101 protein-coding genes (1 of these 101 running past the window's edge) are annotated in these 115,343 nt (G+C 43.4%); 48 read left to right on the top strand and 53 right to left on the bottom strand.

Features of this window, described 5'->3' with window-relative positions:
• Positions 1-169 precede the first annotated feature (169 nt).
• The 12 genes from DIU38_RS32745 to DIU38_RS32690 all read right to left on the bottom strand — a co-directional run bounded on the left by DIU38_RS32745 (position 170) and on the right by DIU38_RS32690 (position 16,070).
• Complete coding sequence (locus DIU38_RS32745; protein WP_112652753.1) at positions 170-1,147, bottom strand: glycoside hydrolase family 43 protein; 978 nt, start codon at positions 1,145-1,147, stop codon at positions 170-172.
• Between the two features lie 235 nt (positions 1,148-1,382).
• Positions 1,383-2,387: an arabinan endo-1,5-alpha-L-arabinosidase gene (locus tag DIU38_RS32740; protein ID WP_112652752.1), complete on the bottom strand. Its 1,005-nt coding sequence runs from the start codon at positions 2,385-2,387 to the stop codon at positions 1,383-1,385.
• Between the two features lie 3 nt (positions 2,388-2,390).
• Positions 2,391-4,358, bottom strand: a complete 1,968-nt coding sequence (locus tag DIU38_RS32735) for an alpha-L-arabinofuranosidase C-terminal domain-containing protein (protein ID WP_112652751.1) — start codon at positions 4,356-4,358, stop codon at positions 2,391-2,393.
• Between the two features lie 7 nt (positions 4,359-4,365).
• Complete coding sequence (locus DIU38_RS32730) at positions 4,366-5,538, bottom strand: aldose epimerase family protein (protein WP_243770599.1); 1,173 nt, start codon at positions 5,536-5,538, stop codon at positions 4,366-4,368.
• Positions 5,539-5,749: 211 nt separating this feature from the next.
• Positions 5,750-6,409, bottom strand: coding sequence for a fructose-6-phosphate aldolase (gene fsa, locus DIU38_RS32725; protein ID WP_090528887.1), 660 nt, complete (start codon positions 6,407-6,409; stop codon positions 5,750-5,752).
• Positions 6,410-6,426: 17 nt separating this feature from the next.
• Entirely contained in the window at positions 6,427-8,127 is a 1,701-nt protein-coding gene (locus tag DIU38_RS32720) for a sodium:solute symporter family transporter (RefSeq protein ID WP_112652750.1), read from the bottom strand.
• A gap of 552 nt (positions 8,128-8,679) precedes the next feature.
• On the bottom strand, positions 8,680-10,170 hold the full coding sequence (araA, locus tag DIU38_RS32715) for an L-arabinose isomerase (RefSeq protein WP_112652749.1): 1,491 nt from the start codon (positions 10,168-10,170) through the stop codon (positions 8,680-8,682).
• Positions 10,171-10,230: 60 nt separating this feature from the next.
• On the bottom strand, positions 10,231-11,592 hold the full coding sequence (locus tag DIU38_RS32710; RefSeq protein ID WP_112652748.1) for a glycoside hydrolase family 27 protein: 1,362 nt from the start codon (positions 11,590-11,592) through the stop codon (positions 10,231-10,233).
• 4 nt (positions 11,593-11,596) lie between these two features.
• Complete coding sequence (locus DIU38_RS32705; protein ID WP_112652747.1) at positions 11,597-12,295, bottom strand: L-ribulose-5-phosphate 4-epimerase; 699 nt, start codon at positions 12,293-12,295, stop codon at positions 11,597-11,599.
• 5 nt (positions 12,296-12,300) lie between these two features.
• Positions 12,301-14,007 (bottom strand): ribulokinase, encoded by a 1,707-nt coding sequence (locus DIU38_RS32700; protein WP_112652746.1) that lies wholly within the window; start codon positions 14,005-14,007, stop codon positions 12,301-12,303.
• Between the two features lie 425 nt (positions 14,008-14,432).
• Entirely contained in the window at positions 14,433-15,224 is a 792-nt protein-coding gene (locus tag DIU38_RS32695; RefSeq protein WP_208057640.1) for an alpha/beta hydrolase, read from the bottom strand.
• Positions 15,225-15,395: 171 nt separating this feature from the next.
• On the bottom strand, positions 15,396-16,070 hold the full coding sequence (locus DIU38_RS32690; RefSeq protein ID WP_091165716.1) for an NAD-dependent epimerase/dehydratase family protein: 675 nt from the start codon (positions 16,068-16,070) through the stop codon (positions 15,396-15,398).
• A gap of 142 nt (positions 16,071-16,212) precedes the next feature.
• Between DIU38_RS32690 and DIU38_RS32685 the strand changes: the two genes are divergently transcribed.
• Positions 16,213-18,723, top strand: a complete 2,511-nt coding sequence (locus tag DIU38_RS32685) for an AsmA family protein (RefSeq protein ID WP_112652745.1) — start codon at positions 16,213-16,215, stop codon at positions 18,721-18,723.
• Between the two features lie 332 nt (positions 18,724-19,055).
• Positions 19,056-19,916 (top strand): sigma-70 family RNA polymerase sigma factor, encoded by an 861-nt coding sequence (locus tag DIU38_RS32680; RefSeq protein ID WP_090528912.1) that lies wholly within the window; start codon positions 19,056-19,058, stop codon positions 19,914-19,916.
• 228 nt (positions 19,917-20,144) lie between these two features.
• On the opposite strand, the gene DIU38_RS32675 is transcribed toward DIU38_RS32680, so the two are convergent.
• Both DIU38_RS32675 and carA read right to left on the bottom strand, forming a co-directional pair.
• Positions 20,145-20,642 carry a helix-hairpin-helix domain-containing protein gene (locus DIU38_RS32675; protein WP_112652744.1) on the bottom strand — a complete coding sequence of 166 codons (498 nt, stop codon included), beginning with the start codon at positions 20,640-20,642 and terminating at the stop codon, positions 20,145-20,147.
• 123 nt (positions 20,643-20,765) lie between these two features.
• Complete coding sequence (gene carA, locus DIU38_RS32670; RefSeq protein ID WP_112652743.1) at positions 20,766-21,866, bottom strand: glutamine-hydrolyzing carbamoyl-phosphate synthase small subunit; 1,101 nt, start codon at positions 21,864-21,866, stop codon at positions 20,766-20,768.
• Positions 21,867-22,202: 336 nt separating this feature from the next.
• Between carA and panB the strand changes: the two genes are divergently transcribed.
• Together panB and DIU38_RS32660 are read left to right on the top strand one after the other, a co-directional pair.
• The gene (gene panB, locus DIU38_RS32665; RefSeq protein WP_090528921.1) at positions 22,203-23,018 is read left to right on the top strand and encodes a 3-methyl-2-oxobutanoate hydroxymethyltransferase; all 816 of its coding nucleotides are present in this window, start codon (positions 22,203-22,205) and stop codon (positions 23,016-23,018) included.
• Positions 23,019-23,100: 82 nt separating this feature from the next.
• On the top strand, positions 23,101-23,826 hold the full coding sequence (locus tag DIU38_RS32660; RefSeq protein WP_112652742.1) for an RluA family pseudouridine synthase: 726 nt from the start codon (positions 23,101-23,103) through the stop codon (positions 23,824-23,826).
• 24 nt (positions 23,827-23,850) lie between these two features.
• Here the strand turns inward: DIU38_RS32660 and yiaK are convergent, their stop codons facing one another.
• Positions 23,851-24,834, bottom strand: coding sequence for a 3-dehydro-L-gulonate 2-dehydrogenase (gene yiaK, locus DIU38_RS32655; protein ID WP_112652741.1), 984 nt, complete (start codon positions 24,832-24,834; stop codon positions 23,851-23,853).
• 89 nt (positions 24,835-24,923) lie between these two features.
• On the opposite strand from yiaK, the gene DIU38_RS32650 reads away from it, so the two are divergent.
• The 9 genes from DIU38_RS32650 (at position 24,924) to rodA (ending at position 34,319) form a co-directional block, all read left to right on the top strand.
• Positions 24,924-25,430, top strand: coding sequence for a DUF5004 domain-containing protein (locus DIU38_RS32650; protein ID WP_112652740.1), 507 nt, complete (start codon positions 24,924-24,926; stop codon positions 25,428-25,430).
• Between the two features lie 107 nt (positions 25,431-25,537).
• Positions 25,538-26,116, top strand: a complete 579-nt coding sequence (gene purN / locus DIU38_RS32645; RefSeq protein ID WP_112652739.1) for a phosphoribosylglycinamide formyltransferase — start codon at positions 25,538-25,540, stop codon at positions 26,114-26,116.
• Between the two features lie 98 nt (positions 26,117-26,214).
• The gene (locus DIU38_RS32640) at positions 26,215-26,580 is read left to right on the top strand and encodes a four helix bundle protein (RefSeq protein WP_112652738.1); all 366 of its coding nucleotides are present in this window, start codon (positions 26,215-26,217) and stop codon (positions 26,578-26,580) included.
• A 150-nt stretch (positions 26,581-26,730) separates the two neighbouring features.
• A complete protein-coding gene (gene purH, locus DIU38_RS32635) occupies positions 26,731-28,257 on the top strand; it encodes a bifunctional phosphoribosylaminoimidazolecarboxamide formyltransferase/IMP cyclohydrolase (RefSeq protein WP_112652737.1) in 1,527 nt (508 codons plus the stop codon).
• 273 nt (positions 28,258-28,530) lie between these two features.
• A complete protein-coding gene (locus DIU38_RS32630; protein WP_090528947.1) occupies positions 28,531-29,553 on the top strand; it encodes a rod shape-determining protein in 1,023 nt (340 codons plus the stop codon).
• Positions 29,554-29,679: 126 nt separating this feature from the next.
• Entirely contained in the window at positions 29,680-30,513 is an 834-nt protein-coding gene (gene mreC, locus DIU38_RS32625) for a rod shape-determining protein MreC (RefSeq protein WP_112652736.1), read from the top strand.
• On the top strand, positions 30,506-31,024 hold the full coding sequence (locus DIU38_RS32620) for a rod shape-determining protein MreD (protein WP_090528953.1): 519 nt from the start codon (positions 30,506-30,508) through the stop codon (positions 31,022-31,024). Before mreC ends, DIU38_RS32620 begins: the two co-directional genes overlap by 8 nt.
• The gene (gene mrdA, locus DIU38_RS32615; RefSeq protein WP_112652735.1) at positions 31,021-33,057 is read left to right on the top strand and encodes a penicillin-binding protein 2; all 2,037 of its coding nucleotides are present in this window, start codon (positions 31,021-31,023) and stop codon (positions 33,055-33,057) included. Before DIU38_RS32620 ends, mrdA begins: the two co-directional genes overlap by 4 nt.
• Positions 33,054-34,319, top strand: coding sequence for a rod shape-determining protein RodA (gene rodA, locus DIU38_RS32610; protein WP_112652734.1), 1,266 nt, complete (start codon positions 33,054-33,056; stop codon positions 34,317-34,319). Before mrdA ends, rodA begins: the two co-directional genes overlap by 4 nt.
• An 87-nt stretch (positions 34,320-34,406) precedes the next feature.
• On the opposite strand, the gene DIU38_RS32605 is transcribed toward rodA, so the two are convergent.
• Entirely contained in the window at positions 34,407-35,480 is a 1,074-nt protein-coding gene (locus tag DIU38_RS32605) for a hypothetical protein (protein WP_112652733.1), read from the bottom strand.
• A gap of 73 nt (positions 35,481-35,553) precedes the next feature.
• Here DIU38_RS32605 and DIU38_RS32600 point away from each other — a divergent pair, with 73 nt between their 5' ends.
• Together DIU38_RS32600 and DIU38_RS32595 are read left to right on the top strand one after the other, a co-directional pair.
• Entirely contained in the window at positions 35,554-36,135 is a 582-nt protein-coding gene (locus DIU38_RS32600) for a thymidine kinase (protein WP_090528965.1), read from the top strand.
• Between the two features lie 132 nt (positions 36,136-36,267).
• Complete coding sequence (locus tag DIU38_RS32595) at positions 36,268-36,636, top strand: response regulator (protein WP_112652732.1); 369 nt, start codon at positions 36,268-36,270, stop codon at positions 36,634-36,636.
• A gap of 157 nt (positions 36,637-36,793) precedes the next feature.
• Here the strand turns inward: DIU38_RS32595 and DIU38_RS32590 are convergent, their stop codons facing one another.
• Entirely contained in the window at positions 36,794-38,977 is a 2,184-nt protein-coding gene (locus tag DIU38_RS32590) for a TonB-dependent receptor family protein (protein WP_112652731.1), read from the bottom strand.
• A 138-nt stretch (positions 38,978-39,115) separates the two neighbouring features.
• Positions 39,116-39,670 carry a hypothetical protein gene (locus DIU38_RS32585; protein WP_112652730.1) on the bottom strand — a complete coding sequence of 185 codons (555 nt, stop codon included), beginning with the start codon at positions 39,668-39,670 and terminating at the stop codon, positions 39,116-39,118.
• A 319-nt stretch (positions 39,671-39,989) separates the two neighbouring features.
• Here DIU38_RS32585 and DIU38_RS32580 point away from each other — a divergent pair, with 319 nt between their 5' ends.
• The 3 genes from DIU38_RS32580 (at position 39,990) to DIU38_RS32570 (ending at position 42,124) form a co-directional block, all read left to right on the top strand.
• Positions 39,990-40,316 (top strand): DUF6686 family protein, encoded by a 327-nt coding sequence (locus DIU38_RS32580; protein ID WP_090528970.1) that lies wholly within the window; start codon positions 39,990-39,992, stop codon positions 40,314-40,316.
• Positions 40,317-40,485: 169 nt separating this feature from the next.
• Positions 40,486-41,334 (top strand): helix-turn-helix domain-containing protein, encoded by an 849-nt coding sequence (locus tag DIU38_RS32575; RefSeq protein ID WP_112652729.1) that lies wholly within the window; start codon positions 40,486-40,488, stop codon positions 41,332-41,334.
• A gap of 76 nt (positions 41,335-41,410) precedes the next feature.
• A complete protein-coding gene (locus tag DIU38_RS32570; RefSeq protein WP_112652728.1) occupies positions 41,411-42,124 on the top strand; it encodes an SIP domain-containing protein in 714 nt (237 codons plus the stop codon).
• A 305-nt stretch (positions 42,125-42,429) separates the two neighbouring features.
• Here DIU38_RS32570 and DIU38_RS32565 read toward each other — a convergent pair whose 3' ends face one another.
• Complete coding sequence (locus tag DIU38_RS32565; RefSeq protein WP_112652727.1) at positions 42,430-42,906, bottom strand: T6SS immunity protein Tdi1 domain-containing protein; 477 nt, start codon at positions 42,904-42,906, stop codon at positions 42,430-42,432.
• A gap of 404 nt (positions 42,907-43,310) precedes the next feature.
• On the opposite strand from DIU38_RS32565, the gene DIU38_RS32560 reads away from it, so the two are divergent.
• The 8 genes from DIU38_RS32560 (at position 43,311) to DIU38_RS32525 (ending at position 51,516) form a co-directional block, all read left to right on the top strand.
• Complete coding sequence (locus DIU38_RS32560) at positions 43,311-43,520, top strand: hypervirulence associated TUDOR domain-containing protein (protein ID WP_112652726.1); 210 nt, start codon at positions 43,311-43,313, stop codon at positions 43,518-43,520.
• A 569-nt stretch (positions 43,521-44,089) separates the two neighbouring features.
• Complete coding sequence (locus DIU38_RS32555; protein WP_091165640.1) at positions 44,090-44,854, top strand: ABC transporter ATP-binding protein; 765 nt, start codon at positions 44,090-44,092, stop codon at positions 44,852-44,854.
• A 106-nt stretch (positions 44,855-44,960) separates the two neighbouring features.
• A complete protein-coding gene (locus tag DIU38_RS32550) occupies positions 44,961-46,085 on the top strand; it encodes an ABC transporter permease (RefSeq protein WP_090528984.1) in 1,125 nt (374 codons plus the stop codon).
• Positions 46,086-46,319: 234 nt separating this feature from the next.
• Positions 46,320-47,057, top strand: coding sequence for a DUF2490 domain-containing protein (locus DIU38_RS32545; RefSeq protein ID WP_112657912.1), 738 nt, complete (start codon positions 46,320-46,322; stop codon positions 47,055-47,057).
• Positions 47,058-47,458: 401 nt separating this feature from the next.
• The gene (eno, locus tag DIU38_RS32540; protein ID WP_090528991.1) at positions 47,459-48,754 is read left to right on the top strand and encodes a phosphopyruvate hydratase; all 1,296 of its coding nucleotides are present in this window, start codon (positions 47,459-47,461) and stop codon (positions 48,752-48,754) included.
• 275 nt (positions 48,755-49,029) lie between these two features.
• Positions 49,030-49,566 carry a signal peptidase II gene (lspA, locus tag DIU38_RS32535; RefSeq protein ID WP_090528994.1) on the top strand — a complete coding sequence of 179 codons (537 nt, stop codon included), beginning with the start codon at positions 49,030-49,032 and terminating at the stop codon, positions 49,564-49,566.
• A gap of 152 nt (positions 49,567-49,718) precedes the next feature.
• The gene (locus tag DIU38_RS32530; protein ID WP_112657910.1) at positions 49,719-51,083 is read left to right on the top strand and encodes a DEAD/DEAH box helicase; all 1,365 of its coding nucleotides are present in this window, start codon (positions 49,719-49,721) and stop codon (positions 51,081-51,083) included.
• 163 nt (positions 51,084-51,246) lie between these two features.
• Entirely contained in the window at positions 51,247-51,516 is a 270-nt protein-coding gene (locus DIU38_RS32525) for a septum formation initiator family protein (protein ID WP_317132416.1), read from the top strand.
• A 121-nt stretch (positions 51,517-51,637) separates the two neighbouring features.
• Here DIU38_RS32525 and DIU38_RS32520 read toward each other — a convergent pair whose 3' ends face one another.
• The 10 genes from DIU38_RS32520 to DIU38_RS32475 form a co-directional block, all read right to left on the bottom strand.
• Positions 51,638-52,060: an endonuclease domain-containing protein gene (locus DIU38_RS32520; protein WP_112657908.1), complete on the bottom strand. Its 423-nt coding sequence runs from the start codon at positions 52,058-52,060 to the stop codon at positions 51,638-51,640.
• A gap of 240 nt (positions 52,061-52,300) precedes the next feature.
• Positions 52,301-54,382 (bottom strand): vWA domain-containing protein, encoded by a 2,082-nt coding sequence (locus DIU38_RS32515; RefSeq protein ID WP_146750338.1) that lies wholly within the window; start codon positions 54,380-54,382, stop codon positions 52,301-52,303.
• Between the two features lie 182 nt (positions 54,383-54,564).
• Positions 54,565-55,308 (bottom strand): 3-oxoacyl-[acyl-carrier-protein] reductase, encoded by a 744-nt coding sequence (gene fabG, locus DIU38_RS32510; protein ID WP_090529006.1) that lies wholly within the window; start codon positions 55,306-55,308, stop codon positions 54,565-54,567.
• A 162-nt stretch (positions 55,309-55,470) separates the two neighbouring features.
• Positions 55,471-55,998, bottom strand: coding sequence for a hypothetical protein (locus DIU38_RS32505; RefSeq protein WP_112657904.1), 528 nt, complete (start codon positions 55,996-55,998; stop codon positions 55,471-55,473).
• A gap of 258 nt (positions 55,999-56,256) precedes the next feature.
• Positions 56,257-56,763, bottom strand: coding sequence for a TonB-dependent receptor (locus tag DIU38_RS34585; protein ID WP_167516335.1), 507 nt, complete (start codon positions 56,761-56,763; stop codon positions 56,257-56,259).
• Positions 56,721-56,924 (bottom strand): TonB-dependent receptor domain-containing protein, encoded by a 204-nt coding sequence (locus DIU38_RS35030; RefSeq protein ID WP_167516334.1) that lies wholly within the window; start codon positions 56,922-56,924, stop codon positions 56,721-56,723. Before DIU38_RS35030 ends, DIU38_RS34585 begins: the two co-directional genes overlap by 43 nt.
• On the bottom strand, positions 56,855-58,612 hold the full coding sequence (locus tag DIU38_RS32490) for a TonB-dependent receptor (RefSeq protein WP_149354213.1): 1,758 nt from the start codon (positions 58,610-58,612) through the stop codon (positions 56,855-56,857). Before DIU38_RS32490 ends, DIU38_RS35030 begins: the two co-directional genes overlap by 70 nt.
• A 361-nt stretch (positions 58,613-58,973) precedes the next feature.
• Positions 58,974-60,290: an adenosylhomocysteinase gene (ahcY, locus tag DIU38_RS32485; RefSeq protein ID WP_091165610.1), complete on the bottom strand. Its 1,317-nt coding sequence runs from the start codon at positions 60,288-60,290 to the stop codon at positions 58,974-58,976.
• A 119-nt stretch (positions 60,291-60,409) separates the two neighbouring features.
• Positions 60,410-60,793, bottom strand: coding sequence for a bactofilin family protein (locus DIU38_RS32480; protein WP_091165603.1), 384 nt, complete (start codon positions 60,791-60,793; stop codon positions 60,410-60,412).
• Between the two features lie 123 nt (positions 60,794-60,916).
• A complete protein-coding gene (locus DIU38_RS32475; protein ID WP_112657900.1) occupies positions 60,917-61,783 on the bottom strand; it encodes a M23 family metallopeptidase in 867 nt (288 codons plus the stop codon).
• A 202-nt stretch (positions 61,784-61,985) separates the two neighbouring features.
• Between DIU38_RS32475 and DIU38_RS32470 the strand changes: the two genes are divergently transcribed.
• Positions 61,986-62,396, top strand: coding sequence for a BrxA/BrxB family bacilliredoxin (locus DIU38_RS32470; RefSeq protein ID WP_112657918.1), 411 nt, complete (start codon positions 61,986-61,988; stop codon positions 62,394-62,396).
• A gap of 142 nt (positions 62,397-62,538) precedes the next feature.
• Here DIU38_RS32470 and DIU38_RS32465 read toward each other — a convergent pair whose 3' ends face one another.
• Positions 62,539-62,991 carry a hypothetical protein gene (locus DIU38_RS32465; RefSeq protein WP_149354212.1) on the bottom strand — a complete coding sequence of 151 codons (453 nt, stop codon included), beginning with the start codon at positions 62,989-62,991 and terminating at the stop codon, positions 62,539-62,541.
• 182 nt (positions 62,992-63,173) lie between these two features.
• Here DIU38_RS32465 and purD point away from each other — a divergent pair, with 182 nt between their 5' ends.
• Positions 63,174-64,448 (top strand): phosphoribosylamine--glycine ligase, encoded by a 1,275-nt coding sequence (gene purD, locus DIU38_RS32460; RefSeq protein WP_112657896.1) that lies wholly within the window; start codon positions 63,174-63,176, stop codon positions 64,446-64,448.
• Between the two features lie 240 nt (positions 64,449-64,688).
• Here purD and ispG read toward each other — a convergent pair whose 3' ends face one another.
• Positions 64,689-66,722 carry a (E)-4-hydroxy-3-methylbut-2-enyl-diphosphate synthase gene (gene ispG / locus DIU38_RS32455; protein WP_112657894.1) on the bottom strand — a complete coding sequence of 678 codons (2,034 nt, stop codon included), beginning with the start codon at positions 66,720-66,722 and terminating at the stop codon, positions 64,689-64,691.
• Between the two features lie 145 nt (positions 66,723-66,867).
• Between ispG and DIU38_RS32450 the strand changes: the two genes are divergently transcribed.
• Positions 66,868-67,692 (top strand): hypothetical protein, encoded by an 825-nt coding sequence (locus DIU38_RS32450; RefSeq protein ID WP_112657892.1) that lies wholly within the window; start codon positions 66,868-66,870, stop codon positions 67,690-67,692.
• Between the two features lie 9 nt (positions 67,693-67,701).
• Here the strand turns inward: DIU38_RS32450 and DIU38_RS32445 are convergent, their stop codons facing one another.
• From DIU38_RS32445 to DIU38_RS32435, 3 genes are all read right to left on the bottom strand, one after another.
• Positions 67,702-68,313, bottom strand: coding sequence for an RDD family protein (locus DIU38_RS32445; RefSeq protein ID WP_112657890.1), 612 nt, complete (start codon positions 68,311-68,313; stop codon positions 67,702-67,704).
• 135 nt (positions 68,314-68,448) lie between these two features.
• Complete coding sequence (locus DIU38_RS32440; protein ID WP_112657888.1) at positions 68,449-69,447, bottom strand: MBL fold metallo-hydrolase; 999 nt, start codon at positions 69,445-69,447, stop codon at positions 68,449-68,451.
• A gap of 78 nt (positions 69,448-69,525) precedes the next feature.
• A complete protein-coding gene (locus DIU38_RS32435) occupies positions 69,526-70,356 on the bottom strand; it encodes an alpha/beta hydrolase family protein (protein WP_112657886.1) in 831 nt (276 codons plus the stop codon).
• Positions 70,357-70,529: 173 nt separating this feature from the next.
• Here DIU38_RS32435 and DIU38_RS32430 point away from each other — a divergent pair, with 173 nt between their 5' ends.
• Both DIU38_RS32430 and DIU38_RS32425 read left to right on the top strand, forming a co-directional pair.
• Positions 70,530-71,345 carry a helix-turn-helix transcriptional regulator gene (locus DIU38_RS32430; protein ID WP_112657884.1) on the top strand — a complete coding sequence of 272 codons (816 nt, stop codon included), beginning with the start codon at positions 70,530-70,532 and terminating at the stop codon, positions 71,343-71,345.
• A gap of 79 nt (positions 71,346-71,424) precedes the next feature.
• Positions 71,425-71,895 carry a YybH family protein gene (locus DIU38_RS32425; RefSeq protein ID WP_112657882.1) on the top strand — a complete coding sequence of 157 codons (471 nt, stop codon included), beginning with the start codon at positions 71,425-71,427 and terminating at the stop codon, positions 71,893-71,895.
• Positions 71,896-71,981: 86 nt separating this feature from the next.
• On the opposite strand, the gene DIU38_RS32420 is transcribed toward DIU38_RS32425, so the two are convergent.
• The 3 genes from DIU38_RS32420 to DIU38_RS32410 are packed head-to-tail and all read right to left on the bottom strand — an operon-like array spanning position 71,982 to position 74,431.
• Positions 71,982-72,434 carry an RDD family protein gene (locus DIU38_RS32420; RefSeq protein ID WP_112657880.1) on the bottom strand — a complete coding sequence of 151 codons (453 nt, stop codon included), beginning with the start codon at positions 72,432-72,434 and terminating at the stop codon, positions 71,982-71,984.
• A 39-nt stretch (positions 72,435-72,473) separates the two neighbouring features.
• Positions 72,474-74,000, bottom strand: a complete 1,527-nt coding sequence (locus DIU38_RS32415; protein WP_091165564.1) for a carbon-nitrogen hydrolase family protein — start codon at positions 73,998-74,000, stop codon at positions 72,474-72,476.
• Between the two features lie 44 nt (positions 74,001-74,044).
• Entirely contained in the window at positions 74,045-74,431 is a 387-nt protein-coding gene (locus tag DIU38_RS32410; RefSeq protein ID WP_112657878.1) for a DoxX family protein, read from the bottom strand.
• Between the two features lie 168 nt (positions 74,432-74,599).
• Here DIU38_RS32410 and hemA point away from each other — a divergent pair, with 168 nt between their 5' ends.
• A complete protein-coding gene (hemA, locus tag DIU38_RS32405; RefSeq protein WP_112657916.1) occupies positions 74,600-75,826 on the top strand; it encodes a glutamyl-tRNA reductase in 1,227 nt (408 codons plus the stop codon).
• Between the two features lie 571 nt (positions 75,827-76,397).
• Here the strand turns inward: hemA and DIU38_RS32400 are convergent.
• Positions 76,398-76,676 carry a hypothetical protein gene (locus DIU38_RS32400; protein ID WP_112657876.1) on the bottom strand — a complete coding sequence of 93 codons (279 nt, stop codon included), beginning with the start codon at positions 76,674-76,676 and terminating at the stop codon, positions 76,398-76,400.
• Between the two features lie 440 nt (positions 76,677-77,116).
• Positions 77,117-79,486: an ABC transporter permease gene (locus DIU38_RS32395; RefSeq protein ID WP_112657874.1), complete on the bottom strand. Its 2,370-nt coding sequence runs from the start codon at positions 79,484-79,486 to the stop codon at positions 77,117-77,119.
• A 255-nt stretch (positions 79,487-79,741) separates the two neighbouring features.
• Here DIU38_RS32395 and DIU38_RS32390 point away from each other — a divergent pair, with 255 nt between their 5' ends.
• Positions 79,742-80,581 carry a hypothetical protein gene (locus DIU38_RS32390; protein ID WP_112683093.1) on the top strand — a complete coding sequence of 280 codons (840 nt, stop codon included), beginning with the start codon at positions 79,742-79,744 and terminating at the stop codon, positions 80,579-80,581.
• A 160-nt stretch (positions 80,582-80,741) separates the two neighbouring features.
• Here the strand turns inward: DIU38_RS32390 and DIU38_RS32385 are convergent, their stop codons facing one another.
• Positions 80,742-84,398 (bottom strand): ABC transporter permease, encoded by a 3,657-nt coding sequence (locus DIU38_RS32385; RefSeq protein WP_112657868.1) that lies wholly within the window; start codon positions 84,396-84,398, stop codon positions 80,742-80,744.
• Between the two features lie 744 nt (positions 84,399-85,142).
• Between DIU38_RS32385 and hemC the strand changes: the two genes are divergently transcribed.
• From hemC to DIU38_RS32345, 8 genes are all read left to right on the top strand, one after another.
• Complete coding sequence (gene hemC, locus DIU38_RS32380) at positions 85,143-86,717, top strand: hydroxymethylbilane synthase (RefSeq protein WP_112657866.1); 1,575 nt, start codon at positions 85,143-85,145, stop codon at positions 86,715-86,717.
• Between the two features lie 108 nt (positions 86,718-86,825).
• On the top strand, positions 86,826-87,797 hold the full coding sequence (gene hemB, locus DIU38_RS32375) for a porphobilinogen synthase (protein ID WP_112657864.1): 972 nt from the start codon (positions 86,826-86,828) through the stop codon (positions 87,795-87,797).
• Between the two features lie 256 nt (positions 87,798-88,053).
• A complete protein-coding gene (gene hemL / locus DIU38_RS32370) occupies positions 88,054-89,421 on the top strand; it encodes a glutamate-1-semialdehyde 2,1-aminomutase (RefSeq protein WP_112657862.1) in 1,368 nt (455 codons plus the stop codon).
• An 88-nt stretch (positions 89,422-89,509) separates the two neighbouring features.
• The gene (locus tag DIU38_RS32365; protein ID WP_090529091.1) at positions 89,510-90,385 is read left to right on the top strand and encodes a sensor histidine kinase; all 876 of its coding nucleotides are present in this window, start codon (positions 89,510-89,512) and stop codon (positions 90,383-90,385) included.
• A 15-nt stretch (positions 90,386-90,400) separates the two neighbouring features.
• Positions 90,401-91,108 carry a response regulator transcription factor gene (locus tag DIU38_RS32360; protein WP_091166941.1) on the top strand — a complete coding sequence of 236 codons (708 nt, stop codon included), beginning with the start codon at positions 90,401-90,403 and terminating at the stop codon, positions 91,106-91,108.
• The gene (locus tag DIU38_RS32355) at positions 91,108-91,638 is read left to right on the top strand and encodes a hypothetical protein (RefSeq protein WP_112657860.1); all 531 of its coding nucleotides are present in this window, start codon (positions 91,108-91,110) and stop codon (positions 91,636-91,638) included. Before DIU38_RS32360 ends, DIU38_RS32355 begins: the two co-directional genes overlap by 1 nt.
• A gap of 200 nt (positions 91,639-91,838) precedes the next feature.
• Positions 91,839-92,864 (top strand): uroporphyrinogen decarboxylase, encoded by a 1,026-nt coding sequence (gene hemE, locus DIU38_RS32350; RefSeq protein WP_091165534.1) that lies wholly within the window; start codon positions 91,839-91,841, stop codon positions 92,862-92,864.
• 112 nt (positions 92,865-92,976) lie between these two features.
• Positions 92,977-93,510, top strand: a complete 534-nt coding sequence (locus DIU38_RS32345) for a CopD family protein (protein WP_112657858.1) — start codon at positions 92,977-92,979, stop codon at positions 93,508-93,510.
• Positions 93,511-93,513: 3 nt separating this feature from the next.
• Here DIU38_RS32345 and vapC read toward each other — a convergent pair whose 3' ends face one another.
• Together vapC and DIU38_RS32335 are read right to left on the bottom strand one after the other, a co-directional pair.
• Entirely contained in the window at positions 93,514-93,918 is a 405-nt protein-coding gene (vapC, locus tag DIU38_RS32340) for a type II toxin-antitoxin system VapC family toxin (protein WP_091165528.1), read from the bottom strand.
• Positions 93,918-94,097, bottom strand: coding sequence for a type II toxin-antitoxin system VapB family antitoxin (locus tag DIU38_RS32335; protein ID WP_091166939.1), 180 nt, complete (start codon positions 94,095-94,097; stop codon positions 93,918-93,920). Before DIU38_RS32335 ends, vapC begins: the two co-directional genes overlap by 1 nt.
• Before the next feature lie 155 nt (positions 94,098-94,252).
• Here DIU38_RS32335 and DIU38_RS32330 point away from each other — a divergent pair, with 155 nt between their 5' ends.
• From DIU38_RS32330 to DIU38_RS32315, 4 genes are all read left to right on the top strand, one after another.
• Positions 94,253-94,822, top strand: coding sequence for an RNA polymerase sigma factor (locus DIU38_RS32330; RefSeq protein ID WP_112657914.1), 570 nt, complete (start codon positions 94,253-94,255; stop codon positions 94,820-94,822).
• Positions 94,812-95,597, top strand: coding sequence for a hypothetical protein (locus DIU38_RS32325; protein ID WP_167516333.1), 786 nt, complete (start codon positions 94,812-94,814; stop codon positions 95,595-95,597). The genes DIU38_RS32330 and DIU38_RS32325 overlap by 11 nt, the downstream gene beginning before the upstream one ends.
• Positions 95,598-95,630: 33 nt before the next feature.
• The gene (locus DIU38_RS32320; RefSeq protein WP_112657855.1) at positions 95,631-96,461 is read left to right on the top strand and encodes an outer membrane beta-barrel protein; all 831 of its coding nucleotides are present in this window, start codon (positions 95,631-95,633) and stop codon (positions 96,459-96,461) included.
• Between the two features lie 124 nt (positions 96,462-96,585).
• Positions 96,586-97,584 carry an ABC transporter ATP-binding protein gene (locus DIU38_RS32315; protein WP_112657853.1) on the top strand — a complete coding sequence of 333 codons (999 nt, stop codon included), beginning with the start codon at positions 96,586-96,588 and terminating at the stop codon, positions 97,582-97,584.
• Between the two features lie 417 nt (positions 97,585-98,001).
• Here DIU38_RS32315 and DIU38_RS32310 read toward each other — a convergent pair whose 3' ends face one another.
• Complete coding sequence (locus DIU38_RS32310) at positions 98,002-98,190, bottom strand: hypothetical protein (protein WP_149354211.1); 189 nt, start codon at positions 98,188-98,190, stop codon at positions 98,002-98,004.
• Positions 98,191-98,548: 358 nt separating this feature from the next.
• Between DIU38_RS32310 and DIU38_RS32305 the strand changes: the two genes are divergently transcribed.
• Both DIU38_RS32305 and DIU38_RS32300 read left to right on the top strand, forming a co-directional pair.
• Positions 98,549-99,664, top strand: coding sequence for a sensor histidine kinase (locus tag DIU38_RS32305; RefSeq protein ID WP_112657849.1), 1,116 nt, complete (start codon positions 98,549-98,551; stop codon positions 99,662-99,664).
• Positions 99,661-100,395: a LytR/AlgR family response regulator transcription factor gene (locus DIU38_RS32300; RefSeq protein WP_112657847.1), complete on the top strand. Its 735-nt coding sequence runs from the start codon at positions 99,661-99,663 to the stop codon at positions 100,393-100,395. Before DIU38_RS32305 ends, DIU38_RS32300 begins: the two co-directional genes overlap by 4 nt.
• 204 nt (positions 100,396-100,599) lie before the next feature.
• Here DIU38_RS32300 and DIU38_RS32295 read toward each other — a convergent pair whose 3' ends face one another.
• From DIU38_RS32295 to DIU38_RS32285, 3 genes are all read right to left on the bottom strand, one after another.
• Entirely contained in the window at positions 100,600-102,009 is a 1,410-nt protein-coding gene (locus tag DIU38_RS32295) for an ATP-dependent DNA helicase (RefSeq protein WP_112657845.1), read from the bottom strand.
• An 11-nt stretch (positions 102,010-102,020) separates the two neighbouring features.
• Positions 102,021-102,338 (bottom strand): hypothetical protein, encoded by a 318-nt coding sequence (locus DIU38_RS32290; RefSeq protein WP_112657843.1) that lies wholly within the window; start codon positions 102,336-102,338, stop codon positions 102,021-102,023.
• 177 nt (positions 102,339-102,515) lie between these two features.
• Positions 102,516-103,358, bottom strand: coding sequence for an oxidoreductase (locus DIU38_RS32285; protein WP_112657841.1), 843 nt, complete (start codon positions 103,356-103,358; stop codon positions 102,516-102,518).
• 425 nt (positions 103,359-103,783) lie between these two features.
• Between DIU38_RS32285 and DIU38_RS32280 the strand changes: the two genes are divergently transcribed.
• Positions 103,784-105,151 carry an IS110 family RNA-guided transposase gene (locus DIU38_RS32280; protein WP_243770601.1) on the top strand — a complete coding sequence of 456 codons (1,368 nt, stop codon included), beginning with the start codon at positions 103,784-103,786 and terminating at the stop codon, positions 105,149-105,151.
• Between the two features lie 261 nt (positions 105,152-105,412).
• On the opposite strand, the gene DIU38_RS32275 is transcribed toward DIU38_RS32280, so the two are convergent.
• The 7 genes from DIU38_RS32275 to DIU38_RS32245 form a co-directional block, all read right to left on the bottom strand.
• Positions 105,413-107,407 (bottom strand): M1 family metallopeptidase, encoded by a 1,995-nt coding sequence (locus DIU38_RS32275; RefSeq protein ID WP_112659002.1) that lies wholly within the window; start codon positions 107,405-107,407, stop codon positions 105,413-105,415.
• A 414-nt stretch (positions 107,408-107,821) separates the two neighbouring features.
• On the bottom strand, positions 107,822-108,172 hold the full coding sequence (locus DIU38_RS32270; protein ID WP_110585677.1) for a Spx/MgsR family RNA polymerase-binding regulatory protein: 351 nt from the start codon (positions 108,170-108,172) through the stop codon (positions 107,822-107,824).
• Between the two features lie 133 nt (positions 108,173-108,305).
• Positions 108,306-110,777, bottom strand: coding sequence for a TonB-dependent receptor domain-containing protein (locus DIU38_RS32265; RefSeq protein WP_167516332.1), 2,472 nt, complete (start codon positions 110,775-110,777; stop codon positions 108,306-108,308).
• A gap of 115 nt (positions 110,778-110,892) precedes the next feature.
• Positions 110,893-113,349 (bottom strand): TonB-dependent receptor domain-containing protein, encoded by a 2,457-nt coding sequence (locus DIU38_RS32260; RefSeq protein WP_112658998.1) that lies wholly within the window; start codon positions 113,347-113,349, stop codon positions 110,893-110,895.
• Between the two features lie 104 nt (positions 113,350-113,453).
• Positions 113,454-114,014 carry an aminoacyl-tRNA hydrolase gene (gene pth, locus DIU38_RS32255; RefSeq protein WP_090529151.1) on the bottom strand — a complete coding sequence of 187 codons (561 nt, stop codon included), beginning with the start codon at positions 114,012-114,014 and terminating at the stop codon, positions 113,454-113,456.
• A gap of 150 nt (positions 114,015-114,164) precedes the next feature.
• The gene (locus DIU38_RS32250; protein WP_112658996.1) at positions 114,165-114,749 is read right to left on the bottom strand and encodes a 50S ribosomal protein L25/general stress protein Ctc; all 585 of its coding nucleotides are present in this window, start codon (positions 114,747-114,749) and stop codon (positions 114,165-114,167) included.
• A gap of 130 nt (positions 114,750-114,879) precedes the next feature.
• A protein-coding gene (locus DIU38_RS32245) for a ribose-phosphate pyrophosphokinase (RefSeq protein WP_091166935.1) crosses the window boundary here: on the bottom strand, positions 114,880-115,343 show its 3' end. 481 nt of this gene lie beyond the right edge of the window; only the last 464 of its 945 coding nucleotides appear in the window; the start codon falls outside the window, past its right edge; its stop codon occupies positions 114,880-114,882.

Raw genomic sequence — 115,343 nt, 5'->3', positions numbered from 1 at the left:
GTTGGTTTACAGGCCAAACGTACGCAACGCAATATCAGTAAAATAATTGGTAAAGTTACCTTTCATTAAATTATGTATTTATCAACCGGAATCATTCGCCCTTTGTACTATCTGTCAGGACAACCTTCAAGCCCTCCCTCCCCGGTGGAGAAGGTTTGAGTGGGACTAATTATTTCGCCGGCCTAACCCCTTCGCTGGTCATTACCACCCGCTTAATACTTCCATCTTTATTGTAATACAAATAATCGATGCAAACGGAACGGTGGAAACTGCCCGCATCAGGCACTAACGCCCCGTTATGATATATAAAATACCATTTGCCTTTAAACTCAATAATAGCCTGGTGATTGGTATTAGAATTTCCAGCTATTTCGTTAATGATCCCCTTATATTCCCATGGCCCGTTGATATTCCTGCTCATAGCATACGCTATTTTTTCAGGAAATTCATAGGCGTATGAAAGGTAATACCAGCCGTTACGCTCGTGGATCCACGGCGCTTCGGTGTAATGCGGCAGGGTGATGGTTTTAATCTCACCGTCAAGCTCGGTCATGTTGCTTTTTAGCTTGGCATAATAGCAAATGCCATTGCCCCAAAACAGGTAAGCCTGCCCGTCTTTATCAATAATAACTGTTGGGTCAATATCATCCCATGAATGCTTTACGGCCTTGGTCATATCGTTGGTAACCAAAGTGCTGCCACGGGCATCCTTAAACGGCCCCAGCGGACTATCAGACACCGCTACACCGATAGCTTTGCCATGAATAGTGCCATGTTCAACAGCCACATACCAGTAAAACTTGCCGTTCCGTTCAATCACCTGTGAAGCCCACGCATCGTCCCTGGCCCATTGAAAAGCCTTAACATTCATCGGTGAGGGATGCTCTGTCCAGTTCACCATATCGGTTGTAGTGAAGCAGGTCCAATCGTGCATGGTATAGCCGTTATGACCGGGCGCAGCTTCATCATGTCCGGTGTACAGGTATACCTTATCCTTATAAACCATAGCCGCCGGATCGGCGGTATACTTGTGCCTGATAATGGGATTACCATCCGAATGGAAAGTGGTATCGCGGGTTGTGGCATTGGCGTATGTCAGGTTGCCAAGTGTTAGGCCTAATGCGATGAGGTATTGTGATATTTTCATATTAGTCAATTTTAAATCATGGGCATTAAGCCTACGAGTCTTTTCAATTCCCTCCCTCGGGAGGGGTGCGATTGGTGAGTGTGGTAGCTGGGAGGGGTTTGTACGCTTTACCATGGAATTTGCGCGGCGAAGAAACCCCTCCCTACACCCTCTCAAGGGAGGGAATCGCACTTCCCAGCCCTCTTATTTCTATTCTTCCCCGTCCCGTGTCCTCACGGGTAACATCATCCAGAAGTTATTTCCTTATCACCGGCCATCCATCAATCCAATCCAGTCTCTCTATCCTCAACTTCGAAATCCCTCTATCAGCTGCATCATAGCCGTGGAAAATAATGTAATCCGCGCCGTCAAAGGTGCTTACACCGTTATGTCCAACACCGTACCAATCCTCATCGCCGGCCAATAGGATACTGCCGCCGCCTTTATTCATGGCGATACCATCTTTATCCAGGTATGGCCCTTTCAGTGTTTTTGAACGACCGATGATCATTTTGTAAGTGCTCTTCGGTCCTTTGCAGCAATAATCTATCGAGGCAAACAGGTAAAAATATTTATCGTGCTTAAATATAAACGGCGCTTCAATGGCATTACCTCCGGCATCAATAGGGTTACCATCAACGGCTGGCAGGTTTTCTGTCGCAACCTTTCTGCGGGTAGCGATGGTTGGGATATTGTTAATATCCTCGGCAACACTTAACCTGTCTTTATTCAGTTTCACCAGTTTTAATCCGTCCCAAAACGATCCGAAGATTAAATATGACGTACCGTCTTTGTCGGTAATTAAATTAGGGTCGATGGCATTCCAGTTGGTTTTGCCGGGGATTGATTGAATTACCTTGCCATGATCAACCCATTTATATGCCGGATCATTGGCATGTAATGTAGTATTAGTTGCAACACCTATGGCCGAAGTGTTTTTGCCAAAGGCCGATACCGAGTAAAACAGGTAGTACAATCCGTTGTAAAACGAAATATCCGGGGCCCAGATATGGCCTTTAAAACCAGGAATAGCGTCAAGAGCCCATTGCGGGGGCGTTGCAAATACCGGTTTCTCGGCCTTCCAGTGTATCCTATCTCCTGACGACCACATGGCGATACCATTACCCGTACAAAAGATATAATATGTACTATCCTGCCGGGTCATTACCGGGTCGTGTACCGATATATCAGTCCTTAGTTCCTGGGCATTACTGAAAATGCCCGGGAACAATAAGGATATGATCAGTAAGATCTTTTTCAAGGGTTATTTGTTTTTCAGCCTTACTATTTTGAATGAGTACGGTTCAACTGCCATCTTCAAGGTATTGCCCGAAATATTAATCTTGCTTTCAACAGGGCTAACTGCTGTAGGTGCGGTCAATGAATTTTCAGCATCCTTGTCATCCGCTTTTATTGTAGTAACCGTGGCCTGTTTTTGATAACCTTTTGAGCCGGTAATTTTAAAGCTCACGTTTTGCGCTGATGTGCTTGTATTCACAAACTTGATCACCAGTTCATTGGTATTCTTATCTAAACTGGCAGTAGCATAGCTATCATTTTGGCCGGCTACGGCCTCGTTGTTTAAGGTAAGCGGCACTACATCGGTACCTTTGTTAAGCGAAAACAATTGCTGCACATAGTAATTTGGTGTGGCATAGCTTTTCAGGTTATCAAACCAGATAAGGTTCGGTGTCCACTGCCAGCCTTCAACATGAGCAAAAAGCGGGGCGTATGAAGCCATGTTCACCACATCGGCATTACGCTCCAAACCGGTCATGAAGGCCGCTTCAGATAATGCGCACTCCCAATTGTTTTTGTTATCGGGGTTTACGGTTGATTTGCTTTGCGCAGCATATTCACCAGCGAAAATCTTAGGACCTTTACGATCATAATTATCATAACGACGGGCATTATCCCTGAACCATTTTGCAGGCGCATAATAATGCTCATCCAAAATATCGGCACCTAAACCGCGGAAAGTTTTATTTAACAGATCAAACTCTTTACCATCAGGCGATGGGCCTAAAGCCGATACGATTTTGATATCCGGGTATTTAGTTTTGATAGCTTTAGTGAAAATTTTCCAGCGATCGATATATTGCGGGCCCCATTGCTCGTTACCTACGCCGATCATTTTTAAATTAAACGGTGCCGGGTGACCGAGATCGGTACGCAGCTTACCCCATTTGGTGCTGGCATCGCCATTAGCAAACTCAATCAGGTCGAGCGCGTCCTGCACATAAGGATCAAGCTTATCCAAAGGCACCAGTTCGCCGGTGTTGAATTCGCAGGCCATACCGCAATTCAGGATAGGCAGGGGCGAAGCGCCAATATCCTCGGCAGTCATGAAATACTCCATAAAGCCCAGACCGAAAGTTTGGTAATAATCAGGCGTTGGACGGTGCTTAAATTCGGTATTCCAGCGGTTAATGATGTTCTCGCGTTTATCAACCGGGCCGATGGTTTTTTTCCACTGATAACGGTTGTTTAGCTCACGTCCCTCAACAATACATCCGCCGGGAAAGCGTAAAAAGCCTGGCTTAAGGTCAGCCAGTCGTTGTACCAAATCGGCACGTAAACCACCCGGACGGTTTTTCCAGGTATGTTCAGGGAACATAGAAATCATATCCAGATCAATAACACCCTTGCCGCTCATCCAAACATACAGTTGTGCTTTGGGTGTTGTAGCACTCGATTTAAACTTTACGCTGTAGCGGTTCCATTCTTTATCAGTTGGTGTAAGCTCGGCTTTACCTATAATGTCACCATTATCGCCATGCAGCTCTATGTTCAGTTTTACATTGGTATCGCCATCTTGTTTGGCCATTACCGAAAAGCTGTATTCCTCGCCTTCCTTAACACCCATCCCGCGGAAACCCTCGTTAGAGAAACCATAGAAACCCGCATCACTTGTGATGTAGCTTTTTATAAAGTGCGCATTCTCCGGACGTTCAACAGCACGGTTTATTACTTCAGTACGACCGTCACCTCCATCCTTTTTCTGCTCTTTCCATCCCATCAAAGGCATGTTAAACTCAAACGAACGGTTTTTTACCAACTCGGCATAAACACCGCCATCGGCAGCAAGGTTAATATCCTCAAAAAATATCCCATACATGGTAGGCTGAATGTGTGCCTTCACCTTATCAGCCGCTATAGTATATTGCGTTTGCGCATGCACCGCGGTAAAAGTACCGGCAGCACACAGCATTAAAAAAGCTCTTTTTAGCATCGCTTATTTATTTGGAGAATTTGTAAATGGTGACCGTATGGTAAGTTTGCCCTGGCTTTAACACCGTTGAAGCAAACGCCGGCTGGTTTGGCGCATCCGGAAAATGCTGGGTTTCCAAACAAAACGCCGACCGGTGCGGGTAAGCTTTGCCGCCTTTTCCATCTTTAGTTTCGCCGGTTAAAAAGTTGCCTGAGTAAAATTGCAGTCCGGGCTCTTCGGTAAACACTTCTAAAGTGATACCAGTTACCGTACTTTTTACTGTAGCAACAGGAGTAGTAAGATCATGTTTGTTCAAAACAAAATTATGGTCATAGCCTTTACCGTTTTTCAATTGCTCGTCGGCCACATCAATGTCTTTACCAATGGTTTTTGATGTAGTAAAATCAAACGGAGTACCTTTAACAGGCTGCAGTTTTCCGGTTGGGATAAGCGTGGTATCCACAGGCAAAAAAGCGTCGGCATTTATTTGCAGTACGTTATCAGTAATGGTTGGATTACCGGCGCCATTGAGGTTAAAATAAGCGTGATTGGTTAAGTTAACAATGGTAGTTTTATCGGTAGTAGCTTTGTATTCTATTTTAAGCGCATTATCATCACCCAAAGTATAAACCACTGTTGCAGTTAAATTGCCCGGATAACCGCCTTCGCCATCCTTTGAAACATAGGTAAGTTCCAGTTGTGATGCGCTCAGTTGTTTAGCCGCAAACACTTTTCCGTAAAAGCCGTTAAAACCGCCATGCAGGGTATTTACGCCATCGTTAATATCCAACTGGTAAGCTTTGCCATCAAGAGTAAATTTACCTTTGGCAATGCGGTTACCATAGCGGCCTATAATGGCGCCGAAATACGGCTCCTTTGGTTTTTGATAGCTTTTCAATGAATCGTAACCTAAAATAACATCGGTAGCCTTACCGTCTTTATCAGGTACCAGTAAGCTTACCAGCCTGCCGCCATAATTGGTAACGGCCACTGTTGCACCGCTGTTATTTTTCAGGGTAAAGAGTTTCACTTTTTGCCCCTGTACATCGGCCTCAAAATTGGCCGAATCGGGTATTGACTGGGTAGTTACCGAGGTCGAATCTTTCACGGTTGAATCAGTTGCTTTTGGATTGCTGTTACAAGCTGCAAAAAGCGCTGCCGAACAGCTTAACATCATTAATAAATTCTTGTTATTCTTCATAATTTGAGGTTGTTAGCTTGCTTTTTAAAGCACTTGCCGTTTAACTATTATAATTTCCGGAACAAATAAATTGGTTTAACTAATGGTTTGGGAATCAGTGAGACCAATGTATAAAAATTAATTTATAATTGTTAAAAAAACACTTAAAATATTTAATTTAAAAAAGCCCGCCTCGCGCGGGACTTTCTTATTCAAAAATCAAATATTTCAACTAAACACCTGCAGCCTTGGCATGGTCGGCCAGGAACTGCGCAAGTCCGTTATCTGTAAGCGGATGTTTTAGTAATGCGGTAATAGCACTCAGCGGACCGGTTATCACATCTGCACCCAGCTTAGCGCAGTTAACAATGTGCATAGCATGGCGTACCGAAGCTGCCAGGATCTGTGTTTCATAACCGTAGTTATCATAAATCAGCCTAATATCTTCAATCAGTTGTAAACCATCTGTCGAGATATCATCTAAACGGCCAATAAATGGTGATACATAAGTAGCACCAGCCTTAGCCGCCAACAGGGCCTGACCCGCTGAAAACACCAGCGTGCAATTGGTTTTAATTCCTTTTTGCTTAAAATATTTTAAAGCTTTTACGCCATCTTTTATCATGGGCAGCTTTACCACAATGCGCTCGTGAAGGGCAGCCAGCGCTTCCCCTTCGGCAACCATCTCGTCAAAAGTGGTTGATATAACTTCGGCACTTACATCGCCATCGGTAATTTCACAAATGGCTTTGTAGTGGTTAATGATATTTTCATGGCCGGTAATACCTTCTTTAGCCATCAATGATGGGTTGGTGGTAACGCCGTCTAATACACCCAAATCATGGGCTTCTTTAATTTGTGCCAGGTTGGCCGTGTCGATAAAAAACTTCATTTTATAAATTATTGTACTTACCAGAATTTAGCATAAAGCATGGTAAGCAGGATAAGTGTAACTACAATTAATGCCATGGTTGATTTTTCAACCTTGAACATACTGCGCGGAATTTCAAATGCTTTCGGATTAACTTTTGGTCCGGCAAGGCTGATAGCCACCATCACAATAATGGTGAACATGAATGACAGCCCCATACAAATCAGGAACGGAATTTCATAACCTCCCTTACCATTAGGAAAAGCTGTATACAACAAAGTTTCGTTACCAAACAATTTTGGTGCATAGTTATTGAACAGCACCGACATACCAAAGCCTGTTAAAATACCTGCAATGGCCGCGGCTCCGGTGGTACGTTTCCAAAAGAAACCTAAAATGAAAATGGCGAAGATCCCCGGGCTGATAAAGCCTGTGTATTTCTGGATAAAGGTAAAGCCGCCTTCACCGCCTATGCCTAAAAGATCTTTCCAGGTAAGTATGATCGAGAACACCAAAGCAGCCAAAATGGTAAGCCTGCCTATAAGCACCATGTTCTTTTCGCTGGCTTCTTTGCTGATATGTTTTTTGTAGATATCAAGCGTAAAGATGGTACTGATACTATTAGCCTTACCTGCCAGCGAAGCCACGATAGCAGCAGTTAAAGCTGCAACCGAAAGACCTTTTAACCCGGTTGGTAAAAAGCCCAATATAGCCGAGTAAGCATTATCCGAATTAAAATGCCCACCTGATGCCATTTCTTGTTGCAAGCCACCGTTTTTGTACAATACGTAAGCAGCAATACCCGGTAATACCACTATAACAGGCATAGCCAGTTTCATTAAACCTGCAAAAAGGATCCCTGTACGGGCAGTTTTCAGGTTAGCACCCAAAGCCCTTTGTGTGATGTATTGGTTACATCCCCAGTAGTTTAGGTTCACGATCCACTGACCGGCAAAATACATGGCAATACCAGGCAGCGCAAGGTATTTGTTGATCTCTGCCTGCGGAGCGCCCGGCTTGGGTTTAGCCATCATCATCTTAAAGTGATCTGGTGCATCGCTCATCATTTTATTTAGGCCTGCCATGGCATCTTTGCCCAAGCCAAAATGCTCGCTCACCAAAGTAAGTGCTATGTAAGTAGTAGCTAAACCACCTACAACCAGTACCAATACCTGTATAACATCGGTAAAGCCGATAACCTTCATACCACCAAGGGTAATAAACAGCGCGAAAATGGATAACGCAATGATGATCTCATGCAGATATCCGCCGCCCATTAAGTTATTAATGGCCAATGCACCCAGGTAAAGTATAGAAGTTAGGTTAACTAACACATACAACAACAGCCAGAAAATGGCCATGATAAAACTCACCGTTTCGTTATACCGAGTATGTAAAAACTGCGGCATGGTGAAAATCTTGTTTTTAAGGTATACCGGGATGAACCACACTGCCACAATGATCAGCGCAATAGCAGCAACCCATTCGTAAGCGGCAACGGCCAAACCTACGGCAAAACCCTGTCCGCTGGTGCCTATAAATTGCTCGGCAGATATGTTTGACGCGATCAGTGACGCACCAATGGCCCACCAGGTAAGCGAACCCTCGGCCAGGAAAAAGTCGTGACTATCAGATACGCCTTTGATCTTTTTACGGCTGTAAACCCAGTACCCGTAGCTCGTAACTACAATAAAATAGATTACGAAGATCACGTAATCGATAGTGGAAAATTTGTTCATTATTTGGTTTAAAATTTAGTTTAGCGCCCCACCCAACCCTCCCCTAAAGGGTGAGGGCTTTTTAAAGCATTGGTTAAGTTTATATTCTTCTCATTTTTGTCTGAACCTGAATTGGCCGAATTAAAGGATTAACAGAATGCTAATCTAATTCGACAAATTCTTTAATTCCATGAATTCGAGTTCAGACAATTCCGAAATCGCACATCCGAAATCTCAAATTCATCAGGGCGTTACCTGCGGCCGGGCTATCCGCCCATACTGCACAAGGCCTTATTCACTGGCCGGTATCCGCTGCTATCCCTAACGCGTTTTATTACTTATGTCATTGCGAGCGTAGCACGGCAATCTCGTAGCCATGCTCTTAGCCCTGTAAGGCGACTATATATTGCTAAGAGATTTCCACGTCGCCCCGTTTGTACAATCCCTTACCGCTCCTCGCAATGACATTTTATTTTTTACGTCATCCTCATCTGCCGCCACTCGGCCGGAGTCGAGTGGCGACCATCTTATATTTTTTTCCAAGTCTCCCCTTCAGGGGAGATTTAGAGGGGGCTATTTATAAGCCGCGTCATTCCACCTGATCTCGTTTCTGAACTGATCAAGCTTGGTGTCTTTACCAATGCGTAAAAACTCGATACCGGCCATATCAGCAAAATCGTTGATCAGCTCGGCCGACAGGTTTTGGCTGTATGCGGTATGGTGTGCACCACCGGCATAGATCCAGGCCGCGCAGCCGGTTTTCATATCAGGCAGAGGCTTCCAAAGTACTCTCGCAACAGGCAGTTTTGGCAGGTCTTCTACCGGCTCAATGGCTTCAACCTCGTTAACAATTAAACGGAAACGGTTGCCCATATCCACAATTGAAGCATTAAGCGCGGCACCGCCGGCTACGTTAAATACCAAACGGGCAGGATCGGCTTTGCCACCAATACCTAAGGCATGCACCTCTAATGCTGCTTTACCATTAGCCAGGCTGCTATCTACCTCAAGCATGTGTGAGCCTAAAACCAAAGCATTGTTCGGGTCGAAGTGATAAGTATAATCTTCCATAAAAGCGTTACCGCCTGGCAAGCCTGCACCCATTACTTTGAAAGCACGTACTAAAGCAGCAGTTTTCCAGTCGCCTTCGCCGGCAAAACCGTAACCATCGGCCATTAAGCGCTGTGAAGCAATGCCCGGTAACTGGATCATGCCATGCAGGTCTTCAAACGTATCACTAAAACCTTTGTAGCCGCCATCCTGTAAAAACTTACGTAAGCCAAGTTCAATTTTAGCAGCGTCATAAACCGACTGATACCTTGCACCGCCTTGCTTAAGGTCATCGGCCATGGTATAAGTAGCTTCATACTCATCAGTAAGTGCTTTAACCTCAGCATCGCTGATGCCGTTAACAACAGCAACCAGATCGCCAATGCCATAAGTATTTACAGCGAAACCAAATTTCAATTCGGCTTCAACTTTATCACCATCGGTAACAGCTACAAAGCGCATGTTATCACCAAAGCGAACAAATTTGGCGCCCTGCCAGTCGTACCAGCCTGCTGCCGCACGGCTCCAGCTTTCAATGTCTTTCAACACTTCGCTATCCTGCCAGTGGCCAACAACCACTTTGCGGTTAATGCGCATACGTGATACCATGAAGCCGAATTCCCTGTCGCCGTGGGCGCTTTGGTTCAGGTTCATGAAATCCATATCAATTGAACTCCATGGAATATCGCGGTTGTATTGGGTGTGCAGGTGCAGCATCGGTTTTTTAAGGATACTTAAGCCCCTGATCCACATTTTGGCAGGCGAAAAAGTATGCATCCAGGCAATAACACCGATACAGTTTTCGGCAACGTTAGCCTGCTGTAAGGTGTTGTAGATTTCTTCGGTTGATTTAACAACTGGTTTGTACACTACCCGCACAGGGATATTGGCAGCGCCATCAATACCTTTAGCAATTTCCTGCGAGTGCTCGGCAACTTTTTTCAGTGTTTCTTCTCCGTATAAATTCTGGCTCCCGGTTATGAACCATACTTCAAATGTTTTCAGATCGATCATATATGTCAATTAGTGAATTATTGAGTTAGTGAATTGTTGAATTTTGATTTATTGATTGTCTTAGTTTTTGGGTGACAGCCTGAATAATGCTGCGCCGTGTTTGTTTATTTTTTGCTGATAGCTTGTTTTGTACTGGCCAACATCCTGTTTTTTCCACAGGTCACGTACAGTTACTTTGCCTTTCAGGCCCAGGTCTTTGAAATTGAGGGATACAGATTTATCATCATCGCCAATATTGAAAAAGGCGGCATAAATATCCTTGCTGCCGGGGATCTGCGAATACCAGATCATGGAGCCATTTTTTTTGTATAACTGCTTAGGGTTCGATCCTTTTTGGTTTACGGCAATTACCTCATCATTGGTAAAAAGCTTTAACTCAAAATCACGATTTTCTGGCAGGTTACCACCTATCATCAGCGGCGAACGGAAGATGCTCCAGAAGGTCATGTGGGTATATTCCTCGTCCTCGGTAAAGCGGCTGAAGCGCTCCTGCCCTACCGGGCCGCGTTTACTTAGCTTACCAATCTGGATCATATCACAATCGGGCCAATGACCGGGACCACTTACACCTTCCCAGCTTTTGGCATACTCAAACATGTGCAGGATCTCTTTCCAGTTATCCCAAAAGTCATCAGCCATGCGCCACATATTGGCATATTTGGTAGCATGCGCAGCTTGCGCAACCGGGGTTTCACCGGGCGAAAGGCTCAGCACAACCGGCCTGCCGCATTGCTGAATGGCTTTTTGGTAACCTTCAACCTCGGCGTTGCTGTACGGACGCGAAAGATCATCTACCTTAATAAAATCAACTCCCCATGAAGCATACAGCTCCAGCAGCGAATTCAGGTATTCCTGTGCACCGGGCTTTTTCATGTCCAAGCCATACATGTGGTTCATCCATGGGCATTTTGAGTTGGTATCGGCCACCATATCGGCAGTAATGCCATTAGTGCCTTTTACCGGCGATTTTGACCAAACAGCTTGTCTCGGGATCCCGCGCATTACGTGGATGCCAAATTTCAAACCCTTGCTGTGAATATAATCGCCCAGCGGTTTAAAACCGTTACCGCCAAATGCTGATGGAAATTTAGTGGGTTGCGGAGCTAACCTTCCCCATTTATCCATAGTTAACCATGGCACATATGAGCCATCCTGCAAACGTAATTGGAACGGATTGCCGATATTGCTGCCCGGAGGGTTATCGTACGACCATAAAAAGTCGACTACCACATACTCCCAGCCATGTTGCTTCAAATGCTCAGCCATGTAATCGGCATTAGCTTTTACTTCATCTTCGTGTACCGCCGAACCAAAACAGTTATAACTGTTCCAGCCCATAGGCGGTGTAGCTGCCACCTGTGCTGATAAACGGGTGCACGCAAAAAAACAAAGCAGCAGGAAAAACAGGTTTATTTTTTTCATCAGGTTATTGTCCGTAATATGAATCAGGTCCGTGTTTGCGCTCGTAATGTTTTTTGATCAGCGCATCTTTTAAACGGGGGGCGCTTCTGTCAATTTGCTCGGTAAGGTAGGCCATTTGGGCTACGGCTTCCAGCACAGCACTGTTGTAAACCGCCTTTTCGGCAGTTTTACCCCAGGTAAATGGTGCGTGGTTACCAACCAACACCATTTCAACCTCCTTATAATCCAGGCCTTTTTCCTTAAAACATTCCATGATCTGGAAACCGGTTTGGTACTCGTAATTCCCTTTAATCATTTCATCGTTCATAGGTGGTGCACAGGGAATGTCAACCGTTAAATGATCGGCATGGGTAGTACCGAAGATCGGAATATCCCGCTGCGATTGTGCCCAGGCCGTTCCGTAGGTGGAGTGTGTATGCACAATACCGTTGATGCCTTCCCAGTGTTTGTAAAGTACGGCGTGTGTTTTGGTGTCACTTGACGGGCGAAGGTCACCTTCAACGGTGTTACCATCAAAGTCAACGATTACCATTTTCTCCGGCGACAAATCCTCGTAAGGTACACCGCTTGGTTTAATGGCGAATACACCTAATTCCCTGTCGGCGGCGCTTACGTTACCAAAAGTGAACAGTACCAGGCCCAGTTTGGGCAGCTGCATATTGGCATTATAGGCACTAAGCCTTATATGATCATATTTACTCATTGTGATTATGCGTTTTGCAGTTCAGGATTATTTTTCAAAGCAACTTCGGCAGCTACAAACTTGCCCAGTATGCTGTATTGGTTATAGCGTTGCTGATAAACTTCTTTTAGCGCGATGTTTGGCTCATAAACCACGTCAAAGCCGCGGCCCATGGCTGTCATAGCTTCTTCAATAGTTGGGTAGATACCGGCAACTACCGCAGCAAACATCGCAGCGCCCAAAGCACAGGTATGTTTAAACTGGTGAATGCGGATAGGCATTCCCAAAACATCGGCCATCATTTGCATCACGAAAGGTGACTTTTTAGCTACGCCGCCGATACCGATGATCCCTTTAACCGGGATACCCTCGCTGATAAAACGATCAACAATGCTCTTGGCACCAAAGCAGGTAGCCTCGGCCAGCGCACGGAATACCCGTGGTGCATCGCTGCCCAAACCTAAACCGGTTATAGCGCCCTTCAATTCCTGGTTAGCATCTGGTGTACGTCGGCCGTTAAACCAGTCGATAGCCAGCTCATTGCTTTCTTCGATGGGTAACAATGCTGCCTGCCTACTCAATTCAGGGATGATCATTTCTGAAATCTCCTCTTTCAACGCTTCAGCAGTAGCCGCGTCAATTACCTGCGATTGCGAAAGCAGGTTATTCAATGGCCAGGCCAGGATATTTTTAAACCAGGCATAAGTATCGCCAAAAGCCGATTGACCAGCCTCTAAACCTGCCATCCCTGGAATAACCGAGCCATTTACCTGTCCGCAGATTCCGCGTACCAGTTTGCCTTCCATCTCAGATGTTGGGGCAACCAGGATATCGCAGGTTGATGTGCCCATTACCTTGCTCAGGTAATAAGGCTCAATCTGGCCGCCAACAGCACCCATGTGTGCGTCAAAAGCGCCGGTACCTACAATCACATCGGTTGAGAGTCCCAATATCTCCGCCCACTCCGCGCTGAGGTTTCCGGCTGCTTCATCGGCCGTGTATGTATCTTCATATAATTTATCCCTGAAACCAGCCAGTATCGGATCAAGGGAAACAAAAAATTCTTCAGGAGGCAGGCCATTAAATTCTTCGGCCCAAAGGGCTTTATGCCCCGCAGAACAACGGCCGCGTTTGATAGCTTTAACATCATTACCGCCGGTTAACAGGAACGGAACCCAGTCGCAATGCTCTACCCATGAAGCAGCGGCATCACGTACACTTTTATCAACCCTTAGCACATGCAGCAGCTTAGCCCAAAACCACTCTGATGAGTAGATACCGCCAACATATTTCAAATAATTGGTATCAAATTTTGTAGCATGCTCATTGATCTGTGCTGCTTCTTTAACCGAAGTATGATCTTTCCACAATACAAACATAGCATTGGGGTTAGTTTCAAAACCGGGGGTTAAGGCAAGCGGAGTACCGGCAGCATCAACGGCAACGGGGGTTGAGCCGGTGGTATCAACAGAAATGCCTTTTATATTTTTTGCAATGGCTTCACCGCCGGCCTGTGCAATACAATCTTTAATGGTGGCTTTAAGTCCGTCGATATAATCCTGCGGATGCTGGCGGAACTGGTTTTCGGCAGGTACGCAATACTTGCCATCGCGCCAGCGTGGATAATTAAATACTGATGAAGCTATTTCTTCTCCGTTGGCCGCGTTCACTATCACGGAGCGCACGGAATCAGACCCGTAATCAACCCCGATCACTAATTGGTTATTGCTCATATAAAGATTTATAATTATTGTCGAAATAACACTTAATTTTTGACAAAGAAAAATTTTATTTAAAATTTTATTCAGATAAAATGCATTATTTACTTAAAGGAACCTTTTGGCCTGTAAAAAAGTCATTACATAGTTCAAGCGCCTGTTAAAAAAATTGCCGTTACGTCTATTCAGCCAGGTAATAATTAGTGTTGTTTTAACAATATAAAATAAGCTTTGCACAACGGATTGGCTGTTTTGGGGTGGTAAAACGTTTAATTTGTTATTAAAATATATAGAATTATCCCTACTAAAAATGGCTTCGGCGGCTGTGAAAGTCTAAGCACTTTTTTACCCTTTGACAGCACTTTTCCGGCAAACCAATAAAAAAGCGGAGCAGTCAATCACGACCAATTCCGCTTAAAACTGTATCAAAAACTATCTGATTATTTAACGCCATTTGCCGCGTCCATGATCACTTTGGCAACTGCCTCAGGCTGCGAAATGAAGATCACGTGGCTGCCTTTTACCTCTGTTACTTTTGCACCGGCACGTTTATACATCGTGCGCTCAACGTCGGGCACAATGCTTTTATCTTCGGTGGCCACTATAGCATAGCTTGGTTTGGTTTTCCATGCCGCTTCGGCAACAGGCGTAACAAAACACTGAACAGACGTTGGCCCCTGCGATGCAAACATAAAGTCAGCTTCGGCTTTACTTAAGTCGCCGGCAAAGCCGCCATGAAATTTGGATTTATCATAGTAAACAAAACCTTTATCATCCGGCGGCAAAATACCGTTTTCGGGAGCCGGAGGAGCCGACTGTACCCATTTTATCGTATTTTCCCCTTTATCGGGCATAAACGCGGCTATATAAACCAACGCTACTACTTTTGAATTATTCCCGGCTTCGGTAATTACCGTACCGCCATAAGAGTGGCCTACCAATACTGTCGGGCCATCCTGTTTATCCAGGATCCGATTGGCGGCGTCAACGTCGTCCTTTAAAGAAGTAAGCGGATTTTGCACTACGGTAACATTATAACCTTTTTTGGTAAGGATATTGTACACAGCCTGAAAGCCCGAGCCATCGGCAAAGGCCCCGTGCACTAATACAATGTTTTTAACGGGCTGTGCCTGGGCAGCGGCCTTAAAAGTAAAGGCAAACAAGCTGCCTAATAAAATAGTCGCCGCTATTAAATGTGCTTTTAAGCGGCCTTTCATGAATTTTGTGTTCATTTTTGCTGGAGTTTAAGTTTCATAAATAATACTGTTGACAGTACCATTTCAAAGCTTGCTCCAAAAACACAAAACACTATTAATCAATATATTAATCAAAATACAACTACCCAACATTTACGATATATCGGGTTTTACACGATGGCCTCCTCCATATATCATTACCCGCTATTAGCTATTCGCCATGGCAACAATATCTTTTCCATCTAATATCCAGCGACCAGCACCGCGGTTTACCGTATTGATCATGGCTTTGCCAACTTCCTCAAGCGTAATAAAACCTTTAGGATAAATAAGGCGGCCTATAGGGTACATCCAACTGATGTATTTATAAAACGGCAATGTATTTTTTGCCCCATTAAAGCTTTTCATAAATCCCGGCCTGAAGTTGAATACCTGTTTGAAGGGCAGCTTCATCAAATCATTTTCGGTTTTGCCTTTTACCCGGGCCCACATACTGCGGCCTTTTTCTGTACTGTCTGTACCGGCACCAGATACATAACAAAAGGTCATATCCGGATTTATGCGGCTCAAAATTTCGGCCACGTGCATAGTGAGCAGGTAAGTTACTTTATAATAAGCTTCTTCGCTCATCCCTACCGATGAAACGCCTAAACAAAAAAAGCAGGCATTGTAACCTTCTAACTGATCCTGAATGGGTTTGAGGTTAAAAAAATCAGCATGTATAATTTCCTTTAGTTTAGGATGTGTTACACCGCAGGGTTTACGGTTAATAACTAATACTGCTTCAACCTTATCGCTCAATAAGCATTGGTGCAATACACCCTCGCCTACCATGCCGGTAGCACCTGTGACAATTACTTTTATTTTATTAGTTGTTTCCATGATACTGATGTAGCCGATTATACATTTAAAATATTGTATCTTATTGCAGATTTATTTACCTATTCCTATACCGTGTGTTAATTATATGTTACAATACAAACAATTATATAACCATAACGCTTTAACAATAAATTAGTTGAAGATGCCGAAATGGTTAAAGATAACCTTAAAGATCGCCGGAGCGCTTGTTGGTTTAATTATAATTATGTTTATTGCCCTTACTGTGTATGTTAATAATAATAAGCACAAGGTGATTACTATGATCACCTCCGAGCTTAATAAAAACCTGAACGGCACGCTAACTATCGGCACGATTGATCCAACATTATTTAAAGGTTTTCCGGGGGTGTCTGTCGAGCTGAAAGATGTAGTACTGAAAGATAACCGCTGGGCCGAACATCACCATACATTGCTTACCGCCAAAGACCTTGAAGTATCCGTAAATGCCTCGGCCCTTTTAAAGGGCGAAGTGGTGATCAATAAAATAGATATCAGCAATGCCGATATCGACCTGTTTACCGATAGTACCGGCTACAGCAATACATCGATATTTAAAGCAAAACCCAAAGTTGAAAAAGACCCTAAAGAGCAACAAACCAGCTCTTCCACGCAAATTGGCAGGTTTTCGTTGAACAAGGTAAACTTTGTTGTTGACGACCGTCATGCTTACAAACTGTTCAAATTTGCAGTTAACGATATTCAGGGTAGAATGGAGTATCCTGCTAAAGGGTGGAACGCCGATATCGACTTAAATACCATGGCAAATAGCTTTTCCTTCAATACAAAAAAGGGAAGCTTTATGAAAAACAGGCTTTTAAAAGGCCATTTTGATATCAGTTATGATTATGCATCGCAGGTCATTAACCTTGCTCCCAATACATTAAACATTGGCGATAACCCATTTACTGTAGGTGCACAGTTTAATCTTAAATCGCCCGAAACCGATTTCACCATCAACCTCAAAGTGGATGAAATTTTGTGGAACGATGCTGCAAACCTACTGGCTGACAACATTACCAAAAGCCTCAAAATGTTCGATCTTAAAAAGCCAATTGATGTTACCTGCGACCTGAAGGGAAGCTTTGGCGGCGGGGGCGATCCATCCATTTATGTTACGGCTAAAGTAAAAGATAACATATTGAAAACCCTTGGGGGCACTGTTGAAAATTGTAGTTTTAATGGCGTATTCAGTAATAACTATATCAATGGCAAAGGTTTAAATGACGATAACTCGGTTATAAAGCTTTATCATTTTAACGGCAGCTATAAGAATATTCCATTTACTATTGATACCGCATTTATCAACAACCTGAACACGCCGGTGGCTACAGGGATTTTCAGATCGCGCTTTCCCGTTACCAAACTTAACCCGGTTATTGGCGATGAAAGCCTGAAATTTACCAAAGGCATTGTTGATTTAAAACTGGCCTATAAAGCCGATATTGTAAATTTCAAATTCACCAAACCCTTCGTTACCGGTAATGTAGATATAAAAAATGCGGATGTAAATTACCGCCCTCGCGGACTCGTATTCAAAAACAACTCCATTGCCTTAAAATTTACCGATAAAGATCTTTATATAAATAATATCCGCCTGCAAAATGGCAGTAGCGTAGTGTATATGCAGGGTAAGGTGAGCAATTTCCTCAACCTGTATTATACCGATCCACAAAAGATTTTGATTGTATGGCAGATCACCAGTCCGCAGATACATCTTGGCGAGTTTTTAGGCTTCCTGAACAACCGCGGATACCAAAGCAGTAAAAGCAGCGGAGGAACGGGCAAAAGGATGTCCAATGCCAAAATTACCAATCAACTTAATACCGCCTTTGATAAAGGGCAGGCCGAACTTCACCTGCGCTTAGCCAAAGTATATTATAAAAAGTTTTTGGCGACAGACGTTAATGCCGATATTTTACTGGCCGACAATACCATGAAAATGCGCAATGTAAGCCTTAAAAGTTCGGGAGGATCATTGAGTTTAAGCGGCCTGGTACTGCAGGGGCCAACCAATAATTTTGCCATTAGCACAACTATTAATCACGTAAATACTAATACTTTCTTTGCATCGTTTAACAACTTCGGTCTCAAGGATTTTACCAGCGATAACTTGCGGGGTTTTCTTTCGGCAAGGGTTGATATTAAAGGCGGGATCAAAAACACCGGCGACCTGGTACCGAAATCAATAAAAGGATTTGCACAGGTTAATTTAACCGATGGTGCATTGGTAAACTTTGCGCCCATAAAAAGCGTAGGCAAATTTGCCTTCCCTTTTCGCGATCTCGATAACATAACATTTGGCGATTTAAAAGCCCGGTTTGACCTTGATGGTGATAAAATAAAAATTGCGCCCATGCAAATTAACTCGAGCGTACTCAACATGGATGTGGAAGGCACCTATTCGCTATCGCGAGGTACTAACATTGCACTTGATGTACCGCTACGAAACCCGAAGAATGACAGCAAAATAGCAGATGAAACCGAACGTAATAAAAAACGTATGAAAGGCATTGTTTTACACATCCTTGCCACCGATGGTGATGAAGGTAAAATAAAAATTAAGTGGAACAAAAACCATAAAAAAACAAAAACAGATGATGATGAGCAGAAGACAGATGACACCCAGCAAGCGCCCGAACCTAAACAAGATTAGTTTAAGTTCAAAAATCTTCACATTAACCTTATTTTCATGGTGTTTAAATGACACTATAATAGCAAATAAATGCTTACCTTTGTGCTGTTCATTATAGGGTAATATGTTGATTAAACATTTAATTGGTTAGCACATTATTTAAAAAACTTTTAAACCGCTCGCTCCTTACAGCAATAATATCAGTAGCAAACCCTCGTTTTAAATAAATACTATCCCGGGTTCACAAATAAAGAAGGAAGCAAAGTTTAATGTAATCTGTTTTACCTCCGGTTGTTTAACCCGGCACATGTATCTTATTGAACCGTTTTTAGCTTAATAATCTGTATTAAAAAATGAGACAACTTAAAATATCCCAATCAATCACTAACCGCGAATCGGCATCGCTCGAAAAATACCTGCATGATATTGGCAAGGTAGATTTGATCACAGCTGAGGAGGAAGTGATCCTGGCGCAAAAGATCCGTGAGGGCGACCAGGTAGCGTTAGAACGTTTGACAAAAACAAACCTTCGCTTTGTGGTATCGGTTGCTAAGCAGTACCAAAACCAGGGCCTTACCCTGGGCGACTTAATAAACGAAGGAAACCTTGGTTTAATTAAAGCGGCAAAACGCTTTGACGAAACCAAAGGCTTTAAATTTATTTCATATGCCGTATGGTGGATCCGTCAGTCAATCCTGTCGGCCATTGCCGAGCAATCGCGTATTGTGCGTTTACCATTGAACCAAATTGGTTCATTGAGCAAAATACACAAAGCAGCTTCAAAACTGGAGCAGGAATTTGAAAGACAGCCAACACCCGAAGAACTTGCAGACAATCTGGAAATTTCGGTTGATAAAATTGCCGATTCGATGAATAACGCGGGTCGCCAGATTTCAATGGACGCGCCTTTCATCCAGGGTGAAGAAAACACCTTGCTTGACGTATTGGCCAGCTCTGATGCTGCAACTGATACTGAAGTAATGGCCGATTCATTATCACAGGAAATTAAACGCTCGTTAGGCATCCTTGCCGAACGTGACCGTGAAGTGCTGATGTTATTCTTTGGCCTTGGTGGTCATGCACCTCACTCATTAGAGGAAATAGGTGAAAAATTTGATTTAACCCGTGAGCGTGTTCGCCAGTTGAAAGACAAGGCTTTGATGCGTTTACGCCACAATTCAAAATCAAACCTATTGCAATCGTACTTAAACTAATCCAGGTTATATCCGCCTGAGTTTTTATAATAAAAACGCGAATGAGAAAATCATTCGCGTTTTTTTGTGGGCTTGATTTTACATAAAAACGATGTCATTGCGAGGAGTCGCATGGGTAAAGCGCCGGGAGCGACGTGGCAATCGCATGCTATACAGAGCTGCTAAGCTTCCGTGCGATTGCCGCGCTACGCTCGCAATGACATCTTTTTTGAATACAATGCATCTCAATTACTTACTCCCAACAAACTCCTTCCCCTTACGATATTGCGGCAGCTCATACCATGCCTTAGCCGGTCGGTTTGCCGGGAAACCATGTTTCGCCCGGTAAGCTTTTCGTTCGGCAGTAAAATTCCACCAGCTTTTGCCGGTGTCGCCATGCTTAATATAGTGTGATAATAATCGGTATGAATCCTCCACACATGGATCGGCCCAGGCGCCTACGTGGCGTTCAAATGCATTGAAAAGTTCAACAGGATCTTTACCTTTTAATTGTTCTAAAGAATAATAGCCTTGCTGTATCAGCTCAGTCGCAAAATTGATCCCTAATGATGGGATACTTTGAAATTCAATCAATGCATTGATCTCCCTGGCGCGTTCGGCATCTGCATTTAATATCATTGCAACTTCATCCGGGGCGAAGGTAACGAGATCGGCAATCTTGGTTTTTTGAGCCCGGAGAATAGCTTTTTCTTCTGCTGTAAGGAGCAGATTAATGGATTTCTTCATAATTCAGGCGGATATAACAACTAATTTAGAAAGGAATTATGAAAAATAAAAAAGCCTTCCAAACTAAATTGAAAGGCTTTCGGACATCTGCGCAGTTAAAATCTGTACAGGTACAATCAAAATTTATTTCATCAGCTTGATAAAGTCATCAAACAAATACCTTGAATCATGCGGGCCAGGTGACGATTCAGGGTGATATTGTACCGAGAAAGCTTTTTTGCCTTTTACACGAATACCTTCTATGGATTGGTCGTTCAGGTTAACGTGGGTGATCTCTACCTTATCCGAAGCGCGTACAGCTTCCGGCACTACACCAAAACCGTGGTTTTGTGAAGTAACCTCGCAATGGTTAATAATGATATTTTTTACCGGGTGGTTTAATCCACGGTGACCGTTAAACATTTTTTGAGTTGGGATATCGTTAGCCAAAGCCAGCAACTGGTGGCCTAAGCAAATCCCGAACATCGGCTTATCAGCAGCTAAAATTTCCTTTACGGTTTCAACTGCGTAAGGCATGGCAGCAGGATCGCCGGGGCCGTTTGAAATGAAATAGCCTGTAGGGGCAAAATCTTTTTCCATTTCGGCGTAGGTTGTTTTTGCCGGGAACACTTTGGCGTAAACATCGCGCGAATCAAAATTGCGAAGGATGTTTTTCTTTACACCAAGATCAAGTACCGCTACACGGTAAGGAGCATCCTCGCTGCCAAAAGTATAAGTTTCGGTAGTTGTTACCTGCGATGAAAGCTCAAGGCCATCCATTGAAGGTACCAGGTCAAGCTTTGCTTTCAACTCATCCAGATCTAATATTTCTGAAGAGATGATTGCGTTCATAGCGCCCTTATCACGAATGTGACGAACAAGCTGACGGGTATCGATATCAGAAATACCTACAATATTTTGCTCCTGGAAATAATCCTGTATCGATTCATCGGCCTGTTTACGGCTGTAGGCGATGTTATAATTTTTGCAAACCAGGCCTGCAATCTGGATCCTGCCCGATTCCACCTCTTCATTAGCAATACCGTAATTACCAATGTGCGCATTGGTGGTTACCATAATTTGCCCAAAGTATGAAGGGTCGGTAAAAATTTCCTGGTAGCCGGTCATGCCGGTATTAAAACAAATCTCGCCGGTGGTAGTACCCATTTTGCCCGCAGCTTTACCGTAAAAAACGGTGCCGTCGGCAAGCAGCAATATAGCCGGTAATTTGGTGAAATAATTCATTGCTTAAAAAAATTGAAAGGGTTAAATGATCGGATTGCCTGGTTCAAAGCCCCGTGAAAACTGATAGAAATATTGAAGTAAGGAACTTCCGGATTCACGGCGCAAAAGTAGAAAATAATTTCGGATTTTGAATGTGAGATTTCGGATTTATTTTGATTTCGGATTTCGAATGTGGGATTTCGGATTTATTAGTAATGAATACGCTCCCTGCCAATCAAAAAATAGAAAAATCCGAAATCGAAATTCCGAAATCCGAAATCAAAAAATCACATCCGAAATCGAAATTCCAAAATCCGAAATCATGCTTACCTTTGCAGTGCGATAACACATTTATCAATGTCTGTAAATAAAGAAATAAAGCGTATCACCACCAACACCATCCAGGAGATGAAGGTTCGTGGCGAAAAGATCTCTATGCTTACCGCATATGACTATTCGATGGCTACCATAGTTGACGATGCCGGTACTGATATCATCCTCGTTGGCGATTCGGCCTCCAATGTGATGGCCGGTCACGAAACTACGCTGCCTATAACGCTCGACCAGATGATCTATCATGCATCATCTGTGGTACGTGCGGCCAAACGTGCATTGGTGGTTGTCGATCTGCCTTTTGGATCATACCAGGGCAACTCAAAGGAAGCGCTGAACTCAGCCATCCGCATTATGAAGGAAGCCGGGGCACACGCCGTTAAAATTGAAGGCGGCGTTGAAATAGCCGAATCAGTTAGCCGGATCTTGACCGCCGGCATCCCGGTAATGGGGCACCTTGGCCTTACACCGCAATCCATATACAAGTTTGGAACGTACACTGTACGCGCCAAACATGAAGCCGAAGCGCAAAAGCTGCGCGAGGATGCCCTTAAACTACAGGAGCTTGGCTGCTTTGGTATTGTATTGGAAAAAATCCCGGCCAAACTGGCGCAGGAGGTATCTGAAAGTCTGCAGATCCCTACAATAGGTATCGGCGCCGGTCAGCATTGCGACGGCCAGGTACTGGTGATCCATGATATGCTGGGGATTAACAAAGGCTTTAAACCCCGCTTTTTACGCCAGTATTCCAACCTGTATGATATCATGCACGACGCGATCAAAAATTACAATACCGACGTAAAAAGTAACAGTTTCCCTAACGAAAAGGAACAGTATTAATTAGCTTATAGTTGATGGTTCATAGATCATGGCTAAATGCTGCTTAACTATGAACTATCAACCATGAACCATGAACTAAACAATGGCCCGTCCTGAATTTAATTACAGCAGCAATGATATTACCGATAAAGATGTTCTTTATGAGGACAACCACCTTATTGCCATAAATAAACGCGCGGGAGACATTGTACAGGTTGATGAAACCGGCGATGAGCCCTTGGACGAAAAAGTAAAAAAATACATCGCCAAAAAATACAGCAAGCCCAACGGTGCGTTTTTAGGCGTAGTGCACCGGCTGGACAGACCGGTAAGCGGCGTGATCCTGTTTGCCAAAACCAGTAAAGCGCTCGACCGGATCAACAAAATGTTTAAAGCCCGTGAAATGCATAAAACCTATTATGCAGTAGTGCGCAAAAAACCATTCCCCGAAGAAGGCACCCTGGTACACTGGCTGGTAAAAAACTCACAAAAAAATGTAACCAAAGCCCATGACAGAGAAGTTCAGGGTAGCTTACGATCTGAACTGAGCTATAAATTAGTTGGCGAACTAAACGGGTATTATTTAATTGAAGTAGACCCGATAACCGGCCGCCCGCACCAGATCAGGGTACAGCTTTCAACTTTGGGTTGCCCTATTGTGGGCGATAATAAATATGGCTACCCCCGCGGCAGCCTGCGTAAAAGCATTTGCCTGCATGCTCGCAAGCTTACTTTTGTACACCCGGTAAAAAACGAACCAGTTGCTATTATCGCTCCTGTACCACGGGATGGCTTTTGGGAAAAATTTGAGGGAATGATGGTAGGGTGAATCTATTGATGTCAATCTATCGGTTCACATCGCCAAAACCCTTTCCCAGATCTCCTCATCAACCGGAATGCCTTCCAATGAATTCCGTTCTCTGGTTTTCAGCATATTTTCGCCAGGGTATGAAACCTGTTCACCATCAACAGGATTGCTGCTTTTGGTGTAGCTCAGGATTTCATTTATCAAACGCTCATTTTGCTCAGTATCTGTTTTCAGGCAGATAAACACTTGCGATACGCCCCACTCCTTTTCGTGTTCGCTGATTTTTGAGGTAGATTTTCCTCCGCTTAATAAGGTCGCCAGCAGATCAAGCATCAGCGATAAACCCGACCCTTTCCAAAAGCCAATGGGCAGCATCCGCTTTGACTGCAAAATGGCATCGGCATCAGTACTTAAATTCCCTTCTTGGTCATAGCCGCCGGGCAATGTCAAACGTTTATTTTGCGATTTGCTTTCCATTAGCTTACCTACCGAGTATTGTGAAATAGCCATGTCCAGCAGGATATGCCCACCCTTACGCGGCACCGCTATAACCAACGGATTATTACCAAGCCGCGGGTCGAGCCCACCCCAGGGCGGCAGGTTAGCAATGGTGTTTGTAAAACAAATGCCTATAAATCCGGCATCAGCCGCCTGCAAGCCATAAGTACCGCCACGCATCCAGTGGTTGGTATTTTTGATAGCCACGCAGCCTATGCCGTACTCCCCGGCCAGTTCAATAGCCCGGCTCATGCACCTGTTTGCGTTTAACATACCAAGACCAAAATTGCCGTTCCATTGCTCAATTGCACCCAGATTGTTTACCATTACAGCTTCCGCATCCGGTTTAAACAAGTCTTCCTTTATAGTTTGTACAAAAGCAGGAAACCGGTTAAGGCCATGACTGTAAACACCATCCCTGCTGTTGGCGGCAAAAATGGCGGCGCATTGCCGGGCCTTTTCAAGCGGCAGATCAATACTTAATAGTACTCTTTCAAATTCGGCTTCAAGTTTTTGGTATGGAACGCGCATAGGTTTTGAAATAAATTTAATTTATAGCGTTTATTACAGTGTACTGATGCAAGGTAATCAACCATATTTTATAATTTTGCCTTTAATAAATGAAAAGAACCCCGCTGTTGTTTTTCCTGTTTTTAATAAGTATTGCGCTGATTGTTAATTCATGCAAGAAAGATAACTTAAGCCATATACCCGGATTATTAGCAGGTAACTGGCAATTGGCTTCTATAACCGTTACCAATTATGTGGGTGATGCCCAGGTTTCTTTAGATACCTTAAACCAAACTTGCCAGGATACCCAACTTTTTACCTTCAATGCCGACAATTCCTGCAGCTACACTAATTTTCAATGCAGATCAGATACCGCGAAGGGCCGCTGGTCGCTTACTGCAAATAAATTATTTTTAATTTCGGATATGGTTTGTAAAGATACCACCAAAGCATCGGGCGGTACCTCAAAGCCATTTGAAAACACTAAAATAGTTACCTTGGGTAATTATTCGCTGGTATTAGAAACAGGGGATGTTGAACCAAACTATTCGGCAACAAAAAAACGACGCATTATGCGTTACGGGTTTATCAGGCAAAAAGTAACTGCCACCCAATAGTTTTAATATTTTTAATTGTAAAATGGTTTTAATAGTTTCAATGCCAAGTAAACAGTCAGCCCGATGAAACTATTGTAGCTTCATCTTCGTTGAAAAACAAATTATCGATGAAAAAAAGAATTGCCATTTTCGCTTCAGGTTCCGGCTCAAACGCTCAAAAGTTAATGGAGCATTTTAAACGCAATGCCGAGGCCGAAGTTGTGCTGATACTTACCAATAATCCTCAAGCTTACGTTTTGCAGCGTGCTGATAACTTTGAAGTACCCTCGCATATTTTCAGTCGCCATGAGTTTTATGAAACCGATGGCGTTATCCGCCTGCTAAAAAATTTACAGGTTGATCTGATTGTACTTGCCGGCTTTTTATGGCTCGTACCCCAATCATTGTTAAAAGCATTCCCCAATAAGATTATTAATCTGCATCCTGCCCTGTTACCCAAATATGGCGGCAAAGGCATGTACGGCGATAACGTACACCGCAAAATATTGGAAGACAAAGAAGAGGAAAGCGGCATCACCATTCACTTTGTTAACGAAAACTTTGACGAAGGCGAGATTATCCACCAGTCGAAATTTAAAATTGAACCTGGCGATACGCTTGAAATCGTAAAATTTAAAGGCCAGCAACTCGAGCATAACCATTTCCCGAAAGTTGTTGAAGCGCTTTTAAAGAAAATGAAGAGTTGATTTTAATCTATAGAGATTAGAGGTTGGAGGTTAGAGATTAGGTCTTTCTTGAGGGTTAAAAAGTTTTTTACATATATTTAAGTTCTACGATTAGATTAATGGGAGCTTTTACAGATTTAGAGGTTTGGAAAAAGGCCCGTTTATTACGAAATAACATCACAGAATTAGTGAAGGCGTTTCCCGCCGAGGAAAAATATCGTTTAACTGACCAAATCATCCGCTCATCCCGTTCTATCGGAAATAATATTGCCGAGGGTCATGGTAGATTTCATTATTTAGATGCATCCAAATTCCTGGTAAATGCACGAGGCTCTGCAGCTGAAACCATCGATCATTTGATCATAGCCTTTGACAATAATCTCATAGATCAGCAAACAATGGACAATCTTAAACAAGATTGCGAAGAATGTATGCGAATGATTAATGGCTATATTTCCTATCTAAAGAAGCAACTTGAGAATTAACATAGCTAAAATTGTCTTTTTTCAAACAGCGTATTCTCAAATCTCTAACCTCCAATATCTTCTAAAAACAAGGATTAAAAAAAACTAATCTCTAACCTCAAATCTCTAATCACTAATCACTACCTTTGCGGCTCAAAAAACAGTGTGTACATGAGCCAGTCAGTTCAAATAAAAAATGCTTTAATTTCTGTTTATTACAAAGATAACTTAGAGCCCATCATTCATGAGTTAAACCGCCTTGGTGTAAATATCTATTCAACCGGAGGGACCGAAACTTTTATCCGCAATTTAGGGGTAAATGTGATCCCGGTTGAGGACCTTACCTCTTACCCTTCAATCCTTGGTGGCCGTGTTAAAACCCTGCACCCTAAGGTTTTCGGTGGTATTTTGGCCCGCAGGAGTTTTGGTGGAGATAAACAGCAATTAGAGCAATATGAAATCCCTGAAATTGATTTGGTAATTGTTGACCTGTACCCCTTTGAAGAAACTGTACAATCAGGCGCCGGTGCCGAAGATGTGATCGAAAAGATCGATATCGGTGGGATCTCTTTGATCCGCGCAGCTGCAAAAAACTTTAAAGATGTAGTGATCGTAGCTTCAAAAGATGACTACGCAGGCCTGGAAAATATCCTAAAAACACAGGATGGTGCTACCACAATTGATCAGCGCCGTTCATTCGCTCAAAAAGCATTCAACATATCGTCAAACTACGATACACATATTTTCAACTACTTTAACGAGGCAGAACCACTCCCGGTATTTAAACAAAGTATCCAAACCAGCCAGGTTCTGCGTTACGGCGAAAACCCTCACCAAAAAGGAACTTTTTATGGTAACCTTGATGCCATGTTCAACAAACTGAACGGCAAAGAGCTTTCATACAACAACCTGGTTGATGTTGATGCTGCCGTTGCTATTATTGATGAGTTTACCGAGCCTACTATCGCTATCCTTAAGCATACCAATGCCTGCGGTGTAGCTTCACGTTCATTTATTAAAGAAGCATGGATCGATGCTTTAGCCTGCGACCCGGTATCTGCCTTTGGTGGCGTAATTATTGCCAATGCCGAAATCGACGCAGAAACAGCTACCGAGATCGACAAGATATTTTATGAAGTACTGATCGCGCCTGCTTTCACTGATGAAGCCGTACAGATACTATCAGGCAAAAAGAACCGCATCCTGTTGGTTCGCCAGCCGGTTGAGTTGCCTGTTAAACATTTCAAAACCTTATTGAATGGTGTAATTGAGCAGGATAAAGACGCCGTTATTGAAGGCCCGGCCCAAATGACAACTGTTACCGAAAAAGCACCTACCGAGGCGGAATTGAAAGACCTGTTCTTTGCTAATAAAATTGTGAAGCATACCAAATCAAACACCATTGTGTTTGCTAAAAATAACCAGCTAATGGCGAGTGGCGTTGGTCAAACATCAAGGGTTGATGCACTTAAGCAAGCCATTATTAAAGCTCAAAGCTTTGGTTTCGATCTGAACGGTGCGGTAATGGCGTCCGACGCTTTCTTCCCCTTCCCTGATTGTGCCGAACTGGCTGCCGAAGCCGGGATCACCGCCATATTACAACCGGGCGGATCAATTAATGACAAGCTTTCGGTTGCCATGTGCAATGAAAAAGGCCTGGCTATGGTTACTACCGGCGTACGTCACTTTAAACACTAACATTTAAGGTTGACCGGGTTGATTTGGTGAGTAGTTTATTAGGTTAAAAACGTTTGATTGAAGAGTAGAGATTGATTTGGTGAAAAGGAAAAATGTTTTTAACCTGTTTTAACTTAATTTACCTGTAAATCCGGTCAACCATCTAATAAATAAGCTCTATCAACCCAACCCCAACACAATAAATGTGATTTTTTAACGCTTAAGTTTGCAAAATGCTAAACTATTTAAGCGTATTTTTATAAACTTTGCATAACATACTGAAAGAAATACCAGATGGGTTTATTTAACTTTTTTACACAAGAAATTGCTATCGATTTAGGTACAGCAAATACCCTCATTATACATAACGACAAAGTTGTTGTTGACGAACCCTCGATCGTGGCGTTTGACAGAACAACCAATAAAGTGATTGCCATTGGCAGGCAGGCCATGCAAATGGAAGGTAAAACGCACGATAATATCCGTACCGTGCGCCCGCTTAAAGACGGTGTAATTGCCGACTTTAACGCTGCCGAGCACATGATCCGCGGGATGATCAAAATGATTAACCAGGGTAAGGGATGGTTCTTTCCATCACTGCGTATGGTGATCTGTATCCCTTCGGGCATTACCGAGGTTGAGAAACGCGCCGTGCGCGACTCGGCCGAGATTGCCGGCGCCAAGGAGGTTTACCTCATCCACGAACCAATGGCTGCTGCTGTAGGTATCGGCATCGACGTGGAAGAGCCTATGGGCAACATGATCATCGATATTGGTGGTGGTACTACCGAAATTGCCGTTATTGCTTTATCAGGTATTGTTTGCGACCAGTCAATCCGTGTTGCGGGTGATAACTTTGATTCGGACATTGTACAATATATCCGTCGTCAGCATAACATCATGATTGGTGACCGTACTGCCGAAAAAATTAAAATTGAGGTTGGCGCCGCGCTTCCTGAACTAAGCGAGCCACCGGGTGATTTTGCCGTACAAGGCCGTGACCTGATGACCGGTGTTCCAAAACAAATTATGGTATCATATACCGAGATTGCGCATTGCCTTGATAAATCAATTTCAAAAATTGAGGAAGCGATATTAAAAGCGTTGGAAATTACCCCTCCCGAGCTTTCGGCCGATATTTATCAAACCGGCATCTACTTAACCGGTGGAGGTGCGTTATTGCGCGGTTTGGATAAGCGCGTGGCTGCCAAAACCAAACTACCCGTTCACGTTGCCGAAGACCCTCTTCGCGCCGTAGTACGCGGAACCGGCACCGCCCTTAAAAACATTGGCAATTTTAAATTTTTAATGCAGTAACTGAGTTAGTGATTAGAGGTTAGGGATTGGAGATTAGTTATTATTAAAATACTTATCTCCGATTCCTAATTTCTAATTTTGCTATAGACAACTAATCTCTGATCTCCAATTAACTAATCTCCAACAATGCGTAACCTTTGGATATTTATTACTAAGTATAACGCGTTTTTTTTATTCCTGATTTTTGAGATTAGTTCGCTGCTTATATATATCAAATACAACTCGTTTCAAAAAGCGTCTTTTATTAACTCAACCAATAAAGTAACCGGTACCTTGTACAGCCAGGTTGATGCTTTAAAAGAATACCTGTCATTAAAAGAAACCAACGATAGCCTTGCCCGCGAAAATGCCAAACTTCGCGGCCAGCTCAAAGCTTCTATGTATGTTGATACTGTTGAAAAACACAAGGTTAATGATACCGTTTACAAACAACAATATACTTATATTGTAGCCAAGGTAATCAATAATTCATTCAATAAACGCAGCAACTACATTACTATTAACCGGGGCAGCAGGGATGGGATCCAAAAGGATATGGGTGTAATAACAGGTACAGGCGTTGTGGGGCAGGTTATTGCCGTAACCGAGCATTTAGCTATTATCCAATCGGTTTTGCATAAAAACACGCGTTTTAGCGCCATGCTTGCAGGTACTAAAGATATAGGCTCGTTTGTATGGGGTAACGATCTTGATCCGCACAGGGGGGTATTGATAGATATCCAGAATAATGCTCAGCCCAAAATTGGCGATACGGTGGTTACCTCGGGCTATTCGCTTTTCCCTACCGGTATACCGTTTGGCAAAGTTACCAACCTGCATGCCAAAGGCGGCGGTTTACTCATCAACGTTGAGGTAGCCTTAGCTGTTGATTTTACAAAGCTTCAATACGTTTACGTGGTAAATAACAAATTTGCCGGTGAACAAACGGTACTGGAGGCCGTACAAAACAAAAATGAGTAGAACTATCCTTGTTAACCTTGTTAGGTTTATAGTTTTGGTTTTTATGCAGGTTTTCCTGTTAAAAAACATAACGTTTTATAATCTTGCCACCCCTTATTTCTATATCCTTTTCATTTTGTTGCTTCCCTTTGAAGTACCTAATCCACTGCTGTTTGTACTCTCGTTCCTGACAGGCCTCACTATTGATGCTTTTTATGATACACCGGGGCTTCATGCTGCGGCCTGCGTTGTGCTGGCATTGGTACGTGTACTTTTCATCAGCATCACGGTACAAAAGGATGGCTTTGATAACGAGCCCGAACCTACTTTGAGTATCATGGGTTTCAGGTGGTTTTTTACTTATGTGTTGATACTTACTTTATTCCACCACTTTTTCCTGCTTAATTTAGAGGTTTTTAGTTTTTCTGAAATACAATACACACTAAGCCGTGTTGTTTTGAGTTCATTGTTTACCGTATTTTTAATACTAATTTCGGGCCTGCTATTTTTCAGAAGGAAAGAACGTAAATGAATAAGTTTTTTGAACGCCGCTACGTTGTTACCGGTATTTTTATAGCTATCATATTAGCCCTGCTGGGAAGGCTGTACTATATCCAGATAGTTGATGATAAGTACGAGATCTATGCCAACAGTAACGTAAGGCGTACTACCATACTTTACCCTGCCCGCGGGCCTATACTTGACCGTAACGGCAAAATCCTTGTACAAAACGAACCCATTTATGATGTTACCGTTAACCCCAAGGAAGTAAAACCTTTTGATACCATGTTATTTTGCAAAATGATAGGTATCGACAAAGAGGGTTTCGACAAGCGCTTTACCAAGGCTAAAAAACAATCGCCTAATACAGCATCCGTATTTGAAAAACAACTCTCTGTTCAGTTGTATGCTTCATTGCAGGAAAAGCTGTTTGAGTTTCCGGGCTTCGCTATAGTGCCCCGCACCATACGCACGTATCCCGACTCGGTAGCCGCACAGTTTTTAGGTTTTATTGGCGAGGTCACCGACAGGGATATCAAACGCTCAAACGGATATTACCGCCTTGGCGATTATATCGGCGTTACCGGCGTTGAAAAGGCATACGAAAATGTGCTGCGCGGTCAACGCGGGGTACAGGTACAAATGGTAGACTCGCATGGTGTACCCAAAGGTTCATTTGCCAATGGCGCGCTTGATACCGTACCCCGTTCGGGCGAACGTTTGACCTCGTCGTTAGACGTTGACCTGCAAAGGCTCGGTGAAAAACTGATGCAAAACAAACTGGGCAGTATTGTGGCCATAGAGCCATCATCGGGCGAGATTTTATGTTATGTGAGCAGCCCTACCTATGACCCTAACCTCATGGTAGGCCGTCAGCGCGGTAATAACCTTGCCAAAATGTACAATAACCCGTATAAGCCATTTTTCATCCGGCCTATCCAGGCGCAATATCCTCCCGGCTCATCATTTAAACCATTAAGTGCCCTTATCGCGCTGCAGGAGGGCATCGTTAACCCGGGCGAAACCTACTATTGCACCGGGCACTACCGGGCGGGCAACAGGTTGGTCCCGTGTAATAAAGGTGAAGCACATGGTTCGGTAAACATGAGCAGGGCGGTGGCCGAATCATGTAACGGTTATTTTTCGATGGTATTTCAGCGTATTGTTGACCGGTACGGCGTGAAACGGACTGAAGCCAATTTTGCAGCATGGCGGGCCAATGTGATGAAATTTGGCCTCGGTGCCAGATTGGATCTTGACATGCCTGCCGAAAGCCGGGGCAACGTACCCACACCTTTGCATTACGACAACGTTTATCGCAAAGGCGGCTGGCGTTCAAGCACCATCATTTCATTGGCTATTGGCCAGGGCGAGCTTTTGGCAACCCCATTGCAAATGGCTAACCTGGAGTGTACTATTGCCAATCGCGGGTTTTATTATAAACCGCATTTAATTAAAGCTATAGGTACCAAAAACGTAATTAAAAAAGAATACGTTGAAAAAAACTACGTTGGGATAGATTCGGGATATTTTGAGCCTGTTATTAACGGAATGCAGGCAGTAGTTGAAAACGGTACAGCCCGCAGATCAAAGATACCCGATATTATTATGTGCGGTAAAACCGGTACCGCGCAAAATCCGCATGGTGAGGATAACTCGGTATTTGTGGCTTTCGCCCCACGCGATAATCCTAAGATAGCGATTGCTGTTGTAGTTGAAAACTCGGGCGAGGGTGCGCATTGGGCCGCTCCTATTGCAAGCTTCATAGTTGAAAAATATCTAAAAGGTAAGATCAGCCCGCGCGAATCGGGAATTACAGTTGATTATTATGCAAATGCCAACCGCCTGCCCGATCTTAGCCTTTATGCTCAAGACCTGCAAAAAGAACGCAGGCGTGACAGTATCAGGGCGGCAAAGGTTGATTCTATCAAAAAATTCAAAGCTGATTCAATAAAAAAATTCAAGGCCGATTCGATAAAAAAAGAAAGGCGCGAATCAGCTTATAACAATAAACCGGCGAACTGGATTAAATCATTAACGGGCGGGAGGCCGGGCAAGTCATGAGCACTCAGCAGCGGAGTTTCTTTTTCAATGTAGATTGGCTTACAGTTTTTTTGTACCTGGTACTTTGCACCATTGGTTGGTTCAATATTCATGCTGCAGTTTTTGACGTCAATCACCCCAGCATAGTTGATGCCTCAACCAATTACGGTAAGCAGTTCATCTTTATTTGCGTATCTGTAGTGATTGGTATTGTTATCCTGCTACTCGAAAGCCGGTTCATTGCTGCCCTGGCCCCAGCATTTTATGTAGTAATAGTTTTGCTGCTGATACTGGTGTTGGTAATAGGCCGAAACGTAGGCGGTAACCAGGCCTGGATCAACATGGGCGGCGGTTTCCGGCTGCAGCCTTCGGAGTTTGCCAAGTTTGCAACCTGTTTATTGCTTGCGCGATATTTAAGCGGCACCAACATCCGGGTTACCGAACCCAAATCATTTTTAACGGCCGCCGTGATTATCGGGTTCCCGATGTTGCTGATCATGCTGCAGCCCGATACCGGTTCAACACTGGTATTTTGCTCTTTGATATTTGTTTTATACCGCGAAGGGCTTTCTCCTTATTTCCTGGTGATAGCGGGGTTGTTCATCACCCTTTTCGTTACGTCGCTATTATACAATCCGCTGTATATTATCCTGATCCTGGCTGTAATAACCGCTTTTATTATCTTTTTATTTAAGCGTAACAGGCAGCTGATCAAAACCGTGATCATCGGCCTTGCAATCTCGATAGCGTTTATATTCAGTGTAAAGTTTATTTATACCCACGTTTTAAAGAAACATCAAACAGAGCGTATTAACATACTACTGGGTATCACCACCGATTTAAAGGGAAAAGGTTATAATGTAAACCAGTCGAAAATAGCTATAGGCTCCGGAAAAATGTGGGGTAAAGGTTATTTACATGGTACACAAACCCAATACTCGTTTGTACCCGAGCAAAGTACCGACTTTATTTTCTGCACCGTCGGCGAAGAATGGGGCTTTGCAGGTTCATTAACGGTAATAAGCCTTTTTATGTTCCTGATATTACGGGTAATTCTCATTGCCGAACGGCAGCGATCGCCTTTTACGCGTATTTACGGTTACGGTGTAGCTTCAGTGCTGTTTTTTCACGTAGTAATCAATATCGGTATGACAATTGGCGTAGTGCCCGTTATTGGAATCCCCCTACCGTTTATCAGCTATGGAGGCTCGTCATTACTAAGTTTTACCATGCTCCTGTTCACGCTTATCAAACTCGATTCAAACAGGAAATCGAATGTTTGATAATTTTAGTCAGAAGTCCGTAAGTCAGAAAGTTGGGGTACCTCTAAAATCGTCTTCACCATGAACCATCAACTATGAACTAAACCGCTACGAAGCAGGATATCTCCGTCGTAACAAAGCATAAAACTTATCGGCTGTTGACGCTTTACTTTCCCAGTTGTTTTTAACTACGTAGTTTGTTTTCAGGAAGCGTTCGGCTTCTTCAAAGGTGTTAAAACGGTTTACTATCTCAATAGCTTCACTATAGGCCAGGCTGTAACCATTAAACAGATCTTTTATATAAAGCAGCTTATCATTCAGGTTTATGGCCGATTTAAGATCGGTAACCGGCAGCTCGGCAGTGGTGCTTGCCGCGTTGTTAGCTTTCTCGGCCTTTTGGGCCATGATCCTTTGATTAAAGGTGAGTACCTGCTGGCTGCTACCTGTATCTGCCGAAGGGGCTGTAGCAACAACAGGCTCTGCTGCGGGTTTTACGGGCTCAATTACCGGCACGGGCTTTGGCTGTTCGGCTATGGGTATTACCTCCACCGGCTTTTCGGGAAGTTCACCAATCAGCTCTTCCTGCTCAAACCTGTCAGCTTCATCATCCCAGGTATCAGCCTCGTTTAAATTTAGTTCAAAGCTGCTTCCTTCAGGAATTTCCTGTTGAAATGAATAAGTATCTGTATCTTTTTCGGCAGCAATATTTATTTGCGGTTCGGGCGTTTCCTTTATTTCGGGAACCGTGTTGATCACTTCTATTTTTACCGGGTTAAACGGCACAGGGGCCGGTGGTTCAGCATCGCTGGTAAGTTCTATCTTATCAACCGGCACAGGGACGTGCTGTTGTACTACCGGTTCAAAAAAGCGCTGCTCATGCAAGGCTTCCTCCTTTGCAGGCGGAGCCGTTACCGGCACCGGAGCGGGAGGTAATACCAGGGTTACCGGTGTATGTTCTTCAGCTGCCGGCTGGTTTTTTTCTGCAAGCAGTGAAGGAGCTACCGTGCGCTCGTTGATGCGGCGCAATATTTCGGCATGGTCTTTTAAAAAATGGGCATTGGCTACAAAAAGTTCTAATTCAAGCTCGTTAAGTTCGCTGGGATCAGCTGCAAGGTAGTCGTATTGATCATTAAGCTCTTTTAAAATCCCACCTATCTTTTTAAATACATCCATTTGCTTCATGGCCTCAATGTTAGGAAAATGCTTACCAAAAATAGGATTAAATTCTGATATTTGCCGACTATAAAAGTCATAAATGGTATATCACGAAGAGGTTTTCAGGCGTAAAAGCGAAGTAGGCGGCAGTATTGAGGTTATCTGCGGATCAATGTTCTCGGGCAAAACCGAAGAGCTGATCAGGAGGCTTAACCGTGCCCGCATTGCCAAGCTTAAGGTTGAGATTTTTAGCCCTAAAGCCGATACCCGTTATGGCGAGGATGCCATCATTTCGCACAATGCCAGCAAAATAACTTCTACCCCGGTTGATAGCGCTTCGGCTATTTTACTGCTGGCCAGTGATGCCCATGTAATAGGTGTTGATGAAGCGCAATTTTTTGACGATGAACTCCCCGAGGTATGTACCGTACTGGCCAACCGCGGTGTACGTGTAATTGTAGCCGGTTTGGATATGGATTTTAAAGGCCGCCCATTTGGCTCAATGCCCAACATTATGGCCATTGCCGAGTCGGTAACCAAGCTGCAGGCCGTTTGCGTAAGGTGTGGTAATCCGGCCCAATACTCGTACCGCCTGGTACATGATAATTCAAAAATATTATTAGGCGAAAAGGAAAGCTATGAGCCCCGCTGCAGGGCATGCTATAATACCGTTGCGGGTTAACATTTAATTAAATAATATATTTTTTATTTAATACTATAACTAAAACAAATACCGGGTATTTGATTGTTATGTACTTAAACACAGCAGCTTCAAAAAGAAGGTGCTTTAATAAAGTATAAAGCAATCAAGCTTATGGCCAAAAAGGTTTTAGTTATAGAGGACGATAAAGATATCCGCGATACAGTAGTGTATGTGTTGGAGGAAGAAGGTTACGAAGTAATACAATCCGACAATGCCCGAATCCTGCGTACCCTTACTACTATTAACCCCGACCTTATTTTGCTTGATAACTGGCTTACCGATTGGAGCAGTGACGCCAACGGGCAGCAGCTAAGTAAAAGTATAAAAGACAATCCGGCTACCAGCCACATCCCCGTGATCATTATTTCGGCCGTGAGCAATATCAAAGAAATTGCCAAAGCCGGTAACGCCGATGGGTACCTTGCCAAGCCATTTGATCTGACATCACTTTCAGAGATCGTAAAAAAGCATATCAAGTAAGCAATCCTTATCAGTATAAATAAAACGGCCCTCCATTAATTTGAAGGGCCGTTTTGTTAGGCCTCACCTAAATCCTCTCCAAAAGGACAGAGCTTTGAAGGAATGCCGTTGAACACTTTAAGCACTCCCCCTCTCTGGAGAGATTTTGGAGCCGGGGCTATATTTTCACGCCAAACCCAATATTAAACGTACGCCCGTCGGCCGGTAAAATGCCCGGTCCGGGGTACATGTTAATACGGCGTGTAAAATATTTAGCGTTAAATAAGTTGTTCACATTGGCCGTGAGATGGTAGTTTTTTAGAAAACCATAATTGAAAGCCCAGTCGAACAAATGATACGCGGGTACTATACCGGTAGCGCCGGTGGCATTAAAAGCAGTATTATTGGCATCACTAAAGCTTTTCCCTACATAGCTGTATTGCAGTGTGCTGCTTACATGGCCGCTTAAAAACGTTAAACCTGCACGGTCTATGCAATCGGGAGTGCCTTCCAGGTTGTTATCCTTCAAACTTACATTTTTACCATTTTGATTGATAGAACCACTGGTGTAACGACCATGCGTGTACGATAGCGAGTTGAACACACGGAGATCACTCCCCGAAGATTTATCAAACGAGCGGATCAGCGAAACTTCGGTAAAGGCCTCAATACCTTTAGCCACGCCATTACCAATGTTGGTCATGTAAAGATGGGCTACGTTATTGGCATCAGTTTGGGTTAATGTACCTGCCCTGTTTCCGTAGTAAACGTAAAAAGCATTAACATCAAAACTAAATAATGTGCTGATATGACCGCGGTAACCCAGGTCGGCATCATAACCTTTGCTATCCTTGATGTTCGGATCGATAATGGTCAACTGGTCTGCCGGGGTAACGGCAGCATAAATATAAGGGCGGTAAGCCTGTGCAATATTACCGTAAAGCTGGTTTCCGCCGGCAAACTGGTATTGCAAACCAGTACCAAACAGCGGAAAGTTGCGATTATCCTTATACTTTACAGGCACCGTACGGTTTACAATAACACCCGAAGTAGTGGTATTGATCTGCTCAAAACGCATACCGGGGGTAACTGTAAATGCCTGAGTTACCTGGAACATATTTTCGGCAAAGGCTGCATAGTTTAAAGTATGCAATCTCAGGTCGATGCCATAATCTTTAACCAGGCGCAGGTCAAAATCAGATGCTGCCGTGCCTGTGCCTTTTTGCTTACGTTTGGTAGTTTCTTCAAAATACCTTATACCTGCGGTAAACGAGCTGCTGAGATTACCGAGTTTGTACGTATGCAGCAAGCGGGCTTCGGTAGTGAAACCGGCATAATAATCACGGTCGACCTGGCGCGGATTAAACGTTTTCAAACTTGTATTAACTGTATCAGGTATATTGGCCGTGTTAATGAACTGCACACTATTACGCTGACCAAACAGTACATGCGAGGTAACTTCCAGCCTGGTATTTTTATCAAACCGGTAATTGAACAACAATGCCGGGATATTAATTTCAGGATTAAAAAAATTACGCGCACGGGTCGACTGACGATTGTTTGCTTCAAATTGTGTGTCGGTTAAACCACCGGCTATTTGCTGCCTGTAGTCTGATCTTGAAAACTGGAAAGCTATGCTGCCCTGATCATTAAACTGGTATTTGAGGCTGGCGTAGTAAGCGCGGGAGTTAAAAGCGGCATCAGGCCGCCAGCCGTCGCCGGTACGGGCGGTGTAAAAAGCATAATAACTAACCTTACCCACTTTGCCGCCAATGGCGTTATACGAATTGAAAAACCTGTTTGAACCGGCCGATTGTTCGCTTTCAAAACCCAGCACCTTAGTACTGTCGCCTTCTTTAAGTTTGAAGTTAACCATGCCGCCAAACTGGCTGCCAAATTGCAATGCCGCCGAACCGCGCACTATCTGAATTTCGCTTACCGCCTGGAATGGCACATTATAATGATTTTCGGGATAGCCAAACATATCCGAGTTGGTGTTATAGCCATTTTGCCTGATGTTGGTTTCGATAGAGCGGTGGGTGTCCGTACCCCGGGTACCGATATTGAGCTGTAAACCGGCTCCGTCCATTTCCCAGATGTTAACGCCGGGAACTTTTGCAAAGGTCATACGGGCATTATTATTAACTAAATTTGCTTTTCCGGCGTCAAGAAAAATATCAAAGGTTTTTTTTCCGGCAAAAATGTTGATACCGGATACATTGGGCAAATGTTTTGGCCTGCTTTCTTTAATAATAACACTGTCAAGTTGCAGGGTATCTTTAACGCTTTTATGCTGTGCCCGGGCAAAGCCCGCGCAACACATAAATAGCACGGGTAATGAAATTTTATAAAGGGTATTCATTTATTCAAATAAAAAGATTTTGGGGGATGCTGCTCAGGCACAATAATGATGAACGGGCAATGCATACGCGCAGCGTATTACAGGCATATCAATGCGAGTTATCAAGATTGAGGGAACAAGTTAATTACCGGATATAATTTAGGCAAGTGCCACTTCCGGAGGCCGACCGCCGACAGATACAACACCGTCAGGTATACTGATATAGATAAATGTGCCGGGAGGCTGAACAAGCTCTGCCGGTTTTATAAAAGCGTATGAAATTTCAGGGTAATTATATTTAGCATCGCTGCCCAATTTTTTTTCTGATGATTCATGTGTGCGTTTGCTGATAGGCTTACTATATAGCTTTTTAGCGCAGATCACATTTTCATTCAGCAACCTGGTAGTTTCATAGTTGGGGATGCACTGCACGTACAGCGTATCGCGGGTAACCCTTAGTTTTACATAGTTGTACGAAACACCATCCAACTGTAACTGCCCCGAAACATTCACATAGCTGTCCCAATCATGTATAAAGGGCAGGTTTTGGCCAATCTTAATTTCAATGAGATCGCGCGAATCATATTTACCCCTGGCAATTTGCCGGGCAATTACTTTGTTTAATCTGTTAAAAAAATACTGATTAAGCGCCATGTACCCCAGCAAATTGAGCATATGGGTAACTAACATTACAATGGCAAAGGTCTTTTTCAATCAATAATCAGTCTAAACAACAGCAATGCTACACAAATTTTAGGGATATAATAGGTCATATATTAAAAAAAATAAACTCAAAGTAATTAATTCTGAATACTTTTTGGAGTTTTCTTTATTTTTATTTGGATTTATTCTAAATAACGTATTTCTTTGTTGCTGTTAATACACTATGCGCAAAACAGGAAGTCGCAAGCCCATTAACAATTATTTGATTATTAATGCTTAAAATATAAAGTCCTGTTCTGTAGTTTAATTGTTTATATCAAACATTTAATCAGCAGAGCAGGCACCAATTCATTTTTAATTACCGGAATTTATGTGCGATGCTAAAATACTCAGCCAAAAGGGAACATCGGTAGTAAGCCGTTGCTCCGAATGCCAATGCCTATTTATATGGCACCATAACCTGATCCTTAGCTTTACACCCGATCAATTTATCCAGTTTAAAAATTTCGCTATCGATCTTGATTTCGGTGATCATTCTTTCCCATTTCCCGACGGACAGGAGCGCGTGGTGATGCGTACACCGGTCAATGATATCCAGCTTACCTTTACTGTTGATGAATGGGAAGACTTTCACGTTGCGATGGATGAAGCCATTTACATGCAGGAGATTTATGCACTGGTTGATGGCGGTAAATAAATCTCAGGAATTACTATAATTATATAGCTGAAAGCAGAATGTACAGAGCCAAAAGTTAATTCAGCTGAACAAATTAACAGATTCTATATAAAATAAATTCCTTAACCTGCAGAAAATGTACCTCACGGTTAAAGATCGCGTTACCATAATACAATAACTACCCTGCAAAATGAAAGATATCCCTGTACACCAGCTACATGAACGAACAAATTCGGGATTTGAGATCAGGCACTTTGAAAGCGGCGAAGATTCAAAAAAAGTGCCGATGGGCGCCCATCGCGACGATCACTACCTGTTTTTTTTGATTGAAAACGGATCAGCATCGCTGATGATAGATTTTAACGAAGTTCATTTTTGCCAAAACACATTTTATTATATTCTGCCGGGGCAGGTACATCACCGGATAAATAATGCACTTGCCGGTGGCTGGTATGTAGCCATCGATTCACAGCATATTCCGGCCGACTTCCGCAATATTTTTGAAAACCAGCTTTTTTTGCAACAGCCTTATCAACTCAACGATATTGAATTAAAGCAATACCAGCAGCTCCTTTGCCTGTTACGTGAAAAAAACAGTGAGGATGATAACAGCGCTTTCTTTTTGCCGGTTTTGCAATCGCTCATACAATCATTTACCGGCATGGCAGCAGCCACTTTCAGTAATGTTTATACGCCCGAAAAGCAGCTTTCAAGGCCGGCACAAATTTCACATCAGTTTAAAAAGTTGTTGTTGAGGCATGTACGCACAATTAAAGGCCCTTCGGCATACGCCGGTATGCTTAATGTTTCCGAATCATATCTTAACGAGGTTTTAAAGAAAACCACCGGTTTCCCGGTAAGTTACTGGATAACTCAGGAAGTAATGCTGGAAGCAAAAAGATTACTGTATTACAGCGGCCTCAACGTAAAGGAGATTGCGCATGCACTGGGCTATGATGACCATACCTATTTTTCCCGGCTGTTTAAAAAAGCGGCATGCATCACCCCACTTGAGTTCAGGGACAAACACCGTAAATAATCCAATATTTACCCCGAAATTACTATTTCAGGAGGCTAAAATTCAATGTTTCTTTGTAGTATTAAAACACTACACCATGGAAACATCCACTCTTCATAAATTAAAAAGAAAGGCTGGCAGCTTGTTTGAAAACCAACTTTTACAAAGCGGCAGGGTGCTTGAAGTAAGGCACTGGGAGCCGTCGACCATGATTGAGATCGACCTGCACTTACCACAGGCCGATATGCAAAACTGGCACGAAATACCCTACATAAAAATAAAAGTTGATAACCTCACCTACCGCGATTATACCCCAGCCGGCTGGGATGCCGAAACCAGCACCTGCACCCTGTATATTGATGCAGCCCATAGCGGCCCCGGCAGTAAATGGGCTAAACAACTTCAAAAAAACGATATCGTACGCTATTTAAAAATCCGTTCTACCCGGCACGCACCGGCCGGCACCCCGGCCATAATAGGCCTTGGCGATGAAAGCAGCATGGGGCATATGCTGGCCTTACAGCAAATGGTATTACCCGCAACGCGTTTTTCGGGCGCTATAGTTATGGCCGATGAAAATCACAGGGGTTTATTTGGCGAATATTTCAAATCGCCGTTAAAGCCTATTGAACGTAATGATGTATACGGCCACCACAGCCTCATCCAGTGGGTAATGGAACAACAGTATAACCTGGAACACTCGGTATTTTACATTGCCGGCAACCATACCATGGTAGGCGAATTACGCAAATTGTTAAAACTGCAGGGGTACCCGTCAAGCCAGATCAGGATACAGGGTTTTTGGTCGTAGAAGCTTGTTTAAAAGCGCTTCTCCCTTACCTGAAACTCGTTCACCGACATTTTATGCCGTTTCACCTAAAATAACTGTTCAACAATGAGCTAACGGCACATCTTTGCGGCAAATAACATTATTATGAAAACATTTTACAATCCACTTATAGCTGTGATGATCTCCCTGCAGGAGCGTACGGTAACCGTTATCCAGGCTCTGGCTAACCTCATCAGTTGATATATTCATCTGCCTATGAAAAACAAAGCCGCTTTGCAAGATTGCAAAGCGGCTTTTTAATATTCAAAATTTATTTAAAACCTCAATTAGTCGACTATTTTAATTTTGACGTTTGTTCCATTGGGCAGATCTTTAATTTGCTCACCAATAATACCGGTGAATTCGAAATGAATTTTAACAGCGACAGGCTTAAGATTGTTAACTGTATATTCTCCTCCTAAAACCGGCATTTTCTTATAGCTGTAAACCTGGTGATCACCTAAATAAATACAGGCATCTTCAAGTTCCTTTAACAATTGAGGCATGAACCAGTTATCCACTTTTTCATCGTCATTTAAAAAACTGTAAAACTCTTGTTTATTATCAGCAACTTTCGATAAATCACACATATCCGTTGCAAGCCAGTAAATACAGTCATCATATCCTATAAAGAACAGATCGCCGAGCTTTGATATCATTAAAATTTCCTTAAAATCTTTTATCAACCATAACCAGGTATCCATTAAGCCGGCAGCATTTATACCGTTTAAATTTATTATAAGCTCATCTAAATAGTAATCCATATAAGTTAAATTGTTAACACCTACTCTCAAAGTTAATATCCTTCTGAGGTTTTTGCTTTTTACTCTCCAAAGTTTTACCGACGATATCACTTTTTTACCGGTATTTCTCCGATGTTTTACTGCCGTTCACCGATAACCGCACTTGCTTCGCCTAATAAACCTAACGGCAGGGTGCCTTTTGTGTGCAATTTTGGATCACTAAACAACAACAAATAAATGCCATGAAAACTTTACTTGCAATTCAATTGATCCATTTAGTTATGAAAGCCGCGGAACATGCCGTTGTTATCGTTCATTCTATAGGTCATTTAATAAAATAATGTCCCGGCACCCCGAGGGGTGGTTATTTCATCTTTGATAAATCAATAACCCAAAACGCATGTTATCTTAAAAAGGTACAGCGTATGAAAAAAGGAGATGAAGTAACCTGGAAATGGGGAAAATCCCAAGCTGAAGGCCATATCGTTAAAAAGCATGATAAGCCGGTAAGCAAAACTATAAAAGGCGCAAAAGTTAAACGCAACGCCAGCAAACAAGAGCCGGCTTATGAAATTGAACAGAAAAACGGCAGCAAAGTGCTGAAATCTGAAAGCGAAATAAGCAAGAAACGTTAAACCTTTGCACATGAAATTAAAAGCCTGAATGATAAGCATTCGGGCTTTTTTGCTTAATACTTCTACGCAACCTATATTAAATTATAAAAAACGTCATTGCGAGGAACGAAGCAATCCCCTACTTACAGAGAGGCTATTTAAACTTGCCATATATAGTCACCTTACGCTGGTTTGTAACGAGCGCTTAATATGGTTTGGCGATTGTATCGCCTTTGCGTTATAAACGCAAACCCGAGTTACGCACTCGTTACAAACCACAGGTGTTGGGAAGATTAAAGTTGCTTCGAAAACAAATAAAAACCATATCATTGCGAGCGTAGCGTGGCAATCTCGTAGCCAATGCATGTCCGATTTACATAGCTACGAGATTGCTTCGTCGTTCCTCCTCGCAATGACATAGCTTTTTACACTAATACTCCCTGTAATCCATCGTCTTCCCAACATCCATGGTTACAAACAAGCGTGAGATGACAATGACGTTTCTTAAAAAGCTCTGCTTTCACCGTAAAAATTGCGCACTTCGCCGAAAAACTCATGGTTATTTCATGAATGTGATGCATTTTTACCCTATGACAAAACAACCTATCATCACTGTAAACAACCTGGTAAAAAACTATGGCGATTTTGCAGCCGTTAAAGGCATTAGTTTTGAAGTTTACGAAGGCGAGATCTTCGGCCTGCTTGGCCCCAACGGTGCCGGTAAAACCACTACCCTCGAAATTATTGAAACCCTTCGCGATAAAACATCCGGCAGCATCATTGTTGATGGCTTCGACATTGAAACCGACGCTGATAGCATCAAAAAACGTATAGGCGTGCAGCTACAAGCCGCCGGTTATTACCCCAACCTCAACTTGTCGGAGTTGATCGTACTGTTTTCGGGCCTGTACGGTATCGACAAAACACCGATGGAGATGCTGGAAAAAGTTGCCCTTACCGATAAGGCAAAGGCTAAATATAAAGATCTTTCCGGGGGGCAAAAACAGCGTTTTTCTATCGCTACTACATTAATCAATAACCCAAGGATCATATTTCTGGATGAGCCCACAACCGGCCTCGACCCGCAGGCCCGCCGTAACCTTTGGGATTTGATCCGCGAGATCCGCGACCAGGGAACCACTGTAGTGATAACTACCCACTATATGGATGAAGCCGAAGTACTATGCGACCGTGTTGCCTTTGTCGACGGCGGCTACATCATCGGTATTGACACCCCCGACCATTTTATCGACGAGCTTGTAGCCACAGGCTTTGAACGCAAAAAGCAGGTAAAACTGGCCAACCTGGAGGATGTATTCATTAATTTAACCGGCAAGGAATGGCGGGAAGGATAGTGCAGTTGGCAGTTTTGAGTTTCCAGTTGCAGTAATTACAACACGCCTACATTCCCAATGCCATCGAGAGTGCTAAGCACCAATGAACTAATGAACCATTGAACTAATGAACAATAAATACAGCAATACAAAAGCAACCCTGGCCATTGCCAAAGCCAGTTTCCGGTCGATATTACGCAGCCCTTCGGCGGTGGTGTTTACACTGGCTTTCCCCTTGATATTTATCATTGTTTTTGCCAATATTGGGGGTGGCGGCATGTCGATAGATGTGGGCGTAGCCAAAGGCAGCGATACATCCGCCAATAACCCGGTTTACACTGCGCTTAAAAAAAACAAGATCATGCACCTTATCCATGATCAAACAGCTGATGAAATGAGCAAAAACCTGGCAAAAGGTAACCTTGATGCAATACTTGATCTTAAACCTTTTGCTCCACCAGCGTCAATGACCGTTCATGTACAGTACAGCCAGGCATCGGGCGATAAAGGAAGTGTATTAAAATCAGCCCTGAACAACATTTTTTATCGTATCCAGTCGGAAGAATTGAAGCGCATTCAGTCGTACACCACAGTTAAAGTCCCCAACCTGATCGACCTGAAAGAAGAAACCATAAGCGGCCGTCCGTATAAATATATCGACTTTATATTACCCGGACAATTGGGTTTTTCGTTGTTAAGCAGTGGTGTTTTTGGTACAGCTTTCGTATTTCTGAGCTTACGGTTAACATTGGTTATCAAACGCTTTTTTGCAACCCCGGTTAAACGTTACAGCATTGTTTTGGGCGAGGCTATTGCGAGGCTGGCCTTTTCCCTGTTAGGTTCGTTATTTATTATACTGGTCGGGCATTACATGTTTGGTTTTACGCTGATCCACGGTGTAACAACTGTATTAAATATGCTGGTACTTTCGGCCATCGGGTTGATCATTTTCATGGGATTCGGCTTTACTGTATCTGGCATCGCCAAAAACGAAAGTTCGGTGCCACCGCTTTCCAATATTATCACGCTGCCGCAGTTCCTGCTTTCGGGTACTTTTTTTTCAATCACCGCCTTTCCAAATTGGCTGCAATATATCAGCAAGGTGTTACCGCTAACCCATTTAAACGATGCTATGCGTAAAGTGGCTTTTGAGGGCGCGGGCTTAGGTGATGTTACACACCAGTTACTGATTCTTTTTGCCTGGTTTATCGGAATTTATGCGGTAGCGGTAAAAACGTTTAAGTGGGAATAGCAGGAAAGATGCAGGCATTTGAGATTTCCGAATAACCGCGCTTGATGCCTTTTTGCTTCGTACTACCCCAAATTTTAAAATCCAGACTTACGAAGTTTTAGAAACTTTGTAAGTCTCAACCATATTACCAACAGAATCCAAACCCAAACACTTAACATTACTTTAACATTAACGGTGTTAATATTAACATTAAGATAACATTTAGGAAATATATTTGCAGAAATAATCTCTGCAATGACAATCAAGTCCGTCAATTCCATCGCTTTAGTGCTCTTTTTATTAACTATATGTTCAATTACTGTTAAGGCGCAAGATTCAAAAGTAGGCACCTGGGGCATAGTAACCGTAGTTTTGCCGGGCGATAGTTCCCACAAATGGGGTGGTTATACCGAGTTTCAAACCCGTACTAATAATGTATTCAGCCAGTTTCAATACTATGAGGTAAAGGCTGGCGTAAGTTATGATATAGACAGAAACTTTACCGCGCTTTTAGGTACCGGCCGCTACACTACTTTTGATTATATGGATATTGGTAAAGGCCCTACAACTACCGAAACCCGTTTTTGGGAACAGATCACCAGCAACCAGTTCCTGTACCGCATAAAATTGGAACACCGCTATCGGGTAGAGCAGCGCTGGGTTAACGGCGATTACCGTAACCGTTTCCGCTATAGACTTAACGTATTTGTGCCTTTAAACAGTACCAAAATTGAAGCCAAAACCTGGTTCATTTCTGTTTTCGACGAAGTATTCCTTAATAATAAGGTACCTAACTTTGAACGTAATCGGATATCGGCCGCAGTAGGTTATCAGTTTGATAAATCGTGGATCTTACAGGCTGGCTGGATCAACCAATATAATTATTCGGCTGCCGCTAAAAGCGATAAGGACAATATTATGCTCATCCTGATGTACCGCATCCAGCGTAAAAATGCCGTGCAGCGTGAGCACGTCCCTACTACGAGCGATTAATCACTATTGAGTGGGATGATTACGTTGATTTTATTTCTGGGATTACACGGATTCTTTTTCTGATTACACCGATTTTTTTTAAACTGAATTACCCTCCCCCACGTTGTCGTGTCTCCACGGCAACCAAATTTCAAACCTTACATGTTGCCGTGCAGACACGGCAACCGGGGAAGCAAGGAAAGAAAAATCCTATAAATCATAAAAATCCACCCAAATCCCGGTTCAGACATCCGTTTTCATGAAAAAACCACTCATTCTATATTAATTTCATGTTAAATCGCATCATTAATTGCCTATAATCGTTACAAATACAAAATTTCAATTGCGTTTTCCTTATTTAGGCATTAACTTAGCCGCCGTTATTAATAGTATTCATTCAAACCACACTCTGACAATTCACTATGAGCATAATAATTGATGTGCATGCCCGCCAGATCTTAGATTCGCGCGGTAACCCTACTATTGAGGTAGAAGTTTTAACCGAGAACGGCGCATTTGGTCGCGCTGCTGTACCTTCAGGTGCATCAACCGGCGTTCACGAAGCTGTTGAGCTTCGCGATAACGACAAATCAAAATACATGGGCAAAGGCGTTTTAAAAGCCGTTGAAAATGTAAACGAAGTTTTGGCTCCTGAATTAAAAGGTATCGATGTGTTTGAACAAAATGCTATCGACGCTTTAATGATTGAAATTGACGGTACCGAAAACAAAGGTAAAATTGGTGCCAACGCTATATTAGGTGTTTCATTAGCCGTAGCTAAAGCTGCTGCCCAGGAAAGCCGCCAGCCTTTATACCGCTACATTGGTGGTGTAAACGCTAACACGCTGCCAATACCTATGATGAACATCGTTAACGGTGGTTCACACTCTGATGCCCCTATCGCTTTCCAGGAATTTATGATCATGCCGGTTGGCGCTCCTTCATTCTCTGAGGCTTTACGTTGGGGTACCGAAGTATTCCACAACCTGAAAAAAATCCTTCACGACCGCGGTTTGTCAACTGCAGTAGGTGATGAAGGTGGTTTTGCTCCAACTTTTGAAGGCACTGAAGATGGTGTTGAAACCATTTTAAAAGCTATTGAAAAAGCAGGGTACAAAGCCGGCGAAGATATCTTCATCGCTTTTGACTGTGCTGCGTCTGAATTTTACAAAGACGGTAAATACGACTATACTAAATTTGAAGGCGAAAAAGGTGCTATCCGCACCAGCGCTGAGCAGGCTGATTACCTTGCCGAATTAGTAGCAAAATATCCTGTTATCTCTATCGAAGACGGTATGGCCGAAGACGATTGGGAAGGCTGGAAAATCTTAACCGACAAAATTGGTAAAAAAGTACAGTTAGTAGGTGACGATTTGTTTGTAACCAACACTAAACGTTTACAAAGAGGTGTTAGCGAAGGTATTGCTAACTCAATCCTGGTAAAAGTAAACCAAATTGGTTCATTAACCGAAACTATCAATGCGGTTACTTTAGCTCAAACCAACGGCTTCACCTCAGTAATGAGCCACCGCTCTGGCGAAACTGAAGACTCAACCATTGCTGACCTTGCTGTTGCATTAAACTGCGGTCAAATCAAAACTGGTTCGGCTTCACGTTCAGACAGGATTGCTAAATACAACCAGTTATTACGTATCGAAGAAGAATTAGGCGCTAACGCTAAATTCATCGGTAAAGATTTCAAATACTTTAAAAAGTAATCTTTTGATAATAATATGGAAGGCCATCTGTGTAAAGCAGGTGGTCTTTTTTGTTTTAGCTAAAAAAAGAGGGCCGTCACCCTGAGCCCGTCGAAGGGTCGCGCGCAGAGGCCTACCCACATGCTTCGAGTACCTCAGCATGACACCCTGATAGATGTGCATTGTTATAGTTATCTATCTCAATCACCTATTTTTTTATACCTTTGCCTCCTGCAACTAAAGCCATATAATTAAACTAAGGCAACCACGTTATAATAACTTGTTAAAATAAACTAATGAACAAAAAAGGGATTTTGAGGATATTGGGTATAGTGCTGGTATTAGTTTTAAGCATCGGGCTTGACAGGGTTACTAAAATTTACGTTAGGGAGCATATTCACATCAGCGATAACATTTTTGTTATCAAAAACTTTTTCACCATTCTGCATGCCGAAAACACGGGAGCTTTTTTAAGTCTTGGCGATTCGCTGCAAAACCCATGGAAATTCATCCTGCTATCGTTGCTGCCTTTACTGGCCCTTGCCTTTGGCGTTTTTTATGTCATGTTAAAACCATCAATAGGCAAATTAACCACCACAGGCATAGTTTTGGTTATTGCCGGTGGTGCAGGTAATTTATACGACAGGATGCTATACGGCAGCGTAACTGACTTTATGCACATGAACTTCGGAATCTTCCAAACAGGCGTATTTAATGTGGCCGACGTATCCATTATGATAGGTATGGGCTTAATCCTGTTGGAATCATGGCAAAAAGACCGTAAGGCCAAAAAGGAACAAGGAACTCCTGATACCGAAACGCTGGCAGCCTAATCCGGTGCAGTTATTGCTCTTAAAAATTTCTTAACAATAAAAAGCGTATCTTTGCAGCTAATTACCCGTTCGCTTACGGTTTTGAGCCCAGCAAACTCTTCAGATCCGCTTATGCTTTCGCGTTAGCACATTATATATTACAAACAATCAGAATGTCATTCGAAAATTTAAATTTAATTGAGCCCATCCTCAAGGCTTTAAAAACAGAGGGATATACCACACCTACTCCAATACAGGCACAAGCCATTCCTATCATATTACAACACCGGGACTTATTGGGCTGTGCTCAAACCGGTACAGGCAAAACAGCGGCCTTTGCTATCCCCACCCTGCAATTATTACACCAGGACAGGATAGCCCACAAAGAGCAAAAAACCATTAAAGCATTGGTTTTAACCCCAACCCGCGAGCTTGCCCTTCAAATTGGCGAAAGTTTTACCAATTATGGCAAACATACCGGCCTTAAAAACCTGGTTATATTTGGTGGCGTATCACAAAACCCACAGGTTGATGCTTTGCGCCGCGGTGTTGATATTTTAGTGGCAACACCGGGCCGTTTGCTGGATTTAATGAACCAGCGTTATGTTCACCTGGAGCATGTTAAATTCCTGATACTGGATGAAGCCGACCGTATGTTAGATATGGGCTTTGTTAACGATGTTAAAAAGATCATAGCTAAAGTACCGGCAAAAAGGCAAACCCTGTTCTTTTCGGCCACTATGCCAAAAGAGATCCAGAGCCTGGCAGATAGTATACTGAATAATCCCGAAAAGGTTGAAGTTACCCCGGTTTCATCAACTGCGGATACCATTCAGCAAGCAGTTTATTATGTGGATAAGGGAAATAAAAAATCATTGCTGATCCATATCCTGAAAGATAAAAGCATTAAAACCGTTTTGGTATTTACCCGTACCAAACATGGCGCCGATAAAGTGGTTAAAGACCTGAACCGTGTAGGTATCACTGCCGAAGCCATTCACGGCAACAAATCACAAAATGCAAGGCAGCGTGCTTTAACTAACTTTAAAAACCGCACAACCCGAGTATTAATAGCTACAGATATCGCTGCCCGTGGTATTGATATTGATGACCTTACCCATGTTATCAACTATGAGTTGCCAAACGTACCCGAAACTTATGTACACCGTATTGGCCGTACGGGCCGGGCTGGTGCCAATGGCATAGCATTTTCATTTTGCGATGCTGAAGAGCTGGAATTTTTGAAAGATATCCACAAGCTAATAGCCAAACAAATTCCGATTGAGGAAGGTCATCCATACCCGCTTAGTCCAGCAGCTATGGCAGCTAAAATAAACGAAGCGCCTAAAAAAGGTGGCTCCGGCGGCGGCCAGCGTGGCGGCGGTGGCGGCCGGGGCGGCCACCGCAGGTCAGGAGGTGGCGGCAATAACCGTCCGGGCGGTAACGGCCGCTCAGGCGGCAATAAAAGATCAGGCGGCAGCCGTTCAGAGGCTGGTCGCGGCGGGGCCAGCGGTATGAGTGGAGCTAAAAGAGGATAAATATTAAGTTGATTAAGTGAATGATTGATTAAGTGAGTAGTTATAATCTCCGAAAACCAACCACTCACATAATCAACTCAATCAACCATTCACCGCAAAAAACTTTCCTGTTAATAAGTTAATAAGCATATTTGTAACGGTCGAAAAAATTAAATAGCTTTAAATGAAAATTATCCAGCCGGTATCAATGAAACGCCTTATAGATCTTTTCAAGAACAAGTTTTTCCTGGTTACCATTGCTTTTGTGGTGTGGATGATATTTTTTGACAGGAACGATCTTTTTTCGCAATACCAATACCACCAGCAGGTTAAAAAACTAAGGCTCGAGCGCGATTTCTACAAAGCCCAAACCGACCAGGTGACCAAAGAGCTTAAAGAATTGACCACCAACCCCAGCAAATGGAAAAATTTGCCCGTGAAAAGTACCTCATGAAAAAAGCCAATGAGGATGTTTACGTGGTGGTGCCGGAGACGAAGGAGAAGTAAGAAAATGCAAAAAAGCTGGGTCTTGTGCGATTCCCTCCCTTGGGAGGGTGAAGGGAGGGGTTTATACGTCAATCCAACAAATTACTATCAAATCCTTTAGGTAACTTAATAGAAGAATCGTCCTTCAAAATAGTTATTACCGTTCCCTCAATAGCTCTCAACACATTATCCAAGTCCTCTTTCACGTCTGCTTCAGCAAATCTCAAAAACCGGACACCGAAGCTTTCTAATTTCGCTTGCCTGACATCATCCTTAATCAAAACATCTTCATAATTATGATACCGCCCATCTACTTCAATTGCCAGCATTAGTTCCTTGCAATAAAAGTCGACTATATAATTATCCATACAACGCTGACGATCAAAGTCGAAACCCAGTAGCTTATTTTCTTTTAACTCATTCCATAGGAGAACCTCGCCAAAAGTCATCTCTTTTCGAAGTTTTCTGGCGATTGCTTTTAGTTTGGGGTTGTATGGGATGATTTTAACCATTTTTTTATCGTTTTATGATAATTATTCGAGTCTTTTTAATTCCCTCCCTTGGGAGGGTGCGGTGGGATTGCGCATTGGCAGGGAGGGTTATACGCTATTGCAATGACCTTACATCTCGCTGAAACCCTCCCTTCACCCTCCCGGGGGAGGGAATCGCACATCCCAGGCTTTTTACCTATCTATGTATCTTCTTTCCACAACCTCCTGCCTCTTACTTCTTGCCGTCTTGACTCTACTATCCTACACTTCCCCTTCCCGCTTCCTCAAAAACCACTCGGTTGATAATAGCAGCAGGATCAACCCAAACAGCCATTTTAGATCTATCAAATCGCTGTAATGCTTATCTTCATAAACCACCGTTTTGATGTTCTCATTTTTGCGGATCAGGTCGGCAAGCTGGCTTAGCTGCGATGGTTTGATCATTTGCCCGCCGCTTTGTTTGGCCAGGGTATTAAGCAATGTATGATTAGCAGCGCTTTGGCGGGTTTCGAGGTTAAGCGGTTTTATGGTGAATTGCCCGGTAGCTTTAAACTCCTGTTTGCCGTTTTGGGTTGATGCATTGTAGGTGTATTCGCCCATGGGGAGGGTACCCGCATCAAGTTGATAGCTTTGCCCGGTACGTGTAAACAGGAAGCTATAGTTTTTTCCGGCAGTGCTTTTCAGCTCTATCTTTACATCAGGGACGTTAATCAACTCAAGGGCTTCATTATACAACTCGGCATTAAGGATCACGTTTTCCCCTTCATCAAATACATTACGGGCCGGATAAACACGAAAACGCTGACGGTTTGCGTTGGCAGTTAAATATTGTACCGTTTGGCTCAGCAGCTCATCGATAGCGTTGCGGTTACCATAGTTTTGATATTCGGCCAGTTGCCAGCGCCACAGACCTTCACCGGTTAATACGGCGATACGCCGGCCGGCCTCATCGCCAAAGGCCAGTAAAGGATAGATAGTAGCTACAGTCCCAATTTTTTGTTTCAATAAAACTGAAGCACCTGCAGCGGTTCCATAACTGCCGAACGGCGCTATTAATGGCGGAAGGGCGGTAATCTTTTTTCGCGCTGAATCGGAGAGGGTGAAAGCCGTAAAATCATTAGTTGGCAGGGGCATCACTTCCTGCGTTTCAGCACGGCCTGCGCTTATGCGTACCGTGCTTTGCTCATTGTTAACGGCCTGCAGGTTACTTTGTGAACCAACGATATACCAAACCGGCGTTTTGCTCTTAGCAATAAAGCTTTTTACCGGCGGGTATTCGCCTGCCGAAAGCTGGTACAGGATCACCAGGCTATAATCTGCCGGTTTAATGCTTGCAGCATCAGCAAGTGAACTTGCCTTTACCTCAAAGTTCTTATTGGTTTCGATAGCCTGCTTAATCACCGTTAAATCGGGATGCGGACCGTTGTATAACAGCAGCACCTTTTGCCGGGCATCAAGCACTTCCACATAAATAGTTTCGGTATTGTTTTGGATGGACAGCTCGTTCTTAACAGGAGCAATGCTGATAGTATATTTTCTGATGCCTTTTTTAGCAGCGTTCAGTTTTATGGGTACGATCTTTTTAAAATCGTTTGCGGTTACCGCAATGCTTTGGGCATACACCTGTTTACCATCTTCACTAACCGACAGGTTCATACTTTCGCCCTTGCTTTGGTAGGCGGTGGCAAGCACTTCTATCACAAAATCATTTCCTAAAAAGGCCGTTTTGTTATAGTTTACATTGCCGATAAGCAGATCGCGCTTAGCCGTAGTATCGCCAAGGGCTATGGTGTAAATACTGGTTTTGATATTCCTGGCCTCATATTGCGGATCATTACCCTGGTTATATAAACCGTCAGTTGCCAATATCAGCGCACCGATGTTTTGATTAGTGAACCTGTCGTTAAGTTGGTGCAACGCACCTGCTATATCGGTTTGCTTACCATTAAATTTTTTTGAAAGACCGGGATGCAGGGCTTTGTCAAAATTAACTTCCTGCACATCATACTTGTCGCCAAGTTCCTGTTTTAGTTTAGCCAGACCATCAACAAAAGCAGATGAATTAAAGCCTGCAGGTTTAAAAGCATTCACGGACGACGAATTATCCTGCGCTATAAGCACTAAAGGCTTTTGCGGCTCGTATTTAACCGTTTTCACCAGGGGAGATATGAGCAGCACCGTTATAAAAAACACGGTTACCGCCCGGATAGCGGCAAGCACATAGCGTAAGTTTTTACTTAGGTCAACCGGCTTGCGGTACATGAGCCAGGCATATGCCAAACCAAGCAATAAGCCGGCAGGCAACCACCATCCCGAAACAGAACCCCATGTAAGTGAAAACATTTGTAGCTATAGTATCGTCAGGGCGCAGATCATCCGGCCCAATAAACATTACCTGCAAAATGCGAAATTATTGTGAAAGGAGGGGAATAAGTTTTAAACCTCACCCAACCCTCTCCAAAGGAGAGGGCTTAAAAGCTTTTTCAAGTCTCCCCTTTTGGAGGAGATTTAGAGGGGGTGCATTCTTACAACATACCACCATCAACAGGGATAACCTGTCCGGTGATGTAAGCGGCCATATCCGACGCAAGGAATACACAGGCATTAGCTACGTCCTCAGTTTCACCCGCGCGTTTAAGCGGAATACCTGCTGCCCAGCCTTCAACAACTTTAGGGTCGAGCACTTCGGTCATTTCGGTGCGGATAAAGCCCGGGGCAACCACGTTGGTACGGATGTTACGTGAACCCAGTTCTTTAGCTACTGATTTAGAGAAACCAATGATACCCGCTTTTGAGGCAGCATAGTTGGCCTGGCCGGCATTGCCCTGCACACCAACAACCGAGCTCATGTTAATGAATACACCTTTACGGTTTTTCATCATGATTTTTGAGGCAGCCTTGGTAACATTAAATATCGATTTCAGGTTAACGTCAAGCACTTCGTCCCAGTTTTCTTCGGTCATGCGCATCAGCAAACCGTCTTTAGTGATACCGGCATTGTTGACAACAATATCAAGCGTACCGAAATCAGCAACAATATCAGTAATCAGTTTATCAGCCTCGTCAAATTTGGAAGCATCAGAACGGTAACCTTTTACTTTAGTGCCAAAACTTTGCAGCTCCTGCTCAAGGGCCTGGCCTTTTTCAACAGACGACAAATAAGTGAAAGCTACGTTAGCGCCATGCTCGGCAAATTTTTCGGCAATCTTGCGGCCTATTCCTTTTGACGCGCCGGTAACCAACGCGGTTTTTCCTTCTAATAATTTCATAATTACAGTATATGATTTCAGGGCGGTGAAGTTAGGAGTTTTTTGTTTCTGTTCAAATGAGTTCATAGTTGATGGTTCATAGATCATAGTAAAAAATGCCCTAAGCAAAAAACCATGAACCATGATCTATCAACTATGAATTAAAACCATGAACCCAAAAAATCATTTCAAATACTCCGCCGGTATCGGGTTATCCTTACGCTCGCCATCATAAAACCAGGCGAGGATCCAGAAGCGAGTGCCGTCGTTAAACAATTCGATGCTGTTGATGCCGCGTTCGGTTACCGGCCCGTCGGCTGTATTACGCGATTCGTAGGTGCTCCATACGTGGTAAATACTGCCAAATTTTTCAACGCGGCGGGCTATCTCCCGCTCATCAAAACCATTTTTTGACAATGATGGGTCGGCCAGTTTGTGGTATTCCTTCAGCGTCATATAGCTAAACTGCTGTTTGCCTTGCTTATCGGTATAGCCTGCACCAACATGGGCATTGGCAATATGCAGCAGGCTGTCGCGCTCATAGCTTACCTTTTCGCCTTTCTTAACAGTAACTACGCCATAATAGGCTTTCATGATACCGTCAAGCGTACTTACATTATCTCCGTATTTGGTAATAACCTGCGAGTGCGCAGGAAAAGTGATAGCAATGGTAATTATAGCGATAAGCAGAGGCAGGATATTCTTTTTCATGATAATTCAGGGTTTATTAACAGTCAGATTTTGATTGAATTAACGAAAAATATCCCGGATAATATAGGCCAGAATAACTGAAAGTTTTAAAATAAAAATGTCATTTCGACGGAGCGGTAGAGATCAGTGCGTCGGGGCGAAAGAGAAATCTTATACGCCTAAACCAGCTTTAAGCATAGCGTAGAAGATTTCTCCTCGCAGCCACCGCTTATGTCCTTTATGCTCGTCGAAATGACATTTTTCTATAAGAAGTTTAACTTAAAAAGTAGTATTCAGCGACACTCCATAGGTCCGCGGGTTGCCTAAGTGTGTCGCGCCGAAATCATAGGCATAATCAATGTATTTTTTGTTGGCGATATTGCTTTCCCAAAAGAACAGCCCAAACCTTTTGGTGCTTACACCTACCCTCGCGTTGAACTTGTTATAGCCTTTTTGTTCTATCTGGTTTGCCAGGTCGAAATATTGATCGCCAAGATAGCGCCACTCGCCACGGGCAATCAGTTTAGTTTTCAGCAGACCGCCCAAATCATAGCCATATTGCAGGGCCAGCATGCTGGTGATGTTAGGCGTATAAATTTGCTTGTTGCCTTTTAAATTCACTTCTTCACCATTGCTGCCAACTACTAAAGTAGTATAACGGGCGTGAGTATAACCGAAATTGTAATCAAACTCCAGGCCTTTAATTGGGGTTGCGGTAATTTCGGCTTCAATACCTTTGCTGCTTAATTTACCCGCATTTTTGGTAACGGTGATGGCATCAGGCAATACCAGTGTTGGTACCTGGCATCGGTAACGCGGGTATAAAACGCGGTTACATTTACACGCAGGCGGTTATCTAAAAAGTCGTTTTTTGATCCTACTTCAAAATTATTACTGTACTCGGGCTTGAAGGAGTAAAGCGGCGGAGACGAAGGATCAGAACCCAACTCGGTAATGCCCCCGCGCGAAAACCGCGGCTGTAAGTAGCAAACAGGTTATTATGTGCTGATACATGATAAGCCAGGCTAACCTTAGGCGTAAATGCTTTATAGTGCGCCGTTGATGAAGTATCCGAGCGGGTAACAACCGACTCGCCGCCCTTTGGCAGGAACTCGCCCATTACGTTTTCCTTTTTATGCTCGTAGTCATAACGCAAACCAGCTGTGATATCAAACTGCTCATTCACGGCATAAGTAGCCTGTCCGTAAACAGCTATGCCATAGTTTCGGTCGGTATTGGTATTGATACTGGTAAAATCAGTCACCGGTGAGCCAACAGCGCCGGCATCGTCACCAAAGTAAGTACCCTGCCTGTTTGGCGCATAGTGATAAAAGCCATAAGTACCGGCTGCCCATTTCAATTTTGAGGTTGATGATGCCGGCGAAGTAAAGCGGAACTCCTGGATGGTGGTTTTTACCTTGTTCCATTTGCCGCCATAATTATTTATGATAGATACGGCGTCGATAGGAGAAAAATCGCCATCGATAGGTGTGGTATAATAACGGTTGTTTACCTGGTAGGATGTTTGCGAAGTGAAATTAAAATCATTGCCGCTGTAGTTGGCCGTTAATGATGACTGGAAAGTATTATCAACCATTTTAGTCGTAGCGTTCTGGTTAACCTCGAAAGGATGACTTAAAGCATCATCAGGCGAACCTGCCAAGGTGAACGCGCCGTTGTTGCGGTTGTTGTAATTTTTTACATTCAGCGTAAAGGCCAGTTTGGAGGTAGCCAAAAACTTCAGGTAGTAGTTACCCAAAAAGTAGTGCTGTTTATCAAAATGGGTATTGTTAAAGGTATTGGTATAAAAACCATTAAAGCCTGAATAAATTCCTGCTACGCCTAAATACAATTTATCTTTTACCAGAGGGGCTTTGATGCCGAGGGTATAACGTTGCTGATTATAATTACCCACATCAACACCTGCAAAACCGCTCAGGGTATTTGATGGCTGCCTGGTTATCACATTGATAACACCGCCGGTAGCATTACGGCCATAAAGCGTTCCCTGCGGGCCACGAAGCACTTCTATCCTATCCACATCCAGTAATTGCGGAATGTAAGTATCCAGTCCGTATTGGTTTACACCATCAACATAGGTTGCAACGGCGGGGTCATATGATGTGGTAACAATTCCGCGGATGCCGGTAACGGTACGGCCATCGCCGGGAGCGCCTGAGTTTAAGTTAGGTACAATGGCAGTAAGATCCTTTAAATCCCAAAGCCTGTAATCCTGGATTTGTTTAGCTGATAGCGTTGAAATGCTGAATGGCACACGTTGTGCCTGCTCTTCGGTTTTTTGCGCTGATACTGTAACCTCATCCAACTGGTTGCTGGCATCATTCAACTGAATTGTTATTGGGCGACTGGTACCGATTATAATTACCGGGATATTTTTAGCCGCATAGCCAATAGCGCTGATATGCAGGGTATATTTCCCGGCAGTTATGCTTTTTAAAATAAATTTCCCGCTTCTGTCGGCACTGGTTTGGTAGTTGGTATTGAGCAAATACACCGTAGCGCCCGCGATAGGCTGGTTCTTTCTATCGGTAACGGTGCCCGAAAAGTCGCCCCTGGTTTGGCTCCGGGCCGAAAATGCAATAACAACAAATAATAAAGTAAATAATTTATGCATAAAACAGGTATAAATGTGTACAGATCACACATTGTAATCGATTGTCAATATTAGCAAATGACAAACAATTAACAGTTACGGACACATAAATATTACTTAATTATGTAAAAAATATATTGTGTAATTGTAGTTACGCTCTCAGGTCCTGCGCGCGGTTATTCAAGTGTAAAATCACGTCTCAACCGCGACTTCTAAAACGGTTGATCATATTATGCCCGGGATAGTTCATCGGGCTTAACTCATGAAAAACATCAAATCATATAAATCAAAAAAGGCCGCATCACAATTTGTGATACAGCCTCTCATATTTTCAAAGCAAAAACCTTTCAGCTTTCGCCTTTATGCTTTAACCTTAAAAAGATTAATAACGGTAATATTCCGGTTTAAACGGACCTTCAACCGTTACGCCGATGTACTCAGCCTGGTCCTGGTCAAGTACTTCCAGCTCAACACCGATTTTTGCAAGGTGCAGGCGGGCTACTTTTTCGTCCAGGTGTTTTGGCAGGGTGTAAACTTTGTTTTCGTAAGCCGCGCCATTTGTCCAAAGCTCTAATTGAGCTAAAGTTTGGTTGGTGAACGAGTTACTCATTACAAAGCTTGGGTGACCGGTAGCGCAACCTAAGTTAACCAAACGGCCTTCGGCTAACACAATAACGTCTTTACCTTCAATGGTATATTTATCAACCTGTGGTTTAATTTCCACTTTGGTATTGCCATAAACACCGTTTAACCAGGCCATGTCAATCTCGTTATCAAAGTGACCGATGTTACAAACGATTGCTTTATCTTTCAACGCGCGGAAGTGCTGCTCGCGAACAATGTTCTTGTTGCCTGTAGCAGTAACCACGATATCAGCTTCAGTGATAGCAGTGCTTAGTTTTTTAACTTCAAAACCTTCCATTGCAGCCTGTAAAGCACAGATCGGGTCGATCTCGGTAACAATAACACGTACGCCGGAATTGCGTAAAGAATCGGCCGAACCTTTACCAACATCGCCATAACCGCAAACAACGGCCACTTTACCGGCCATCATCACGTCGGTAGCGCGACGGATAGCGTCAACCAATGATTCGCGGCAACCGTATTTGTTATCAAATTTTGATTTGGTAACCGAATCGTTAACGTTAATAGCAGGCATTGGCAGGGTTCCTGCTTTCATGCGCTCATATAAACGGTGTACGCCGGTGGTAGTTTCTTCTGATAAGCCTTTGATAGCAGCAACCAGCTCAGGGTATTTATCCAATACCATGTTGGTTAAATCACCGCCATCATCAAGGATCATGTTAAGCGGCTGGCGGTCTTCGCCAAAAAATAAAGTTTGTTCAATGCACCAGTCAAATTCTTCGGCATTCATGCCTTTCCAGGCGTAAACAGAAATACCGGCGGCAGCAATAGCAGCAGCGGCATGATCCTGGGTTGAGAATATATTACATGACGACCAGGTAACTTCGGCACCAAGGGCAATCAGGGTTTCAATTAAAACAGCGGTTTGGATGGTCATGTGCAAACAACCGGCAATCCTTGCGCCTTTAAGCGGCTGGCTTGGGCCGTACTCTTTACGTAAAGCCATTAAGCCGGGCATCTCAGCCTCAGCCAGTTCAATTTCCTTCCGGCCCCACTCTGCCAGCGACAGATCTTTTACTTTGTATTTAACGAATGCAGTTTCTACTGATGACATATCGATTTTATTTTGAGAGTGCAAAGTTAACTGATATCCTTGTGAAAATGAAATGTTTGGTTTTCATTGACAAGAACGGGCAATTGTGCTATTTAGCAGCAAGAACTTAAAAAAGCTATCTATGCCTGTAACTGCTTTTGCACCTCTCCCTGCTGCATGGTCAGGTTACCATTATAAACCCCGCCATTTTCAACGGCCAGGTTCTGTGTTTTGATGTCGCCGGTTATGCGGCCTGTAGCTTTTATTTCAAGCGAGGAGGTATTAATATCGCCCCTTACCGTGCCATAAACAAAGATCTCTTTGGTACTTATATTTCCCTTAACCTCTCCCTTTTCGCCAAGGATCAGGCCCTCATCAACCATTACATCGCCGTTAACAAGTCCGTCGATCCGTGCAAAAGCCGGGGCTTTCAGGTTACCTTCTAATACACTGCCTTCGCTAATGAGGGTCGAGATTGCCTGTAAATCAAGCGCAACTTTATCTTTTTTAGAAAAAATAGCCATGTTTTTAAAGTCTTAACTTCTAAGTCCGAAGTCGATAGTTCTAAATCTGCATCATAATAATCCATGGTCAACTTCCGACTCAGGACTTAAGACTTCCGACTTAACAAACTTCCTACTTAGAACTTATTTATTCAGGGTTAAAAAATTTACCGGGTTAATCGGCTTCCCATTTTTACGTACTTCATAATGCAGGTGTGCACCCGTTGAGTGCCCGGTTGAACCTACCTTGCCTATGTTATCACCAACGGTAACCTGCTGCCCTACCTTCACTTCAATTTTTGAAAGATGTCCGTACAAGGTCTCCAGGTTGTTAATATGCTGAATCCTGACACATTTACCATAACCACCGGCCCATCCTGCAAAAACAACTTTGCCGCTGGCTGTGCATTTTACAGCATCGCCGCGGTTACCTTTAAAATCAATACCAGGGTGAAACTCGGCATGCTCCGAATCAAAAGGGTCGCTCCTGTAACCAAAAAATGAAGTAAACGAGCTGATCCTCGGATAGCCCATCGGGGTAAACGCAATAGTGCTTGTTAAACGCTTGAGGTAATCGTCATACAGGCTGTAAGCTTCAGTATCGGGTAGTTTTACCCCTTCCCTGTTGCCATCGCCCCCGGTACCTTTTACAGTGAAACCTTTAAGGCCGCGCCTTTTTAAATACTCATTTATAGTTTTAAGTTTACCCTCGATAGATTGAATGTACGACTGGGCAGTACCCTGCGTATTTACCTCTGCTTTAACAACCGGCATGGTGCCTTTAAGTTTAGCTATCTGCGCCTGTAACTGCTGGTTTTCGGCCTCCTGTACAGTGCTTTTATGATGCAGGTAAAACACCAAACCACCAAGTACGGCAACAATAGCAGCTATGCTCCACGCGTAGTGTTTAAGCCTGTTAAGGTGCTTGGTTTTTACTTGTAATGATTTTGTATGCTGTTGATTTTTGTTGATGATAACAACAGTGCTAATATCAGGTGTTTTAAGTTTCATCAAATTCAAAATAAATTAGGGATACGCAAGTTAAAAATTACTGTTAATAAAACAATATTAAATGTATGTAAACAGGTTATCAATGAAATAGCCTTCTACGTTAATCGTCAACCAATTGTTATTATTGAGTTTTTATAAACGTAAACCAAGTATCATTTCTTATTTTTGTAACACTGATTTTATTGTAAAGCAAAAAAAAATGATGTATCCGGAATATTTAGTAGCCCCGATGCGGGAAGATCTGACCAGGGTTGGTTTTGAAGAATTAAAAGATGCCGATGCTGTAAAAAACGCTATTGAAAGCGAAGGTACAGTATTTGTAATGGTTAACTCGGTATGTGGCTGTGCTGCGGCAAACGCACGCCCAGCTGCTAAAATTGCCGCCGCAAACGGCAAACATCCAGATAAACTGGTAACCGTTTTTGCAGGCATGGAAAAAGAAGCTGTTGATACCGCGCGTAACTATATGTTGCCTTACCCGCCATCGTCACCTGCCATGGCGCTGTTTAAAGATGGCAAGCTGGTGCATATAATTGAGCGCTACCAGATAGAAGGCCGCCCGGCACAAATGATTGCCGATAACCTGATTGATGCGTTTGAACAATACTGCTAATTGAGCTGAAAGCCGAAGGCTTAAAGCAGAAAGCTAAAAAACATAAAAGAGCTGAGGGAAAATCCTTCAGCTCTTTTGTTTTGTTATTCAAAATCCGAAATCAAAAATTAGATAACCGAAATCAAATCGATGTCGTTCTGCTTTATTTATCGTCGTCGTTTTTGTCCTCATCATCTTCATCATCGTCAAAATCATCGAAGCTGCCCATGTCTTCGTCATCCTCATTAAATTCGCCAAAAAAGCGGTCTTCATCAAACATCAGTTCTTCCATCTTTTCTTGTTCGGGCGTACTGGTGTCAAAGCGGATGGCCCAATTGTCGGGGATATCATAGCTTTTATCAAATCCCCTGATCCATTCTACAAAAACCAGGCGAAACTCCTCTACCTTTTCCCTCATCAACTGTACATAGTCCTCTTCATTAATTTTCACCATTGATGCAAAAGATACGGCATTAAACATATCCTGTACCGCAAGTTTAATGAGCACAGCATTTTGCATCCGCAGCGAATACAGGCTACCACCTTCGGCGCCGGCAATTTTTGCCTGGATCAGAGCGGCATTACTGCACATCTGTATGGCCAGATGTTCTTTCATGCTATCTTCCTTTAATGATTCGGCAATTACATCCGCCAGGTCAAATAATTCCTGCGATTTTTGGTATACCGGGAGCTTTTCAAACTTTTCGAGTCTACGGCCATGGGGTAAATTTACTACTTATAACACAAGTAGCCTCATATATAGTATTAAAGGCTTATTAAAAAAACTATCTTTGCCGCATGAACATCCTGATTCTTGGTTCGGGCGGAAGGGAAAGTGCCTTCGCCTGGAAAGTAGCCCAAAGCGCTCATTGCGACAAACTTTTTATTGCTCCCGGCAATGCCGGCACCACCCAATACGGTACAAACGTAAATATTAAAGTTACCGACTTTGAAGGCATTAAAGCGCTGGTTTTAAAAGAGGATATCAACCTGGTATTGGTTGGCCCCGAAGAACCCCTGGTAAAAGGCGTTCATGATTTTTTCCTGGCCGATGAACAATTGAAAAACATCCCGGTTGTTGGCCCGCAGCAAGAAGGCGCACAGCTGGAAGGCAGTAAAGATTTTTCCAAGCAGTTTATGGAGAGACATAACATCCCTACTGCTGCTTACAGAACGTTCACCAAAGATACCCTGCAGGATGGCCTAACCTATTTAGCTACTGCCGGTTTACCGGTGGTATTGAAAGCCGACGGACTTGCAGCCGGCAAGGGCGTACTGATCTGCCTTAGTTTAGAGGAAGCACAAACCGAGCTTACTGCCATGCTGGCTGATGCCAAATTTGGCGAAGCAAGCTCACGCGTGGTTGTTGAACAATTTTTAACAGGCATTGAACTATCAGTTTTTGTGATGACCGATGGCAACAGCTATAAAATTTTACCCGAGGCTAAAGATTATAAACGTATTGGCGAAGGTGACACTGGCTTAAATACCGGTGGTATGGGCTCTATCTCTCCCGTTCCGTTTGCCGACGCTGCTTACATGAAAAAGGTAGAGGAGCGCGTGATCATCCCTACCATTGAAGGTTTGAAGAAAGATGGCATCCTTTATAAAGGCTTCATTTTTATTGGCCTGATGAACAGCAATGGTGAACCCTGGGTTATTGAATACAACTGCCGTATGGGCGACCCAGAAACGGAAAGTGTGATGCGCCGTATCGATTCGGACTTTGTTGATTTGCTGTTAGGTGTTGCCGAAGGGAACCTGAACGAAAAAGAGATCATCATTAGCCCTAAAACAGCTGCCACCGTAGTAATGGTTGCAGGCGGTTATCCCGGCGAATACCTGAAAAACAAGGTGATCACAGGTACCGAAAACGTGCGCGACTCGATCGTGTTCCACGCAGGTACTTCAATGGATGGCAATGATGTAATAACCACGGGCGGCCGTGTATTAGCTATTACCACCGTACAGGATGATATGTTCAGCGCCCTGCAACAGGCTACTGCCGATGCAAGCCGGATTTATTATGATGGCATGTACTTTAGGAAAGATATTGGCTTTGACCTTCTTTAAGAGGCCATTGGGGCATTAAGTCATTGAGTCATTTTTGCCTTGCTTCTCGTTCCCTCAGGATCCTCTGCGAGAGACCCTGAGGGGCAAAAGTTTCTGAACCGTGATTTTTAGGATTTAGGGACTTCCCGGATAAATGGTGGGTAATCTAAAAGAATGTCCCTGAAATCCCTCTGGGAGAGATTTCAGGGGACGTTAAAAATCCTTGAATCCGACAAGTCGGTTTAATCCCGGTTCAGACAATTATTCCTGCACCGCATCAATCCAGTTGCCATCACCTTTAATGATATTAATGAGCTCATCAAGCGCATTGGCCGAACTGATGTTTTTCTTTACCGCTTCTTTACCACGGTAAAGGGTAATTTTATCGGTACCAGAGCCTACGTAACCGTAATCGGCATCAGCCATTTCACCGGGGCCATTTACAATACAGCCCATAATGCCAATCTTTAACCCTTTAAGGTGACTGGTACGACTGCGGATCATTTGGGTAGTAACCATCAGATCGAACAGGGTACGCCCACAGCTTGGGCAGGAGATATATTCCGTTTTAGAAATCCTTGACCGGGTAGCCTGCAAAATACCAAAAGAAGTAGAAGTAATTACACTTGTAGGTAATTCAGGTGCATCTATCCAGATACCATCGCCAAAACCATCAACTAATAAAGCGCCAAGATCGGTTGATGCGTATAACTGTAATTTAGATGTGAGATCAGCCTCACTTTCGGACTTCCCGACTTCCGCACTTTCGGACTCAAACAAATAGCTTCTCTTTACAATCACCGGTACATCCAAACCCAGTTCTTCCATTTTGAAGAAGAAAGAACGCTGTTCGGCCATGCCATGTAGCGCATCTGTTTCCAGTACCAATACCAGCGATTTATCCAGTTGAATTGAGCCGAAATCTTCCGAATCAATATCAGCGGGTTTTAAATGTACCAGGTTCAGTTTTGATGAACGGTCTACATCCGCAATGTATTCCTGCAATGTGAATACGGGATGACAATTTGTTTTATCAGCCAGTTTAAGCCATGTGTTATAATTATATAACTGCTTTAAATTGCCCGGTAAAGTAAATGAAGGTAATTCATTAGCCAGGTAAACAAAATCAACCGATTGCTCGGCCATGTTGTATTTATCCAGCAGCGGCGAATACAGGTATCCCGCTTCATTCAGCACAGCCGGATCTTTCAGGTTCTTTTTAGATAAATCAACAACAACCCTCGGCACTAAATGCCCACCGATAAATGCGTTAGCCTCGTAGGTTTCGCGTTTTTTGTATTCGTAGGGGCTGTGCGAAGCCGAAGGCTGAAGGCTGAAAGCTGAAAGCTCCTGCTCTTTGGCTTTCTGCTTTTCGCTTTTTGCTTTCCGCTCAGTGTAACGGCGAACCAGTTCAATAGCGACAGGTGCTTCAGCTTCGGGCTCTTCGGTAAGGGATACGCGTACGGTATCACCAAGGCCGTCTTCCAACAAGGTACCAATGCCCACGGCAGATTTGATGCGACCGTCTTCACCATCGCCGGCCTCGGTTACACCTAAGTGCAACGGATAGTTCATACCCTCGGCAACCATGGTTTCAACCAACAAACGGTAGGCCTGAACCATTACCTGTGGATTGCTCGATTTCATGGAGATCACGAGGTTATAAAAATTGAGCTGCTCGCACATCCGCATAAATTCCATGGCCGATTCAACCATGCCCTGCGGGGTATCACCATAACGGCTCATGATCCTGTCGCTCAGTGAACCATGGTTGGTGCCTATGCGCATAGCGGTGCCATACTCTTTACAAACTTTTACAAGTGGCGTAAATTTCTGAAAGATGCGTTCAAGTTCGCCCTGGTATTCCAGGTCGGTGTAATCAATCTGATCGAATTTCTTCTTATCGGCGTAGTTGCCGGGGTTCACGCGCACTTTTTCAACTATACGCGCAGCTACCTCAGCTGCATTGGGGGTAAAGTGAATATCAGCAACCAAAGGCACCGTGTAGCCACGGGCGCGAAGCTGCTTTTTAATTTCGGCCAGGTTTTGGGCCTCTTTGATGCTGGGGGCCGTGATACGCACATATTCGCAACCGGCATCAACCATGCGGATGGATTGCTCAACCGTACCAATGGTATCCATGGTATCGGTAGTGGTCATGCTTTGGATCCGGATTGGATTATTCCCGCCCATAGGCACGTCGCCAATATTAACCTCGCGGGTAATAAAGCGTGAATATTCGGTTAACGAGTTACAATAACGGCCGGGCAGCACTTTAACAGCATCAGTATTCATCAATGATGGAAATTAATATGATGCAAATTTAGTGAATATGTTGGGATTAGGCTATCTGCGCGTGAATGATAAATTATTGTGACATCAACCCGTCATCAAATGAGAAATTATATACTTTCGCTAAAGAAAACCTTTATCTCTTCACATGAGAAACTATATTTCACTTGCCATACTTTGTTTGATTTTTTCGTGCAAGAGCAATACCAAACAATCGTATAAAGACAGCTCTTCGATAGCCGCTAACACCGAAAACTCTGATTTACTTATTAAAAAATTCACGCCGCTACTACAAGGCACCTGGGTAAACAAAATCTATATTGATAAAGTGGCAAAAACAAAATCGCCATTGGCTGCGGTGAACGAAGCCGAAGGTATGTCATCTTTTAGCATCAACACCTCAGAGATGAAAGAAGATAGTATTATTGTACCTGTTGGCTGGGATAATCACGACGGAAGCAACCTTACATTATCATTTAAAAGTGGTAAACGGCCATCTTCATTAATATTTGGAGCGGGCGAACTCAGTGTCGCTGTGAATCATGGTGATACTATTGTCAATGTTTATTATCCTTATGATAAAGGCCAGGTAAAAGCCACTCAATTTATCAGGGCAAATTCCAAAAAGACAATGCAAGTTGCAGAAGGGATGTACCGCTTAATCAATAAAGTACTTATTGCCGGATCCTATAACTTACAAAATACCACGGCAAATTCAGTAGTAATGTTTGGTATCGATGGAAAAGTAAAAGGATTTGAAAACTTTAAAAATTATGCGATTAACATCGATCTTAATTCAGACGTAATGGACAATCTTGATGAGATTCGGTTTAATAATGATGCCCGACATCACAAATCATATTCTTTTAAGTTCGATGCCGATACGCTGAAGCTTTATGATACCAAACCAAATGCTGATTCATCGCTACTGATTTTAGATAAGTTGAGGCATAAATTGGTGAGGCAAAAGTAATGCCTTCACTCACACCAACCTATCCTTAATTACCAGTGTCCCCGCTATCATATCATGTAAACATTGCTGCTGTTTATTAAAAAAAGCCATCAGGTAGCCGATAAAAAAGGTTAATACCGAAAATATTTTGGCCAGGTTACGGCCGATAGCTTTGCCAACAGTGATCCGGTTGCCATCCATATCAACTACTTTTATCTTAAGCATTTGCTTACCATAGGTTGCCTGCTTACCAGAGCTTTCCATTACCACATGATAAATAAATTTACCTATGGGCGTAAAAGCGACAATACCAATAGAAGTATATATCCGCGCCTGCTTATCTGTAATAAACAGGAACACCGCCATTGCTGCCAGTAAAACAAATATGCCAAACACTATAAACCAATCCAGTGCCGAGGCCAGCCAGCGCTGGTCAAAACTGCCGTAGTATTGCATCAGTAATTTAGGCCGAGCGAAGCCAAATAGCTCCCGTAGCTCGGCTATTTCCTGGGCTTCTTTATAATCTACCATGTCATCCGTTTTAACAAAATCACCGGGTTTAATGCCTCGGCTTTTTAGTTCGGGAATAGTGAAGGGGCCTTCCGGTTTACCGTTGATGACTAATATGTAGGATTGGGACATGGAATGGTCGATTACATAACCATGTCATTGCGAGGAGGCACGACGAAGCAATCGCATAACTATACAGGGCGGACCTGCCTCCGTGCGATTGCCACGCTACGCTCGCAATGACATATTTTTTTGTTTTTTATCCCTCTAAGATAAATATTCCTTCCACCAATCAGAATTACAGGCACCTTTTACTTCGGTTGGCTCACCGGGTTTGGGTACAAATAAATCGATGTGTTTTTGGTTTGCCATAGCGGTTAGCCATTCAATAGGCTCATACCAGGCATGCGGGGCCAGGTTAAACGTACCGTAATGGATGGGCATCATCAGTTTGCCTTTCAGATCGAGATGGGCATTTGAAGCATTATCAGGCCCCATATGAATATCCGGCCAAAATTTACCATAAGCTCCTATCTCCAGCATAGTCAAATCAAACGGACCAAAAGCCTCTCCTATCGCCTTAAATTCGGGCGAGTAACCCGAATCGGCACCAAAATAAATATTATGCTGCGGACCTTTAATCACGAACGACGACCACAGTGTTTCGTTCCGCCCAACAATGCCCCTGCCCGAAAAATGGCGTGAGGGCGTTGCCGTAAGTACAATTTCGTTACCGATCATGGCGCTATCGCCCCAATCCATTTCTGTGATAAAGTTGGCAGCCATTCCCCAGCGGGTTAAATATTGTGCTACTCCTATCGAACAGAAAAAAGGGATGTTCTTATCCGCAAAAAAATTAATGGTAGCCTTATCCAGATGGTCGTAATGATCGTGCGATTGGATCACGGCATCCAGCGGAGGCAGATTTTCCAAAGCTATCGGCGGTTGAAAAAAACGCTTCGGCCCAAATGATTGCGAAAACGAAACCCGCTCGCTCCAAACCGGGTCGGTAAGGATGCGTTTGCCATCAATCTCAATCAGGATACTGGAATGACCAACCCAGGTAATGCGCAAACCCGATTCGGGCGGGGTACTGTAAACCGATAGATCTGTTTTAAAAGGGCCTAAAGTTTTCTTAGGCGTATTTTCGGCCTTGTTGTTCATGTACTCCCTTAAAATGGGAATCATTTTACCAAAGCCGGCCTCATCAGTAGGTATGGTATTGAGATATTTTCGTCCTCTTTTTCGCGATGCGGGTAAACTCATAACAGCAATTATAGTACTTATATCAGGTATGATATAACTAACGCAAAAAAGTTACGAATGGTTGAAGCGGCTCAACCTTTATTTACTTAAGAATGATATTGCCGTATCACAAAACTCAACAAGCGGGGCCGGCAAAGCATCTCCGGTAAAAGGATGTTCGCCACCAAAAGTATGATCTGCCCCTTTTTGCACTATGTATTGAGCAGCAGGATTAGCTTCATACAATTGCTGTGAGTGGCTTGCAGGTACGGTAGGGTCGGCATCACCATGAACAATGAGCCAAGGTTGCGTTACAAAGCTTGCCTGCCTGATGATATCCAGCCTGAGCGGATGACTATCCAGATCATCAAGCAGGGTTGATTTAACAGGCATTTGCTGCCCGGTACGTTTATTTTCAAAGTAAAAAACGCTTTGCAAACGCCATTGCTGTTCCATTTGTTTTGGCCACAGGTTCCGAAAACCGGATATGGAAGCCATAGTTACCAGCTTTTTAATCCGGCTATCTTCGGCAGTTTTGATAATACTTACGCCGCCGCCCATGCTGTGCCCAATGAGGTATACACCATTAGTCATAGGCATACTTGCCCCGCTGCAGGCAAAATCAATGATGGTATCCAAATCTTCCAGTTCAATAGAGACTGTATTATCAGCAAAGGCCGTCAGATCGGCAAAATCCAAGGGATTGGCGGGCGTTGTGCCATTATGCGAAAAGTTAAATTTCAGGAAACGAAAACCCTTTTCGGCAAAATACCGGGCTAACAGATCATGGGTACCCCAATCTTTAAATCCCTTAAAGCCATGTGCAAAAATTACCAGCGGCGGGTTTTTAAAAGCATCATCGTAAGTAACGTCGATAAGCATTGGCCGCCCTTTAGCGCCGGGAAGGGTAAAACTATCTTTCCTGATCATGGAGGCTAATTTAGTATTAAAGGCCGAAAATATTATTGAAATAAGTAAGTGCAATTGGACTGAAGCCTTCTCTTCCCGTCCCTTTCAGGCCTTTCGTAGATTTTATTTAACCTTGAAAAGCAAAATCATCGAAACAGTTATATTAAATTTGAATATATTAGCTTGCAGTCGACATGCGCTATACCGAATATCGTCCTAATGGCATACTAAAAGATTTCATACAATGTTATTTTGTGTGCGAAACAGATATTCCTGTTATGACGGATGACAAGGTGTTTGCTACAGGCGCTATCGAGATCTTATTCAACCTGGGAGCGGATGGCCCGCAGCAAATAAAAAATGGCGAAATGGTAACCTGTCCCGAGATACAATTGTGGGGGCAAACTATACAGCCATTTACTTTTACCTCTTACGGTAAGCACTGTATGTTTGGGATCCGTTTTTTCACCCATACCGCCGCCTGTTTTTTTAATGAACGGATAGAAGAATTTAATGACCGGGTCATTGATTTCAAAGAGCTGGGTGGAAAGGAAGCTGCTTTGTTACATTTGAGATTAATGGAGGCCAAAACGCCGGACCGGAGAATAGATTTAGTGGAAGAGTTTCTGATGAAAAGACTGTTAGCATCGGGGCCTAAATTCAGTAGGCTAAAGCTGATTAACAACATCATGCTTGACTTAAGCCGAGAAGATTTTCTGGAGAATATCAATACAGTGGCAGCTAAATACGGTCTTTCCTCCCGTTACCTTCAGAAAATATTTTTAAACTACTCCGGGCTGAGCCCGAACTTGTACACTAAGATAGCACGGTTTCAGAAAAGCCTTTACCGGGTTGCCGAAAACAAACTATCGCTCACCTCCATCGCTTATGAATGCGGGTACTTTGATCAGTCGCATTTTATAAAGGATTTTAAATTCTTTACCGGGTCGCTCCCTTCCCGGTTCTCGCCCGAAAGTTCAACCGATTTTTCTGCCGCGCTCAATAATTAAGCTGTTCCGATTTTTACAATTTCGGCCCATTTTATGGATATAATTTCGCTTTAATTATTCATTCAATATTTAAAGGATCATGAAACAAAAAACCTTAACTACAGCAATTATATGCCTGTGTCTTTTCTTAACGTACAAAAGCAGCATCGCCCAGGCAAATAATCCCGGCTTACAGCAGATCAAAAGCTCAATTCAAAAAATAAATACACTTTATTATGAGCTATTTGCAAAAAGTGACGCTTCAATCATCAACCTTTATACCGATGATGCCATATTATTAGCGCCAAATATGCTGCCTATAAATGGCAAAAAGGCACTGAAAAAAGATTTTAATGACACTTTTGTTGCAGGTAAAGTTAAAGGGGTAAAATTCCAAACGGCCAATATTTATGGTGATGGAAAGGCATTCGTCACCGAGGAAGGTACCTGGCAGGTTTTTGACCAAAGCGGCAAAGTGATTGATGATGGAAAGTATTTAAAGTTGTGGAAGCTCACGAAAGCCGGCTGGAAAATATTCAGGGATTCATTTAACAGCAACCACAAAATTTAAAACAAGCGGCACCATCATAAATAACGTTGATAAGCATTGGCCTCTCTTTGGTGCAGGAAAGAGTGAAAATATCTTTCCTCATCATATTAAAATACTATCTCAGTTTCGATAATATCCGAGCGTTTTACAACAAGGGCTCCTGCAAAAAGGTCACCTATCCGTTGATGCTTCTCTGTTTTTATGATACAAATTATCGCGGGTAATCCATAAAAAAGAATATCAACGCAATCACATATCCTGCGTTTAAAAGCATCCCCTAAGGTCAATTTGTTGCCGTCTGTTGTGATTACTTTCAATTTACATATATCATGCCCGGGCGTAGCGCCATTAAAGGATTCAACAACAACAAAATATAGAAACCACATAATAAATATCGGTAAAGCCAATATACCATCTACCCCGGAAACATCAGGTGCGGGATTTTGATCAAATACGGTTACGTAGGTATAGAAAAAAGCGAAATAAATTCCGTAATCTATTAATGTGGCTATGATACGGAGTTTAATATACGGTTTAGGTTTAATATCAACGATTTTCATTACAATGAATACAGCATCGCAATATATAAAAAATACTACCTACACCCTCTTCCCGTTAAAAGTAATATTATACAAATCGGTGCGCCTGTCTTTAATATTTTGCACGCTGCCATATTCATGCAACTCATCCAGCAATGAAAGGTCAACATCAGCAATAACAATCATCTCGGTATTTGGCGTAGCCTCAGATTGGATTCCGTTTGTAGGGAAACCAAAATCTGAAGGTGTAAACACCGCCGACTGTGCATAGCTGATACCCATATTATTTACATTAGGCAGGTTACCAACGCAGCCGGCAATAGCCACATAGCATTCGTTTTCAACGGCACGGGCCTGGGCGCAAAATTTAACCCGGTTATAGCCATTTTGCGTATCGGTAAGGAAGGGAACAAACAAGATCTGCATATCCTGACCGGCAAGAATGCGTGATAATTCGGGAAATTCCACATCATAGCAAATCAGGATGCCAACTTTGCCGCAATCGGTATCAAAAACCTTCACCTCATCGCCGCCGCGCATCCCCCATGAGCTAATCTCGGCCGGGGTTGGGTGAATTTTGTATACCTCCTCCATGCTGCCGTTCCGCCTGAACAGATAGGAAACGTTATATAACGACTCCTCAAAAATATAAGGCATACTGCCTGCTATAATGTTCACATTATAGGAAACCGCAAGTTTTGAAAATTCCTCGATAATGGGCTGGGTATATTTAGCCAGCTCACGCATAGCCTTGGCCGAATCCATGTGATTATAATCGGCCATAAGCGGTGTATTGAACAGCTCGGGGAAAAGGATAAAATCGGCCTGGTAATCGCTTACGGCATCAACAAAATATTCGGCATGCTTCATCAGCTCGCTGATGTTACTGTACGAACGCATCTGCCATTGCACAAGGCCAATGCGTACCACCGTTTTATGATTAATAACATCGCTTACCTCTTCGTAATAAACATTATTCCACTCAATAAGTGTAGCAAAGCCTTTTGAGCGACTATCCTCGGGCAGGTAGTTACGCAATACCTTGCGCACATGGAAATCATTTGACAACTGAAATGATAATGTTGGATCATAGATCTCCTTATATTTTACTTTATCAATATACTGACGGGGTGTAAGCTCGTTCTGAAATTTTTGATAGTTGGGGATCCGGCCACCTGCTATAATGCTTTTCAGGTTCAGTTTTTCGCAAAGGGCCTTGCGGGCATCGTACAAGCGGCGTGCAAGGCGCAATCCACGATATTTAGGATGGATAAACACATCAATACCGTACAGTACATCCCCTTTGTCATTATGGGTTTTAAAGGTACTGTCGCCGGTAATTTGCTTGTAGGTGTGATTGTCGCCAAATTTTTGGTAATCGACTATAATAGCCAGTGCACAGCCAACAACCGTATCGTTAACGGTGATGCAGATCTGCCCTTCGGGGAATATTTTGATGAGCCGGCGAATAGAATTGGCATCCCAATAGTCCTCGTCCATATCCATATAGGCCGATTTCATTGACTTTTTTAGCTCCTGGTAGTCCTGTACTTCCAGGTTGCGCATTTCAATACTTTGCAGATCCATATTTTTATTTTGCTTCGATAGCAACAGCCAAACGCTGTTTTGGTTTAAGCTTTTTTAGTATCGGTTGTATGCCACCAGGCCCAGTAGATCAGCACAAATTGCAGGATTAGGCGCAACCATGCCAAAAAAGGCGTTACTGTTATGGAATTTAACTTCATCGGCGCTTTAAATGCCATGCTCACGTGGATCTGCAAAAAGGCAATCAACATTAAAACAATCCCCCAGGCAGCCCAGTATCGCGTCTTGGATGGTATAAGTAACAACCCTAATGAAATTTCGGCAATCCCGGCAAGGAGGTTAACTGTCTCGGGGTAAAGCAGGTTATTAGGCATTACGGCGTAGTAAAAGTCCGGATCGCGGAAGTGATTAAGGCCTGCAAGCACGTAAAACGCTATGAGTATTACCAGGCTTATTTTTTTATACTTATCCATGTTTTAATTTACAAATATTTTGTGATACGTATTGTAAAACAGTTTAAATACTGCAAAACAAGCCGTTTTTGCAATTTATAACCATTCCAAATAAGCCTGTTTGACAAAGTGTTGACATTGCATGTGCCGAATAGTGATACTTTTGTTCGGTCAAATTTTAAAACTGCTTTGAAGTATCTAAAGGTAATAGCTTTTACGCACAAACAGATTGAACTGAAGGAATTGGGTAGATTGGTGGTTTGCCAGGAAAATCTGACAGATAAACTTGCACAAGTTAAAAAGCAGTTCAACATCCCGGAGATCTTCTACCTGGCTACCTGTAACCGTGTGGAATTTGTAATGACAACCCCACAATCCGTTGACAAAGATTTTGCCAAAAAATTCATAGAGGCCTTTAACACAGAGCTTTGCCATGATTCGCTGAGTACTTTTATGGATAGCGCGTCTATTTATGAAGACCAGGAAGCCATGGTGCACTTATTGCGTACTTCATGTTCGCTGGAGAGTTTGATCGTGGGCGAAAAGGAAATCCTGGCCCAGTTACGCAAAGCATATGAACATTGCAAAGAGGCCGGCCTAACCGGCGATGCCATGCGCATGATCATGAACTGCGTGGTAAAAACAGCCAAGGAAGTTTATACGCATACCAACATCTCCAAAAACCCAATCTCGGTAGTATCGCTGGCTTACCGCAAGCTTAAAGACCTTAATCTTTGTTCAAATGCCCGTGTATTGATCATCGGCGCAGGCGAAACTAACCGTAACATTTCCAAATATCTTCAAAAACATAAATTTTCAAACTTCGCGGTATTTAACCGTACCGTGGCCAATGCCGAAAAATTAGCTGCCGATTTGGGCGGAGAAGCGTTTGACCTCGAAGCTTTGAAAACCTATAAAAAAGGTTTTGATGCCATTATCACCTGCACATCGGCAGTTGAGCCCATCATCACAACCGAAATTTACCAATCGCTGCTCAACGGCGAAACCGGCCGCAAAACTATTGTGGACCTTGCTATCCCTAACGATACAGCCCCCGAAGTGCTGGAGCAATTTCCGGTTAACTTTATCGAAGTGCACTCGCTTAACGAAGTTGCAAAAAAGAACCTGCAGGAACGTTACCACGAACTGGTACACGCCGAAGCTATCATTGAGCAAAACATTGCCGAATTTATACAGCAGCTTAAACAGCGCCGTATTGAGGTAGCTATGCGCCAGGTTCCTGAAAAGATCAAGGAGATCCGCAATACCGCCATCAACTCGGTTTTTGCCGATGAGGTACAGGGCCTGGACGAGCAATCGCGCGAAATCCTGGAAAAGGTGATCAACTACATGGAGAAAAAATATATCAGCGTACCCATGGTTATGGCGAAGGATATATTGATCAATGAAAACTAAAACCGTCTGAATCAGAAATTGCAGAATTTGAGGATTGGCAGAATGTTTGCTTTTGTCTGAACTCAAATTTATTCTCGCCGTTGTTGGTGTTGTCACCAACAACTCCTCACCCGGCGATTGCCTATCCTATAAGTAACGAAAAATTTCGGTAATTTACAAGAACCTATGGTTAGGAAAGGTTGTTGGTGACGACACCAACAACGGCACGGGTACACGCCGGAGCTATCATTGAGCAAAACATTGCCGAATTTGTACAGCAGCTTTATGTCCCCCAGAGTCTCTCGCAGAGAACTCTGAGGTTCCCATCGCTACCGCAAGGCTGTGCCTTGTGGTCCGCATGCTAAGCACGCTTGCTAAACTTCAACCTGTCTCGTCCTAAAAAAGTCTATAGATTTTCCCGTTCCCTCAGGGTCTCTCGCAGAGGACCCTGAGGCTCGCCGAAACTGTCTCGTTCTAAAAAAAGTTCACAGATTTTGAGATAATCCTGTTATGTATTTACGGTACTTCGAATCAGCGTAGCGTATACATCAGGATCCTCTCGCAGAGAACCCTGGTGGGACATTGAAAATCATTATTTTCTAACAATTGCGTTTATGGCTAACAGGACTCCAAGAATAATGATCAACCCTCCCTCCAATACAGCTATACCAAGTCGTTGACGCTCCGAAAAAACAAAACTAAAAATCGATACAAGCGCTAAAAATGACAAAGAAATATAGGTGATATTACTCATTGACCAATCAGATGTCTTAATGGTCAAATAAATTTTCACTATTAAAAAAAGGGGGATAAAAACAGAACAGCCTACCGAAAGTTGAAAAATTAATTTTGATGTTAAAATATTATTCATCTATAATGTTTAAAGCTAATTTAGCTTTTCTTACCATAATTACAACTACTCTCGCCGTTGTTAGTGTTGTCACCAACAACTCCTCACCCGGCGACTGCCTATCCCATAAGTAACGAAAGATTTCGGTAATTTACAAGAACCTATGGTTAGGAAAGGTTGTTGGTGACAACACCAACATCGTCCCAAAATTAGCTAAGCTTTCAGCTTAACCGAACACCATATCATCAGCATGCAAAATATCACATTTATGCTGCAAACTGCCTACTCATAATTGCTAACTGGATATGGGCGTTACCTCCGGTCCGGACTGTACACTCATACGCCTGCAGGCATTACGTTCGCTGGCCGATATCCGGTCCCATCCTAACGCAGGTATTTTTGTTAACTAAACCTATTGGGTTATTATTGGGGCTTATTCTTCTTGTAACACAAACATTCAATCACTCCGTTCTCAAACTCTTAATAGGGTTAACTGTCGCGGCTTTTAGAGATTCATAACTAACCGTAATCCAGGCTATACCCAGTGCAGCTACAGATGCAATAAAGAACACCAGCCAGCCAGCATTGATATGATAAGCAAAACCCGACAGCCAGCTGTTAACCGCATACCACGAAAGTGGGATAGCGATAACTATAGCAATCAAAATAAGCCTGGTGATACCTGATGACAGTAAGTAAACGAGGTTTACTACAGATGCCCCTAACACTTTGCGTACGCCAATTTCCCTGGTACGCTGCTCGGCCATAAATGCAGATAAACCATATAAACCCAGGCACGAAATAAAGATTCCCAAAGCGGCAAAAAGATTAAAAATATTGCCCATTTGTTGTTCGCCTTTGTGAAGTTTGGATAACTCCTGGTCAATAAAATCAAATTTGAAGGGATAAGCCGGATTGAGCGCCTGGCTCATAGCCGCCAGTGCCTTTATTGTAGCATTAGTTTTTCCGGGCAAGGTCCTGATCACCACATAACCGCCTATTTTATTGAAAGGTATAACCAACGGCTCAATGCTTTGCTGAACGGGCTTAAAATTAAAGTCTTTTATAACCCCTACAATAGTACCCTTGTTACCCCAAACCGCTAATGGCTTGCCTACTGCAGTACTGGCGGTAAGGCCCATTACGCTGGCCATTTTTTCGTTGATCATGTAATTATTCGAGTCGGTTTTAAAACCTGCCGAAAAGCTTCGGCCGGCTGCTAACTTCATTCTGAATGTGCGCGTAAAATCCTCATCGGCGGCCATTACAGGGATAGACAATTGCGAACGTGGATCCTTACCGCTCCACTGCACATTAAGTGTCCAGCCGCCAAGTTCAGTTGGCAAATCTGTAATCGTTGTAAAATCGCTCGTCAGCGAGGTTTGCCTTAACATGTTTTTCAAAGCCTCCTGCTTATGCCAGATCTCGCCCGTCATTGGCACGTATAAAAGATTGGCTTTCTCGAAACCGGGATTCCTGTCCCTGATAAATTTAAGCTGATTATAGATCACCACCGTACCCACTAACAATACAATGGAAACCATAAACTGAACCACAACTAAAGCATTACGGAACAGCAAATTGCCTCCCATTGATTTCACGTTACCTTTAAGCACTTTAACCGGGTTAAAACCAGAGAGAAATAACGCCGGATAACTCCCCGAGGTAAGACCAGTTATTAAAGCAATACCGGTAAGACTTAACCAAAGCCTGGCATCCGACAGATCAATAACAAGTTTCCTGTTAGCCAGATCATTAAACACCGGCAAAAACATCCTGACAATAACAAGCGCAAGTAGCAGGGAAAGAAAAGAGATAAATACCGACTCGCTTAAAAACTGAAGCACCAATTGCCCGCGAACAGCACCGGCAACTTTACGTAAGCCTATTTCTTTAGCCCTGCGTGCCGAACGTGCGGTAGCCAGGTTCATGAAATTGATGCAGGCCACAATCAATATCAATATGGCGATCGCAAAAAAGATGCTTACATACTGCGCATTCCCATGCCCCGGCGAATCTCCTAATCTTTCGGGATCCAGGTGTATTTTGGTTAGAGACTGTAATTTGAAGGCAGCCTTGGTATCGGGACTGTGTTTGTGAAAAATCTGACCTATTTGTGTTTCTAATTTGGCAATATTAACGGCGGAAGGGTCAAAACTTTTATCGAACTGTACGTAACCAAAAAAATTAAAATTATCCCAGATATTATTTTTTAGATCATTATTGGTTTGTGCTATTAAAGCCATCGGAAGCAGGATATCAAACCGAAGATCGGAGTTAGCAGGAATATTGGCCATAACCCCTGTTACTACCAGGTTCTCCTTGTTATCTTTTCGTATTACCTTGCCAATCGGGTTTTCTTTTCCGAAGTATTTGGTGGCGATATCTTCTGTTAATAAAACACCATTTGCCTGATTTAAGGCCGTAGTGCGGTCGCCTTTTAATAAAGGATATGAAAACATATCTATAAATTCAGGGTCGGCGTAAAACACCTGTTCTTCCTGAAATTTCCGGGCTCCAATTTCAAATAAAACAGATGGAAAACCGGGATATAAACGGGCCGCATTTTTAACAGCAGGTATCTCCGATTTTAATCCAAAAGGCATCCCGGCCGAGCTTGCCGCCGTTTTAGAATCTCCAAAATCGCTGTCGATACGATAGATCTGCCCGGCATTTTTATTAAACTTATCATAGCTCAATTCATTTTGCACCCAAAGCAAAATCAGGATACTTGAGGCAAGGCCTATCGCTAAACCCGATATATTGATAATGGAATAAGCTTTATCCTTTATGATATTCCGGTAAGCCAGTTTAAAATATGTTTTGAACATAGGTATGCTGATTGTAGACGTTGTTAAACTTAAATAAACTATTTGATACGCTGGTAGTGCCTAAAACCCATGCCACCTATTTAAGATACTGACAAACAGCACATTAATGTTATTTTATTTATAATACCGTTCGGAAACGTTACAACGGGTGTGCGTTTTTGCCTGGCATAGCGCTTTGAGCGTGCTTTAACTTCTCCGGTACGCAATCCTTAACAAAATTGTAAATTAGCCCCTGTTTAAATCTTATACTACATCATGCTTGACACCACCACCATTGACGAGGCGCTGAACAGAGGAAAGTTCATGATAATATATCCAATCCATGCAATTACAGTTGTAACGGTGGCTGTATCAATATATCTAAAATCAGTAATAGGGTACTCTCCCATAATCATATTACCCACAATAATCGCAGGCTCAGTTATAGCCATTATTTTTCGAGGCTTTATGACTACCCGCTGGCGTTTATGGGCTTTTGAAAACGTTCGTAATGTGCATGAACTGGAAGCGCGTGCAATTAAGGCCGGGCTTATTCCTAACCAAAATCGCCAATGGTTTTTCCCTGAGTTCAAAAGTAAAGCCGACAAGGCAAGGCTTGAAGAGCTATCAAAAAAATTTGCCCTACCAGATGTATTTATCGATGATTATACTGTGGCCAACGAAGTAAGGGTCTATTTTTCAAAAAGGAAAAACTATTTATTCGCAGGGGCAGCCGTTGTTGTTGGTTTAACCACAGGGATTGCTGTTATTTTAAACAATCCTCAACAATATGTTTTTGTGACAATGGTGTTTATAGCCGCCGGAGTAATAGCATTTATCTCCTTAAAAAAAGCGTTAAATACCATTCCGCGAATTATTATTAGCGATAAAGGCATTGAAACAGTAAATACTCCTTTTTATGAATGGAAAGATATTTACCAGGAAGAGGTGTTTACCGAACAGGCCGACAGAAGCGTTGTAACCTATTTTACTTATGCCTCACCTAACGGCTACGAAAAACTGGCAATAGGAAATGACCTGACGCATTCGGCCCAACAAATAGAATCAACGTTAAAACTGTTTCGCTCACGGAGTGATAAAGCAAAAACTGATTAGAAATACCGCATATGACGAAGCTTCGCTTTATGTTTCCTGAGGTCACCGGGCTCTGAATAATCCCAAGGGATACTCTGAACAGCGAATCAGCATGGCGTATACATCAGGGCCCTCTACGAGAGACCCTGATGAGAAGGTAGTCTCACAATAATCTTCCTGATCATTCTGTCCTCAAACTTTTTACAGGGTTTGCCAGCGCGGCTTTTAAAGCTTTGTAACCTACCGTAAACCAGCCTATCAATAACGAACTTATAATGGCTGCCACAAAAACCCATAAGCCCGGCGAAATACGATAGGCGAAAGTTTGCAGCCATCCGTTCATCAGGTACCAGGCAAGGGGCGCGCCAATCATAAATGCCACCACGATAAGAGCTAAAAATTCCTTCGAAAACAGATACACAATGCTGCTTACTGATGCGCCTAAAATCTTTCGGATCCCTACCTCTCTTGTGCGCTGTACCGCCATAAATGACACCAGGCCGTACAAACCAAGGCAGGAGATAAAAATAGCGATGAGCGCGAATACTTTATAGATCAGTTCAAGCTGGTTTTCCTGTTCGTAAAATTTGGCTATGCTATCGTCAACAAAAAAGCCGGTGTAGGCATATTCGGGATATTTCTTTTCCCAGGCACTTTGCACCAATGCTGCCGTTTTTGCAAGTCTCCGGCTTTCAATTTTTACCGCTATTTGCTGTTCCGATTGTTTTGAGGGGAACATCACCAGCGGTTTAACTTCCTCACGCATGGAGTTTGTTTTAAAGTCGGCAACAACACCTGCTATGGGCAGGTTTCCGTAACTATCAAAGGTAAGGGTTTTGCCCAAAGCTTCATTTGCACGTTTAATACCCAATTTGCGTATAAAAGTTTCATTAACCACCAGTTCGCGTGCGGTATCGCTGGGTTCATAGCTTTTGCCTGCTATAAACCTGAGGCCAAAAGTTTTAAAGTAATCCGCGTCGGCAACTTTCATGAAAATATCAAAGCCAGGATCTTTATCTGAATGATTGAAGTAGAAATTGCTTGAATTATTATGCGATGACGATGGCGCGTCGGCCGAAAAACTGGCTGCCTTTACGCCCTGCAAGGTAAGCACCTGCTGTTTAAAGCTGTTCATTCGTGATAAACCGATGCTATCGGCAGGGCATGGTATGGCCAATATGGCTTCTTTATTAAACCCGAGGTCGGCATTGTTTACAAAATCCATTTGTTTAACGGCGATAGCTGTTCCGATAATCAGCAACTGTGAAATGGTAAACTGGGTAACTACCAGCACACGGCGGAGCGATATACCACCGACAACCGCCGAATTAATCTTATTTTTCAACGCCTCAACAGGTTTAAATCCCGATACGATAATTGCCGGATATACTCCCGAAAGCAGTATCACTGCAACTATTACACAGGCCAGGCAAAGCAATATGCCGGGATTGAACAAACCAATGGTATCCGGAACGCTGGCGATATGTTTGAGTAACGGTAAAGCAATTTCGGCTATGCAAATTGCAAGGCCGGCCGAAATTAGTACGATAATGGCCGTTTCGCACATTACCAGGCCTACCAATTGCCCGCGGCTGCTGCCCAGCACTTTGCGGATGCCTACCTCTTTGGAGCGGCCAACGGATTGCGCGGTTGAAAGGTTAATGAAATTGATGGATGCCATAACGATGATCAGCACCGCGATAAGCGACAAGGTACGCAGCGTGGACTTGCCGGTTACATGATCGCCCAGCGTGCCGCCAAAGCTGGTGTCAAAATGGATTGCCGATAAGGGTTGCGCTACAGCATATCTTTTCCTGGCAGCGCGTTTACTGTCACTATTAAATTGCTTTTCGGAAAAACTAAGCATTTGACTTTCGATGCTGCTTTGCAATACATTTGCAGGAAATTTTATATATACCTGGCAATCGCTGCTGGTTTCATCCCAGGTATATGCGTAATGGTAGCTTTTTAGGTTCTTCTTCCAGGTGATGTACGAAACCAGCACTTTAAACGGCAGGTCGGTATTTGGAGGTAAATCCTGTATCACACCAGCAACCTTCAGCGTTAGCAGGTTGTCCATCCTCAGTGTTTTTCCTACGGCCAACTGCCAGTTACCAAAATATTTTATGGCGCTGCTTTTATCAATCACCACCATGTTAGGATCTTTTAAAGCTAACGCGCTGCCGGCAAGCCAGGTTGCTGAAAAAATATCGAAAAGCTGGGGTTCGGCAAACATGATGCCGGTGTTCTCAACAAACTTTTTATCGCCGGCGGCGTTCCCGTTAGCCGCCGGGGCTACGATCTGGCTGCCATAAATGGCGTTGATACCTGCAATGGTAGCCTGTGGGAAATAAAGACGAAAAGCATCTACAGCGGGTGTTGAGATCCCGGCACTATACCTGATATTGCCTTCCCTGTCTTTTTTTGTAACGATGCGATAAGTGCTTTTATAACCGGGTTGATAGGTATCAAAGCTCAACTCATATTGAACAACTACAAATATCAGCAGGCAGGCCGCAATGCCCACCGCCAGCCCGGCTACATTAATGGCCGAGTAACTTTTGTGACGGGTGATATTACGCCACGCGATCTTAAAATAATTTTTGAACATATAGCTGCAGTTTAATTTCCGGGAAGGCCACATAATTGTGGTTTCATGCTTCGAAATTACCCCTGCAAACTGGGTGTGTCGTCTTAAGTTATAACTTGGGAACTCTTTTTGGGCCGCGTTTTTATATTCCGCCGGACTTTTACCCGTCATCTGTTTAAAAATGCGGTTAAAAGAAGATTTTGAATTAAACCCCGACTCAAGTGCTATGCCAAGCAGGGTTATATGGCCAAAAGCGGGATCCCGCATTCTCCGGATCACTTCCGTAACGCGGTATTCATTGATAAAATCGTTAAAGTTTTTTTTGAGTGCCACATTGATGATCCGGGATAGCTCATGAACGGTGAAGCCCAATTTTTCGGCAAGCGAGGTCAAATTCAACTCTGCGTCCTGGTGATACAGGTTAGCTTCCATTGCCTTCCTGAGCCAGGTTCCCTTTTGCCTGAGATCCGCCGAAACCGGTGCTTTCAAAACCGGGTAGGCTTGCTCCGTAACTAAGGCCCCCGGTTTTGAATGAACTATCGCCGCTATCCAAATCATCATTCCCGCTAACAGCAAATACAAAGGGTAGTACACGTGGGTTCCTAACCAGTGGAAATAAAAAAAATCTGCAACGGCATATGGCAGCCATAATAACCATAAAAAACCAAAGGCTTTGATTAACCGGACCAGCCAGCGCATTTGAGTGCGGTAGCGGTCATTTATGTGATTGAATTTCAACTGTTGATAATAGCTTTCAATCAGCCTGAAAGAAATATACAAATAGGCAACTACCGAAATGAATGCTGCCATATTCAGTGCCAGGCCCGTTTGCTGAAAGACCGGTGTGTGGAAAGTTGCCACGTCGGTGCTGATGCTTTGCCCAATCTCCAATACAAAAATGCCCTGTTGCAGCAACAAGGGGATAAAGTGCAGCAGATCCGTACCATGTAATTTATATCCCGGCCGGGTTATCTTAAGTACATAAAAATAGAGGAGAGGCCCAAGTGCCAGCGAAAATTGAAGTGGCAACCGGCTCCAATCCGGGAAGTAAGTACCCAGCCCAATGCTTTCTCCCAACACCCGGGCCATCCATAAAACAATGGTTAGCATAGCAAGGGCCAAAAAACGATTTGCAGAGCGGTTAATGCTTCTGGTAAACCATAACAGCAGGCTAAACGTGAGGCCGATAAATATCGCAGCCAAAAACGCCAGGTCATAAAGGGTGATATGGAAACTATACGCGGTCAAGTTAAGTATTGTTTCAAAGGCTATTCCAAATTTATAACTTTTTGATATATAGGAAATAAGGTTTCTTAAGCAGGAATTGTTGTAATAAAAACGGACGTTTGGTTGTACGGATTTGAACCGTTGTATTTGAAATCGGCCCGCAATAGCCCCGTGACGAAGCGTAGCTTCGCCATATACAGAGAACACACAAACTAAGCATCCCTGCTTTAACCAATGGTGGCAGTACTTTGTCACCAGCCAATTCAAACAGCTGCACCGATCTAAAAAAATCTCAAAAACGATAAAAATCAACTCAAAAAATCAGCTCCTATATTCAACAATCATGAAACACCAAACAAACACGCCTTAAAGTTTCAAGTGCTGATTATCAGTAATTTATCAATGTTTCACATAAAAATCTAAAATGCTGATTATCAAGCAATAATGCCATTAACCCGTTTCACCGTTTCACTCTTAAAAAATGGAACATAGCTATTTTTAAAAAAAAGAGGCGGCGGAGTTTTTCCATTTTTTTTCGGGAATCAAAAAATTGGGACACCCGCTTTGTTACAAAGTTAAGTCCGCTGCTGCAAGGCTGTGCGCTGTGGCAAATATGTTAAGCAGGTGATATGTGGGGGAAATTTGTTCAACTATCAAAACCCACACATTACAGTCATTTTGTTGCAATTAACAATAATTCATTAAGTTGTTGTACCTTATCATCGGCATAAAAAATTAAATTTGCAGCTGCAAACATTCATTCTTTTGGACAGAAAACTGATTATAGGAACCCGTGGCAGTGAATTGGCTTTATGGCAGGCCAATTTCGTTAAAGACAGCCTTGCTGCCATTAACATTACAGCCGAGTTAAAGATCATTAAAACCCAGGGCGACCGCATCCTGAACCTCAGCTTTGATAAGCTGGAGGGTAAAGGCTTTTTTACCAAAGAATTAGAAGAAGAATTAATAGCCGGTACCATTGATATCGCGGTCCACTCACATAAGGACCTGCCAACAGAAAATCCTCCGGGACTCATCATTGCAGCAGTTTCAGAACGGGAAGATCCTGCCGAACTGTTGCTGATCCTGAAGGATTGCGTTGACGTGCACCAAAAGCTATCTGTTAAATACGGCGCTATTGTAGGCACCTCATCAAACCGGCGCAAAGCCCAGCTCCTGGCCCACCGTCCCGATCTTGAAATTGAAGAACTTCGCGGTAACGTGCCTACCCGTATTGGTAAGCTGCGCGATGAAAAATATGATGCCATTATGCTGGCTAAAGCCGGCGTTACCCGTTTAGGCCTCGACTTGAGCGAGTTTCATGTAGAAGAGATCACCCCGGTTGAATTGATCCCGGCCCCGGCACAAGGTGCGCTGGCGATCCAGATCCGTGAAACTGATCATGAGCTTTTTGAAGCACTACAGGCGTTACACCATACTGATGTGGCCGAAGAGCTGGCTGTTGAACGTACCGTACTGAAATTATTTGGCGGTGGTTGCCACCTGCCTTTGGGCTGTTACTGCCGCAAGGAAGATGGCCTTTTCCAGGTGTTTACCTCTAAAGCTAACGAAGGCGATGAGTTTCCGGACAGGTTGTTTTTAGAAGCGCCAACTACCGAAGGTTTGGCTGAGAAAGTAGTAGCCAAGTTTGCAAAAGACCGCAAGCACCCGTCAAGTGTATTCATTTCGCGCGAACTTGGCGAACAAAGTTACTTCCGCAAAGCGCTTGAAAAACATGGCATCCAGATAGAAGATCGTTCGCTGATCCGTACTGTACCCGTGATCACCCGCTTTGACTCATACATATTAAAAAATATTGACTGGGTATTCTTCTCCAGCAAAAACGCTGTTGAATACTTTTTCCAGTTAAACCCACAATTCCCTAAAAAGGTAAAATTTGGGGTAATGGGCAGCGGCAGCGAAGAAATGCTGCGCCGCAAAGGTCACTTTACCGACTATGTTGGCGAAGGTACAGATACCGCCGAGGTAGCCGAAGAATTTGCCAAACTGGCAAACGGAAAAATAGTGCTGTTCCCGGGAGCTGAAAGTCCGATGAGGAGTATCCAGCAAGGCTTATCTGCCGATACCAAAATCATCGACCTGCCGGTTTACGAAACCGTTTTGGAAGAAGACGTAGAAGCCAGCGGCGCCGATGTGTTGGTGTTTACCAGTCCATCGAACGTGGAAGCCTACTTTGCCGATAATCTGCTCGACCCTTACCAAAAGGTAGTGGCCATAGGCAAATCAACCGGCAAAAAATTTGACGAAATGGGTGTAAAATACACGCTCCCCTACTCGCCCGACGAAGTTGGGCTGGCAGAGGCAGTGTTTGGATTATAAACGTTCATTGGTTCACTTGTTCAATGGTTCATTAGTATCGCTTTCATAAGCCTTGCAATTGAGAAAAGACCAATGAACGAATGAATCATTGAACTAATGAACTAAAAAATGTTACAACGACCAAGAAGGAACCGCAAAAGTGAAGTGATCCGCCAGATGGTGCAGGAAACGCATGTTAGCGCTGCTAACCTGATTTTCCCGCTGTTTATTATTGATGGCGTAAACCAGAAAAGCGAAGTGGCGTCAATGCCAGGCATTTTCCGTTATTCTATCGATAACCTGCTGCGCGAAATTGAAAGCTGCCTTAAACTGGGCTTAAACTCTTTCGACCTGTTCCCTAATATTGCCGAGGAGCTGAAGGACAAATTTGCTACGGAAAGCTACCGCGATGAAAGTTTGTATCTGCGTGCTATCCGCGAGGTAAAGAAAAACTTCCATGAAGCCTGTGTAATTACCGACGTTGCTATGGATCCATACAGTAGCGACGGCCACGACGGCATTGTGGAAAACGGCGTGATCCTGAACGACGAAACGCTTGACATTTTAGGCAAAATGGCTTTGGCTCATGCACAGTCAGGTGCCGATATCATCGCCCCTTCGGATATGATGGACGGTCGCGTGGGTTACATCCGCAATGTGCTTGATGATAGTGGTTTTACTAATGTGTCTATCATGTCATACTCGGCTAAATACGCCAGCGCTTTTTATGGCCCATTCAGGGATGCATTGAACTCGGCACCAAAGTTCGGCGATAAAAAAACTTACCAGATGAACCCGGCCAATCAGCGTGAAGCCCTGATAGAGGCCGGACTTGATGAACTGGAAGGTGCAGATTTCCTAATGGTAAAACCGGCCTTGCCCTACCTGGATGTTATTAAACTGATAAAAGATAATACCGAACTGCCCGTTGCTGCCTATAACGTAAGCGGCGAATATGCCATGATTAAAGCCGCCATACAACGCGGCTGGTTAAACGAACAGCGCGCCATTACCGAGGTGCTTACCAGCATTCGTCGTGCAGGTGCAACTGCTATTTTAACCTACCATGCCAAAGAGGTTTTGGAGAATAAGTGGTTGTAGGTTTTGAGGTGAAAGGGAAAAGGTTAAAGGCGAAAGGTAGAAGTTAAGCACTATCACCACCACCGTCATGCCGAATTTATTTCGGCATCCCTCAGGACAGGTAGCCGCTTTGCTTAGCATGATTGCTTAGCGAGTGGGGTACTGAAACAAGTTCAGCATGACTGTGATTTTAATTATTTAAGAAAGGCCTTAGGCCCTATAACTTGATAAAACAGCTTTAAGCCTTTGGCTTTCTGCTTTAAGCTTATAAATAAAAATGTTCGATTCAATAAAAAAGATGTTTTCTGCAGAGGATGAACCGGTAAATACTACGGGCAAGCCCGATATCAGTCGTGAAAAATCGGCCGAATTGTATGCTAAGGCGCAAACCTATTTTCCGGGTGGGGTTAACTCACCGGTAAGGGCTTTCAAATCTGTTTATGGCACGCCGCTGTTTATTCAAAAAGGTGATGGGAGTCATATCTGGGATGCCGACGGTAACGAATTTATCGATTACTGCTGCTCATGGGGGCCACTGATCCTTGGCCACAACAATGCAAAAGTAAGGGAAAAAGTTATCGAGGTAATGCAAAACGGCATGAGCTTCGGCGCCCCTACCGCATTAGAAAATGAACTGGCCGAACTGATCCTGAAAAACAATAAGTTTATTGAAAAAATCCGCTTTGTAAGCTCGGGTACCGAGGCTGTAATGTCAGCAATCAGGTTGGCAAGAGGTTACACTAAACGCGATAAGATTCTGAAATTTGAAGGCTGCTATCACGGCCATGCCGATGCTTTACTGGTGAAAGCCGGTTCGGGTCTGGTTACCTTCGGCGAAACTTCATCAGCCGGTGTGCCAAAATCAGTTGCCGACGAAACTATCGTTGTAGCACTTAATGATAAAGAAGCATTAGCTAAAGCTTTTGAAGAATTTAAAGGCCAGATTGCCGCGGTAATCATTGAGCCGGTACCGGCAAATAACGGTTTGCTGCTGCAGGAAAAAGAATACCTGCAATACCTGCGCGACATCTGTACACAAAACGGCACCATGCTGATATTTGATGAGGTGATCTCCGGCTTCCGTGTTGGCTTTGAAGGTGCTGCCGGTTACTACCAGATCAAGCCTGATATTATTACTTACGGTAAAATTATCGGTGGCGGTATGCCTGTTGGTGCTTATGGCTCATCGGCAGCAATCATGAGCAATATCTCGCCGGAAGGTTCGGTTTACCAGGCAGGCACTTTGTCAGGTAATCCGGTTGCCATGGGTGCCGGTATTGCTCAACTGAGCGAATTACTGCGTATGGGCTTTTACCGCGACCTGAACAATAAAACAGAAGGGTTCGTAGAAGCCATTCAGCGTTTTGCTACCGCCCGCAATTATAAGTTTAAGGTGTTTGGCATAGGCTCCATATTTTGGTTTGCTTTTACAGATAAAGAGTATATTCGTAAAGCCGAAGATATTGATGCATCAAGCATGGAAAAATTCAAAAAGTTCCACCGCGAATTGTTGAACAGGGGCATTTATTTAGGCCCGTCGGGGTATGAGGTTGGCTTTATATCATCAGCCCATACCAAAACCGATCTGGAGAAAACAAAACGTGCTATATTTGATAGTTTGGATTTGGTATTTAGTGGGAAATAACCCCACCCAAACCCTCCCCAAAGGAGAGGGCCTAAAAAAATAAAATCTTGAAGTCTCCTCCTTTGGAGGAGATTTAGAGGAGGTTGTTATGAAAAAGTCATTTGTTATTTTTTACGCACTTATCACCTATGCCGTTGCCGAACTGGTATGGTGGGGCTATATGCTGGTTACGCTGCAACCGCGCCGTACCGGTATGATACTGGGCGAAGGGGCCATGTTTGTGGCCGTATTTTTAATTGGCGCCATTAACCTGCACCGCTCGTTTAATAAAGAACGGAGGTTACAGGAGCAGAAAAAGAATTTCCTGCTTTCGGTAACGCATGAGCTGAAGTCGCCGCTGGCATCTATAAAAATCCTGCTGCAAACTATTCAGAAACGTCATCTAACCAAAGAACAACTGCTTGATTTTATTGAAAAATCATTGAACGATGTTGAGCGTTTGGATGATATGGTTGAGAATATGCTGCTTGCATCTAAGATCGAAAACCGCTCATACAGTTTCCCTAAGGCCAGCTTTAACCTTTCGGTTTTGGTTGATAGCATTGTTAACCGCCTGCAGATCTCCAAATGCGATTGCAACCAGCAGATCATAGAGGCCGAGATTGAGCCTAAGGTGGAGATTGTGGGCGATAAATTTGCCCTTACATCAGTAGTGACCAATTTGATAGAAAACGCTGTAAAATATTCGAGCCCCTGCTCATCGGTCGGGGTAAAGCTGTTTTCGAAAGATGATAAAGTTTATTTGCAGGTATCTGATCATGGTATCGGCATAGCCGACGAGGAGAAAACCCGTATTTTCGACCGTTTTTACCGCGTAGGCAGTGAAGAAACCCGTAACACCAAAGGCACCGGACTGGGCCTTTATATTGTTAAGGAGGTGTTGGATAAACACCAGGCCAGCATCAGGGTTAAAGATAACCGCCCTGCTGGTAGTATTTTTGAAGTTACATTTGGACTAACCTAAATTTAAGACATGAATATGCCAAACAAAAAAAGAATTTTATTGGCCGAAGACGAAGAGCATTTGTTAGAAGCAATTAAGCTTAACCTTGAGCTGGAAGGGTACAAGGTTTCTCCGGCCAAAAACGGCAAAAAAGCTTTACAGCTATTTAAAGAGGAACGCTTTAACCTGGTGATATTGGACGTAATGATGCCCGAAATTGACGGCTTTGTTGTTGCCGAAACCATCAGGCTTGAAAATACAGAAGTACCTATCATGTTCCTTACGGCTAAAAACACCAATGAGGACAAGATCTCGGGCTTAAAAAAAGGCGCTGATGATTATCTTACCAAACCGTTTAATCTCGAGGAGCTTATTTTAAGGGTGAACAACCTGGTGAAACGCAGCCTGAAAGGTGAAGACCTGAAAGAGTTTAACAGCTATAAAATAGGTGATAAAACCATCCATTTTAACTCATTTGAGCTGGTTAACGAAGATGGCTCAATTACCGCCCTTACCAAAAAGGAAACCATGCTGCTTAAATTGTTGATTGAGCGCCGTAATGACGCCGTATCGCGCGAGCAGATCCTGGAAACCGTTTGGAATTATGACGTTTATCCGTCAACCCGTACTATCGACAATTTTATCCTAACCTTCCGTAAGTACTTTGAACCAGATCCTAAAAACCCGGTTTATTTCCATTCCATTCGTGGCGTTGGGTATAAATTTACCGATAACCAGCATTAATGTTCAGTAACAGGACACGTATATTTATTGCGTTTATATTTCTGCTGTCGTTAGGTATATTGGTATATTTTCATATTTATGAGCTTGCGGCAGTTGCAGCTATGATGATTATCCTGCTTATCTGGGATTATTTCAGAAAGGGTACGTTGGTTGTAGCATCCAAACATTTTCATGTAAAGGATTATGATAAAACCGCGGCTTCGTTAAACGAAATCATGAAACCCGAATGGCTCAGCAAAAACCGCAGGGGGTATTATGAGTTTATATACGGCGGTTTATGCCTGCAAAGGCAGGATTTTGAAGGGGCAGAAATGCACTATGAAATAGCGGCACAATACCCTTTGCGTTCGGTTAATGACCACGTAGCCGCTTTGGTTAGTGTAGCCAATATCAGCATCAGGCGTGGTAATTTTGAAAAGGCGAAAGCTTACCTGCAGTTAACCGAACAGCATAAAGAAAAAGTAACAGCCAAAATGAGGGAAGTGATAAGCCGCCTTCAGCAGGAGCTTCAGAAAGAATCAAGACAGTAAGGAACAAGAATCAAGACTATAAGAGTCGAGTTACAAGAAATAAGATAAAGAGACGAGAGGAAAGAGTAAGGAGACAAGACAAAAAGAGCTATCAGGCGAGAAAATAAAAAAAAAGAGAACGGTTCTCTTCTTGATTTCTTGCTTCTTGATTCTTTTTTTCTTGCATCTTGACTCTTGATTTCTTGCTTCTAACATAAAATATGAGAGATTCGTTATTAATAAAAGCGGCATTTTCGGAGCAAACAGAACGCCCGCCGGTTTGGATGATGAGGCAGGCAGGCCGCTTTATGAAAGAGTATTGGGACATTAAAAATAAATACTCGTTCCTTGAAATGTGTAAAACACCGGAGATTGCTGCCGATGTTACCATGCTACCGGTTGATTTGTTAGGGATTGACGGTGCGATTTTATTTTCAGATATCCTGGTAACCGGCGAAGCCATGGGCGGCGACCTGAGTTTTAACGCAGGTGTTGGTCCGCTGTTCGCCAATCCCGTACGTACACAAGCCGATATCGATAACCTGCAAACTGATGTTATTGATAAGCTGCAATATGTTGCCGATGCTATTAAGGTGATTCAACAGCGCCTTGGCGGCCGTATTCCGCTTATCGGTTTTGCCGGTGCGCCATTTACCGTAATGAGCTACCTTGTTGAAGGCGGATCTTCAAAAGATTTTAAACGCACCAAACTGATGCTGCACAATGAGCCCGAAATGGCCCATCAACTGTTATCAAAAATTGCCACTGTCACAGCAGATTATCTGAACATGCAGATTGCAGCAGGTGTAAACGCAGTACAAATCTTTGACAGTTGGGCGCAAGCTTTGGCATGGGATGATTATAAAGAATTTAGTCACCGTTACATTGCGGAGATCATCAGCAAACTAAACCGTAAAGATATCCCGGTGATTTCCTTCTGTAAAGGCAGCTCGGTTTTTGCACCGCTAATGGCAGAGGCTAAGCCGGATGTAATTTCTATCGATTGGAATGTCGATCTGTTAGATATCAAAAAACGTTTACCGGCAGGTATTGCGGTACAGGGTAACCTTGATCCGCATATCCTTTATGCCGATAAAAAAGTAATTAAAGAACGCATCTACCGCCTGTTCGACCGAATGAAAGGCGAAAACGGCTTCATCTTTAACCTGGGCCATGGCATTATGCCTGATATCCCGTTTGATAATGTGAAGTACGCGGTAGAAGTGATAAAAGAATACAGAAACTAATAATAAAGCCAACATGTCATTGCGAGCGATAGCGTGGCAATCCCGAACTATGCAAGTCGCTCTGTAAAGTTCGCGATTGCTTCGTTCCTCGCAATGACATGTATTAATTGACATGTACGATTACGTAAAAGCTATACATATCATTTTTGTGGTCTGCTGGATGGCGGGGTTATTTTATAGCGTACGTTTATTTATTTATCATACTGAAGCCCAGGATAAGCCCGAGCCGGATCGTACTATATTGTCTAAACAATTCGAAATCATTGAACGCAAGTTGTGGAATATCATAACTATCCCCTCAATGTACCTTACTATAGCAGCTGGCACAACGATGCTTATCCTCAAGCCAATTTGGCTTCAATTTGGATGGATGCATATCAAACTGACCTTTGTTGTGGCTTTAGTGATCTATCATTTCATCTGCCAAAATAAAATAAAACAGATGCGTAACGGCGTATTCAAATGGACATCCATTCAGCTCCGCTTGTGGAATGAAGTTGCTACCATTTTTCTGTTCGCCATTGTTTTCCTTGTGGTGCTTAAGAGCGCTTTGAATTGGATCTTTGGTGTTCTTGGCTTGGTATCGCTGGCTGTGATATTAATGATAGCGGTTAAGATTTATAAAAGATATAGGGAGAAGAAGTAACTCTTAAGTGAAGTTCATTACTTTTAAAGATGAATGTGCTGCGATGAAATAAAAATCCCTATCGTCATTTAAAAGGATTACTTTATTTTTTATAGCGTAAACAGCAATGAGACAATCGTTTGGTTTACGTACAGTAATGCCTCTTTTTCTTAAATCACGGTATAAGCTTGCGGCTTCAGTAGCGGCTACATAAGGATCTCCTTTTAGTTTAGTCATGCTATCAAAATAAGATTTAATCTTCTTTACTTCGGCTTCTGAGACTACACCTTGTAAAATCTCTTGCATTATTGTAGGACAAGTTGCCACTACCATATTTGCCAAATTATTCCTTAAAAATTTACTTGAATCTGTTTCAATTCCTTTGAAAAAATTGACCCATACGGATGTATCTACCAAAATAATATCCATTATTCAAAAGCCTTATCATCGAGTTCAACCTTCCCCCATAATTCAGCAAGCTTCTTTTGATTTTCAATTGTAACATATAACTTCAAAGCTTCTTCAATTACTGCTTTCTTTGTTTTTATATTACCCAATTTCTGAGCTTTAGCGATTAGCTCATCATTAATATCTACATTCGTTCTCATACACATAAATTTTAATAAATATACACAAAAACCATCAAATAAAATATCTATTCTTACATTCTCTTTATACCTCATTCTTGCGTTAAAACTATTCATCAAAATATTTACATCACCATGCAACCATTTACATCACTTTGCCATCTTACTTATAAATGATGTTTTTGGAACCTAAATATACCATTCACCAACTGATAGACCGCTGCCGGGCCGGTGAGCGCAAGGCACAGGAACTGCTTTATAAGCAGTTTGCCTCAAAAATGCTGGGGGTGTGTATGCGCTATGCCACTGATCGCATGGAGGCCGAAGACATGTTGCAGAATGGCTTTATAAGGGTTTTCCAGAAAATGGATGATTACCGGGGCGAGGGATCATTTGAGGGCTGGGTTAGGCGCATCATGGTTCACAGTTCAATTGAATACTATCGCAAACATCATAAAATGATGCAGTTAATTGATATTGAAGAAGCAGGACATGAACCATCGGTTAATCCACTGGCTGCGGCCAATCTTGATGCAAAGGTGCTGATGGGCATGATACAGCAACTGGCCCCGGGTTACCGGATAGTATTTAACCTTTACGCGCTGGAAGGCTATTCGCACAAAGAGATAGCGGAGATTGTAGGCATTACCGAGGGTGCCTCTAAATCGCAGCTGTCAAGGGCTCGTACAATATTGAAAGAACAAATTGCTAAAATGGAGGGCAAAAGTTATGGATATGCAGGATAAGGAACTGGACAGGCTGTTTCAACAAAAGCTTGATGACCTGGAAATACAACCATCGGCCCATGTATGGCAGGGCATCAACGCCGAATTAAACGCCGGCAGGCGTAAAGGAATATTATTGCCTTTGCTAAGCGCAGCAGCAGGTGTTATATTACTGATCACCGCAGGTATCCAGTTTATCCCTAAACAAAGAGTTAAACATAATGACCATCCAACAGAAATAGTTAAAACCCATCAACCGGTAAAACAATCCGTTGCAGTTACAGTTGAGCCTGTGGTACCTCCAACCCCGGCGCAAAACAAAGTACCCGCAAATCCGGTTATAGCACCTGTTAATACTATAGCGCAACTTAATAAAACCAAAATAAAAAGCAATTTGACACCATCTGTATCACAGCCGGTAAATCCTATCCCCTCACCTGTAACCGCCCATACAGATGAACCATTATTAGCAAATGCCCCTGCCGCAGATTATCCTGTTGTTAACGCCGCAGCCCCGGATACAGCAGCCAGGATCAGCCCGAAATCAACCATCATTGCCAGCGACAACACACAGCCGGTATTGATAGCCCAGGTACCGCATGCCGTTCCTGCTACAGCAAAATCTGTAAAAAGGCACCGCATCCGCAGCCTTGGCGATGTTTTTAACGTGGTGATAGCCGCTGTTGATAAACGTAAAGACAAAGTAATTGAATTCAGTAATACCGATGAAGACGATGCCACTATTACAGGCCTTAACCTGGGCTTTATTAAAGTAAAAAAAGAGAAAGACAAATAATATCTTAGCGAACGACAATTATACCACAACTATATGAAACGCCTTATTTTTACCATCACGATATGCCTTGCCACGAGTTTTGTTTTTGCTCAAAGCACACCTGCCGATTCTACCCAAAATGCTACCGACACCACTACACATAAAAAGCACGTTAAAGTAAAACTTGGCTTTGGTGATGATGTAACGCAGGTTAATATTAATAATGATGAGCCTGATACTGCCTACCATGCACACAAGGCGCCGGGGTTTTCTTTTGGGGTAACCTTTTCAAGGATCGACCTCGGTTTTGCTACGCTGATTGACAATGGCAGTTTTACCCTATCTGACAAAAACAAATTTTTAAGCTACCGCCAGTGGAAAACAAGCAACTTTGGTTTTGATGTGCTGCAATTTGGTTATCGCTTTAACAGTGCTTTCAAAATTTATGTATCCGGTGGTTTCGACTGGACCCATATCCGCTTACGTAATGATATCACCATACAGCGTAACGCGCCGGTGCTCACCTACGTTCAGGACAGTATCCACTTCAGCAAAAACCGTTTTTCATCAACCTACCTTCGCATACCGCTATCGTTCTATTACCGCAGCCATGAGGATGACCGGGGGAATTATTTCAGGTTAGTTGCCGGTCCGGAGATTGGCATCTTGCTTAACGGCCGCGTAAAACAGATCAGCGAGGAAAACGGCAAGCAGAAATTTAACGATGATTATCACTTTGCCAAACTGCGTAAAGGTGTATTTGTACGCATGGGTTATGGCATCATGGGTCTTTACGCCAAATATTACTTCAACGATATGTTTGAAAACAGCCCTGATCAAAAAGGTTTGAGAAACTTTTCGTTTGGGTTGACATTCGGCTTTTAAACAGAACCATGATTTTAAGGATTACAAGATGACCATGATAGATGGATGACTTGCCATCCTGTAATCCTTAAATCAGGCAAATCATGGTTCAGAATCATGGTTCAAACGTTTATCTTTGCCCCTGATGTCAGAGATTCCTTTTTTGCAGGCAGTTGCCATAAGTAAAATATACCCGGGAAAACAGCAGGCCGGTGTAAAAAAAACCGGGCTCATTATTGAGCCGGGCAAAATCACCGCCATTATTGGCGAAAGTGGCAGCGGTAAAAGCACTTTACTACGCTTGTTATATGGATTGCTCTCACCCGATGAAGGCACCGTTTACTTTAAAGGTGAACGCATTTGGGGCCCTGAAGAAAAGCTGATCCCCGGTCATGATGCCATGAAAATGGTAACCCAGCATACCGATGATCTTAACCTGTTTGCCAAAGTTTGGGATAACGTGGCGGCTATGCTGCCGGCAACAGATCTCAAAGCCAAACAGGAGAAAACTGAAAGGGTGCTCAAACAGCTCAATATGTTCAACATGGCTGATAAGCGGGTGGCCGACCTGAGCGGTGGCGAAAAGCAACGCGTAGCCATTGCCCGCGCCATCGTTACCCACCCCCAGGTATTATTGCTCGATGAACCTTTTAACCAGGTTGATACTTCGTTCAGGGAAGGCCTGCAGCATGATATCAGGCAGATAGTTAAAGAAACCGGATTAACGGTGATCATGGTATCCCATGACCCGGCCGAAGTACTATCGATGGCAGATGAGCTCATTGTTATAAACAAAGGAGAAATTGTTGAGCATGGCAATCCCAAGGCACTGTACAAACACCCTAAATTTCTTTACACCGCCCAATTGCTCACCAATTGCAACGTACTAACCGCTCATGAGGCCCGTTTTTGCGGCATTGACATAACCAAAGAATATGCGGTTGTTTATCCTGAGCAAATCAAAATTAAATTGATAGCGGCAACCAAAAGCTGGGTTGTTAAGCAGGTGTTATTTAAAGGTTTTTATGAGGATCTGATCCTTAGGCATGAAGATATTACCCTACGGGTTTTGAGCGAGGAAACCGGAAAGTATGCCGAGGGAGATTTGGTAGCAGTACGGGTTGAGAAGTATTTGGAGTATTAATCCTACGATTAGGCTTACAAGGCAAGCAAGATATTTAGTTGTAGTTAACTGATATCGGCCTGCTCATTCGCCGCGGGTTGGCTTTGTTCTTTTTCTTGATAAAAAGAACCAAAAATCAAGTCAGCAGATAGGCTTCTTTGCGCTCAAGGCCTTTGCCTTGCAAACCGGGCATAACCACGGGCTGCAATTATTTTGCCCTGCTTCGCTCGCTCGTTGTCCCCGCTTCTGCAAAAACTTGCTATGCCCCTACAGCAGCACAGGCCGGCATTGTTCTGCCCGGTTTCGCCCGAAGCTTACCTGCTGACGGGGAACTGAAGACACAAGACGGTTAGATTTAAGAAAAAAGGATTCAAAAAATAAACCGGCGCCATACCTCGCGTTGGCTACCGGTTTTTAAACGTATATTTAAAAAAGATCTTAATGCCTTAAATTAAGGCTAAGCATTACCAGGTTTTTACTTTCAACATAGGCGGTGCGCTCGTTCAACCTGTCAAGGACCTGGTCAAGCGCCAGGCGGGTCTTTTTCTTTTTAATGTTGAGCTTACTATAAACTGTTTCTTCGTATATCAGCTTATTGTTATCGTTATAAAACTTAATGGTTTGCACGCGGGCAAATTAATATTGTGTTCAACTACCCAAAAACCGCGTACGTTTGTTATTTTATTTTGAGCCTGCACCGCAGCTGCTGCAAATGCCAGGATACAAACTGTGATAATTAACTTTTTCATGGTGTTATTTTTAATATAAACTAAAAATAAGGGCCCGTAAAATGGCATGAAAATAGCATAGGCACACAACCCGCCAGTTACGATTAACTGCATTTTAATACGACAAATAAACATCCGACCTGAAAAACGCACCGAAGCAGCCTTACTCCAGGTAGTTCGTCATCAAATGACTGCAGTTTGTCGCACTTTTATCCTAAAATCCGCCCAATTAAACTGTTTTACAGTAAATTAGCTATATGAATACCGGCTTCGATCTCCTGCTCAATAATATAAAGCTGCCGCGCTTTTGGCAGCACGTGATATTTTGGGTAATTGTATCGTTTTTCATCACGACGCTTTATTCGTTCCAGACCAATTTTTGGGTATCCTTACGCAATAACCTTTTGTACATGCCCATACAAATAGCGTATTACTATGCCATTGCTTACTGGCTGGTGCCCAAATATGTTTTTGAAAAACGATATGTGATGTTTTTCATGATGCTGATACCGCTTGTGTTTGCATGTATGTTTATTAGCCGTACCATCGGAATCCTTTTTGTTGCGCCCTACCTGATCAGGGTGATGCACGTAACAGATGCCGGTTATATCGCCTCAACCCAACGTCCGTTTTTTGAGCAGTTAACAGATGGGCAAAGCCTGGTAAATTCATTTAAAGGGACTAACCTGTTTACCGGGTTTGTACTTGCTATTAAACTTTTTAAAATGTGGTATGAGCGCAAGCAGGCGGCATTAGAAGCCGAACTCAACGCGTTGAAAGCCCAGGTACATCCGCATTTTTTATTTAATACCCTTAATAACCTTTATTCGTTAAGTCTTAATAATTCGCCCAAATCGCCGCAGGCTATAATTGGCCTGTCGGACCTGCTGCGCTATATGCTCTATGAATGCTCAGATAACGAAGTGCTTTTGGAGAAGGAAGTATTTATGATGCAGCAATATGTAAAGCTCGAAAAACTTCGCTATGAAGAACGCATCGACATTAACTTTACCATTACCGGTAATTTGAAAGATAAAACTATAGCCCCGCTGCTCATTTTACCTTTTATCGAAAATGCTTTTAAACACGGCACCAGCGAGCAGGTAGGCGCTACCTGGATCAATATTGATATAAGTGTTACACTAAACCACTTCAAGTTAAAAGTAGCCAACAGCAAACCCGAACATCCTGTTGAAGAAGGCTATACGCCGGGGCATATCGGGCTAAAGAATGTGACCAAGAGGCTCAACCTGCTGTACCCTCATACCTCACGCCTGAAGATCGTGAACGAAGAAGATACCTTTTTTGTAGCGCTTGATCTCGACCTGAAAATCATAAAACAATCTGCTGCACAACAAATGGTAACCGCATGAAAATCCGCACACTTATAGTCGATGATGAGCCACATGCCATTGAGGTATTGAAAAACTACCTTGCGCGCTTCAGCGAGATGGAGGTTACCGCTACCTGCAATGATGGTATTGAAGCTTTTCGCCTCTTGCAACAAAAACCTATCGATTTGATGTTCCTGGATATTCAGATGCCGGGAATAAAAGGTACCGATCTGCTGAAAAGCCTTAAAAACCCGCCTAAAGTAATTTTCACCACCGCCTACAGCGAATACGCACTTGATGGCTTTGAGCTCAACGCGGTTGATTACCTTTTAAAGCCAATCTCTTTTGAGCGTTTCCTGCGGGCGGTCGACAAGATTTATCAGCTAAACGAGCATAAGGGCAAACTCCTGATTTCCCATGAAGAACCTGTAAGTGATACCCATACGTTCATTTATCTTAAAGTAGACCGCAAAACAATTAAGGTTAATATCAATGATGTTTTATGGATAGAAAGCCTGCGCGATTATGTTAAAGTAGTGGCCGTAAATAACCACGTCCACATTACCAGGCAAAAGATCAGCTTGCTCGAAGAGATGCTTCCTGAGAACAGGTTTGTACGCATCCACCGGTCATTTATAGTTGCGTTAAACAAAATAGATTCTTTCTATGCCTATAGCATGGATGTTGCCGGGCATGAGCTGCCTATCGGTCGCAACTATAAGCAGGATGTACAGAAAAAGCTGAAGAGTGAACGGTTGCAGATGGGGTGATAAAACCTTAGAATGTTACAAATGTTCGCTTTTTTTCATTCCCTCCCCCGGGGAGGGGTGCGGCTGGTAAGCGTAGTGGCAGGGAGGGGTTTATACGCTTTGCTATTTAATAGGCACTATTTATGAAACCCCTCCCTGCACCCTCCCAGGGGAGGGAATCGCACCAATCCCACGCTTTTTCTTATTCCTTTTGAACAGCTATTCCTACGCAACCCACCAGTCATTTACCAAATTCAATTCATCTTTTGCACGGGTAACGGCAGTGTACCACCATTTGCAAAGTTCATAGTATGGTGAACCGTACATGCTTTTATCTAAAAAGAGGTAAACATTGTTCCACTCGCCACCCTGGGCTTTATGACAGGTTACGGCATAGCCGTACGAAACTTTAAGGCAGTTGAGATAAGGGTCTTCGCGCATGGCTTCCCTATACTGTTCACTTTTTTGAGAAATGCCTTTTGCCTTCATCTGGTCATTAAAATCGATGATCAGCACTTTGGATTGATCGTTAGTGAGATTTCCCTTTAAGCTTTCAAGCGCATCTAAAGAAAGCAGCATCTTAAACTCCTTCCCCGAAGCCAGCGCGGTAACCAACACTTTTTGAAATTTCATGCCAAGCTTTTGTTCGGTTTTTTCAAGCTCATTTACAATTACAAAATCGCCGTTGGTTAGCGGTACCGAATAATTATTTTGTGTCACCAGCAACACATCACCAACCTGTAAAGGCACATATCCCGAACCAAAAAGTTCGCGTCGCATATCCCGGTTTATCATTTGAACTTTTTTATTGCTGCGTGCTATAGCCAGGCAGCTATTGGGGCCGGCCGCCTTATAATTTGCCGCGTACAGGTTAAACATAACATCATCTGTAGGGTGAAGTTTTACGTTATTAAGATTTGATGCCGGGATCTTTGGAAATTTGATGCGCTCCCGGCTTTCGCTCATGGTGCGGATAGCTCCTGCCAAAACCAAAATATCATTGTCATCTTTATTACGTTCTATTTTTGAGAGTTTAACAGATACCGGGAAACGCTGATTTTTAGCCAGCCAGTCTGTATCAAGCGCTGGGCTAAAGCTTTGCCCTACGGGTGGCAACTGGCAGGGGTCGCCGACAAAAATAATCTTGCTTTTATTAGCCACCTGAAAAAAATCCTGGAGCAGGATCCCCGAACCAAAAACAGCAAAGCCATTGCCATCAGTCAGCGTACCTGAAAGCATCGAAGCCTCATCAACTATATAAATGGTGGTTTCGGCATCTGCAGAGCGGGTTGAAAACTGCATGGTCATCTGTCCGGCCATGCCAGATGCCGAATTTTCGGCCAGTGTTTCCTCGTCAAGGCCGTCTATCTTATCAAAATTATATAACTCGCCATGAACTGTTGAGGCGGAGAACCCCGTTTTACCCCTTAAAACCGTGGCGGCCCTGCCTGTTGCTGCCAGCATACAAAACTTCCTTTCTTTTTCTTTCAGCCATTGTGCAATGTGCTGCATCAAAAAGGTTTTACCCGTGCCGGCATAACCCTTTAGCACAAAAACATCGGCAGCAGGATGATCAAGAAATTTTTGGATTGCCTTGAAAGCGGCTTTTTGATCTGTATTTAAAGTAACAGGCACAGGAATCTTTTTTAACTAACGGGCATAAAACCGGCAAACAAATCTCCGGTCTCCTTCAATGTATTTAGCGGAACGTAATCACATACCTCAGCATATTCGCCCCACATTTGCTGTACGGCTTTATTATGATGGGCATTTGCAATGGCTTCGGCACTCAGCCATTCAAAAACTTCAATAATGGTGCCATCGGCTGCTTCCATGATGATTGATTCACGATCGGTTACCAGCCCCTCCTGTTGAAGGCGGGATACATGCGTTTTCATGAGTTGCTTCAATGCCTCCTGTTTGCCCGGTTTGGGTTTATAGGCAACAATTACAATCTGTCCCATAGGCTTCCGTTTATTGTGGATGCAATTTACGAAAACGAAGAAGATTTAAATAATTATGTCATTTCGACTACAGGGAGAAATCTTATACGCCGGTTTAGCGAACTTGCATGTCCGCCATAACAGGTGTACAAGATTTCTCCTCGTACCTCGTCGAAATGACATTTTCTTTGAATGTGATTACTCCCCCTCCGGAAAATCGGCGCCTACGGTAGTCGCCTCCCAGGTATCAAAATCCTTTTGTAACTCCTGCAGCTTATTGCGCGCCCCTTTCAATGCTGCTTTACCTAATAATAAACGCAAGGGCGGGTTTTCTGCTTCTACAGCGTCAACAATAGCTTTGGCAGCACGTTCCGGATCTCCCGGCTGCTTGCCGCTGTAGCCGCGGATATTATTTTTGTTTGTACCTGCTGTTTCTTTATAGTCGTCAATAACGATCTTACTGTTATTAGCCGAACGGCTGGCCCAGTCGGTACGGAAACCACTCGGTGCAATCACCGTAACTTTAATACCAAGATGTTTGGTTTCTTTAGATAGCGCTTCGGAATAACCGTCGACAGCAAATTTGGTTGCATTATAGAAACCTACTGCGGGAAAAGCCACTAATCCGCCTATAGAGGCGATATTAACCACATGGCCGCTTTTCTGCGCACGCATAATTGGCAAAACAGCTTTGGTCGTGTTGGCAAGACCGAAGAAGTTAATCTCGAACATGCGCCTTACTTCCTCCTCTTCGCTCTCCTCAATAGCGCCAAAATAGCCGATACCTGCATTGTTAACCAATACATCAACAGTGCCGAATTTTTGTGTTATAGTATCAACACCCGCTTTGATATCATCAGCTTTTGTGACATCAAGCTTCAGAGCTATTGCTGTTTCAGGATAACCGTCAACGATATCTTTTATGTCATCTGTATTGCGCGCTGCAACACCGGCTCTATAACCTAATTGCAAAACAAGCTTTGCCAATTCCCTGCCAAAACCGGTTGAGCAACCAGTTATTAACCATACTTTATTTTTCATGATAGTTTGTGTTTGATATTGTAAAATAACGGTGTTGTATTCAATTGTTTGTCAGTTGAAGTTCATTGTTGCAAAAGCTGCCTTTACCTAACCAACTCCAAAGGAGAGGGCTTTAACCAATAACGGCATAAAGGAGAAGGATTAGAAAATAAACCATGTCATTGCGAGTAACCATCAGGGGAGCCCTGAAAAAAAATGAAATGACATGCATTGCGATGAGAAGTAAGATATTTGTCTTGAACATCGGGCAAACTACACACCCCGTATAACCCTTGGGGCCTTTAAGAGCCCGCTTGCGAGTTTGGGACTGTCGCTTTTTGCAAAAAACATTATAGGGAACCACCAGTTCTGACCAACTGGTGGTTTACCGCGCTTTTAAGCTTAGACTTTTTAAAGCGGCAGAGTTTGCCCTGTTTTTTAAAAATATGGGCAAAGCTAAACAAAACAAAAAGAAGAAGGGGGCAGGAACTCCTGCAGGTTCAAAAAAGATGGAACGATTTGGGATTCTTTACCCCAGATCAGCCGGGATCGATGTAGGGAGTATGCTCATGGTCGTATCTTACACTGATTCCAGGGATCAGATCCACCTGAAACAGTTTGACAGTTTTACCTCCAGTCTTAATAAACTGGCCGACTTGCTACAGGGGGAAAAGGTGGAGATCGTAACGATGGAATCAACCGCCAACTATTGGATGCCCCTGCATAGTATCCTTGAGTCCCGGGGCATAAAGGTGGTGATGATCAACCCAAGCCATTATCGGAATGTATCGGCACGAAAAACGGATATTAATGATGCGCAGTGGTTGCATAAGCTGCTTACCCATGGCCTTTTACGCGAATCACATATTGCGCCGGCCTTTTACCAGGACCTGCGGCAATATATCCATGAAAGGCAGATCTGCCAGGACCAGAAAAGCGATACACTCAACCGTATCCAAAACACCCTGACCAAAATGAATATCAAGTTCCAGCACCTGATCAGCGATATTGAAGGTGTATGCGGTATGAAGCTTTTGCGGATGATCTGCTCAGGGATCTCAGATCCCGAAAAACTGCTTTGTAGCATCGATCATAAACGGCTAAAAGCAAGTCAGCAGGAATTGCTCCATTCTCTTGAAGGAGACTACCGGGACAGCCGGATCAATACACTCAGGGGCAGCCTAAAGGCATACGACTTTTTTAAAGAGCAGATGCTTTATTATGAGCAGCACATCGAACAAACGCTTAAACTATTGGCACCGGAGATAAAAAGCTCAAAGAAGCAGAGCATGGTCCGCAAGAATCAATATCATATCAACTTAAAAGATTACCTAATAGCCATATTAGGCGTAGACCTGACAGCAGTGGAAGGCCTGGATGAGATCGGCCTGCTAACGATACTGGCAGTAACAGGGCCCGATATGAGCAAATGGCCTACCGCAGGCCATTTTACAAGCTGGTTAAACCTGTCGCCCCGTCCTAAAATAACAGGAGGCAAGCTGGTAGGCTATGAAAAACGGATCACACACAACCCGGCTACCCAGGCTTTCAGGCTTGCGGCAAACTGCCTATGGCAAAGCAAGGGCCCGTTAGGACAGCAATACCGAAAATTAGCTGCAACCAAAGGAAAGGCTAAAGCTATTAAAGCAGTGGCCAGGAAAATAGCCGTGATATTCTATAATATGATACTCAAACAACAGGCTTACGATAGCAGTAAAGTTCAACAGGATATCGAATTACAAAAGGCAAGAAAGATCAGCCGTCTGCAAAAAGAAGCTCAAAAACTTGGTCTTACTCTCCAAAATGCAGCTTGATTATGAATGTCTTACAGGCACGTCATTATAAGCAGCAAGGGCAAAAGAGCATCCGGGCGACGTGGCAATCTCGTCGTTATGCCTCTACGATATGCAAAGCCGCTGAACATAGCTACGAGATTGCCGCGCTTCGCTCGCAATGACATCTTTTTTACACCCGTCTTTCATTTCCCATCAACAGTAACCAACCAAAAACGGCGATGAATTAACACTCATCGCCGTTTTTTTAGTTTTCCCTTTTAGAGGGGAGATCCAGAGAGGTTATTTTTTCCAAACGTTATTTTCGGGATTGTAATCCGGTAATACTTTATCAGGATCGTAAGTAACCGATTCAATTTCTTCGGTTGATGGATATTTAAATGTCCATGACGCATAACGCTCCCAAATTTCAACCGGCAGTTTTACGCGGTCAACTTTACCATCTTTGGTTTTAACTTCCAGGATAACCGGCATTGCCATTTTACCCAGGTTATCTAAAGTGATCAGCGAGCCTTTGGTTGGATCGTTATCAACATATTTTACATCGCTCACAGCAACATCCAAACGCCAGTCGTTCAGGAACCAGCCTCTCCAAAACCATTGCAGGTTTTCGCCGCTTGCATTTTCCATCGTGCGGAAAAAGTCGTCGGGAGTTGGGTGTTTAAATGCCCAGCGGTTAATGTAGGTTTTAAAGGCGAAATCAAAACGCTCCGGGCCTAAGATCTGCTCGCGCAGCAATACTAAACCGGCACTTGGCTTTGAGTAAAGCAGGGTTCCAGTGTTTCTCTCTTTTAAGTTAGCCGGCTGGCTCATAACAGGCTCAAGATCGGGCCTGGTAAAGAAAGCACCGATAGTATGCATATCCGGCACCCTCGTGTTTTTGTACTCGCCATTGTTAAAGTTAGCGGTAGAAAGCGTATTGATGAACGTATTAAAACCCTCGTCCATCCAGCCGTACATGCGCTCGTTTGAGCCTACGATCATCGGGAACCAGGTATGACCAAATTCATGATCGTTTACACCCCAAAGGCTTGCCTTTTTTGCTTTCGCTCCGCAGAAAACAATGCCTGGATATTCCATACCACCCACTATACCTGCAACCGCAGTAGCAGCAGGATAAGGGAACTCGAACCATTTTGATGAGTTATACTCAATAGATTTTTTAACGTACTCTGTTGAACGGCCCCAGGCATCGTTGCCGTCGCTTTCAACCGGGTAGGCAGATATAGCAGTTGATTTTTTACCGCTTGGCAGGTCCATCTTGGCAGCATCGATAATAAATGCTGCAGATGAAGCCCATGAAGCGTCGCGGGCATTCTTGATTTTAAAGTGCCAGGTTAACTGGGTTTTACCGGCAGGGCGCGATTTGGGATCGGTAACCTCAGCAGCCGAACGGATGATCACTGTGCTTTCGCTTTTTTCGGCAGCTGCCCAGCGTTTCAATTGCTCAGGGGTATATACTTCCTGCGGGTTTAATAATTCGCCGGATGCTACTACGATATGGTTTGCAGGAGCAGTAATGTTCAGGTCAAAATCACCGTATTCCAGGTAAAACTCACCCGGGCCGCTATACGGCAGGGTGTTCCAGCCCATTACGTCGTCATACACACATACGCGTGGATACCATTGCGCAATAGTATAAACTTTACCATTTTTGGTTTGCAGATAGCCCATACGGTCCGACCCGTAATTTGGAGAAACGAAAGAGTATTCAATTTTCAGTTTAGCCTGTCCGCCGTTGGCCGCAATTTCCTTTGGAAGGAAAACCTGCATCCGCGTATCGGTGATCAGGAATTTAGCATCAACGTATTCGCCTTTCGCGCCGGCAACTTTTACCGATTTAATTTTATAACCGGCATCAAACGCCTCGCCGCGGCCCCAGTTACGGCTACCTGCCGGGGGAACAATGGCTGTACCTCGTGAATCAAGCTTAAACAGGTTCTGATCCAACTGCATCCACATAAAGCCCAATGTTTGCGGACTGTTATTGGTATACGTTAAAACTTCCGAGCCGGTAATTTCGTTGGTTTGATCATTCAGTTTGGCAGCCAACTGGTAGTCGGCACGGTTTTGCCAGTATTTATATCCTGGTTCGCCGCTGGCTGCGCGAAATTCGGTACCGTTTTTAGTGTAAAAGCCCGGACCAAAAGTTTCGTGATAATCGTAAACAGAACCGGCGGGGGGAGTAGTGGTGGTAGGCGCTGGCTGCTGGGCATAACTCACCCCTGCGGCCAACATAAAGGCAAGGCTGCAACCTGCCATCAGTTTTAGTTTCATGTTCAGTCAAATAAATTGCGTAAAGGAACAAGTATACTACAAATTAAGCAGAAGCAAAAGGTTGGTAAAACGATTGTTACCGATTTATTAAGGAATTGATTTCGTGCTTAAAGGCTGCTTATCAGGTGAATTGGTTATTGTTGGTGACAACACCGACAATTGCTAAAAAATTAGGGACGCGTTAGATACTACGCCGTTGTTGGTGTTGTCACCATAGGTGTTCGGAAGATGATGATCTGTCGGAAAGTTGACAAAAAGCAATGTCATTGCGAGGAGCGGCATGGGCAGAAGCAATCGGGGCGACGAAGCAATCTCGTAGCTATGCAGATCGGACATGCATTGGCTACGAGATTGCCACGCTGCGCTCGCAATGACATTCTTTTTTTTTAACGAGATAATTTCATCTTCCTCCCCTTATTTCCCCAAAAAATGATCGGCATAAACCTTCTCATCAAAGCCGAAGAAAAGGAAACCATTATCCTCAATAACCGGGCGTTTGATCATACTGGTTTTTTGCTGCAATAATTGTAGCGCGTCGGTATTGGTTTTGATGCTTTCTTTAACCGCGGGGTCAAGCTGTTTCCAGGTAAGGCCCTGTTTGTTCAAAAATCTTTCGTAACCTGCTTTGGTGTCCCATTCCTGCAGTTTTTCGGTACTTACTCCAAGCTTTTTAAAATCCTGAAAATCGTAAGCTACTTTATTTTCTTTAAGCCAATCGAGGGCTTTTTTTACTGTATTGCAATTGGTAATTCCATAAACTTTCATGGGGGTAAATTTACGGATTTCGATATATGATGAGCAGGCACTATTTTCAACTCGCCTGTTGTTATGTAATATGGCGATAAAAAACAAAAAGAGGCGCCATTACGCGCCTCTCCTAACAAATATCTATCAGCAATTAACCATTGCCGCCGCCATTGCTTTTTCCTCCGCCTTTGGTATCATCGTTATTAATGCCACGCTGGTTCTTTTTGATATCGCCATTCAGTTTACCAAACTTAAAGTTTAACCTCACGGCAAAATTCCTGTAGCGGTTATGATACAACGATTCCTGGTCAAAGTCAACTGTGTGCGTAGTTGACCTGAAGGTGCGGTACTTGCTGTATGGGTTGTTGGCTACCGCTGATATGGTTAGCTTTTTGTTCAGGAACTCTTTAGAGAGTACGTAAGAGTTAAAAATAAAATTGCTTGACTTGCCTTGTAAGGTAACATCCCCGCTAAAGAAACCGGCATCGAGGCCAATGCGATAGCCGCCATCAAATTTGTAGCCAATATTGGCAAAAGCGTTGCCGGTGTAACCGTCATTTTTATAAAACTGGCCGTTATAAGTTCCCTTTAACCACACGTGCGAAATTTGCCCGTTGATATTAACCGTAAACTTTTTAGTGATTGAGTAATTGGTATTCAAGTTTAAGCCAAGTGATCGGTTGCTGCCCAAATTTTGGTACGTAGTAAACGTAACGGTATCAATATGATCGCCCATGTTGTTTTGAATCAGGCTGGTTACGTTTTGGATAGCATTGTTGGAGAACGCATAGCTCAAACCGACATTGATTGATCCTTTTGAGAAATTACTATAGTTCAACTCAAAAGTATTGTTCAGCTCCGGCTTCAGATCGGGATTACCGGTGCTGATGAATTTAGGGTTGGATTTATCAATAAATGGGTTTAACTGGTAAATGCCCGGCCTTTGGATGCGCTGGGTAAAGCCCAAACTGATGCTGCTGCTTTTCATCGACCGCTGGATAGATACCGAAGGGATAAAATTATTATAATTTTTATCGAGCGGTGTACCTGTAAACACGGCATTTACCTGCGTATGCTCTAAACGCAAGCCCGCCTTGCCTGTCCATTTATCCATCTTTAACTGGTATGAGTTATAAGCACTGTACACATCCTGGTGATAATCAAACGCACCAGTTTGTCCTGCATTTACATTATATACCGAACTGGTTGAATCTTTGTCTTCGCGCCTGTAATCGCTGAAATTATTACGCAGGATCACTTTACCGCCGGCCTCAATACTGATTTTCTTCAATGGATAAGCATAATCTAACTGGAAAGTATGCTCACGGTTACCTGCATTATTATATTGCCTGAAATCGGGCTGAAGGGCATTGTAATAATTAACCCTGTCCGAAAACTGGTTATCAGTAAAATTTTTGCTCGGCCCGTAGCTGTATTTGTAGGATAAAGTAAGCAACTCATCTTTATGCCCTTTAAACCCTAACTGATAGTTGATAGACGCGTCGAGACCCTGATCATGATTGTAACCGTTGCTTGACAGGTTATAACCCTGTGTGAGGTCGCCAAGGGCATTTGTCTGAGCCGATCTCTGTGATCCGTCCTGATTAAATTCGCCATGAAAAAACTCAAATGAACCGGTAAGCAGGTTTAGCGTGTCTATCTCATAGCTTAGCTCGGCATTGGCGTAACGATACTTGCCGCCAAATGAATTATTGCCTGTTTGTAGGATGCTTGATTCAGGATCAAAAAAAGTTTGTTTGGTGGTTGATGTATTGGTATTACGCTTCTGGTTACCAAAACCTGCATAACCCGAAACTCCGAACTTACCTTGCTTGGCAGTCATGTTCAGGTTATAGCCAGGGCCCCATACACTATTATAGCGCATATTGATACTGCCGTTATACCCCTGATCCGCGTTCTTTTTAGTAATGATATTGATAATACCCGCTAAACCCTCGGCATCGTATTTTGCAGGCGGCGTGGTGATCACTTCAATCTTTTCGATGTTGGTAGCCGGCATTGCTTTTAACACGTCTGATGGGTTTTTAGCCATCAACGCCGATTCTTTTCCGTTGATCAGGATCTTGTATTTACCGCTGCCTTTTAATTTAATGTTATCATCGCCATCCACAGCCAAAAGCGGTACTTTCCGCATCATATCCAATGCAGATACCGCTTTACTTTCCGGATCTGCAGTAACATCATAGCTGAGGCGGTCAACCTCCTGTTTCATAACCGGCCGAACGGCGGTAACAGTTACTTCGTTCAATTGTTTACTTGATGCTGCCACCAGGATCCGCCCTGCATCAAACGTTTTACCATCTATTTTCACCGGGAGCACTTTGGTTGCATATCCTACTGAAGCTACTACTAACTGATACGTTTTACCTTCGGGAGCTTTCAGCTCAAAGCTGCCGTCATCTTTGGCGAGCGTACTTTTCACCGGAGTTTTGGTAGCGGCATCCTGTAGCGCGACAGTGCCATACCCCAATGGCTTATTAGTTGCCGAATCGATCACGGTGCCTTTAACGGTTATATTTTGAACAGGAACCGGTGCGGCAGCCTGGGCCATAGCCATGCCCGTGACAAAACAGCATAGCACTGTTAGTAGAAATTGTTTCATAATTGCGATTTTGGTCATAAGACGTTTAAGATACCCGGGCGTGACACCAAAAAATATGCGTTTAACACTTTTTAACGTTTGCCACTGCCAGGTAACGGGTTAGTTACTAAAGTTGTTAATTGCGGCTTCCGCTGCTGGTGTCATCATTGTTAATACCACGTTGATTTTTCTTTATGCTGCTGTTAAGCCTGCCGAACTTGTAGCTCAGGCTCACATTAATAGTGCGATAAAAATTGTTGTTGGCGGTGTAAGTTTCAAAGCCATCACCTTTGGTATAAAAGTCGAGCTTGTTGAACTTTTTAAATGGGTTGTTGACATTTAATGATAATGATACCTTTTCCGTAAACATCGTTTTGGTTCCGCTGATGGAACTGAAGAAGAAATAATTGTCCTTTCCCTGCAACAATACATAACGGCTGTCATACCCAATGTTTAAGCCGGCGCGATAGCCGCCATCAAATTTGTAGCTGGTATAAGTAAAAATGTGCCCCTGGTTACCACTGTTGCTGAAAAGCGAGCCGTTGTAATAGCCCTTCAGCCAAACAAACAGTAATTCGGCATTTATATTCACGTTCAGTTTTTTGGTGATGGGATAATTCACATTCAAATCAAAGCCCCAGTTTTTGTTCGAGCCTACGTTAGCGTAAGTGGTAGTAGTAACTCCTGCTGTATCAACCGAGGCTAAATTTTGCACCGTGTTATTGGCAAACGAGTAATTGGTGCTCAGGTTGATGGAGCCTTTGGCAAAATTGCTGTAGCCTAATTCAAAATTATTGGTTACCGCGGCCCTTAGGTTAGGGTTACCAACGTTACGGTATTGCGGGTTGGATTGGTCAGTATATGGGTTAAGCTGGTAAATACCGGGGCGTTGAATGCGTTGGGTAAAACCAAGTGTAAGACTGCTGCTTTTCAGGCTCCGTTGTACCGATACCGAGGGTACAAAATTATCATAGTTTTGGTTAACGGTTGGTTTCCCTACCGCGAAATCGGCGTTAACCGTGGTATGTTCCAACCGCATACCGCCTTTAAAAGCCCATTTGGTTAACTTAACCGAATAGGAGTTGTACACACCGTAAATATTTTGTTTATAGGTAAAATTATTCACCTGCGCTGTATCGGCGTGATACTCATTATCCACGTCACTTTTTACATCAGTATTAAACTGGCTATAGTTATTACGCAGAGTTGCTTTACCACCGGCCTCAACGGTAAGAATTTTTGAAGGCTGGATATAGTCTAACTGAAAAGCATGCTGCTTTGAACCTGAGTTATTGTATTGCCTGTAATCTTTAGGGACACCTTCGCCGCTAAAGTCATTACCTTTTGTGGCTTCGCTGGTTTGAAGATTGTTATTATAATTGTATTTGTAGGATACGGTAAGCAGCTGCTCCTTGTTTTTTTTAAAGCCTAACTGGTAATTCAGCCCCATATCCGATCCTTTAAATTCGCCCGTGCCATTGTTAAACAAACGGTAAAATTGCGTAACAGCATCGGCGCTATCGCGTTGGGTAGTAACCTGATAATTATGCTGATTGCTTTTGCCATGATAAAAATCAAACATGCCGGTAATCAGGTTCAGGGTATCTACCTCATAACTTAACTCACCGCTGCCATACAGGTTTTTGCCAGTGTTGCCCCTTGTACCTGTTTGACTAAGTGTTGACTGCGGATCGGTTGACTGTGGCTTAAAAAAAGTGGTCATGTTCTCGAACGATGACGTACGCAAGGGCCTGTAGTTATAACCGGCATAGCCGCTAAAACCAAACTTCCCTTGCTTCAAGGTAAGGTTAACATTGCCCCGTTCACCATAAACACTATTGTACCCCGTATTGATACTTACGTTATACCCCTGGTCGGCATTTTTTTTGGTGATTATATTGATGATCCCCGCAAGGCCTTCGGCATCATATTTTGCGGGCGGCGTGGTGATTACTTCTATCTTTTCGATATTGGCAGCCGGCATGGATTTCAGCACGTCCGATGGGTTCTTGGCCATCATGGCCGATTCCTTTCCATTGATCAGGATCTTGTAATTATCATTACCCCGTAGCTTGATAGCGTCGTTGCCATCAACAGATAACAAAGGTACTTTCCGGATCATATCCAGCGCGGTGATAGACTTACTTTCCGGGTCGGCAGTTACATCATAGCTCAGGCGGTCGACCTCTTGTTTCATTACCGGCCTTACCGCGGTAACGGTAACTTCTTTCAATTGTTTGCTCGATGCCGAAAGCAGGATCCGGCCTGCAATAAATGTATTATTTGTAAGTTTTACCGGAATAGTTTTGGTGGCGTAACCAATAAAAACAGCAACTAACTGGTAAGTTTTACCTTCTGGCGCTTTTAGTTCAAAACTGCCATCGTCTTTAGCAAGCGTACTTTTTACCGGGGCTTTGGTTGCGGCATCCTGGAGCGCAACAGTAACGTACCCCATAGGTTTGTTATTAGCCGAATCAATGACAATACCTTTTACAATAATATTAGGAACTGCCGGAGCGATGGGAGCTTTTGTTTGAGCAAATAAGAAGGTAGAAAAGCAACAGCAAAGTACCGTTAGCAGGATTTGTTTCATAAGGTTATTTAGGTTTACAAGACGTAAGTACACACCCGTGCGTTACAACACGAATTACGATTTGAACGGAATTTTAACTAAAATATTAGTTTGTAACGACGTTGTTACTTATTATAACGGGTCATGGTAAGTTCGGTTCCAATAGTTGCAAAACTCTTCACCATCTCTATCGAACGATCGATCAATGCAGGCAGTTCGGGCTGTTCGTCTTTATCAAACGGGCTCAGCACAAAATCAACCTGGCGGCCTTTGGGGTAATTATCACCAATGCCAAAACGCAGGCGTGCGTAGTTATTGTTGCCAAGCACCTCTTCAATATTTTTAAGGCCGTTATGCCCGGCGGCACTGCCTTTGGGTTTTAAGCGTAAGGTACCCAGCGGCAGGGCAAGGTCATCCACGATAACTAAAACATTCCCCACCGGAATTTTCAGGTCTTTCATCCAATAGCTCAGGGCTTTTCCGCTCAGGTTCATATAGGTAGTAGGTTTAATGAGGCAAAGCGTACGGCTTTTGAACGATACCTCGGTATAATAAGCCAGCCGCGAGTTTTGGAACCTCGCTCCCTCTTGCCTGGCCAGTTCATCCAAAACCATAAAACCTATATTATGCCTGGTATCCGCATACTCCGGACCAATATTTCCTAAACCTACAATTAAATATTTCATGCCCCCTGGCCCCCTAAAGGGGGAATTTTTGATTAGCTTAAATTTTTATGCGAAGATATTATTTATTGCTCAAACAAAAACAGCGATAGAAATTACTCTACCGCTGTTTTAAATTTCACCGCTTGTTCCCCCTTCAGGGGGTTAGGGGGCTTACTTTTTACCTTGAGCTGCTTCCTGCTCTGCCTGACGTAATGCACGTGAGGTAGTTACAGAAACAATGGTATCTTCTTTAGCGTTGGTGATAGTTAAGTTTTCTAATTTAATATCAGATACTTTTACTGATTTACCAACTTCTAAAGACTCGATGCTTACTTCAATAGCATCAAGATGATCTTTAGGAAGCGCTTTGATACGCAGTTTCCTTAATTTTTGAACCAGCTTACCACCTACTTTAACACCTGGAGAAGTACCGGTTAATTTAACTGGGATCTCGATGGTGATAGGTTTTTTCTCATCTAACAATAAAAAGTCAATGTGAGTGATTTTTTCAGTTAGTGGGTGGAACTGGATATCTTTGATGATAGCTTGTGATTTAACACCGGCGATTTCCAGATCGATGAAATGAACAACCGGAGTGTAAACTACGGCTCTCAAATCAGCTGCGGACACAGAAAAGTGGGTCTGGGTAGCACCACCATAAAGAACTGCAGGCACCTGGCCATTGTAACGCAGCTCTTTTGCGTCTCTTTTCCCTACGTTCTCTCTTAGAGAACCGCTAATAGCAATTGATTTCATTTTTATTTATTTGTTTATTTATTTAAACCTCACCCAACCCTCTCCAAAGGAGAGGGCTACATAAGGATATTTTAATTCTACTTTAACCTTTTCAAGTCCTCTCCTTTGGAGAGGATTTAGGAGAGGTTTCTTAGTCCACCTTAAACAAGGTACTAATCGAACCGTGTTCGTTTACGTTGCTTATCGCTTTTGCAAACAGTTCGGCGGTTGAAAGTACCCTTATTTTAGGGCTGCTTTGTTTAAGCGGGATCGTATCGGTAACTATCAGTTCGGTTAAAGCCGAATTTTCGATAGTTTCATAAGCTTTACCTGATAATACCGGGTGTGTACAAACCGCGCGAACGCTGCGTGCACCACGCTCCATGATCAGTCCGGCTGCTTTTGCTAACGTACCCGCGGTATCGCAAATGTCATCAATCAGTACGATGTCCTGATCGGTAACGTCCCCTATCAGCGTCATGGCTTCAATTTCGTTGGCACGTTTACGGCGTTTATCGCAAATTACCACTTCGGCATTAAAGAACTTGGCAAAGCTCCGGGCCCTGTATGAACCGCCCATATCAGGCGATGCAATGGTAAGGTGACCTAAACCGA

It is taken from the genome of Mucilaginibacter metallidurans (assembly GCF_003286435.2).
GTDB lineage: Bacteria > Bacteroidota > Bacteroidia > Sphingobacteriales > Sphingobacteriaceae > Mucilaginibacter > Mucilaginibacter gossypii.
Note: the sequence above shows the minus strand (reverse complement) of the source record. Positions and strands in the feature narration are given on the sequence as shown.

Bases quoted from the DNA above. Each gene is read 5' to 3' on its own strand.
- DIU38_RS32745 (WP_112652753.1), bottom strand. From the start codon at position 1,147: ATGAAAATATCACAATACCTCATCGCATTAGGCCTAACACTTGGCAAC.
- DIU38_RS32735 (WP_112652751.1), bottom strand. From the start codon at position 4,358: ATGCTAAAAAGAGCTTTTTTAATGCTGTGTGCTGCCGGTACTTTTACC.
- DIU38_RS32730 (WP_243770599.1), bottom strand. From the start codon at position 5,538: ATGAAGAATAACAAGAATTTATTAATGATGTTAAGCTGTTCGGCAGCG.
- fsa (WP_090528887.1), bottom strand. From the start codon at position 6,409: ATGAAGTTTTTTATCGACACGGCCAACCTGGCACAAATTAAAGAAGCC.
- DIU38_RS32720 (WP_112652750.1), bottom strand. From the start codon at position 8,127: ATGAACAAATTTTCCACTATCGATTACGTGATCTTCGTAATCTATTTT.
- araA (WP_112652749.1), bottom strand. From the start codon at position 10,170: ATGATCGATCTGAAAACATTTGAAGTATGGTTCATAACCGGGAGCCAG.
- DIU38_RS32710 (WP_112652748.1), bottom strand. From the start codon at position 11,592: ATGAAAAAAATAAACCTGTTTTTCCTGCTGCTTTGTTTTTTTGCGTGC.
- DIU38_RS32705 (WP_112652747.1), bottom strand. From the start codon at position 12,295: ATGAGTAAATATGATCATATAAGGCTTAGTGCCTATAATGCCAATATG.
- DIU38_RS32700 (WP_112652746.1), bottom strand. From the start codon at position 14,007: ATGAGCAATAACCAATTAGTGATCGGGGTTGATTACGGGTCTGATTCC.
- DIU38_RS32695 (WP_208057640.1), bottom strand. From the start codon at position 15,224: ATGAACACAAAATTCATGAAAGGCCGCTTAAAAGCACATTTAATAGCG.
- DIU38_RS32690 (WP_091165716.1), bottom strand. From the start codon at position 16,070: ATGGAAACAACTAATAAAATAAAAGTAATTGTCACAGGTGCTACCGGC.
- DIU38_RS32685 (WP_112652745.1), top strand. From the start codon at position 16,213: ATGCCGAAATGGTTAAAGATAACCTTAAAGATCGCCGGAGCGCTTGTT.
- DIU38_RS32680 (WP_090528912.1), top strand. From the start codon at position 19,056: ATGAGACAACTTAAAATATCCCAATCAATCACTAACCGCGAATCGGCA.
- DIU38_RS32675 (WP_112652744.1), bottom strand. From the start codon at position 20,642: ATGAAGAAATCCATTAATCTGCTCCTTACAGCAGAAGAAAAAGCTATT.
- carA (WP_112652743.1), bottom strand. From the start codon at position 21,866: ATGAATTATTTCACCAAATTACCGGCTATATTGCTGCTTGCCGACGGC.
- panB (WP_090528921.1), top strand. From the start codon at position 22,203: ATGTCTGTAAATAAAGAAATAAAGCGTATCACCACCAACACCATCCAG.
- DIU38_RS32660 (WP_112652742.1), top strand. From the start codon at position 23,101: ATGGCCCGTCCTGAATTTAATTACAGCAGCAATGATATTACCGATAAA.
- yiaK (WP_112652741.1), bottom strand. From the start codon at position 24,834: ATGCGCGTTCCATACCAAAAACTTGAAGCCGAATTTGAAAGAGTACTA.
- DIU38_RS32650 (WP_112652740.1), top strand. From the start codon at position 24,924: ATGAAAAGAACCCCGCTGTTGTTTTTCCTGTTTTTAATAAGTATTGCG.
- purN (WP_112652739.1), top strand. From the start codon at position 25,538: ATGAAAAAAAGAATTGCCATTTTCGCTTCAGGTTCCGGCTCAAACGCT.
- DIU38_RS32640 (WP_112652738.1), top strand. From the start codon at position 26,215: ATGGGAGCTTTTACAGATTTAGAGGTTTGGAAAAAGGCCCGTTTATTA.
- purH (WP_112652737.1), top strand. From the start codon at position 26,731: ATGAGCCAGTCAGTTCAAATAAAAAATGCTTTAATTTCTGTTTATTAC.
- DIU38_RS32630 (WP_090528947.1), top strand. From the start codon at position 28,531: ATGGGTTTATTTAACTTTTTTACACAAGAAATTGCTATCGATTTAGGT.
- mreC (WP_112652736.1), top strand. From the start codon at position 29,680: ATGCGTAACCTTTGGATATTTATTACTAAGTATAACGCGTTTTTTTTA.
- DIU38_RS32620 (WP_090528953.1), top strand. From the start codon at position 30,506: ATGAGTAGAACTATCCTTGTTAACCTTGTTAGGTTTATAGTTTTGGTT.
- mrdA (WP_112652735.1), top strand. From the start codon at position 31,021: ATGAATAAGTTTTTTGAACGCCGCTACGTTGTTACCGGTATTTTTATA.
- rodA (WP_112652734.1), top strand. From the start codon at position 33,054: ATGAGCACTCAGCAGCGGAGTTTCTTTTTCAATGTAGATTGGCTTACA.
- DIU38_RS32605 (WP_112652733.1), bottom strand. From the start codon at position 35,480: ATGAAGCAAATGGATGTATTTAAAAAGATAGGTGGGATTTTAAAAGAG.
- DIU38_RS32600 (WP_090528965.1), top strand. From the start codon at position 35,554: ATGGTATATCACGAAGAGGTTTTCAGGCGTAAAAGCGAAGTAGGCGGC.
- DIU38_RS32595 (WP_112652732.1), top strand. From the start codon at position 36,268: ATGGCCAAAAAGGTTTTAGTTATAGAGGACGATAAAGATATCCGCGAT.
- DIU38_RS32590 (WP_112652731.1), bottom strand. From the start codon at position 38,977: ATGAATACCCTTTATAAAATTTCATTACCCGTGCTATTTATGTGTTGC.
- DIU38_RS32580 (WP_090528970.1), top strand. From the start codon at position 39,990: ATGTGCGATGCTAAAATACTCAGCCAAAAGGGAACATCGGTAGTAAGC.
- DIU38_RS32575 (WP_112652729.1), top strand. From the start codon at position 40,486: ATGAAAGATATCCCTGTACACCAGCTACATGAACGAACAAATTCGGGA.
- DIU38_RS32570 (WP_112652728.1), top strand. From the start codon at position 41,411: ATGGAAACATCCACTCTTCATAAATTAAAAAGAAAGGCTGGCAGCTTG.
- DIU38_RS32565 (WP_112652727.1), bottom strand. From the start codon at position 42,906: ATGGATTACTATTTAGATGAGCTTATAATAAATTTAAACGGTATAAAT.
- DIU38_RS32560 (WP_112652726.1), top strand. From the start codon at position 43,311: ATGAAAAAAGGAGATGAAGTAACCTGGAAATGGGGAAAATCCCAAGCT.
- DIU38_RS32555 (WP_091165640.1), top strand. From the start codon at position 44,090: ATGACAAAACAACCTATCATCACTGTAAACAACCTGGTAAAAAACTAT.
- DIU38_RS32550 (WP_090528984.1), top strand. From the start codon at position 44,961: ATGAACAATAAATACAGCAATACAAAAGCAACCCTGGCCATTGCCAAA.
- DIU38_RS32545 (WP_112657912.1), top strand. From the start codon at position 46,320: ATGACAATCAAGTCCGTCAATTCCATCGCTTTAGTGCTCTTTTTATTA.
- eno (WP_090528991.1), top strand. From the start codon at position 47,459: ATGAGCATAATAATTGATGTGCATGCCCGCCAGATCTTAGATTCGCGC.
- lspA (WP_090528994.1), top strand. From the start codon at position 49,030: ATGAACAAAAAAGGGATTTTGAGGATATTGGGTATAGTGCTGGTATTA.
- DIU38_RS32530 (WP_112657910.1), top strand. From the start codon at position 49,719: ATGTCATTCGAAAATTTAAATTTAATTGAGCCCATCCTCAAGGCTTTA.
- DIU38_RS32525 (WP_317132416.1), top strand. From the start codon at position 51,247: ATGAAAATTATCCAGCCGGTATCAATGAAACGCCTTATAGATCTTTTC.
- DIU38_RS32520 (WP_112657908.1), bottom strand. From the start codon at position 52,060: ATGGTTAAAATCATCCCATACAACCCCAAACTAAAAGCAATCGCCAGA.
- DIU38_RS32515 (WP_146750338.1), bottom strand. From the start codon at position 54,382: ATGTTTTCACTTACATGGGGTTCTGTTTCGGGATGGTGGTTGCCTGCC.
- fabG (WP_090529006.1), bottom strand. From the start codon at position 55,308: ATGAAATTATTAGAAGGAAAAACCGCGTTGGTTACCGGCGCGTCAAAA.
- DIU38_RS32505 (WP_112657904.1), bottom strand. From the start codon at position 55,998: ATGAAAAAGAATATCCTGCCTCTGCTTATCGCTATAATTACCATTGCT.
- DIU38_RS32490 (WP_149354213.1), bottom strand. From the start codon at position 58,612: ATGCATAAATTATTTACTTTATTATTTGTTGTTATTGCATTTTCGGCC.
- ahcY (WP_091165610.1), bottom strand. From the start codon at position 60,290: ATGTCATCAGTAGAAACTGCATTCGTTAAATACAAAGTAAAAGATCTG.
- DIU38_RS32480 (WP_091165603.1), bottom strand. From the start codon at position 60,793: ATGGCTATTTTTTCTAAAAAAGATAAAGTTGCGCTTGATTTACAGGCA.
- DIU38_RS32475 (WP_112657900.1), bottom strand. From the start codon at position 61,783: ATGAAACTTAAAACACCTGATATTAGCACTGTTGTTATCATCAACAAA.
- DIU38_RS32470 (WP_112657918.1), top strand. From the start codon at position 61,986: ATGTATCCGGAATATTTAGTAGCCCCGATGCGGGAAGATCTGACCAGG.
- DIU38_RS32465 (WP_149354212.1), bottom strand. From the start codon at position 62,991: ATGAAAGAACATCTGGCCATACAGATGTGCAGTAATGCCGCTCTGATC.
- purD (WP_112657896.1), top strand. From the start codon at position 63,174: ATGAACATCCTGATTCTTGGTTCGGGCGGAAGGGAAAGTGCCTTCGCC.
- ispG (WP_112657894.1), bottom strand. From the start codon at position 66,722: ATGAATACTGATGCTGTTAAAGTGCTGCCCGGCCGTTATTGTAACTCG.
- DIU38_RS32450 (WP_112657892.1), top strand. From the start codon at position 66,868: ATGAGAAACTATATTTCACTTGCCATACTTTGTTTGATTTTTTCGTGC.
- DIU38_RS32445 (WP_112657890.1), bottom strand. From the start codon at position 68,313: ATGTCCCAATCCTACATATTAGTCATCAACGGTAAACCGGAAGGCCCC.
- DIU38_RS32440 (WP_112657888.1), bottom strand. From the start codon at position 69,447: ATGAGTTTACCCGCATCGCGAAAAAGAGGACGAAAATATCTCAATACC.
- DIU38_RS32435 (WP_112657886.1), bottom strand. From the start codon at position 70,356: ATGATCAGGAAAGATAGTTTTACCCTTCCCGGCGCTAAAGGGCGGCCA.
- DIU38_RS32430 (WP_112657884.1), top strand. From the start codon at position 70,530: ATGCGCTATACCGAATATCGTCCTAATGGCATACTAAAAGATTTCATA.
- DIU38_RS32425 (WP_112657882.1), top strand. From the start codon at position 71,425: ATGAAACAAAAAACCTTAACTACAGCAATTATATGCCTGTGTCTTTTC.
- DIU38_RS32420 (WP_112657880.1), bottom strand. From the start codon at position 72,434: ATGAAAATCGTTGATATTAAACCTAAACCGTATATTAAACTCCGTATC.
- DIU38_RS32415 (WP_091165564.1), bottom strand. From the start codon at position 74,000: ATGGATCTGCAAAGTATTGAAATGCGCAACCTGGAAGTACAGGACTAC.
- DIU38_RS32410 (WP_112657878.1), bottom strand. From the start codon at position 74,431: ATGGATAAGTATAAAAAAATAAGCCTGGTAATACTCATAGCGTTTTAC.
- DIU38_RS32400 (WP_112657876.1), bottom strand. From the start codon at position 76,676: ATGAATAATATTTTAACATCAAAATTAATTTTTCAACTTTCGGTAGGC.
- DIU38_RS32395 (WP_112657874.1), bottom strand. From the start codon at position 79,486: ATGTTCAAAACATATTTTAAACTGGCTTACCGGAATATCATAAAGGAT.
- DIU38_RS32390 (WP_112683093.1), top strand. From the start codon at position 79,742: ATGCTTGACACCACCACCATTGACGAGGCGCTGAACAGAGGAAAGTTC.
- hemB (WP_112657864.1), top strand. From the start codon at position 86,826: ATGTTACAACGACCAAGAAGGAACCGCAAAAGTGAAGTGATCCGCCAG.
- hemL (WP_112657862.1), top strand. From the start codon at position 88,054: ATGTTCGATTCAATAAAAAAGATGTTTTCTGCAGAGGATGAACCGGTA.
- DIU38_RS32365 (WP_090529091.1), top strand. From the start codon at position 89,510: ATGAAAAAGTCATTTGTTATTTTTTACGCACTTATCACCTATGCCGTT.
- DIU38_RS32360 (WP_091166941.1), top strand. From the start codon at position 90,401: ATGCCAAACAAAAAAAGAATTTTATTGGCCGAAGACGAAGAGCATTTG.
- DIU38_RS32355 (WP_112657860.1), top strand. From the start codon at position 91,108: ATGTTCAGTAACAGGACACGTATATTTATTGCGTTTATATTTCTGCTG.
- hemE (WP_091165534.1), top strand. From the start codon at position 91,839: ATGAGAGATTCGTTATTAATAAAAGCGGCATTTTCGGAGCAAACAGAA.
- DIU38_RS32345 (WP_112657858.1), top strand. From the start codon at position 92,977: ATGTACGATTACGTAAAAGCTATACATATCATTTTTGTGGTCTGCTGG.
- vapC (WP_091165528.1), bottom strand. From the start codon at position 93,918: ATGGATATTATTTTGGTAGATACATCCGTATGGGTCAATTTTTTCAAA.
- DIU38_RS32335 (WP_091166939.1), bottom strand. From the start codon at position 94,097: ATGAGAACGAATGTAGATATTAATGATGAGCTAATCGCTAAAGCTCAG.
- DIU38_RS32330 (WP_112657914.1), top strand. From the start codon at position 94,253: ATGTTTTTGGAACCTAAATATACCATTCACCAACTGATAGACCGCTGC.
- DIU38_RS32325 (WP_167516333.1), top strand. From the start codon at position 94,812: ATGCAGGATAAGGAACTGGACAGGCTGTTTCAACAAAAGCTTGATGAC.
- DIU38_RS32320 (WP_112657855.1), top strand. From the start codon at position 95,631: ATGAAACGCCTTATTTTTACCATCACGATATGCCTTGCCACGAGTTTT.
- DIU38_RS32315 (WP_112657853.1), top strand. From the start codon at position 96,586: ATGTCAGAGATTCCTTTTTTGCAGGCAGTTGCCATAAGTAAAATATAC.
- DIU38_RS32305 (WP_112657849.1), top strand. From the start codon at position 98,549: ATGAATACCGGCTTCGATCTCCTGCTCAATAATATAAAGCTGCCGCGC.
- DIU38_RS32300 (WP_112657847.1), top strand. From the start codon at position 99,661: ATGAAAATCCGCACACTTATAGTCGATGATGAGCCACATGCCATTGAG.
- DIU38_RS32290 (WP_112657843.1), bottom strand. From the start codon at position 102,338: ATGGGACAGATTGTAATTGTTGCCTATAAACCCAAACCGGGCAAACAG.
- DIU38_RS32285 (WP_112657841.1), bottom strand. From the start codon at position 103,358: ATGAAAAATAAAGTATGGTTAATAACTGGTTGCTCAACCGGTTTTGGC.
- DIU38_RS32280 (WP_243770601.1), top strand. From the start codon at position 103,784: ATGGGCAAAGCTAAACAAAACAAAAAGAAGAAGGGGGCAGGAACTCCT.
- DIU38_RS32275 (WP_112659002.1), bottom strand. From the start codon at position 107,407: ATGAAACTAAAACTGATGGCAGGTTGCAGCCTTGCCTTTATGTTGGCC.
- DIU38_RS32270 (WP_110585677.1), bottom strand. From the start codon at position 108,172: ATGAAAGTTTATGGAATTACCAATTGCAATACAGTAAAAAAAGCCCTC.
- DIU38_RS32265 (WP_167516332.1), bottom strand. From the start codon at position 110,777: ATGAAACAATTTCTACTAACAGTGCTATGCTGTTTTGTCACGGGCATG.
- DIU38_RS32260 (WP_112658998.1), bottom strand. From the start codon at position 113,349: ATGAAACAAATCCTGCTAACGGTACTTTGCTGTTGCTTTTCTACCTTC.
- pth (WP_090529151.1), bottom strand. From the start codon at position 114,014: ATGAAATATTTAATTGTAGGTTTAGGAAATATTGGTCCGGAGTATGCG.
- DIU38_RS32250 (WP_112658996.1), bottom strand. From the start codon at position 114,749: ATGAAATCAATTGCTATTAGCGGTTCTCTAAGAGAGAACGTAGGGAAA.